We start from the raw sequence: 112,715 nt of genomic DNA on the forward strand, positions 1-112,715 counted from the left end.
ACCCAGGCCCAGACCTCGACCCCGGCCGCCGCGCAATGCTCGGCGAGGAGATCGCGATAAAGCGCATAGTCCGCGTCGCTGAAGAAGGTCTGCGCGCGGCCATTGCCGCGCTGCGTCACATGATGGGGATGACCCGGAAAAACCGCGCGTGCCAGGCGTGCCATCCAGCCATGCTATCGCCGGCGAACTGTAAACGCAATTAATGCACTGTCACCGTTATTCCCATAAATTAATCATGTGATACTCAGGTGATACTCAGGAATTTATCGAAAAGACCATTACGCCCAGCAGACAATCCTGCTCATCAAGCCAAACTCCAATATATCCTCGGTCCGTTTCTATAAGTCCGGCCCGAACGGGAACATCATGTTCAGCTAACGATGCTATAGACTCATCTAGTCCTACCACCGAGCCATCCTTGTAGTATCCGGACCTTTTCCTAAAGGCATGAAGATCGGCAATCGTCTTTGACGATTGGAGAAGCATGCTTGGCGTAGCTTCACGCTCCACGTTTGCGGAACCTAGAATATCGAGCGCTACGCCGATAACCGACGCAAAGCGAGCGTCTCCTGCGTAACGCTTAAGGATTTGAAGCATTTGGCTCTCCATCACGGCACTAGAATTACCCCGGCCCCTGTCACAGGTCCACGGATAAGAAACTCAGATTCGCCCAAACCTACTGCATTGCCCGGAGAAGGTATAAGCGCGCTTCTAGGAAAAGCGTTCGATAAGATAACGCCCGCCCCACTCTCTCGAGTAGCGAATCCCTCTGCAACGGCGTACTCGGATGTCCAAGACGTAAGCCCGCTTGCCGTGTTTCCCAGAAAGACGTGTTCGCTAGCGCTAGCAGTTCCGCTTATCGGATTAGCAATACCATTAAGTGCATTGCTGTAACCAGGATGCAATGCGTCCACCCCACGATATAGAGTGACCACTTCCTCACCATCTTCTGCGGCGGCCGCACCCCCTTCGCTCAGAAGCGCGATTCCTCGCGCAGCCATTGCCGCTTCACCCACGCCAAGTGCAAGCATACCGATTTCTATAGTTCTATAGGTTGTCAATCCGCCACTAAGCTGTAGCGGACTTACGCTGACCCATTTGGCACCCTGCCAGTATCCACCATAGTGCAAAATAGAGGCTCGCACTTGGGCGACCGAAGCGGTCGCAGCGTCTATGCAAGGTGGACAAGGATGCGGGGCCTGGCTACCCCCGGTGCCGGTACCAGTACTGCCACTTGATGCTCCACCGCTTCCTCCCTTGCCGTCACCCTTTCCGCCTGAACTTCCTCCACTTCCAGTACTGCCGTTGCCCCAAAGATAGCTGGGGCAAAGCCTTAGTATGGAGCCCGTGCATCCGCCCCAAGCCTTTAGTCCGCTGGGGTCTCGCAAATTTACGGGGTCCCCTCCAACATAGTTGTACATGCTCATCCCACCACCGTAACCTATGGGATCAGCTTGCATGAATCGGCCAAGTCGCGCGGAATAGATGCGCGCCTTATAATAATATAGGCCAAGTTCAGGAAGATATGCTTGACCTGTATATTGGAAGCGCCCGATATTACCGCTCGCCGGCACACCATATTCGTCATAGCTATTGATTGCTACGGCGGCGCCCGAACTGTTTGTCACCGCGATGACCGACCCATGCTCGTCCGCGTGCAGCCAGCGACGGTCGGTGGTGCCCGAACCTTCGTACCAGACCAGGGGTTCATCCGAGCCAGGGCCGTAAACATAGCGCTTGGTCACGACGCCTGACGGATTTGCGATCTCGGCCGCAATATGCGAGCCATCATAAAGGAAACGCGTGGAGACGCTCGTGTCATACTCTACAAGCCTACCGAAAACATCGTAATATAGTGTCGTGCCGCCAGAGCTACTCACCAGCAGATTTTCTGAACTATACGTGTAGCTATTAGTTCCGGTGCTGGTGAGATTGCCTTGAGCATCATACCCGACGACACCAATACCCGCCGCTGTCGCCACCGTAGAAACTTGGTTCAGGCCATTAATCCCATAGGCATTGCCGCCACTAACGGATGCCGTCCAAGCAAAGCTGTCGTTTGACCGCGTCGTACTAAGGATTTGACCGCCGGGATTATACCCAAACCCCAAGCTTAGATCATAAGTCGTGCTCGCGAGATTTTGATCCAGCGACGAAAGGCGTGAGATGCTATCGAAACCATAGCTCGTCACCGTGCCGTTGCCGCGGCTGATCGCAGTGCGACGACCAAGGTCGTCATAGTTATAGGTCGCAAGAATCCCGACACCTGAGACAGCGCCATTTTCACGGACTGCCGTCACCTCCCCCGTCACGAGATGATCGTAATTCACATAAAAGCCATCGTTCCAAACCTGTGCTGTACGGTTACCAGCCAGATCGTACTGGTAGCTCATCGAACCAAATGGCTGCCCTTCGCTGGTGATTCGGCCAAGCGCATCATATGTAATAGTGTGGGTAATACCGGGTCTGTAAACCATGGTCGGACGTCCGAGCAGATCGTATTGATATGTCACGTCGGCGCCGGACTCTGGAAGATCCTTAAATATAATGCGGTTGAGATTGTCATAGGCAAAGTCGATGTGTTTACCCGCATCGCCCGCGTATCCTCGCAACCGCCTGCTAATGACGTTACTGCTCACATCATAAACAAGCTGCTCGTAATCGATGGTCGAACTTGCACCTGCGCCTGCCACAATGTCGGGGTAGCGAGTCTTCACAAGCCGATCGAGACCGTCATATTCGTACGTAGTCTTGTTGCCTTGGCCATCCGTAACAGTCGCAACTTTACCGTTGTTCGAATAGGTCGTGCTCACCTCGTTGGCTTCATCAGATGTCCCGAACGCCGTCTGAATCACGGTAGTTCGGTTATCGTTATCGTACGTCGTTTTCGTTATCCGATCAGGGCCCGCACCGCCGCTCGCTCCAAGTGTACAGGCTGACGAAGGTAACGATCCCCACATTGCACTATTCATGCGCAGCGCCGTGCATTCTGGCCGACCGCCGGCATCATAACTGTATTGCGTCACTCGATACGTATTTCCGCTTGCGGTGACTACTTCTTTCACCTTACGATCCGCGGAGTCGAACGTTGTCGTGACTTGCTGGGCAGAAACAAACGCAGTCCAGTCACTATCGCTTGTGCCATTTACCGTACCGATCTCAGTGACAAATGGTACGCCTCGCAAGTTATAGGTGACGCGTTGGGCGCGCCGCTTAAGTGGGCCGCCGCCGTCTGGGTCTGGGGAAATCTTACCTAGAGTCTGGCGCGCAGCGTCGTAACGATACGTAACCGTGTCAGCCGTACCCGCCAGCGGGCCGTCGACGACGATACGGTTTCCTGCTTCGTCATAGCCATAGGTGACGGTTGCACTAACTACACCCGTTCCGTCACCTTTGCTCGCCGACGCGAGAAGAAGGTTATTGCCGACCCCACTCGTCTGCGGACCATAATTAAAATTTGTTCTTACCTCATCTAAAGTTCCCGCACAGCTTGAATTTGTTTGGCAGGTAAAGGTGCTGGTAAGGCGGCGGACTGGATAGCTTGAAGCAACTATACTACCTCCAGGAATTCCGGAAACATTGTAATAAGCGAACAGCGACGAATAGCCGTTGGTCATCTTTGCACGTGCTCCGCCCGCAGTCGCGGGTGGCATCGTAATTGCCAGCAAATCACCAAAGGTAGGATCGTATAAATAATCTGTCACGTTTCCTTTAGCATCGGTCGTGTTGTTAGGTTTGTTGCACTTTACCGGATTCGAGCAGGTCGCATCGAAGCTGGCTAGAGTGGTTATGGTTGCCACGCTGGAGCCTGGTTTGGCCACAACGTCGGTTTCTATCACATTATCTCTTTCCAGAGATTGGTAGGTGGTCTGAACATAATTACCCTCGGGCAAAGTGATACGAGTCTGCCGGCCCTTCGAGTCATACTGAAAACTGGTCGTAAGACCAAGCGCATCAGTAACCGAGGTCATGCGCTGCGAGGCAATGTCAAAGGTGTAGATGGTAGAGTGAGAAAGTGGATCGGTGACTGTAACGGTTCGGACTCCACCTGCGTCAGAAGTGGCATAGGTCTGTATTCCGGCCGCCGTCACGATGTTGGTAACGCGCCCGCCAGTGTAGTTTATCGTTACATCCTCACTGCTGCTGCCGGGTCGCTTGATGCCAAGAAGTGCCGAGGCGTAACTTCGATAGATAGTTTGCCGCGAGAGTGGATCGGTAACTGTGTCATAGGTTAAGCCACCGCTATATGTGCGCGAGACGTTCATCATTCGGAAGTTGGGGGAAGCGACCGCCATGTTGCCCATGCCGCCGCCCGCAAGTCTCTTCCACTCGTCTACGTTCGATGGGTACTCACTAGGCGTTATGAGGTCTACACCATGCGACAGCTCAAAACGATAGCCGTAGTTGCTCGTAATCGCAGCTAATCGATAGGCAGTTGCATAGGTTAGGCAGATGGGATCGCCCTCGGTTTCTTTTGCGCTCGTACAATATTGAGTGCTCTCGTACTCATAACCGAGTCTATCACCGGATGGCTTAAGCACAGCGGACACGAGCGCTGAGTAGCCAGTTCCCGCGATGACAGCAGTAGAGAAAGTGACAATTGTCCCATCCGCGGCAGTATAATTGTAAGTATTAGTGCCATTGTAAACCAGGGTTGCCCCGCCGCCCTCAGTTCCGACATAGGAAGAACCTGACAGCATAAACTGATCGGAATAAGGACCAAAACTAACAGTATAGGAGCTTCCGCTGATCGACAGCGATCCAGTGAGTGAATCACGCCATTGATTTCCGATCCAAATTAACCTGTACGACAGGCCCTGCTCGCCACCGATGGACACTCCGGGCGTTTGCACGTTTATTGTTCCGAGGAACAGATCGACACCATTCGCATCGACCGACTGCCGTACGGGTGGTACGACTTGCGCCTGCACCGACACCGAGGCGACACCAAATAGTACAAACAGCAAAATAAGGCCGCGCATGAGCCTGTGGCTAGACATAATCCGCGCTCCTGAAGAACAGTCGACGAGTGGAATCTTGACTTTTCGGGATGATTTAAGGCGCACCAGTGATGTTAAGCATCTTGCGATTGTCCGCGTCGTCGAACGTGTAGTTCGCGACCAGATTGTTGTTCACCGTGCCGGAATGCCTGACCTGGATAAGCCGGCCCTTGGCATCATAGGTGTAATTGATCGTCTCCGAGCCGCCCGACAGGCCGGTCGCGCTGGCAATCCCCGCCACGGCGATCGCGCCCGCGACGACCAGCAACCCTGATCTAATCCGAACCATGGATACTCCCCCGTTGAGCCGGCTTCGCCCGGCAGAACAAAAAAAGAACAAATCAAATCCAACATTGCAAGCAGGCATTTTCGGACAGCCGATCCCGCCTGCGAAACCGTCTGGAATCGCACGATATGTCGCGTGTGCTCTGACGCTGGCTTGGTCGCTTGTGCGACTCGCTGTTCCTTGGCGCCAAGTAGAATTGGGCAACGGTGTCGCTGCAACCCAAATCTTTGAAGAATTGGCTTAAATGCACCAAATCGGATATAGTTGTCGTTTGCCCCGGGGGATTTGCGCCGAGGTGGGACCCACAAGACGGCAGTAAGGGCCTCGGCACGGCGTGTAGATCGATTTCCCTGCCCAGCTAATTCGGTCTCTCCACGCGCATCAATTCAACCAGCTTCCGAGCCGGCATAGACTGCTTGCGCCGATGGCATCCCCACGGCGATCGACGAGGCGCGCCATGACACTAAAGATTTTCCGCCCAATTTATTCGCAAATAGAGCCCCAAGAATATCCGATAGGGGTCGCGAAATTCGGGAAGAACGCGTCAAATTCACATCCCGCACTTTTTCACCGCGCGTTTCTTGCCGCACCTGCATCAATAGTATCGACTACTCAACACCCGCCGCGCACCGCCAGTACCACCCGATTCCGCCCCGCTCGCAAGTGGGTCGCGAAATTCCGCGAATACTGTCCGGTCCGCCCCCGCCTCCAACACCAATACTTGGCGCGACACGGCGCGCTCTCACCCCAGCGCAGCGCCCGCCTCGATGATCGGCACGAACTTCGCCGCGGTCAGGCTCGCCCCGCCGACCAGCGCGCCATCGACATCGCCCGCGCCGAGCAGCTCGGCCGCGTTGTCGCCCGTCACCGATCCGCCGTACAGGATGCGCAGCTTGTCCGCCTCGGCGCCGATCAGGTCGCGCAGCCGCGCGCGGATCGCGCCGTGCATCGCGGCCACGTCGTCGACGGTCGGCGTGCGCCCGGTGCCGATCGCCCAGACCGGCTCATAGGCGATCGACAGCCAGTCGGCCGCCGCGCCCTCGGGCAGCGACGCCGCGAGCTGCCCGGTCACCACTTCTTCCGCCCGGCCCGCATCGCGCTCGGCCAGCGTCTCGCCGACGCACAGGATCGCGCTCAGCCCGCCGCGGCGCAGCGCTTCGGCCTTGGCCTTCACCTGCGCGTCGGTCTCGTGGCAATCCGCCCGGCGCTCGCTATGCCCGACGATCGAGAAGACGGCCCCCGCCTCCTTCACCAGCGCGACCGAGATGCAGCCGGTATGCGCGCCCTTGTCGACCGGGTGCACGTCCTGCGCGCCGATCGCGAGACCAGGCACGCGCGCCGCAGCGCCGGCGATCAGGGTTGCCGGCACCGCGATCGCGACATCGACGCCGGGCGCCGCCACCGCCGCCGCGGCGATGCCGTCCAGCTCGGCCAGGGCAGCCAGGCTGCCGTTCATCTTCCAGTTCCCTGCAATCAGCCTGCGTCGTGCCAAAGCCGCGTCTCCCCGTTTGATGCGTCAGCCGATAGCGCCCCCTTTCCGGATCGCACAAGCTTGAAGGAGCGTGCCGGTCCCCGTAAAGCGTCGCAGTTCGTTACCTTTCAGCCCCAATAGATCGGCTCTTCTCGACCATGCTCAGTCTCATCCGCCGCGCCGTCAATTCGAAGGTGGGGGTCTTCATCACCCTCGGCGTGCTCGCGCTGATCGCGCTCCTGTTCGGCATGGAAGGCACCGGCATGGGCGGCTCCGGCCGTATATCGGGCGATTCGGTCGTGAAGGTCGGCGGCACCCAGCTCAGCGAGGTGGATCTGCGCGAGCGCGTGCAGAACCAGCTCGACGGCGCCCGCCGCGAGCAGCCGACGCTCGACATGGTCCAGTTCGTCAACCAGGGCGGCGTCGAGTCGACGCTGGAAGGCACGATCAACACCTTCGCGCTGACCGAGTTCGCGCAGGACCAGGGTCTGGTCGCGTCGAAGCGGCTGGTCGACGGCCGCATCGCCAGCCTGCCCGCGGTCCAGGGGCTCGACGGCAAGTTCAGCCAGAGCGCCTATGAGCAGTTCCTCGGCCGCGCCCGCCTGACCGACCGGCAGCTCCGCGCCGAGATCCTCAACGACACGCTCACCCAGCATCTGCTGGTGCCGACCTCCGGCGCGTCGCAGGTGCCGGTCAAGATGGCCCTGCCCTTCGCCTCGCTGCTGCTCGAAAAGCGCGACGGCCTGGTCGGCTTCATCCCCACCCCCGCCATGGGCAAGGGCGCGCCGCCCACCGATGCGGAACTCGCCACCTTCTACAAGCGCAACCTCGCCCGCTACACCGTGCCGGAACGCCGCGTGATCCGCTACGCGACCGTCACGCTGGACGGCATCAAGGCGATCGCGATCCCGACCGAGGCCGAGATCGCCAGGGGCTATGCGGCGCTGCAAAAGGCGAAGTTCCAGGCGACCGAGAAGCGCGACATCGTCCAGGTCGTCGTGCCGACCCAGGCGGCGGCGGCCACGCTCGTCGCCGCGGCCAAGGCCGGCTCGCTGGAGGCGGCGGCCCGCGCCGCCGGGCTCGAGCCCAACACGGTGAAGGCCGCGGAGAAGCCCGCTTACACCACTGCCAACTCGCCCGAGATCGCCAATGCCGCCTTCGCCGCCGCCAAGGGCGCGGTGCTCGGGCCGTTCCGCACGCCGCTCGGCTTCACCGTGCTGCGCGTCGACGGAATCGAGAAGGTCGAGGCCAAATCGCTCGAACAGGCCCGGCCAGAGCTGGTCACGCAGCTGAGCGCCGAAAAGGCGACCGCCATGCTGCAGCAGAAGCGCGACGCGATCGACACGGCGATCGGCAACCACGCGACCTTCGACGAGATCGTCGCCGACCAGAAACTGGCGGCCGCCAACACCGCGCCGCTCACCGCCAACGGCCTCAACCCCGACGATCTCGCCGCGAAGGCCGATCCCGCTTTCGACCAGGCGCTGCTTGCCGCCTTCGCCGCCGAGCAGGGCGACGATCCGCAGCTGGTGCCGGTCGGCCAGGACGGCAGCTTCTCGCTCGTGTCGCTGGCACGCATCGTGCCCTCGGCCGCCCGTCCGCTCGCCCAGATCCGCGAGAAGGTCGCCAGCGACTTCGTCATCGATCGCGCCCAGCGCGCCGCGCGCCAGGCGGCGGTCGACGTCACCGCGCGCGTCAACAAGGGCATGACGCTCGCCCAGTCCATGGCCGAGACCAAATTGGCCATTCCCGGCCCGCAAACCGTCCCCGCGATCGCGCGCGGCCAGATCGAGAATACGCGCGAGCCGGTGCCGCCGGCGATCACGCTGATGTTCAGCATGGCGGAGAAAAAGGCGCGCATGATCGAGGCGCCGAACAAGGCCGGCTGGCTCATCGTCTATCTGAACCATATCGAGCACGGCAACGCCGCCGGCCAGAAGCCGGTGATCGACCGCGCCCGCGCGCAGATCGGCCAGGTGATCGGCCGCGAATATCTGCAGCAGTTCACGGAGGCGGTGCGCCGCTCGGTCGGCGTGAAGAAGAATGAAAAGGCGATCGGCGTGGTCCGCGCAGCGCTCACCGGCCAGGGCGGCTCCAATTAATCCTGGGGCGTCCGGAATGACCGAAGCCGCTATCGCCGCCCTCGCGGCGGGGCGGCCGGCCCTGGTGTGGCGCCGCCAGATCGCCGACACCGAGACTCCGGTCGCGGCGGCGCTCAAGCTGATCGAGCCGGGCCGCGGCGACTTCCTGCTCGAATCCGTCGAGGGCGGCGCGACACGCGGGCGGCACAGCCTGATCGGCCTCGCCCCCGATCTGCTGTTCCGTGCCGCCGGCCCCCGCGCCGAGATCAACCGCCACTGGCTGACCGACAGGGCAGCGTTCGAGCCGTGCGACGCGCCGACGCTGGAGGCCTTGCGCGCGCTCGTCGCCACCTGCCGCATGGACGTGCCGGCGGAGCTGCCCCCGGCGCTTGCCTGTCTTGTCGGCTATTTCGGCTATGAGACGGTCGGGCTGGTCGAAAAGCTCGATCGCCCGGCGAACGATCCGCTCGGCCTGCCCGACATGATGTTCGTCCGCCCGACGGTCGTGCTGATCTTCGACCGGCTGGCCGACGCGCTGTTCCTCGTCGCCCCGGTCTGGCCCGATACGGCGCGCGAGCCGGGCGCGATCGTCGTCGAGGCCCAGGACCGCATCGACGCCGTCGCCGCCCGCCTCGCCACCGCTGCGCTGCCGGCGCCGGTGCGCGCGGTCGATACGGCCGAGATCGCGCTCACGCCCGTCCTGGCCGAGGGCCGCTATGGCGAGATGGTCGCGCGCGCCAAGGACTATATCGTCGCCGGCGACATCTTCCAGGTCGTGCTCGCCCAGCGCTTCACCGCGCCCTTCGCGCTGCCCGCGTTCGAGCTCTACCGCGCGCTGCGCCGGATCAATCCGTCGCCCTTCCTCTATCATCTCGACCTGCCCGGCTTCGCGCTGACCGGCTCGAGTCCCGAGATCCTGGTGCGCGTGCGCGACGGCGAAGTCACCATCCGCCCGATCGCCGGCACCCGCCCGCGTGGACGTACGGCAGTCGAGGACGAGGCCAACCGCCAGAGCCTGCTCGCCGACCCCAAGGAGCGCGCGGAACATCTGATGCTGCTCGATCTCGGCCGCAACGATGTCGGCCGCGTGGCGGAAGCGGGTTCGGTCAAGGTGACGGCAAGCTACACCACCGAGCTGTACAGCCATGTCATGCACATCGTGTCGAACGTTGTCGGCCGGCTCGACAAGAGCCACGACGCGCTCGATGCACTGTTCGCCGGCTTCCCCGCGGGCACGGTCAGCGGCGCGCCCAAGGTGCGCGCCTGCGGCGTGATCGCCGAACTCGAGCAGGAAGTGCGCGGCGCCTATGCCGGTGGCGTCGGCTATTTCTCGCCCGACGGATCGATGGACAGCTGCATCGTGCTGCGCACCGCGGTGGTCAAGGACGGCGTCATGCACGTCCAGGCCGGCGCCGGCATCGTCGCCGACAGCGACCCGGCCTATGAACAAAGGGAGTGCGAGGCCAAGGCCGGCGCGCTACTCGCGGCGGCACGCGAAGCGGTCGCGCAGGCATCGTCAGTGGGGTTCGGCCAATAACTCTTTTCATCCCTCCCCTTCAGGGGAGGGGCAAGGGGTGGGGCAGCCTTGATCGGGGCTCGACGCCCGATCAAGGCTTCGGGCTTGGCGGGGCGAGTTTTTCGGAGCGCGCAGACACGCGCACCTACCCCTTAACCCCTCCCTTTCGGCGAGGGGGAGGTTCAGGGAATTACGCTCTCCTGGCGCTTCTTCTCCGCGCGCTCGGCGGCGAATTGCTGATTCATCTTCAGCGCGCAGCCGGTCTGGCCACCCGATCCGACCGGGGAGCAGGTGTCGGGCAGACCGCCCGCCTCGCGCCCGACCTCGTCGAGCGTCGCCGCGCGGTTGACCCAGCTGTTGGTCGCGGCGCTCTTCTTGGTCTCGCGCAGCGCCTTGGGAATCCGGTACGGTTCCTCCAGCGTGCTGCACACCACGACTTCGCCATCGACCGGCTTGGGGCAGGATTCGGCGCCGGTCAGCGTCACGTTGCGGATGCGCTCGGGCGGCTTGCCGGATTCGGCCTGCTGGTCCTGCGCATGCGCAACGCCCGAGAGCGACAGCAGAGCGGCGACGGCAATCATACGAAACATAAACGCGACCTCCTGGGCGGGCATCACTTCCACGCCTCGCTATTGCTCCGCCCTGAATGAAGCGGGAGCCGGCCCAAACCATGTCGGTATCGTGGCGTGGTTGCGCAAGCGCGCGCATCCTATATGGCGACGCGCATGATCCTCGTCATCGACAATTACGACAGCTTCACCTGGAACCTGGTCCATTATCTGATGGAGCTTGGCGCCGAAGTGAAAGTCGTGCGCAACGATTCCCTCACCGCCCGCGAGGCGATCGAGAGCAACGCGCAGGGCTTCCTGATCTCGCCCGGGCCCTGCACGCCGAACGAGGCGGGCATCAGCCTGGAACTCGTCGCGGCCTGCGCACAGGCCGAAAAGCCGTTGCTCGGCGTCTGCCTCGGCCATCAGGCGATCGGCCAGCATTTCGGCGGCCAGGTCGTGCGCGGCGGATTGATGCACGGCAAGACCTCGCCGGTGGTGCATGACGGCACTGGCCTGTTCGAAGGCCTGCCCTCGCCCTTCACCGCGACGCGCTATCACTCGCTGATCGTCGAGGACATTCCCGCCGACCTGATCGTCAACGCGACCGCCGACGACGGATCGGTGATGGGCTTCCGCCACGCGACCCTGCCGATCCACGGTGTGCAGTTCCACCCGGAAAGCATCGCGACCGAGCACGGCCATGCATTGCTGGCGAATTTCGTGCGGCTCGCCGGTATCGATGTGAAGGCGCTGGCGTGAAGGCTGGAGGCGCTATCGCTCGCGGCGAAACTCTCCCCTCCCGCTTGCGGGAGGGGTCGGGGGAGGGCCTGTCCAATTCAGGGCGGCTTTCGGGGACGTGCCCTCCCCTAACACCTCCCGCAAGCGGGAGGGGAATATGACCCCCCTCCCCGATCCCACCACCCCCCTCTCCCACGAAAGCGCGGCACAAGCGTTCGCCGACATTCTCGACGCGAAGGCCTCGGAAGAGGCCATCGCCGAATTCCTCATCGCGCTCAGCGACCGGGGCGAGACCAGCATCGAGATCGCCGAGGCCGCCAGGGCGCTCCGCGCGCGCATGATCCCGATCGACGCGCCGCACGGGGCGATCGACGTGTGCGGCACCGGCGGCGACGGGCATCACACGCTCAACGTCTCCACCGCCGTCTCGATCATCGTCGCGGCCTGCGGCGTGCCCGTCGCCAAGCATGGCAACCGCGCTGCCTCGAGCAAGGCCGGCGCCGCCGATACGCTGGAGGCGCTCGGCCTCGACATGGAGCGCGCCGGCCTGAACGCCGAGGCGAGCTTGCGCGATATCGGTATCGCTTTCCTGTTCGCGGCGAACCATCATCCGGTGATGAAGCGCATCACCCCGATCCGTCGCCATATCGGCCGCCGCACCATCTTCAACCTGATGGGCCCGCTCTCCAATCCGGCACGCGTCACCCGCCAGCTGATCGGCATCGCCCGCCCCGATTACGCCGCGCCCTATGCCCAGGCGCTCGAACAGCTCGGTATCGAAGCTGCTCTGGTCGTCTCGGGCGAGGAAGGGCTGGACGAAGTCTCGGGCGCCGGTCCGACCGTCACGGTCAGCATCGGCAGCCTCTCGATGCCGGCCCGCATCGCCCCCGAGGACGCCGGCCTGCCCCGCCATGCCATCGCGGCGATCCGCGGCGGCGATCCCGAATACAACGCCGCGGCGCTGCGCCGCCTGCTCGCCGGCGAGCAGGGCGGATATCGCGACGCCGTCCTCCTCAACGCGGCCGCCGCGCTGATGGTCGCGGACAAGGCCGCCGACCTGACCGAAGGGGCCAGCCTGGCCGCTGAAGCGATCGATTCCGGCGCGGCCCGGACTCTGCTCGATCGCTGGATCGCTTACCCATGACTGACATCCTCGAACGCATTCTCGAAACCAAGCGCGCCGAAGTCGCCGCGCGCAAGGCGACCATGCCGCTGTCGGAAATCGACGCGTGCATCGAGCGCCAGACCAAGCCGCGCGGCTTCCGCGCCGCGCTCGACGCCAGGGCGAAGACCGGCCACGCCCTGATCGCCGAGATCAAGAAGGCCAGCCCCTCGAAAGGCCTGATCCGCGCCGATTTCGATCCTCCCGCCCATGCCCGTGCCTATGAGGCCGGTGGCGCGGTCTGCCTGTCGGTGCTGACCGACGAACCCTGGTTCCAGGGCGCGGATTCCTATCTTACCACCGCGCGCGATGCGTGCAGCCTGCCGGTGCTGCGCAAGGACTTCATGGTCGATCCCTGGCAGGTCCCCGAATCCCGCGCGATCGGCGCGGATGCGATCCTGCTGATCATGGCCGCGCTTGACGACAGCCTGCTCGCCGAGATCGAGGCGAGCGCGCTCGAATGCGGCATGGACGTGCTGATCGAGGTGCACGACGCGAAAGAGCTCGAACGCGCGCTGAAGCTCAAGTCGCGGCTGATCGGGGTCAACAACCGCAACCTGCGCGATTTCACCGTCGATTTCGACAACACCTATCGCCTGGTCGGCAAGGCGCCGGCCGACTCCACCTTCGTCGCCGAAAGCGGCCTCACCATCCGCGCCGATCTCGACCAGATGGCGGAACACGGCGTGCACTGCTTCCTGATCGGCGAGGCGCTGATGCGCCAGCATGACGTCGAGGCAGCGACACGGGCGCTGGTGGGGTAACCTTACCTCCGTCATGCCGGACTTGTTCCGGCATCCATGTCTCCGCAAGAGCTGCGTTCGGTGCGTGTGCGGCACGATGGACCCCGGAACAAGTCCGGGGTGACGGTCAGTTTATAGGGCGAAGTGGGTGCATCAGGGCGAAAAGACCCGATTTTCCTTCCGTTCGTTTCGAGCGTAGTCGAGAAACATGCCGAGGCGCTAGAAGGATTGGGACAGACAACCCCTTCCCCGTTCGGGCTGAGCTTGTCGAAGCCCTGTTCTTTCTTTCGCGGAAGAGAAGAACAGCCCTTCGACAAGCTCAGGGCGAACGGGGGTAGCCAATATCGGTGGAAATAGTTCGATGACCAACCTCACCCATCTCGATGAAACCGGCGCCGCCCATATGGTCGATGTCTCGGGCAAGCCCATCACCGCCCGCGAAGCCAGAGCCACCGGCCGCATCGACATGTCCCAGGAAGCCGCCAGCGCGATCCGCGACGGCACCGCGCTGAAGGGCGACGTCCTCGCTGTCGCCCGCGTCGCCGGTATCATGGCCGCCAAGCGCACCAGCGAGTTGATCCCGCTCTGCCACCCCCTGCCCCTCACCCGCGTCGCCATCGACCTCGCCGTGGACGAAACCGGCGTGACCGCCACCGCCACCGCCGCGACCGAAGGCAAGACCGGGGTGGAGATGGAAGCGCTCACCGCCGTCTCGGTCACGCTGCTGACGGTCTACGACATGGCCAAGGCGATCGACAAAGGCATGACGATCGGCGGCGTCCGCCTGCTGACCAAGACCGGCGGCAAATCGGGCGAGTGGAAAGCCTGATGCGCCCTACGCTACGCTTGCTCGCAGCGCTGTCGACGCTTCTCTTCGCCGGTGTCGCGCATGCTGTCGAGCCGGCAACCGAGCGTCAGGTATTTCGGACCATCATCGGCCGCTACGCCGATCCTGGCTCCCTTTGCGTCGTTCGCACCGCCGCCCAGTACCCGCCCGTTTCGGCCTTGCGGCCCGAAGTGCGGGCAAATCTCGCCGCTGTCCCGGAGAACTCGTGGGCGTTCGAGCCGTTCGCCTCCAGCAACAAGGCCGTGCGGGCGTCCGTCGCCGGCGATTTTCGCGCTATTTTCAGCGAAACGACGGCACCGGCGCTCGAGACGCATATCGACCAGAGCGACCTTCGGGTGAAAATGGAACTGGTCGATACCGAGGACACATGCGCCACTGCGCTAATCCTCGATTCCCCGTTCAGATCGGGTGACACGATTTTCGTCAATGCTACGCTTAAATGCGGCGGCTGCGGTCGAGCGGGCGTCTACGCCCTGCGCCGTCGCGAAGAAGTATGGGAAATCGTCGCTTTCCTGCTGGACTGGGTTTCCTGAGCTTTCGATCCAACACTAAAGCCATTGCCTAACTATCGCCGCCGCGATAGTTAGGCATATGCTTAACCAACACGATTCGCTCGATCTCGCCTTCAACGCCCTGGCTGACCGCACCCGCCGGTCGATCGTCGAGCGGCTGTCGCGCGGTGAGGCCTCGGTCAGTGAGCTGGCCCGCCCGCTCGCCATGTCGCTGCCCGCGGTCATGCAGCATATCGCCCTGCTCGAAAGCTCTGGGCTGGTCAGGTCGGAGAAGATCGGCCGGGTGCGCACCTGCAGCCTCAACACCGCCGCGCTCGGCCACGCGGAGCAGTGGATCCAGCAGCGTCGCGCCGAATGGGATCACCGTCTCGATCGGCTTGGCGACTATCTCGGCACGCTCATGAACAAAGGAGAAGACCATGGCACAAAAGGCTGAAACGCTTGAGCCCCTGCGCATCTCGCGCGTCTATCCGGTGCCGCGCTCGCTCGCCTTCGAGGCGTGGAGCACGGCCGAGCATGTGAAGCAATGGTTCGCGCCGGCGGTGTTCATGGTCCCCGAGGCGACCGTCGACATGCGGGTCGGCGGCACCTTCGATGTCTGCATGCGCGGCCCCGACGGCACGGAGCATTGGTCGCGCGGCAGCGTTGCCGAACTCGTGCCAAACGAGCGGCTGGTGCTCGACATGCGCGCCGAGGGCGGGGACGGGAAGCTGCTGTTCAACGCCTGGACCGAAGTGAATTTCTCGGACGAGGCCGGCGGCACGCGGATCGACGTCGTGCAGACCTATGTCTTTGCCGACATGACCTTGGCGCCGATGATGGTCCAGGGCGCGCCGATGGGCTGGAGCCAGACGCTCGACAAGCTGGGCGAGGAACTCGCCCGCATGGCCGGCTGAGGAATTCCTGAGCCGCCGCCCGTCAGCCAAAGGCATGACGGGCAGCTATTGGCCACCCTCCGTTCGCCCTGAGTTGGGGCTGAGTAGCCGAAGGCGTAACGAAGACCCGTATCGAAGGACATGGCGTGAGGCCTGTCCTTCGATACGCCATTTCGACAAGCTCAACGGCTACTCAGGACGAACGGAAGATATAAAGGTGCTTAGCGGAACTTGCCGCTCACCGAGATACCGATGACGCGCGGTTCGTTGAACACCGCCGCCATATAGTTCTCGATCACACCCTTCAGGTTCTTCTCGTTGGTGATGTTGCGCCCGAACAGCGCGACCTCATAGGCACCGCCCGGCGCGGAGTAGCCGAGCTTCAGGCCGCCTTCGAACGTGCCGTCCGAATAGAACTCCTTGGTCTTGTAGAGCACGAAGTTCGTATAGCCCTGCAGGTTCCAGTCGGTCGCCACGAACACCTTGCCGCCATTGCCCAGCGGCACGTCGTAGCGGCCGTTGAAGTTGACGGTATATTCCGGCGCGTTCGGCAGCGGCTGGCCGTCGATCTGGGCGAACACCGCCGGCGATCCGAACACCGGCACCGTGATCGTCGGGTTCTGCACGGTGCAGACCACCACGCCGTTCAGCGCGCAGACCTGCGCATAAACGCGCTTGTCCTTGATCTCGCTGTGCAGCAGGCTGAGGCCCAGGCCGAGGCTCAGGTTCGACGTGGGGCGGAACTCCGCCTCGGCTTCCAGGCCGTACGCCTTGGCCTTGTCGGCATTGAACAGCACGCCATTGCCGTTGGAATCATTGCCGTTCAGCTGGATGTCGTCGACCGTATAGGTGAAGGCCGTCGCGTTCAGGCTCAGCATGTTGTTGAACAGCCGGCTCTTGAAGCCAGCTTCCCAGGACAGGATCGTCTCGGAATTCGCCGTGGTGAAGTCCGAATTGAACACCGCCGAACGACCCTGGATGGTCGGGCCGCGGAAACCGCGCGCGACACGGGCATAGAGGCTCACGTCCGGATTGACCTGGTAGAGCGCGCTGAAATCCCAGCTCGGCTGCGTGTCCTTCAACTCGACGAAGCGGCGGCCGGTATAGGTCACCGCGTTCGTCGCGCTGTTGGCGGTCTTCAGCAGCTGGGTGGTCTTCTTGTCCTCGGTCACGCGGCCGCCGGCGGTGAGCGTCAGGCTCGGCAGGATCTCGTAGCTGAGCTGGCCGAACGCCGCCCAGGAGGTGTTCACGTCATGCAACCGCACCCAGTTGTTCGGGTTGCGCGCGGCGGTGGTGAGGAAATAGGCGCGCTGGTAGAAATCGGTGATGTCGCGAGAATCGAAATACATGCCGCCGATCTGCCACTTGAAGCGGCTGTCGCCGTCGCTGGCGAGCCGGACTTCCTGGGTGAACTGATCGAGATTGCGCACATTGCCTTGCGACTCGCCGAAGCCGGTGCCGCCGAAATTGGCCGCCGCGCCGCCGTCCGTGTCGCCGCGGCTGAAGCCCGACGTCGTCTCGTATGCGCTGATCGAGGTCAGCACGACGCCGCCAAAATCATAGGCGGCGCGAACCGACTCGCCATAGGTGGTGTAGGCTTGCGGGTTGTTCATCGCTTCGTCGAACGCGACCTTGTCGCGCGGCTCGGCGTCGACACTGTTCGAACCCTTCTTCAGCGCGGCGCGGTGGAACAGGGTGGAGGTGCCGTCATAATCGCGGGCATGCGCGGAGACGTTGACCGAGAAGCGGTCGCCCGGCGTGAACAGCAGCTGGAAACGGATGTCGCGCTCGTCGAAGCCGCCCATCGCGTCCTTCTTCGGCGAGACGGTGCCGTCGGCGCTGGTGCCGGTGAAGACATTGTCGACCCAGTCGTCGCGGTGCTGGTACAGCGCCGAGACGCGGAACGCGAGCAGGTCCTTGACGATCGGGCCGCCCACGCCGGCATCGGCCGTGATCGTGTTGTAGCTGCCATAGGAGAATTGCCCGCGGCCTTCGAACTCCTGGGTCGGCTTGATCGTGTCGAACTTGATGATGCCCGCCGTGGTGTTGCGGCCGAACAGCGATCCCTGCGGTCCGCGCAGCACTTCGGTCTGCGCCACGTCGAACACCGGGTTCGACTTCAGCACGACATGCTCGAGCACGACATCGTCCTGGATGATCGATACCGGCTGCGACGCGCCGAGATAGAAATCGATATTGCCGAGGCCGCGGATGTAGAAGCGCGGGAAGATGCGGCCGGTCGTCGTCTCGGCATACAGGCCGGGCACGCGGCCGGAGAGCGAGAGAATGTCGTCGCCGCCGGTCTGGAAGGAGCGCAGCGAGTCACCGGTGAGCGCCGTGACCGACAGCGGCGTGTTCAGCAGCGTCTCGGGGCGCCGTTCCGCCGTCACCACGATGTCATTCAGCCCGACGTCCGCCGACTCCTGCGCCACCGGCGCGGCGGCCTCCTGGGCGGAGGCCCCGGTCGAACAGAGCAGCGCGCTGATAGCGGCGCCGAACAGGAGGGAAGATTTGGCAACGGTGGATCTGGACACGGGGAACCCCTTTTAATCTGAACAAGACGCGCGGCTTTTCCGGACCGAGACGAACGTCACGGTCCCCCGAATCGTTATCGATTTCGCTGGACGAGCCCCACGGACCGGGCCCCTAGGCGCGGAATAAGACCGTGGAATGACAGAGTCATTTCCTAGATGGAACGATCTGGTCGATTCAATCCGGAAGTGATCCGTGCGAGCGCGGCGCCCCGGGCAGCCGGCGTTCTTTCTCATCGTAACATGAATGGTGGCGGCTCGGCCTGCGCGCTACAGTGGAAAGCAACCGCTATTTCCCGCGTTTTTTCCGTCAAAATCGACCGATTTTCCGCTGTTATGCCGTAACAGGGAAACGCGACCTAACGCGCTGCGAACAGAGCGAAAAATCGAGCCGAAAATCCAATATAACAGCGGAACAAAAAACAATGTCTGAAACGGCGCTAAAAATCGCGCGCCGTCGTGGGAATCAGTCGAGCTTGCGACCGGCGATCCAGACCTGCTCCAGGCTCTGCGTGTTGCGGATATCGGCCAGCGGATTGGCCCCGAGCACCAGCAGGTCGGCCTGGCGCCCGGGCCGCAAGGTGCCAACCATGTCGTCGATGTGCATCACCTTGGCCGCCCCGCCTGTCGCGGCGACCAGCACCTTCATCGGCGTCAGGCCGGCCTCGACCATCATCTGCATTTCAAGATGCTCGAAATAGCCCTGCCAGCGGCCGGTGGGGGYGCCGGTATCGGTGCCCATCGCGATCTGCACGCCGGCATCGGACAGCAGCTTGAGGTTGCGCTTGGCCTGTTCCAGCGCCGGCTTGATCGCCTGCGCGCTGGCGCTTGCCTTCACCTTGGCCTGGGCCTCGGGATCGAGCAGCGGGGCGAGCGGCGCGCGATAGGCCGCTTCCTTCGTGAAGAACGGATCGCTCGTGAAATCGGGGGTGGATTCATACACGAACACGGAAAGGTCGCGCGTCAGGGTCGGAATATAGCCCACGCCGTTCGCCTTGATCGCGGCGATCAACGCCGGGTCGACGTCCCGGTCGCGGATGCTGTGCGCCAGGATGTCGGCGCCGGCATCGACCACGCCCTTGGTCTCGTCGGCGGTGAACATATGGACGGCGATGCGCAGCTTCTCGAGATGCGCCTGGTCGATCATCGCGCCATAGACGGCCGGGGTGCGGATCGGCGCGTCGGGCGGCCCTTCCAGCCGGATCTTGATGATGTCGACGCCGCGCGCGGCATTGGCCGTGACGGTCGCGCGGCCTTCCTCGGGCGTCTTCGCCGTGAGTACCGGGCCGGAGACGTAGAGCCGGGCCATGCCGGGCCCGTACGGCGCGGTGCGCAGTTCGTCGCGCAGCTTCACCGTTTCCACCCCGTCATCGCCCAGGCTGTAGACGGTGGTGACGCCGTAGCGGGCGTAGAGCGCCAACTGGTCGGTGAGCTGGGTGCGTGGCGGCACCGCCGACTTCGCGTCGAAGAACAGATGGCCATGCGCGTTGACGATGCCGGGCATGATCGTCTTGCCGGTCACGTCGATCACCGTGGCACCGGCGGGGACCCGGGTCCCCGCTTTGGTGCCGACCGCGACGATCTTGCCGTCGGTCACCACCACCACGCCGTTCGCGATCGGTGCCTTGCCGGTGCCGTCGATTACGCGTGCACCAGTAAAGGCGATCGTCTCGGCCTGGGCTGGCGCCAGTGCGACCAGCGACAAAACCCAGAGACCAAGCCCGCTCAACAACCGCATGCTCTCAACCTCCCGACGCCAAAGCCGGAGCATAGCAGCGCGGTCGCGCTTGGGTAGCGCGGTTCAGCTGTCTCCGCCGCCAAGCCGGCGTTTCCGCTCGAGGATCCGCACCACGCCGAAGATCACGAACAGCACGACCGGGATCAGCGCCACGACCTGGAAGGACCGCGTCGCGGCATAGGCCAGCACGTCGTTCAGCACCGGCCCCGGCTGAAGCGCGGCGAACGCCGCCTCGCCCCCTGCCCGCTCAAGCTTGGCCTTGTCGTAGATCGCGCCGAGCTTGGGCAGCACCAGTTGGATCGCCATCGCGCCGGCAAAACCGACCAGCCCGATCGTCCAGGCCCCGCCGCGCGGATAGCGATAGGCCACCGCCGCGATCATCGTCGGCCACATGAAGGCGACACCCACCGCCCACACCGTCGCGGCGACCAGCGCCGTCACCGGCGAGGAGGCGACGCTCAACAGATACAGACCCAGGCCGGCCGGTATGGTGCACAGCCACAACAGCCCCATGTCGGACACGCGGTGCGACAGCACGCCGGCGAAATGCCGCATCACGAACATGATCGCCGACACATAGACGAGCAGGAGGATGCCCTTCATGCCCACCGTATGCGTGAGCGCGACGTCCACCCAGGAACCCGGCGCCAGCTCGGCCGACGCCGTCAGGAACATGATCGCGAAGAAGATCCAGAAGGTCGGCCGCTTGAACGGCACCGCGATCATCTCGCCGAACCCCACGCCCAGCGCGGCGCTTTCGGTCGGCGGGAATTTCTGGGTGAGCGTCCACAGGCCGAAGGCGACGCCCGGCACCATGATCAGCGCGATGTCCCAGCGCCAGTCGAGCCCGATCTGCCCCACGCCGATGCTCGCCAGCCCGCCGACGACGATGCCCGCCGGCCACCAGGCGTGCAGCACGTTCAGCCGGTGAGTCTTGTCCGCCGGATAGAGCGCCGCCGTCATAGGGTTGATCGACGCCTCGGTGCAGCCCCAGCCCACGCCCGTCAGCGCCATGCCGAGCGTCACCAGCGTCCCGATGCCCGCGCCGCTGCCCATGCCGGGCGCGAGCACCATCAGCAGCGACCCGCCGACGAAGCTGCACGCCGCCAGCAGCAGCACCCGCTTCGCCCCGATCACGTCGAGGAATGGGCTCAGCACCAGCAGCGAAAAGGCGAAGCCGCTGAACGCCGCGCCGAGCGCCCCGCCGATCATCCGGCCCGAATTGGCCGGGTCGATCGGATCGAACACGGCCTGGCGGATCGCATCCGACGCGGCGGTGCGCATCGAAAAGGCGACCGCGGCGGTGAACAGCGCCAGCACGCAGATCCAGAACAGGGCAGTACGATTATAGGCGTCAGGCGCCGGTGCTTGCGTCATGCATCTTCCCCCGTGACATGGCCCATGGCCATGCGAAGCACCCCGCCGACTTGATCGCGGCCAGTTTGCTACCGAAGCGATTGCTATAACACTCGTTTCGAAGATGGTAGCGGTAACTGACGCGGCTGCGTCTCGACCCGTGGCGCCTCGCCGGATAGGGAGGCGGGATGATCCCCGTCGCCGAAGCCCAGGCCCGTCTGTTCGCGCTAGCTCCCTCTGTCGATGCGGAGACCGCGCTCCTGCGTGAGGCCGCGGGGCGCTGGGCCGCCCGCGACATACTCGCCCTGCGCACTCAACCTGCCAGCGATCTCTCGGCGATGGACGGCTATGCGATCCGCTTCGCCGACCTGCCCGGCCCCTTCACCCTGGTCGGCGAGAGTGCTGCCGGCCGGCCCTTCGCCGGCGAGATCAGCACGATGGAGACGGCGCGTATCTTCACTGGCGCCGCAATGCCCGCCGGCGCTGACACCGTGCTGGTGCAGGAAGAGGCCAGCCAGGAGGGCGACCTGATCCTGCTCACCGGCGAAGGGCCCGGCGCCAAGGGCAAGAACACCCGCCGCAAGGGCCTCGACTTCTCCGCCGGCGACCTGCTCATCCCTCAGGGCGCGCGCCTCACGCCGGCCCGCATCGCGGTGGCGGCGACCGGCGGGCACGGGGCTCTCCCCGTCACCCGCCGCCTTCGTGTCGCGATCGTCGCGACCGGCGACGAGCTGGTCGCACCCGGCACCGCGCCGACGGAAGACGCGCTGCCCGAGTCGAACGGCGCCATGCTGGCCGCACTGCTGGCCGACCTGCCCGTCGAGGTGATCGACCTCGGTATCCTGCCTGATCGACTCGACGTGACCACGGCCGCCTTTGCCGCGGTCGATGCCGACATCCTCGTCACCACCGGCGGCGCCTCGGTTGGCGATCACGATCTGGTCCGCCCTGCGCTCGCTGCCGCGGGCGGCAGCATCGATTTCTGGCGGATCGCGCTCCGCCCGGGCAAGCCGATGATGGCGGGCCGGCTCGGCGGCGCGGTGGTGCTCGGCCTGCCGGGCAACCCGGTCTCGGCCTTCGTCACCGCCTTCCTGTTCCTCCGCCCGCTGATCGCCACCATGGCGGGCGCGCCCGATCCGTTCCCGCGCACCGCCACCGCGATCCTCGGCGAAGACCTGCCGGCGAACGACCACCGCCAGGACTATCTGCGCGCCGCGATCCGCGACGGCCATGTCTTCGCCGCCAGCATTCAGGACAGTTCGATGCTGCTGACTCTCGCCCGCGCCGACTGCCTGATCGTCCGCGCGCCCCATGCGCCGGCGCTCGGCGCGGGCGAAGTGGTGGAAATCCTTCCATTCGCTTGACACGGCACCGGAACATTGCATAAACGTTCCCAGTCTGTTCCGACGGAGGAATTGGGATGCTTACCCGCAAGCAGCACGAGCTGATCTGCTTCATCAACGACCGGCTCGAGGCGAGCGGCGTTTCGCCCTCGTTCGAGGAAATGAAGGAGGCGCTCGACCTCAAGTCCAAATCGGGCGTGCACCGCCTGATCAGCGCGCTGGAGGAACGCAAGTTCATCCGCCGCCTGCCCAACCGCGCCCGCGCACTCGAGGTGCTGCGCATGCCGGAACGACCCGAGGCAGCACGCAAGGCTGGCGCTGCGGTTGCGGCACCGACCGGCAATGTGAAGAAGCTCCCCGAGCCTGCGAACGACGTGATCGAGATCCCGTTGCACGGCCGGATCGCCGCCGGCGTGCCGATCGAGGCGTTCGAGGGCCAGTCGATGCTCGCGGTGCCCGCGGCCCTGCTCGGCGGCGGCGAACATTATGCGCTTGAGGTCTCGGGTGACTCGATGGTCGATGCCGGCATCCTCGACGGCGATTATGCGCTCATCCGCCGCGCCGACACCGCCCGCGACGGGGAGATCGTCGTGGCACTGATCGACGACAGCGAAGCGACGCTCAAATATTTCCGGAAGGAAGGCGCGATGATCCGCCTCGATCCGGCGAACCGCGCATACGATCCGCAGCGTTATTCTCCACATCAGGTGCGCGTGCAGGGTAAGCTCGCCGGCCTGCTCCGCCGCTACGTCTGACCGGGACGGGCGCCGCCACCCGCCAGGGGTGGCGGTCGCCCGGCTGCAACACGGTGGTGACATGGCCGGTACGCAGCGTCACCGCGACACCACCGGTCTTGGCCAGCATGTCGCGGTCTAGCTTTAGCCAGCGCGGGCGGCAGCCATCGGGCAGCCAGCGCTCGCTGACCACGATATCGGCGGTGGCGCATGCCGCGATCAGCTCGCCCGCCGGCACCAGATAGGCGCTCCGCGTCGCGAGGATCCGCCAGCTCCGGCCGCCCGCTTTCTGCTCGACCAGGCAGAGATCGCGGCTGCACCGCGCCTCTGGCTGATCGGCGAGGAACAGGGGCTCGCCGTCCACCCCGCTATTCTCCGCCAGCATGTCCGACGTGTAGTCGCCGACCCGATCACGCAGCAGCGCCAGCCCGCCCCGCGCCGTGCGGATCGCCACATGCCGGCCGTCGCCGGTGACGAGCAGGTCGGGCGTCGGCGTCGTCAGCGCCCAAGCCGCGCCCATCGCGAACGGCACGCCGCCGAGCCGCCGCCAGCGCGTCCGCCACAAGGCGACCCAGAGTCCGCCGAACGCCATCAGCCCGAAAGCCCCACCCGGCATCGCCGGTAGCGCCGCGACCGATCCGGGGATGCTCGCGGTAGCATGCGCGATCCACAGCAGCAGGTCGAGCGACCGCGCCGTCAGCCACCACAGGGGCGCGCCGATCCCGGCCAGGTCGAACAACAACGCGAGCGCCTCGAGCGGCATGACGATGAAGGTGGTCAGCGGGATCGCGACGATATTGGCGACCGCGCCGTAAATGCCCGCCTTGTGGAAGTGGAACAGCGCGATCGGGATCAGCGACAGCTCGACCACCACGCCGGTCAGCAGCAGCGACAGAAGCGTGCGCCCGAGCTTCTGCCACCACGCCTGCTCGCGCGGCGCGAACCATGCCTTCACTCGCGGATGCTCATGCAGCGCGACGATCGCCGCGACCGCCGCGAAGGAGAGCTGGAAGCTCGGCCCGGCCAGCGCCTCGGGGAAGAGCAGCAGCACGATGAAGGCACCGGCCGCGACCAGCCGCAGGGTAATCGCCTCGCGCCCCATCGCCATCGCGATCAGTACCAGCAGCGCCGCGACGCAGGATCGGACCGTCGGCACCTCGGCGCCGGTCAGCCAGGTATAACCGATCGCCGCCACTGCACCCGCCCCGGCAGCGATCAGCGGCAGGCGGAAACGCAGCGCCAGCCACGGGCTGAGCGCGAGCAACCGCAACACCAATAGCATCACTGCGCCGACCACCGCAGTGATGTGCAGCCCGCTGACCGATAGGAGATGCGCCAGCCCCGACCGGCGCATCGCTTCGGCATCCTCCTCGGAGATGCCGCCCTGGTCCCCGGTCGCCAGCGCCGCCGCAATCGCCCCGCCGCCGCCCGGCGCGCTCGCCTGGATGTGTTTCGACAGCCTTTCGCGCAGGCCCGCACCGCTGGACACACCCGGGCCGACGATGCTGACCGGCCCGAAGCCACGCCCGGTAGCGCCTATCCCATCGAACCAGGCGACACGCGCATAATCATACGCCCCCGGCACCGCAGGCTGGGGTGGCGGCATCAGCCGCGCGCCGAGCCGGATCGTCGCGCCCCGCGACAGCCCGGCCGGCACATCCGCCTCGGCGAGGTTGACGCGGACATGCTGCGGCAAGGTCGGCAGCGGCCGCGTGTCCTTGCGTCCGGGACGCGCCGGAACGGCCACGACACGAACCGGCGTCAGCCGCAGCCGCACCAGATCGCGCGACGGCAGCGGCTCGACTCGTTCCACCCGCGCCTCGAAGGTCGCGATCACCGGACGTGCCAGCACCTGTCCGTCCGAACTCTCCGCCCGCCACCAGATCAGCGCCAGCCCCGCCGCCGCGAGCAGCGACCCCACCGCCACCACGCGCCCGGCCCGCCCACCACGCCCGACGGCAATCGCGAATAGCGCCACGCCGGCCAGCGCGAGCAACAGCGTCCACCACCATGCCGGATCAGGCAACACGAGCCACGCAGCGATCCCCGCCCCGAACGACACCGGCACCCACAGGAAAAGCTGATCGCGCTCGGCTTCGAGCCACAGCTCCAGCCCTGCCTTGGCCTTGCGCAACCGGGCGCCAGCCCCGATTTGAAGGAGCCGGGGTCGCGTGCTAGTGGCCTCGGCGGCTGTACTGGCCATCGATTTTCAAGTCTGGGAGCAAGCGCGTTTGGGCGCAAGGTCTGATACCGCGGCGGCCGATACCGGCACGCCCGACACGTCCGCAGTGGTGACGCGCTTCGCGCCGTCGCCCACCGGCTATCTGCACATTGGCGGCGCGCGCACGGCGCTGTTCAACTGGCTGTTTGCGCGCCATCATGGCGGCAAGTTCCTGTTGCGCATCGAGGATACCGATCGCGCCCGCTCGACCCAGCCGGCGATCGACGCGATCCTCAGCTCGATGACATGGCTCGGTCTCGACTGGGACGGCGAGACCGTGTTCCAGTTCGAGCGCGCCAAGCGTCACGCCGAGGTCGCCTATCAGATGGTCGAGCAGGGCAATGCCTATCGCTGCTACGCGACCGCCGACGAACTGACCGCACTGCGCGAGAGCCAGAAGGCCGCCGGCAAGCCGATGCGCTATGACGGCCGCTGGCGCGACCGTGATCCATCCGAGGCACCCGAGGGCGCGCCCTTCGTGGTTCGGCTGAAGGCACCCAAGGAAGGCGCGACGACGATCATCGACCAGGTCCAGGGCTCGGTCACCGTGCAGAATGAAGAGATCGACGATCTCGTCCTGCTCCGCTCGGACGGCACACCGACCTATATGCTCGCGGTCGTGGTCGACGATCACGACATGGGCGTGACTCACGTCATCCGCGGCGACGACCATCTCAACAATGCCTTCCGGCAGCTGCCGATCATCAAGGCGATGGGCTGGCCAGTGCCGGTCTACGCCCATATCCCGATGATCCATGGCAGCGACGGCGGAAAGATGTCGAAGCGCCACGGCGCGGTCGGCGTGGAATATTACCGCGACGAACTCGGCATCCTCCCCGAGGCGCTGAGCAACTACCTGCTCCGGCTCGGCTGGGGGCACGGCGACGACGAGATCATCAGCCGCGAGCAGGCGACCGCGTGGTTCGACCTGGCGGATGTCGGGAAATCACCAAGTCGGTTCGATTTGAAGAAACTCGAGAACCTGAACGGTCATTACATCCGCAGCGCCGACAATGCGCGACTGGCCGAGCTGGTGATCCCGCGACTCGGTTTCGAAATCACCGAATCGCAGGCCGAATTGCTTCAGCGCAGCATGGAGTCGTTGAAGCCCCGCGCGGCCAATCTCAACGAGCTTACGACCGGCACGGCCTTTCTTTTTCGCACGCGCCCACTGGAAATGGACGCGGATGCAGCATCGCTCGTCTCCGGCGACGCACCGGCGCTGCTGGCGCGTCTGCATGCCGCTCTTGACGCGGTTGCCAACTGGGATGCAGAGGCTCTCGAAGACGCGGTCCGCCGGGTCGCGGACGATGCGGGGGTGAAACTTGGGCAGGTCGCGCAGCCGTTGCGGGCAGCGCTGACCGGGCGCAAGACATCACCCGGGATTTTCGACGTGCTCGAGTTGCTCGGGCGCGACGAAAGCCTGGGCCGCATCGCCGACCGGATGACTGCCTGACGGGTCGAGAAAGGACATATCGATGAGCAACACCGCGAAGCTGGACGTGGCAGGAACTGCGCACGACTATGCGGTGATGTCTGGCAGTACCGGGCCCGACGTCATCGATATCCGCCGGCTCTATGCCGATTCGGGCATGTTCACTTACGATCCCGGCTTCACTTCGACGGCGAGTTGCGATTCGGCGATCACCTATATCGACGGTGACGAGGGCGTGCTCCTCCACCGCGGTTATCCGATCGGCCAGCTCGCCGAGCAGTCGAGCTTCATGGAAGTCTCCTATCTCCTCCTGAACGGCGAACTGCCGAACGCGAAGGAGCTCGAAGGCTTCAGCTACACGATCTCGCGCCACACAATGCTGCACGAACAGCTCGCGACCTTCTATCGCGGCTTCCGTCGCGACGCGCATCCGATGGCGATCATGTGCGGCATCGTCGGCGCGCTGTCCGCCTTCTATCACGATTCGGCCGACATCACCGATCCGCACCAGCGCATGATCGCCAGCCACCGGCTGATCGCGAAGATGCCGACGATCGCGGCGATGGCGTATAAATATTCGGTCGGCCAGCCCTTCCTCTACCCGGACAACAGCCTGTCCTACACCGGCAACTTCCTGCGCATGACGTTCGGCGTCCCGGCCGAGCCCTATGTGGTGAACCCGGTGGTGGAAAAGGCGCTCGACCGCATCTTCATCCTGCACGCCGATCATGAGCAGAACGCGTCGACCTCGACCGTCCGCCTCGCCGGCTCGTCGGGCGCGAACCCGTTCGCCTGCATCGCGGCCGGCATCGCCTGCCTGTGGGGCCCGGCGCATGGCGGCGCCAACGAGGCGGCGCTCAACATGCTGCGCGAGATCGGCACGGTCGATCGCATCCCGCATTATATCGAGCGCGCCAAGGACAAGAACGATCCGTTCCGCCTGATGGGCTTCGGCCACCGCGTCTACAAGAACTACGATCCGCGCGCGACGGTGATGCAGCAGACCGTACGCGAAGTGCTCGGCGCGCTGGGCGTCAACGATCCGGTGTTCGACGTGGCGCTCCACCTCGAGGAAATGGCGCTCAACGATCCATACTTCATCGAGAAGAAGCTGTTCCCGAACGTCGATTTCTATTCGGGCGTGATCCTGTCGGCGATCGGCTTCCCGACGACGATGTTCACCGCGCTCTTCGCCCTTGCCCGCACCGTCGGCTGGGTCGCGCAGTGGAACGAGATGATCTCCGATCCCGCGCAGAAGATCGGTCGCCCGCGTCAGCTCTATACCGGCCCGACGCAGCGCGATTACACGCCGGTCGCGAGCCGGTGATGCGCACCGCAGTCACCATCGGCGGCATCCTCGTGCTGCTGATGGGGCTGCTGTGGATCGGCCAGGGCACGGGCTATATCCAGTGGCCGGCGTCCAGCTTCATGATCGATCAGCGCATCTGGGCGCTGTGGGGCGCGTTGCTGGCGGTTGTCGGCATCGTGCTGATCCGGATCGGGCGGCGGTAGCAGCGACGCCCGATCATTCCCGATAGGGCAGCGTGAAGACGAACCGGGCGCCCTGCCCCGGCGCGCTGTCGACCGTCACGTCACCCCTCATGGCGCGCGCCAGCTTGCGCGCGATATAGAGCCCCAGCCCGCTACCGCCAGCCTCGCGTGAATCGACCCGTTCGAACTTCTCGAAGATGCGGGCCTGGTCCGCGACTTCGATACCCTTGCCCTGGTCCGCCACGCTCACGGCGGCGATGCCGTTCTGGTGCTCGACACGAATCCGCACCATGCCGTCGCGCGGCGAATAGCGCACCGCATTGCCGATCAGGTTGACCAGCACCTGCACCGCCCGGCGAAACTCGCCCGTCGCCGGCAGCATGTCCTGCGAAGCCGGCTTGTCGATGCGCACCTGCGCCGCGGAAGCGCACCCATCGAGCAGGGCCGCCGCCCGACGCGCGACGTCGGCAAGATCGAGGGCTTCCTTCGCGACGGTGAAATCGGGATGTTCGATCGCCCGCAAATCGACCAGGTCGTCGACCAGGCCCATCAGATGTCGGCCCGCGCTCGCGATATCCGCCGCATAAGTCGCATAATCCTGATGCAGCGGCCCATCCGACCGGGCGTTGATGCTGTCGGCATTGGCGATGATGCGGTCAAGCGGACCGCGCAGCGCCCGGTCGAGCCTCGCGGCAAGGGCTTCAGTCAGATCCTCGAATTGCGTGGAGTGCGGGACGGCAGCCGGTGCATCCTTGATCATGTGCGCGGCGCCGACGAAGCCGGCAAAGGCGCCGGCAACGTCCGTGCGCGCCGCCGCCAACAGCCGGACCGGCCGGCCAGTCGCGCGGATCGTCGCACGCTGATCATCGAGACGGCGGTGCATCGCCGGACCGTCCAGAATCGGGAACGCTTCCGCCCGATCATCGTCGAACGCGAACAGGCGGCTCAACGGCTGGCCGAGCATCGACGCCGAATCGAAACCATGCCTTACCCCGGCGCTGACTGGAAGCGAGGTGATGCGCAGCGCCGAATCCGTTTCCCATGTCCACTCGCCCGAACTGCGCAGGAAATCGCCCTCGCGCTCGACCTGCATCGTGTCGGGATGCCAGGCGGCCCGGCTGCGCCAGCCAGTGATCCTCAGGCGCATGCCGGCCGCCTCGGGCTCAGCGCGGACCCATAGCTCGACATCGTCGTCACCGTCCGCGACGATCAGGCCACGCGAGACGAGGATGCCGAGACGCTGCGCGAGCCGCGCCAGCGTCGCGATCTGGGGGATCGCGACTGGTTGGCCGATCCCGCCGCCCGCGCGGCTGTTGAGGTCGATCAGCCGCTGGTCGGCCTGGACCAGCCGGCCGGCGCGATCGACCATCCCAAGCACGGGCGCCAGCACCGGATCGCTCACGTGCAGGGCCGTGCCCTCCCCGCCGCCAGCGCACGCTGCGCGGCACGATAATCGGGAGGCAGCAACAACGGCGCGAGCGCCGCCAGCGCATGTGCCGATGATGTGGCAGCGATCGCGTCGAGCTGTTCGGCGAAGCGCTCGATATCGCGGCGGGGATCGGCTTCGCTCAGCGCGAGCGCGATCCGCGCAATCGATTCCCGATCGAGCTCCAAGGCACGCAACACCAGCCACAGGCGGTCGGCGCCTGGGTCGAGCAGTATCTCTCGCGCATCGGTGTAATTCAGGCCGAGCGCGTGGCCGATCAGCGCCACGACCAATGACAGGCGGCGGTCCAGCAGGGCTTCGATCAGCAGCCGGGCGCGTTCGTCGGCGCGTGTATCGAGGGCCGCGGCAAGGCGCATTGCCGCCACTTCGAGCCGACCGCCTTCATCATGAGAGGAGATGCTGCGTGTGGCAGCATCCACCAGCGCGCGGTCGAGTATCGCGAGATCGTCACCCGCCGCTTCGGCGAAATGCGCGCGGAGCGCGGCCGCCGTCCACCATGTCAGGCGATGGTGCAGCCCGGCGGGAAGGTCAGCACGCGCCGACGTCGTAACGGCGTCGCCATGACGGCGGTTCTCCGCGGCAAACAGTGCCATGGCCGCGGCGGCGACCACGCCGTCGGGATCCTGGGCCAAGCGGGCGAGCACGCTGAGGCCACCGTGGTTCTCCGGCGCGGTGACGGGCAAGCCGGCGGCAAGCACGTCCTGTCGCGCCCGGCCGACCAGCTCACGCATCAGCTCGGCATCGCGCAACAGGCCCGATGCGCTGAGCCTCTCCAGAACGAACGGATCGCCATGGGCCAACGCCTTGGAAAGCACCGGCGCCCCACGCGCGGCGAGCAGGCGGGCGGCATGATGGCCCACCAATTTCTCGACAGTGGTAACGAGCGCGCCGAGCATACCCGCCAGGGCCGAGCGCAATCGTTCGTCGAGCCGCGCTTCAGCGGGGAGGAAGAAATCGTTGATTGCGACCGCCAATCTTTCATCGGCGCAAAGCTCCACTGCCGCCTCGCGCGCGGCCGGCTGGCCAGCCCCCCAACGGGCGCCATCATCCATGTCGCCAACATCGCTCGACATGCGCCCCTGCTACGAAAACATCCTTAATATGACACTAAGGTTTTTCGCGAAGACCCTCAATGGCGGCGCCCAGTGTCGCAACGGCACAGATTCCCGCGACTAGGAGGGCAGCGAGCGGTTGCCCGATCGCGACCAGGGGAAGCATCAGCATCGGATAAGCGGCCGGGCTCGCCCACCAGCGGCGGCGAAGTCGCGCATTGCCGGCCCGTTCGGCCAGCCCCGCCGCCACGATCGCGCTGCTCGCCGCGATCAGACCGGCGGTCGAGCCCCGGCCCAGCAGCAGGGCAGACAGTGCCGGCACCGCCAGCATCGCGCCTTGCTGAACGCGTAGCTGGATCGCCTCGTCCCGCAAGGCCGAAGCGGTCATCCCCACCGCCAACGCGACCAGGGCGACGATCGACAGCCCCAAACCGGCGATCGACCATCCGAAAAAGAGCGCCGCGAATCCGGCGACCGCCAGAGTTAACGCCAGAGCAGTAACGGCGATGCTGGAAATATTCCGCGCTACCATATGCGGCAGGGCGAAGCGCGCCAGCGGTGCCAGCACGAACCGGTCGGCCCAGCGCGTCGGAGCGGGCGTCAGCGCCGACAGGATCACCTTGCCGCGTTCCGCCAACCGGCGCGAATCGCGTTCGATGCCATGCGCTTCACCTGCGGCACCGGCCGGCAGGCGAATCTGTGCCGGACCAGCCTGTGCCGCGACACGGAGCAGGGTCGACTGGAAATCATAGTCCTTCGGCATCGCCGCGACCTCGGCGATCCGTTTCGCATCGAGCAGCGCCATGCCGGCCCAGGCGGTCAGCGCGCCGACCCGTTCGAACGGTGCGCCACTACCCTGGTCGTCGATGACGAGCAACGCGTCCCCATGTTCGGCAGCCAGCGAAGCCACGACCTCTCCGGTCGTCATCACGCCATCGGCGACGACCAGCACCCGTGACAGAGGGTGCAGCTTCTCCGCCGCCTCGGTGGCGGTGCGAACGGCATCGACCGATGCGCCGCGCCGTCCGATCCGGTTGATCGCACCGAGCAGCTCGGGCGTAAGCCGGGCGATGACGAGGACGAGCTGCGACGCGCCCGCCGCGACGAGCAACCGCGCCTGGAATTCGATCAGGGTCAACCCGCCGAACGGCAAGGTCGCGGCAAGCGTACCGGGCCGGTCAACGGCATCCTCGGTCGCGAAAATCAGCCCGGCCAACATGCTGAGCTGTTAGGCTGAACCATCGCCATTGGCAAAGGTGGCGATATTCAGAGGCATTTCGCTGCCTGGCGCAGGCGACGAAGCAGGCCTTCGTCCGGCGCGCGCGCCTCGGTCGCCTCGGACGCGATGTCCATCAGGGCAATGGCGCCGAAGCTCGCGGCGAGGCCCTTGAGACGTGCCGCAGCACGCCGCCATTCGTCATCACCTTCGGCGCTCTGGAGGGTGTCGAGACCGCGCCGGACACCGTCGAGAAAGGCTTCGCGAAGCTCAGCGATCAGCTGGGGCTCGTCGCCCACCGCGGCCGCCAGAGTCGCATCGATTGCACCAGGATCGTACGCCATGCCTGTGTTTCTACGCAGAAGCGCTTAAGACAAGGTTTCGCTATTCTCTTTCCGCAGGCAGAAATCGTGATAAACAGCTGATATGAACGGGGGTTCGCGCATCATCGATCTTCGACCAGGTAACGGTCCCAAAGCGCCCGCTGAAGCTGCGGCGTCACCGGACCCTGCCACGGTCGAAACGGTCGAGCCGCACCAGTATATCGATGACTATGACGACGAGCCGGCGCCGCAGCGCGTACGGTGGATCGTTCCCACGCTCGGCATTCTCGTCTCGCTCGGCTGGATCGCAGGCATGCTGTGGCTGGCGTGGCCGAGCCTGCAGCGCGCATTGCCGATCGAGCTGACCGGTTTCATCGCGGCCTTGTGCGTGCCCCCGGCGCTGATCGGCATCCTGATGTTGCTGGCGCTCCGGACCAGCACCGCCGAGGCGCGGCGCTTCGGCCGTACCGCCGAAGCCATGCGCGCCGAGGCGGCCAGCCTGGAACGCACGGTCGCGGCCTTGTGCAACGCGATCGACGCGAACCGGACCAGGCTCGCCGAGCAATCCTCCAGCCTGATGGCGATCGGCGACGGCGCGGCCGCAAAGCTGACCGGCATCGGGACCGGCATTGCCGAGCAGGTCGATCTGGCTGACGCTCAGGCGCGCAAGCTGGCCGCCGCCGCCGCCGCCGCGGAAAAAAGCCTCGCCATCTTGCTCGCCACCCTGCCCAAGGCGCATGACGAAACCGAGGACCTGACCAGGCTGCTCGAACAGACGGGAATCTCCGCGGGCCGCCATGCCAGTGCGCTCGACGCCCAACTGGTCGCCCTGGCCGAACGGGGGCGGGAAGCAGACGCCGTCGCGGGCGGCGCGGCGCAGAGGCTTGCCGCACACATCACCCGCATGGAAGCGACGAGCGAGACGGCTGGCGCGCGCCTCGAGGCAGTCACCGGTGACATGTCAGCCGCGGTCGACGGACTGCTCGGCCGCACCGCGGGAGCGGTGGACGAAGCGCGCAAGGGTATTGCCGCGCAGGGCGAGGCGATGCTGGCGATGCTCGGCACCAACCAGGCAGCGCTTGACCGTGCCAGCCGGGACAGTGTCGAGGCGCTCGCGGCGCGCATCGGCACGATCGAACAGATCATCGACCGGATCGCGGCCCGTCTGGGCGAGCAGCGCGTCGCCAGCGAGATGGTGATTGGCGAACTCGACACCGGGCTGACGCGGGTCTCCCGCCAGCTCGACGCGCTTCACGCGCAGGGCGTCGACCGGACCGAGCATCTTTCCGCCTCGATCGGCGCGCTCGGCGGATCGGCCGATGCGATGACCGCTGCGCTGAAGACCGGCGATGCGATCGCGACCACGGCGATCGGCACGACCGAGCGGTTGCTGACGGCGCTCGATGCGGCGGCGCGCGAGATCGACGAGACATTGCCCGGCGCCCTGGCGCGGCTCGATGCGCGGATTTCCGACAGCCGGCGCATGGTCGGCGATGCGACGCCGGAATTGCTGGCGCTCGTCACCGCCGCCGAAAACACGCATGAAGCGGTCGCGGCGATTGCTCAGGCCATCGCCACGCAGCGCGACACGATCGACACGCTGTCCAACACGCTGATCGAGACGCTCGCCAGCGGCCGCGCCAGGGCGAATGCGCTCGGCGAAATGGTCGAGGAGACGATCGGCCAGACCCATCGCTTCGCCGACGAAGCCGCACCACGCCTGGTCGAAGCGCTGCTGCGAGTCCGCGACACCGCCAGCGCCGCGGCGGATCGCGCCCGCGAGACGCTCGCTTCGGTCATTCCCGAAGCGGCGACGGCGCTGGAAAATGCCAGCGTCGAGGCAATGCGGCGCGCATCCTCCATGGCCCTGGATCAGCAGATCGCCGCGATCATCGACGCCGGCGACGCGGCAGCGGAGTCGGCGCAACGCACGTCCGAACGACTGACTCGCCAGATGCTGGCGATCGCCGAGTCGACTGCCACGGTGGAGAGCCGGATCGAGGAAGCTCGGATCGAACGCGAGGATGCCGACAAGGACAGCTTCGCCCGCCGGGTGTCGCTGCTGATCGAATCGCTCAACTCCGCGTCGATCGACATCACCAAGGCCTTCTCCGCCGAAGTGTCGGACAGCGCATGGTCGGCCTATCTCAAGGGCGATCGCGGCATCTTCACCCGGCGGGCGGTGCGGCTGCTCGATAGCGGCGAGACGCGGGAGATCAGCCGTCTCTATGAGGCGGACATGGCCTTTCGCGAGCAGGTGAACCGCTACATTCATGATTTCGAAGCGATGCTGCGCGCGATCCTGGTCCAGCGCGACGGGTCTCCGCTGGGTGTTACCTTGCTGTCGTCCGATATGGGCAAGCTCTATGTCGCCCTTGCTCAGGCCATCGAACGACTGAGAACCTAAGCCATTACAGCGCGCGGCGGCCAAATACGGGCCGGCGCGCGACCAATGGGTTCGATTCACGCTCGAGCAGTTCCAGCGTCTTGTCGAACAATGGCCGAAGTTCGACCACCGATTGCAGCGCTTCGTCGGGCGTATCGCGATTCTCGACGCAATCGCGCGCGATCGTCTCGATCTTCTCCGCCAGCGCGCCGAGCGGTTCTGCACCGAACTGCCGGGACTCGCCCTTCAGCGTGTGGGCGGGCAGGACCATCGCGGCGGCGTTGCGAGACCGCATGGCAGTCTCGATCGCTCCGACCGATTTCACGCCGTCTTCCCGAAAATAGCCCAAAATCCGCACGAAGCCGGCACCAAGCTCGTTCCGAGCCCGCGAAAACACCATCCAGTCGACCAGGCGAGGATCGTCGAGCGACACCGCAATCTCCCACTTCGGGCCGCAAGGCCGCGAAGACATGCCCCGCTCTTATGCAAACGGGGTAAAGGATGCGTTGACGGGCGTGCCGGCAGTCGCACCGACACCGTTCAAACGGCCTTTACCGGTCGAACGGATTCTTGGGCGCGCGCAGCGTCAGCCGGACCGGCACCGCACCGAATCCGAGGTCGCGCCGGATGCCGTTGATCAGATACCGCTGATAGCTCGTCGGCAATTGATCGACGCGGGTACCGAACAGGACAAAACCGGGCGGGCGCGTCTTGGCCTGGGTCAGGTAGCGTAGTTTGATGCGCTTGCCGCCCGGCGCGGGCGGCGGATTGGCCTCGATCGCCTTTTCGAACCAGCGGTTGAGCTCGCCCGTGCCGATACGGCGCGACCAGGCTTCCCGCGTCTCGAACGCCACCTTGAGCAAGGTATCGATGCCCTTGCCGGTCGCCGCAGACACCGTCAGCACCGGGATGCCCTTCACCTGCGAGAGCCCTTCCTCCAGGGCGCCGCGGATGCCGTTGAACAGGCTGCTGGCATTTTCCGCCACGTCCCATTTGTTGATCGCGACGACCAGCGCACGCCCCTCCTGCAGCGCCGCGTCGGCGATGCGCAGGTCCTGCGCCTCGAGCCCGCGAGTCGCGTCGAGCAGCAGCACGACCACTTCGGCGAAGTCGATCGCGTGAAGCGCGTCGGCGACCGACAGTTTTTCCAGCTTGTCCTGCACATTGGCGCGCTTGCGCATGCCGGCCGTGTCGATCAACCGAACGGCCCGGGCCTCGCCTTCCGGATCGTGCCAGGTCCAGTCGATCGCGATCGAATCGCGGGTGATCCCGGCCTCGGGACCAGTAATCAGCCGCTCCTCGCCGAGCATGCGGTTGATCAGCGTCGAYTTGCCGGCATTGGGGCGGCCGATAATGGCGAGCTTCAGCGGCGCGTCGAGGCTCTCCTCATCAATCTCCTCGGCTACCGCTTCCGCGTCCTCCTCGGGCTCGACGTGCGGCAGCAGTGCCTCGAACAACTCGACCATACCCTCACCATGCTCGGCGGAGAGCGCGACCGGATCCCCGAAGCCGAGCGACAGCGATTCGAGGATACCATTTTCGCCGGCACGGCCTTCGGCCTTGTTCGCGACCAGGATGACCGGGGTTTTCGATCCGCGCAGCCAGCGGGCGATCTCCTCATCGAGCGGAACGAGGCCGACACGGGCGTCGATCAGGAACAGAGCAACATCGGCCTGGGCGACGGCGGCTTCGGTCTGCGCGCGCATGCGGCCGGGCAGCGAGGCGGCGTCCTGGTCCTCATAGCCAGCGGTGTCGATGACACGGAATTCCATGCCGACGAGGGTTGCATCACCCTCCCGGCGGTCGCGGGTGACGCCCGGACGATCGTCCACGAGCGCAAGCTTCTTGCCGACGAGACGGTTGAACAGAGTCGATTTGCCGACGTTGGGCCGGCCGATGATCGCGACCACGGGAAGATTGGGCATGGCGCGCCTTAGCGTGCCGCGCCGCATTCGTCACCCCGGAGTCGCACCGGGGTCACGAAGCGGTCGCCGTCGATCAGCGATACGCCGAGATCCGGCCCTTCTGATCGAGCACATAGAGCGTGGAATTCGCCACGATCGGCGGCAGGCTGTAGGATTTGCCGCCCTCGATTACCGCGCCGGGTTCGCCCGTGTCAGGCGAGGCCGACAGGATTTCACCGCGCGAGTTGGTCAGGATCAGACGGTTGCCGGCGAGAACCGGGCCATACCAGGTGACCGGATTCTTCTTTTTCTTCTCGCTGCCATAATGGCGGAGCTGCTGGATCCAGCGGACCTTGCCGGTCGCGCGGGCGAGGCAGACCAGCCGGGCATCGTCCGTGACGATGAACAGCCATTCACCCGCGACCCAGGGGGTCGAGATGCCGGCGAAATTCTGTTCCCAGATGCGCTGGCCCGAGACGATTTCCAGCGCGACCATGCGCCCACCCTGGCCGACGGCGAAGACGAGGCCGCGGTCGATGACCGGCGACGCGTCGATATCGGCAAGCGACGACACCGAGGTGGAGATGGTCGAACGCGACAGCGCGTCCTGCCACAGGGTGCGGCCATTCTCGTAGCGATAGGCGTTCAGTTCGCCGGAGGAGAAACCGGCAATGACCGTGCCCTGCCCCATCGCGGGCGCCGCGACGCCGAACACGCCCTGAGTCTCAAGCGAGCCGGACTGAGTCCAGACGACCTTGCCGTCGGTCTTGGTCAGCGCGAACAGCTGATTGTCCTGGCTCAGCACATAGAGATTGTCGTTGTCGATGGTCGGTGAGCCGCGCAGCGGGCCGCCCGGCTTGGCGCGCCACAGCTCGGCGCCGGTCGCGGCGTCGAGTGCCACCACGTCGCCGAGACCATCCGTCGCATAGACCTTGCCGTCATCGAAGCTGACACCGCCGCCGAAACGCGCGCTTTGGGTCTTCTTGTCGGTCTTGGCGATATTGGTGGTCCAGACCTTTGCGCCGGTATCCGCGGTGAAGGCATGGACATTGGCGTCCACGTCCATCGCATAAAGCCGGCCGCCGGCAACGACCGGTGGCGCGGCGAGCCGCTGGCGGTTGGAACCGCCATCGATCGAAGCGCTCCATGCACGCGACAGCGTGGCGCCGAGCGCAAGCTGCCCCATCGACTTGGAGGCATTGCCGCCTGGCTGCGCCCAGCTGTCATTGGCCTCTGGCGCGGGGAGAAGCACCTGCACGTCCGCCAGACTCTTGTCGGAGGTGACTTCGCTCTCGGACATGAGGATCGGCACGCGATCACCCAGCACCGGAGTCTTCTTGCCGCCGCCCTTGAAAATGCCGCAGCCACTGAGCGCGAGGAGCGCGGCGCCGGCCAGCAGCACCCGGTTCTTGTACATCATTGCGCTTTCTTTTCCTCAACCGGGCCGACCGCGTCGACGCCCATGGTGCCCGCGAGCTGAACCGCGCGTTGACGGATCGTATCGGGCACCGTCTCGTCCCGGGCGATCTGCCCGAAGAGCGGTGCCGCGAGATCGGGCTTGTTCATTTGGAGATAGGCGGCACCGACGAGCTCGCCCGCGCTGCCGAACCAGGGATTACCCTTCACCGCAAGCGGCTTCAGCCGGTTGACGACGACATCGGGCTTCAACGTATCGAATTCAGCGGAGGTCTGGCGGATCAGCGCCAGGTCGCGCAGCGGCTGGCCGATCGAACTGTCGCCCGCGACCGCGGCGAACTTGGCGGCAGCGCCCTTCAGGTCTTCCTTCTGCAGCAGCAGGTCGGCCTGGGTGAACAGCGCCATCGCGCGGTAGCCGGCGATCTTCGACCCGGCGAGCTCGACCAGGCCCTTCTCGGCGGTGCCGATCTTCTGCACGGCCAGATCGTCATAGACGGCCTGAAGCTTCTCGCCCTGCTCGCCCGCGACCTCGCCGCTGTGATGCTGCCAATAGAGGAAGCCGCCGAACGCCGCGAGGCCGGCGATGATCGCGACAATCAGCCAGCGGCCAAAGCGCGTCCACATGCTCGCGAGCTGATCGCGGCGAAGTTCCTCATCGACCTCACGCAGGAATGCTTCGTCGGTATTCGGCGTAACGGCCAAGGGATGCTCCATGTGGCGAAGGCTGGAAAGGCGCGGACCTTAGCGATGGCCGCGCACAAACGGAAGGGATCAATCCTTGGGCGCGTAGGTCTGCTCCGGACCCGGAAACGCGCGGGATCGGACGTCCGCCGCATAGGTTTCAACCGCGGCGGAAATACGGCCAGCCATGTCGTCGAACTTCTTCACGAAGCGTGCCGTGCGCTCGAACAGGCCGAGCATGTCCTCCGCCACCAGCACCTGCCCGTCGCACTCGGCCGAGGCGCCGATGCCTATGGTCGGGCAGGCGACCTTCCGGGTGATCTCGATCGCGATCGGCTCGACCACGCCCTCGATGACGATCGAGAAGGCGCCGGCATCAGCCACCGCGACGGCGTCGGCGACGATCTTGGCCGCTTCCTCGGGCGTGCGTCCGCGCGCGCCATAACCGCCGAGCACATTGACCGCCTGCGGTGTGAGGCCGACATGACCCATTACCGGGATGCCGCGCTCGACGAGGAAACGGACGGTCGGCGCCATCGCCTCGCCGCCTTCCATCTTCACACCGGCCGCGCCGGTCTGCTTGAGCAGCCAGGCCGCGCTCTCGAACGCCTTTTCGGGCGAGGCCTCATAGCTGCCGAACGGCATGTCGATGATCACGACCGAATGATAGCTGCCCCGCACCACCGCGGCGCCGTGCGCAGCCATCATCTCCAGCGTGACCGGCACCGTCGAGGGCAGGCCGTAGACGACCTGGCCGAGGCTGTCCCCGACCAGCAGCAGATCGCAATGCGGATCGAGCAGCTGCGCGGTGCGGACGGTATAGGCCGTCAGCATCACCAGCGGCGTGCCGCCCTTGGCCTTGCGCAGGGCCGGAATGGTGAGCCGCTTCATCGGCGCCGGCGTGGGATTCGCGCGGCTGGTCGAGGTGTCGATCGTGAAGGTCGTGGACATGGCCCCGCTGTTAGCGCCGCCGCCGATGGGACGCCAGCCACAGCGGGCATCCAGAATGCGGCAATGTTCCCATCACTTGACTCAATGTTAGATATGTTTTACATTGAGTCGCATAAAGTTGACGTTGGAGGCCGTTATGGCGTTTCGGGAAAAGATGATGTGGGGGTCGGTCGCGGCGACGATCGTGATCTGGGGCTGGTATTTCCTGGGGTTCGTCCGGGCACTGGAGGGACCGAGTTTCGATGTCGGCGAGGAGGTGGGCCATTTCATCTTCGCGGTGGTCGCGCTGACCGTCGTGCAGATCGTGGCCGCGATCATACTCGCCATCCTGTCGCCAAAGGAAGCGAGCGCGCCGGCGGACGACCGCGAGCGGGAATTCGCGCTGCTCGCCTATCGCCCGGCCTTCGTCACGCTAAGCGCGCTGGTCGCGACACTCACCGTGGTCGCGCCGCTGACCATGGCGACCGCACCGGCCTGGCTGAACGGCAAGCCCGTCACGCTGGTGCCGATCGTGATCAGCAACGCGCTGCTCCTGGCGCTGGTCCTCGCCGAACTGGTGCGCGCCGGCACGCTATTGTTCCTGTATCGCCGGGGGAGCTGAGGCATGGCCAGCACCCCGATCGTGAACCAGATCCGCACGTTGCGCTTCATGGCCGGCGAGATGACTCAGGCCGATCTCGGCGCGCGGATCGGGATGACGCGGCAGACGATCGCCGCGATCGAAGCGGGCAAATATTCTCCGTCGCTCGAGGCGGCGTTCCGCATCGCGCGGGTGTTCGGCAAGCCGCTCGACGAGGTGTTCCAGTGGGAGGAGTGACGTCCTCCCACCGATATTGCCCTCAGGGGCGCAGATATTCCCGCTTCTTCGCGACGCCGGCGAACCAGATCGAGAAGATTCCGATGACGATGATCAGGATCGGGAAGGGCAGCACCGTCCCCGCGCCCTTCACCGCGATGATGTCCGTCGCGAGGAAGAGATAGCCGAACTGGATGACCGCCGCGACGAGCGAGACGATGAAGAGAATGCGCACCGCGCGCGAGCGCATCAGCAGGCCGATCGCGCCGAGCAGGCCGGTGAGCACCGCAAGCGCGAACACGACATTGTACCAGGCGGGCAGGCTTGCGTAGAGCTTGAGATCATAGTCAGTCGCGGGGCCCATCGCTTCAGCCCCGTGAATGAACTGCATATAGCAGGCATAGCAGCCGAGCGCGCTCCACAGCGCCAGCGCGCCGCCAACGACATAGTACCAAACAGGTGGCTGGTCGCCGTCCTCTGTCATGACCTTCTCCCCTCCAATGGTGAGAGGGAGAATCTGCGCCTTTCGAGGGAGAAAGGCAATGTTTAGCGCCGAATCGGACCTAGCTTTTCAGCGGATCTGGACGCCCTTCCAAAAGGCGAAGCGGCCCTTGATTTCAGCGGCGGCGGGCAACGGATCGGGATAGAACCAGACCGCGTCCGGATTGCGCTTTCCGTCCACCACGATCGACTTGTAATGCGCCTGTCCCTTCCATGGGCAGGTGGTGTGCGAAGGGCTGGCCTCGAGCAGATCGGCGTTGACGCTATCGGGCGGGAAATAATGATTGCCCTCCACCACCACCGTGTCGTCGGATTCAGCGATGACGGCCCCGTTCCAGCATGCGGTCGGCATTGAGTTTCTCCCGGATTATCCAAGCCCTGCCGCATCATAGAGGTCCGGCTTGAAGCCGACCAGGAGCTTGCCACCGGTATCGAGCACGGGCCGCTTGATCATCGAAGGACTAGCCAGCATCAGCGCGATCGCCTTGTCCTCGCCGATATCGGCCTTGTCGGCATCGGGCAGCGCGCGGAAGGTCGTGCCGGCGCGGTTGAGCAGCACTTCCCACCCGACCTGCCCTGCCCAGCCGCGCAGCGTGGCCTCATCGATGCCGGCCTTTTTGTAATCATGGAAGTCATAGGCGATGCCGTGCGCGTCGAGCCAGGTCCAGGCCTTCTTCATCGTGTCGCACGCGCGGATGCCATAAATGGTGACAGTCATCTTGATCCTTCAGCTCTTGCGCCAATCAAGCGTCAATCTCACTCATCTACGCGCAATGATCGTATAGATGGGCCGAATACGATCTCCGTATTTGAAATTGCTCCACGACACCGAGCAATTCTTAAAACCCAGGATGCCGAGATATTCCTGCACAAGCAGGGGAGGCAACCGGAACCAGCCGTCGCTTATACCCTTTGGCTTCAGGCTGCGCGGCATAAACCGCGGATTTCTTTTGAAGTTGCTGGCGAACCTCCCAAAGGGAGAGAGATCGGCAACTATAATAGTCTCGCGGGTTAGGCTTGCAGCATTCTGCAACGCGAGAAACGGGTCTCTCAAATGGAGAAGAATGCTGCCGAAGACCGACACATCCACAGAGCCGATCGACGCGGGAATATCATAGACAACGCCATTTACCATTCGTGCCTTCGACTCAAAGGCTTCATGGCACAACCAATAGCCATTATTGATTTTACGAAGATGGTTCCGACGCTCGCTACGCGCCGCATCATTGTCATTTTCCGCAAATGGAACAATGTCCCAATCATAATTTTCGGAGAGATCGAACGACACGACCTCAGCACCCTGCTTCTCGATGTGAAAGCTCAGAATGCCCGAAGCGGCACCCACATCCAGGACACGCTTTCCCGAGAAATCAAAATGCCCAAGATAGTCGTCGATCGATCCACGCAGATCCCATTCACCGTTGATGGTGCCATAGCCCGGCACATCCATCGTATGATAAAAATAGCATTCATCCAGGGACTTTATCGATCGAGCATGGGCGTACGGGTCCGCGCCTGCCGGACCCTCGCCGTGAGCGTTATCGTCAATCATCACACCCCCAAGGACATCATCTACATTCCGCCCGGCGGCCAAAGCGAGCACGCACCGCACTCGCCCCGCCCGCCCGTCATCCGAAAGCCGTCCGCCACCTATCCGCCAGAACCGGCCTATACCAGCGGCTCACGACTCTCATGCTCTCGAAAGACCTCAGGGATCGCTCCCGGTCCTCGACCGCGTGGAGCGACGCAACATGTTCAATCCTTCAGGAATTTGCCGAGCGTCACGACCTTTTGCCGTTCGAGCCCGAGCGCTTCGTAGAAACCGAGCGCGTCCTGATTGTCGTCGCGTACCATGAGCTGGATCTTGGGGGCGCCGCGGGCACGAAGCCAGGCCTCTGCGGCACCCATCAGAACGCGGCCGAGACCGTGGCGGCGATGGTCGGGCCCGACCGCGAGATAATAGACCCAGCCGCGATGTCCGTCGAAGCCGATCATCACCGAGCCGGAGAGAGGCCCCTGCCCCGTCACCAGCACGGTAGAGGTGGAACCGCCAAGCGCCTGAGTGAAATCGGCGTGAGGGTCGTTCCAGGGGCGGGTGAGACCACAGGCTTCCCATAAAGCGACGACGGCGGCGGCATCGTCGGGCATGGCCTCGCGCGGCGCGGTTTCGGACAGATCGGGCATGGACGCGCTCTCGCCCAGCCGCGCGCGCCGCGCAAGATCGGTGGGGCAAGAACCCCGGTGCAACAATGAGAAACAAGCGATGCCCGTACACCGCTACACCCGGCCTATGAGGCTTTGCGCACCGTTTGAATCGAGGAAAACGACGCTCGCGGGCTGCAAAGTAATGGTGTTGGAGTCGGCGCCGGACCGGCAAGTCATCGCCGATTTATGCGACCCACCTGCGAAGGGGCCGAAATCGGACGGTACTTCGGCCCTGCGCGGCGCCGCAACTATAGGATAGTATCGGTGTTGGAGGACCAAGAAACACCCGACGAACATGCCGGCGCGATCATCCTGACGAATTCTCGCCGAATTCCGCGAGGGGTATCGGATTTTGTTGGAGCTGTAGTTGCGAGTACTCACGGTGCGAATCCTGTTCTTTCGTCTCGGTTTCCCGCGGATCGAGGGGTGAACCGTTTGAGTCGACCTCGGTGCGGAGAATCGCGCTGCCTTGAGTCGCTGCCCCTTTTGCCGGGTTCGCCGCGCGCGGGTTTCCGGGATGCCTTTGGACTTGGTGTCGTATCTCTAAGCCATTCCGCGTTGGATTGAATCGGGGGCCGGGCGTTGGAAATGTCAGCAGGGTCGCTGACATTTTCGGGTTGCGGTCATAGTATAAATATCATTTTATTATAGATAGTTAGCCTCACGCAGAGTGCCGACCCGCGCGACGCCCGGCACGCTATGCGTGTTCGCCGGTTCCCTGATCCGCTGGCCGCGCCGCTGCTGCGGGAAAAGAAGAACGGATCACGCGAAGGCGCGAAGACGCGAAGCGTATGTCGGGGCGAATCGACATTCTGCCCCCCGCCGGAGGCACGCCTATATTTGTTCGCGCAGAGGCGCGGAGGCGCAGAGATCGTCTGACTGGGGCGCACGGGCGGGTCGTGACCACCAGCCTGTCCACGATATCTCCGCGCCTCTCTGCGCGAATCCTCCTCTTTACTGTGCCCCTGCCGATGTGGGCCACGGCCCGCCCAAGTCTACTTCTCTCTTCGCGCCTTCGCGTCGTCGCGTGAATCCACCTTCGCGGTGTCGGATCGCGACGGCGCCCAGACGCGGAGCCAATCCATCGTTGGATGGTTCAGCAGGTGGCGGGACATCCCGACAGCCTAATTCCCGCCGCCAACCAGCGGCGCGATCTTCGGAGAAACATGGTGGACCTGACCGAGCGACGGGATCTTCGCGGCGGCCGCGCGTGCTGGGCGGCGGACGCCGGCAACACGCTGATTTCCGATGAGCTTCCCTCGGGCGAGATCGATATCGCGATCGTCGGCGCGGGCGTGATGGGGGCGATGCTGGCGGAACGGCTGTCCGGCGAGGGCCGGCGTGTGCTGCTGCTCGATCGCCGGCCGCCAGCGCATGGCAGCACGGCCGCCTCCACCGCGCTGGTGATGTGGGCCGCCGATGTGCCGCTGACCCGGCTGGCCGGGACGATCGGTGCGGCGGAGGCGGCGCGGCGCTGGCGGCGGGTGTTCGCGGCGGTGGAGCGGCTGGCGGCGCATATCGATGATGCGGGGATCGAGTGCGGGCGGATCGACCGGCCGGAGCTGTATCTGGCGGGGACATTGCTCGACGAAGAAGCACTGAAGGCCGAGGGCACGGCGCGGCGCGAAGCGGGCTTGCCGTCCGATTATCTGGACGCAGCGGCGGTGGCGGCCCGGTTCGATATCGCGCCGCGGGCGGCGCTGATTTCGGCGGGGAGCTATGAGGTCGATCCGGTTCGGCTGACGCTCGGGTTGCTCGCGCGAGCCCGGACGCAAGGCGCTATGGCCTGTTTTCCGTTCGACGTGACGCGCATCGAGCAGGCAGGCAACGGATCCGTGCTGCATGAAGCGGACGGGCGGCGGATCGAAGCGCGGCAGGTTATCCTGGCGCCGGGCTATGAACGTGCGAGCTGGTTCCTGCCCGCTGCCTTCACGGTCGGGTCGAGCTACGCCATCGCGACCCCGCCGGGGCATGCACCGCTATGGCGCGAGAATGCGATGATCTGGGAAGCCTCGTCCCCCTATCTCTATACGCGAGCGACCGCCGATGGCCGGGTGATCGCCGGCGGCGAGGACGAGGATTTCGATGACGCCCGGCAGCGCGATGCGCTGATCGAGGCCAAGGGCGGTACGATCCGCGCGAAACTGGCGGCGATGATCGCGGTCGAGGACGTAACGGTGGATTGCGTGTGGTCGGCGGCGTTCGGATCGTCGCCGGATGGGCTGCCGGCGATCGGCGCCGCGCGCAACCATGACGGTCTCTGGCTGGCGAGCGGGTTCGGCGGAAACGGGGTGAGCTTTGCCGCGCTGGGGGCTGAACTGATCGTGGCGGAGCTTGGCGGGGCTGCCGATGCGGATGCCGGGTGTTTTGATCCCTATCGGTTTGGGTAATCGGCAAGATGCACCGCGGTTCGCTGTTTCGCATGTAGCCTTCCCCGGCGGAGGCCGGGGTCCAGTTGGGAATGGAAGAGAACGGGCGAAGCGCCCATTTTAACGGTCCCCCAACTGGACCCCGGCCTCCGCCGGGGAAGAACCATGGTGGGGCCGCCATCTAACCAAGCAATCCCTTCCGAAGGGCTTTCAGCGCTCGCCCGGCTTCGGCGGCATCCCGGCAAACGCCACAAGCGCCGGATCGAGCAGGTCCCAGGCAAGAGCGCGCGCTGCATAGGTCACGGCCTGGGGTTGGAAGCGGCCCGGATCGTCCAGGCCGGTGGCATGGATAGTGAACAGATCGGGCATGGCGCTGAAGGTCAGATACACCGGCGATCCGCAGGTAGCGCAGAAACCGTGCGTCTTCGCATTGCCGCTGTCGGCGACGATGCCCCAATGCGTGGCATCGCCCTTCAAGGCCACGTCAGCGCGCTGCGGGAAGGTGAGATAGGAACCGTGGCCGGTGCCGCTCTTGTGCTGGCAATCCCGGCATTGGCAATGGTTCTGGAAGATCGGTTCGGCGGCGATCTCGTAACGGATGGCGCCGCACGCGCATCCCCCGGTATAGGGCTCGCTCATTCTCTCTCTCTCTCTCTCTCTCTCTCTCGTTCTGCAGAGGGTTGGGGGCGTGATCGCGCCTTTTACGAGTCGAGCTCACCGGCGACCTGAACCATGTTGGGCACGACCTTCTTCCAGCCCTGGCTCATCTTGGAGAAGGYGCTTTCGTTCGTCGGCAGCACGAAGCCCGAATGGACCATGCGGACGCGGGTGCCGCCTTCGGCTGGCGAGAGTGTCCAGGTGACGACCGTGTCGAGCGGCGAACCATAGCCCGTGTTGCCTTCGTGCCCGCCCTTCCACGCGAAGGCGAGGCGCTGGTTCTCGACCACTTCGAGCACCTGGCAGCGGATCACGCCGTCCCATTCGCCGGCCGGGGTGGTCTGGAAGGTGAAGCTGGTGCCCACCACCGGCGCGAAGCCGGTCGGTGCCATCAGCCAGCGGCCCATGACGGGGCCGTCGGTGAGCGTCTTCCAGATCGTCTCGGGCGCGTGCGGGAACACTTCGTCGACGACGATGTCGCAGGTTTCGGCCGGGGACCCCGGGGTCATCTGGGCAAGCTGGTTCATGGATCGATTTCCTTGAGCAGGGAGCGGAGGTCGGCGAAACGGTCGCGCCAGAAGACGCCGTAATGGTCCATCCAGTCGACCAGCGGCGCGAGGCCGTCGGGTGTGGCGCGGTAATGGACGTTGCGCCCCTCGGGCCGCTCGGCGACGAGACCCGCCTGTTTGAGCGACTTGAGGTGCTGGGAAATGGCGCCCTGGGTGACGCCGCTTCCCCTGGTCAGTTCGGCAACGGTGATCTCTTTGGCGTTGACGACGCGCTCGAAGATGCCGCGCCTTGTGGGGTCGGCAAGGGTACGCATGACGGTGGTGATGGCGGCGGCTTCGAGCATGGGAAAATCATTAGCGTGCACTAATTGATTAGTCAATGCTAATGCATTAGCGCTCAGGGCGCTGGTGTCACCGGGGCGGTTCTCAGCGCCTTGAGCACGCCGTTCGTCACGGCGGCGGCAGGGCCGTCTCCGGTCAGCGCGACAGCGACGATCGTCTTGTCCGCGGGCGACCAGGCGAGCATCGCGCTGACGCCCGGAGCGCCGCCGGCATGGCCGAGCCACATGTCGGCACGGCCGCCATCGGTAACGTCGAGCACCATGACGCCGAGGCCGTACCAGGTGCCGGGATCGAACATCGGATAAAGCTCGCCGAACATCTGCTGCACCGTATCGGTGCGAAGCAGCCTGCCTTGCAGCAGCGCGCTCCAGAAGCGGACCATGTCGGCCGGGTCGCCGGCGATCGGACCACCCGCGCCAGCGCTTGAGGGATCGATCGGATCGCCGCTTGACAGCATCGGCGGGGCGACGTTCGGCGCAGGCTGGCCGGGGCGCAGGGCGATGATCGAGGCGAGACCGAGCGGCTTCACGATGCGTGCATCGATCGCATCAGGCAGTGGGCGGTGATCGACCGCTTCGACGATAACCGCGAGCAGATCATAGCCGCTGTTGGAATAGCGCCAGTTGGCGCCCGGGCAGAACATCGCGCCGTGGCGGCGGAGGATCGTCAGCATTTCTTCCGGCGGCAGATAATGCGGTCTGGCGTGGACGCGCAGATCCTCATTGGCGCTGAACAGGCCGCCGGTGTGAGCGAGCAGATCGCGCACGGTGACGACATCACCGTTCGGCACGCCCTTGATCCAGCGCGAGGCGGGATCGTCGAGCGAGAGCTTGCCCTCCTCGACAAGCTGGAGGACGACCACCGCGACAAAGGCCTTGCCGGTACTGGCCCACCAGAGTCGCTTTCCGGCGGGCGCCTCGATGCGGGTCCAGAGCCCCTCCCCTGTGCGCCCGACCGCGATGCCGAGCGCCTGGGCCCTGGCGGCGGTGCGCATGGTATCGAACAGGCGGTCGAGTTGCGCGGTGGTGGCGGGCGCGAGCGGGGTTTCGGGAACGGTGCCTTCGAATGCGGGCGTGACAGCCGCGTGAAGAGGGCGGCCCTGCCAGACCTGGTGCGCGGCGCAGGTGACGGGCTCGTAATCCTTGGCGAGCGCGGGGCTCGCTATGATCGCCGCGGCCAGGACGCCCGCACCCCACCACATCAAACGCGCCATCAATCCGCCCCGTGATTTGACCCGGACGCGGGGTATCGGGCCGCTTCTGAACGGCGCCGAAACGGTTAGCGGACCAGTCTGCCGCCCTTCATGACGTGATCGACCTTTTCGAGCGCGCCGATATCGGCGAGCGGATCGGCTGCCACCGCGATCAGATCGGCATAATGGCCGGGCGAGACCGCGCCGACATCGGCCGACTTGCCCATCAGCGCGGCGGCGCTGGTCGTCGCGGACTGGATCGCCTGCATCGGCGTCATGCCGAAACGGACCATGTAGCGGAATTGCCGCGCGTTCAGGCCGTGCGGATAGACGCCGGCGTCCGTGCCGTACGCGATCTTCACGCCGGCGCGGACCGCCTTGCGGAAGCCCTCGCGCTGGGCGTCGGTCGTCTCGGTGTTCTTGCGCAAGATCTCGGCGGGCCAGGCGTCGCGCTTGCCGACCTGGTCGATAAAGTCGCCATTATAGATGTCCATCACCAGCCAGACACCCTTCGCCTTGGCCAGCGCGATGCCCTCATCGTCGATCAGCGAGGCATGTTCGATCGAGCGGACCCCGGCGCGGATCGCCAGCTTGATGCCCTCGGCGCCATGCGCGTGCGCCGTGGCATAGCTGCCATTGCGGGCGGCCTCGGCGACGGCGGCGCGCATTTCCTCCTCGGTCAGCTCGGGCGCGCCGGGCTCGGTGCCGGCGGCGAGCACGGCGCCGGTCGCGATCAGTTTCAGGAAATCGGCACCACCCTGGAACAGGCGGCGGGCCTTGACCGTCATGTCGGCAGGACCGGTGACCACGCCCATGCGCATGATCGCGGGAACCTCGACATCGGGCGCCATGCCGGTGACTTCGCCGCCGCCGCCGGGCACGGTGAGATAGGCGCCGGCGACACTCATGCGCGGGCCGTCCACCAGCCCGGTATCGATCGCGTTGCGCAGCGACACGTCGCCGAACGCGCGGAAAGTGCCGACGTCGCGGACGCTGGTGAAGCCGGCGGCGAGCGTGTCGCGGGCGTGCTTCGCGCCGAGCAGCGCGATATCGGCGCCCGAATGAAGCAAGGGCTCGGCGACATTGGCCGATTGTTCGGTGTCGACGAGATGCGTGTGCATGTCGATCAGGCCGGGGAGCACGGTGAACGCGCTCCAGTCGGTCAGCGGCGCGCCGGCCGGCGGCGGCGCCCAGGGCGTCACGGCGGTGACGCGGCCATCGTCGATGCGGATCAGCCGGTCAGTGAGGACCACGCCCTTTTCGGTGTCGACCAGCTTTCCGGCGCGAACGTAGAGGGTTTCCGCCAATAGGGGTGACGATGCCGTTGTCAGGGCCGCCATCCCTAGGATGCGCGCGATCAGCCTGGACGCCATCATTCCCTCCCGCTCGTCGCCGGCAATTGTCTCTAGTTGTTGGACGCTCGTCAAACAGGAAATGACGAGATGAGCATGGAACTATCGGAGGCTAAACGCTATATGACCATCTAGTTGGTCAGGAGCGACATATGGACTCGATTAGTCTGGCGGATGCCAAGGCGCGTTTGAGCGAACTGGTCGATCGCGTCGAAGCGGGGGATTCAATCGATATCACCCGGCGCGGCAAGCCGGTCGCGCGACTTACGGCCATTGTCAGATCGCGCAAACCGATCGACGCCGCCTCGCTGAACGCACTCACGGCGACCATGTCGCCACAGGCCGGGAGTGCGGTCGATCTGGTGCGGTCGATGCGCGACGGCGATCGCTATTGATGCTCTATATCGATACATCGCTGATCGTCGCGGCGCTTTCCAATGAGGCGATGACGCCGCCGGCGCAACGCTGGCTGGCGGAGCAGGATCCAGCGCTGCTCTCGATCAGCGACTGGACCATCACGGAAATATCCTCGGCCATGGCGATCAAACTGCGTACCAGGCAGATCGACCTGGAAGAGCGCGCGGCCGCGATGGCCATGTTCAACAAACTAAGCGCCGAGAGCTTCACGATTCTCGCGGTGACGGGCGGTCATTTCCGCGCGGCAGCCAGATTCGTCGACCAGTACCTGCTTGGCCTTCGCGCGGGTGACGCGCTCCACCTTGCGATTGCGGCGGAGCACGGCGCCACCATGCACACGCTCGACCAGCGGCTCGCCGAAGCTGGCCCCATGCTCGGCGTGCCCACGAAGCTGCTCGACGCCTGATGTCCGGCCTAATGTTTCGCCGGTTTGAGCGAGGCGAGCCCGGCGGCGAGATTCAGCATGTCGGTCTGCGTCATCGGCGCGACGACCGCCTTCATTGGCTCGGCCAAGGGGCCTGAGCGCGCACCGGAGTGGAAGTCGTACAGCTGGCGGGCGATATAGCTGGGCGACTTGCCGGCGAGCGACGGGACCGCGTCGGTGCCGCCGAGATCGTCGCCATGACAGGCCGCACAGGCGGGAATGCCCCTGGCCTCGTCGCCCCGCGCCAGCGCCCTGCCGCGGGCGATGCTGCCGGGCGGTACATAAGCGAGGATCGGGACATGGGCATCGCGTTGCTCGAACCGATCGAGATCGGCGGGCGTTTCGACGATGCGGTCGCCCAGCGGCTCGGTGCCGCCACCGGGCACCAGGGTGAACAGCCAGCCCCTGGCGACGGTGCGCGGTACGGTGGCGGTTTCGATGACCGACACATGGGATCGCAAGGGCAGCTTCGCGAAATAGGCGGCGGCGCTGCGCACTTCCTCATCCGTCGCGGCCTTGCCGATATCCGCCATCCAGTCGGTGGGAAGACGATGCGGAACCGAGGACGTGCGCGCGCCACTTTTGAAATCGGCCATCTGCTGGACGATGTAGGATTCGGGCAAGCCGGCAAGCGGGGCGTTTTCGGGCCGGCCGTCGCCGCTCGGCAAGTGACAGAAACCGCAGGCACGCACGCCCGGCGCGCGGCCGTGCACGACCACTTCCGGCATCGCCGGATGATCGCCGGGATGCCAGTCCGGCACGGCGAACAGGTTGCGCAGATCCTTGCGCGCGAACGATATGGCGCTGCCGGGCACGCGCAGTTGCTCGTTCGCATCCTGTGGCGCCCGCGCGGTGGCCGGGACATTGCCGGGATAGGCCCAGTCGGGTGGTCCTTCCGGCGTATCGCTGGCCCCGGAGGTCGCCAGGGCGCAGGCGACCAACGCAAGGAGCAGCAAGACGTCGCGGCTCATATTCTGCATCGAAAGCCCCCTGCCCCAAGGGGACGGAATTAGGGCAAAGCGAGCCCGGCGGCAATCTCAGGTCAGCGCGGCGGCGGGAAGCATGTGCCCCGGTTCGCGGCTGATCCTCGCGAGCCGCGCGGTCCTCCGTGCGATCCTCACTCCTGCAATGAGGCACGCTGGTTTCACGGCCTGCATTTGACGACGAAAAAGATAGCACCGAAGTCCGATGCAATTCAACCGCTCAAAGTAACAATGTTTTATCGATATCCTTAAATTCGGTTGTAATGATTTTTCCAGATTCTCTCCGTCATCAATCGCATGTCATTGCTATTCAAATTGAGAAAATCGCCAATAACTGCTCAAAAGTCCCAAAACCGGAACATTTTGCAATATTGACTCCGAAAGATCGGCAATATTATCTGAAGAAAACTTGAGGAGCGATCCATGATCAGAAACGGCAAGGATATCGCCGACGGCACCGTCGTCTCGACCGAGGTGTGCATCGTCGGATCCGGCCCCGCCGGAATCACGGCGGCGTGGCACCTGCAACAGGCCGGGGTGAAGGTCACCCTGATCGAGGGAAGCCGCGATTATCGCACCGCCGGCATGAAGGCGAGCTGGCCGGACAAGACGCTGCTCTACCAGGGGCTGGCCGACGGCCTGTTCGCGACCAACGAACCCGAATTCCTGATCCAGCCCTATTTCGGGCAGACCAACAGCGCCTGGGAGCGCGAGCGTATCTATGGCGGTACGTCGGCGCATTGGGGCGGCCAGTCCCGCCCGCTCGATCCGATCGACTTCGAGAAGCGTCCCGGTTTCCCCGGCTGGCCGATCAGCCGCGCTGACCTCGATCCTTATTATGCGGAGGCAGCGGCCTTCTGCAAACTGCACAGCGCCGATTTCACGGCCCATTATTGGGCGAAGGTCCTGGGGGCCGATGTTCCCCTGCTCGCCGGTTTCGATACCGACATGTACCAGTTCATCGGCGCGAATTACCTGAATTTCGCGACAAGGACGTTCGACGGAATCACCATCGGGGAGAGCCCGGTCGACGTGATCCTCAACGCGAGCCTGCTCGACATCGATCACACGCAAGGCAGCGTCAGCGCGCTGAGCGTGGCCAGCATGGACGATCAGGTACCGCCGCAAAAGGCGACTCAGTTCACCATCAAGGCCGATGTCTTCGTGCTGGCGTGCGGCGCGGTCGACAATGCCCGCCGGCTGCTGCTCTCCAATGCAGGCAACGAGCATGATCAGGTCGGCCGCTATTTCCTGTGCCACCCGCTATCGGCCAGCAACGTCATCACCATCACCAAGCCCTATCTGACCGAAGCCCAGACCAGGCTGATGAACGGCGATACGCTTTCCGGCGCCCGCCCGGTCCGGTGGCAGGACGAGAATGGCGTGACGGTCAATGGGCGATTTTCGCCAAGCGCGGACGAGCAGCGCGCACGGGGAATCGGCAGTTGCTGGTTCTGGGCCGGCAGCAGTCGTTATTATTTCGAAATGGCGCCGAACCCGGACAGCCGGGTCACGCTGGCCGATACCGTCGACCCGGTCTTCGGCCAGCAGCAGACTCATATCACCTGGCTGCTCAGCGACACGGACGAGGCGACCTACACCCAGTCGACCCAGATGTTCAAAGCCGCGGTCAACAGCCTGAACGGCGACGTCTATTTGCCGTCATGGCAAAGCGTGAAGAACCAGTTGATCGTCAACGGGCACCATATCGGCACGACACGCATGTCGTCCGACCCGACCCAGGGTGTGGTCGATGCCAATCTCAAGGTGCATTCGCTCGACAATCTGTATGTCGCCGGGTCGTCGGTGTTCGCATCGTCCGGGATCTCCAATCCCACCTTCTCGATCATCACGTTCTCGATCCGCCTGGCCGAGCATTTGTCCGGCGTGTTGGGTAAATAGGGACGCGACATCGCGATCGTCAGCCTGTTCCGCCCACCGTCCTGCACGGTATGGCGGTTAAGGCAAAAGCGGTTCAGCCGGGAGACTCCGGAGGCTGTGGCGGAACAGGCGCTCTCCGCCCGGCCTACTCCTCGCACCGCCCGGACCGTCATCAGTCCCTTGCGCGATAGGCCTCCGGGATGACGAAGACCTCGTCGGCACGGGCATAGCCGCCGTCCCTGACCTCCTCGATCAGCACCATGGTGTGCGGCCGCGCTGCCTCGGAGAAATATTCGACGAGCATGGCAGTGGTGCGGTGGACGATCTCCTCCTTCTGCGCGCGGTTGAGCGCGGCTTCGGGTACCTTGAAATTGGCGAAGGGCATGGAATTTCTCCTGGTGATTATTCTCAGATCACGCCGCCATTGGCGCGGAGGATCTGGCCGTTGACCCAGCCGCCATCGGGGCCGGCAAGGAAAGCGACGACATGGGCGATGTCCTCGGGGGTGCCGAGCCGGCCGAATGGATTCGCCCGCGCGATCGTCGCGACCAGCTCGTCCGACTTGCCGGTCAGGAAAAGGTCAGTCGCCACCGGGCCGGGCGCGACGGCGTTCACCGAGATGCCGCGCGGCCCCAATTCCTTGGCGAGGATATGAGTCATCGCCTCGACCGCTGCCTTGGTCGCGGCATAGACGCCGTAGCCGGGCTGATAGAGACCGACCACGCTCGATGAGAAACTGATGATGCGCCCGCCGTCGCGAAGGCGCCGGGCGGCTTCGCGCATGCCGCGAAAGACGCCGGCGAGATTGGTCGCGACATGCCGGTCGAACACATCGTCTCCGGTATCAGCGATCGGCAGCACATCCATCGTGCCGGCATTGTTGACCAAGATATCGACGCCGCCGAATGCCTCGGTGGCGGCGTCGAACAGGGCGCGCGCTGCGGTGGAGTCGGAAATGTCGGCTCTGACGGCGATTGCACGCCCGCCCGCCTGCTCGATGGCGCTGACGACGTCGTCAGCGGCCGCAGCGTTGCTTGCATAATTCACGACGACAGCGGCGCCGTCAGCCGCCAGGCGTCTTGCGATGGCCGCGCCGATGCCTTTGGAGGCGCCGGTCACGATGGCGATCTTGTCCGATGGGGGCATGGAATTCTCCTTCGGGCGAGAGATAGCGCTCGACATATCGTCGGATAATCCAGCAAATTGCGGAAACACTATCCGCTGAGGACGTACAAACATCATGGACCATCTCGACAGCCTCCGCCTGTTCATGCGCGTGGTCGAACGCGGCAGCTTCAGCGCCGCCGCGGCCGATCTCGGCGTCAAGCGCTCGACCGCGACCGATATGATCCGGCGCCTGGAGACCCGGCTGAACGCGCGGCTGCTCGACCGCACCACCCGACACGTCGCGCCGACGCATGACGGGCAGGAATTCTACCAGCGCTGCGTCACCATCATCGCCGATATCGAGGATGCCGAGGCCGTGCTGCGTGACGCGGAGCCGCATGGCCTGTTGAGGATCGAGGCACCCGCCCTGCTGACGCGCACCTTCCTGTTGCCCGGGCTCCCCACCTTCATGGATCGCCATCCGCGGATCGACCTGCAATTCGGCCAGACGGACCGGCTGGTCGACCTGATCCGCGAGGGCGTGGACTGCGCGATCCGCGTGGGAGACCTGGCCGATAGCGGGCTGGTGCGACGCCGGCTCGGCGCGCTCGAGGAGGTGACGCTCGCCAGCCCCGGCTATCTCGCTCGGCATGGCACGCCGCGCACGCTGGAAGACCTGGACGGCCACCAGATGGTCGGCTTCGTCTCGTCGCGAACCGGCGAGGTGATGCCGCTCGAATTCACCAGCGAAGGGCGGGTAAGGACGATCCTGCTGCCCACTCGCGTGGCGGCCAACCATTCCGACACGACGGCCGACCTCGCGCGCCTGGGGTTCGGCCTGATCCAGGCGCCCCGTTACCGCTTCGCCCGCGAACTGGTGTCGGGAGCATTGATCGAAGTCCTGCCCTACCATCCGCCGACGCCGACGGCCGTGTCGGCGCTCTTCGCGCAAAACCGGCAGCTGTCACCGCGTCTCAGGGTATTTCTCGACTGGATAAGCGGAATCTTCCGCAGCGAGGATTTCCCGAATCACGCTCACTCAACGGTATCTTGACGCTCAATGGCTCGATGAACGAACCTAGAGTAGCTTGCATTAAATCAGAGCCACCACCACCCGTTCGTCCTGAGTAGCCATCGAGTAGCCGCGCAGCGGCGTATCGAGAGGGCGTATCGAAGGACAGGTTCCGCGCGACAACCTGTCCTTCGATACGGGCTCTCGATACGCCTTCGGCTACTCGATCCCTACTCAGGACGAACGGATCAGATTTAACAATCGCCGCTCTATTTTGATCGGTACGGCCCAAACCGCGTCGTGATCTCACGACGCCGATCAGTGTCGCTGAGGACATAGACCTCATATTGCTCGCCACTGGGTGCAACCCGGATCACGACATGGCCGCCATAGCTCTTGTAGATGCTGTCCATGACGGGGCCGATCACCAGGCGACTTTCCGCGCTCATCCCGGTGGAGAAGACGTCCCGATCGCCCGGATAGAGGCCCTTCGACGCCATTCTGGTGACCACTTCCTCGCCCGGCTGCGGCGAGAGCCAGTTCTCCTGCACGATAACGCGGGGCGCCAGGTTTCGGAGGATATTCTCGTTCGTCGAATCCCGGTTCCCGTGGTGATCGAGCAACATCACGTCGACCGGTCCGACAACCGCGGATACCGGCGTCTCGATGTCGCGCCACCAGGGTTGGGTGTAGTTCGGTACGCCGGGGATATCGCCGCCCGAATAATAGGTGAACCGGCCATAGGAAAATCTCAGTACGTTGCTGAACGGATTCTCGTCGAAATGGCAATCCGAGACCGCGCCCTTGGGTATATAGTGTTGCGTCTCGTCGCGTGCGCCGGTCCAGATAATGCCGTTGGACGCGATATTGCGGATGTGAAAGCTCGGGAATGCCGATGCCTGCGCAAGCCGGATCTGGTCGAGCGCGCCCGGTTTCAGACCCGTCACCGCCTGGCCGTGGCCCATCCGATACCCGGTGAAGCTGAGGTAGTTCGCCAGCGACCGCTGATCGGAATCCTGAACGCCATCCACGCCCTTGACGCACTGCCGCAGGTCGACCGGATAGTCATAGGCCGGCGCGGCCCGATCGATGAGCGTGCCGATCGGAATCAGGTCGGCGACCTCGGTAATGCCAGCGAGCCGATAGGCGCCGGTCTTCGACATGGGCTTGCCGGGTGTGATCGTACCCAGATGATCCGTATGGAAATGCGTGATGAGTGCATAATCGAGCTTTGCCGCCTGTCCGGCCGGCGCGAACTGACGAATATAATCCGCGATCCAATAGGCAGCGGAATGTTCCCCGTCCGGGCGGGGCGGGAAGGCTTTCAGCGGGCTTACGCGCTCAACGAACGCCGGATCGGCTTCGCCTGCGTCGATCAGCAATGTCGTCCCGTCCGGGAAGACGAAATAGGTGGCATTGCCTCGCCCGGTGCTGATGTGATGAATGTCGAAATAGCCTTTCGACCACGCCGGAAGCATGTCTACCGCCGCACTGACGGCCGCGGATTTGCTCGACTGAGCGACAGCCGGCAAAGGTGTCAGGCACCCGAGGACAGTCGCCGCCAGCGCAGCGGACGTGCCGCATTCCGCGCCCGGTCGCTTCAGCTGTGCGGCAATGCGACCGAGCGACTTGCGAAGGCTTCGCGACTTCCTCATCCGATCATTCTCCCATCATCGCCTTGCTGTTGACGAAGCGTTCGGCAGCCGTCCTAGGCGAGATCAGCGCCCGCGCTCGCCGGCATCCGACCGCTCGAGCAATTCCAGCGTGACGCCATTGGTCCATCCAAACCCGATCTCGGTGCCGTATTCGCCCCCGCCCCCGGCGGTGCCGCGTTCGACATCGTATTTTTCGAGCAACTGACCGGTCTCGCGGTAATAAGCGTCGATCAGGCGCAGCCACCGCTCTGCGATGGTTTCGGCAAGCGCATCCAGGCCATAGGCGCGGAGGCCAGTTATCGCGACCCATTGCAGCGGCGCCCAGCCGTTTGGGGCATCCCATTGCTGACCTGTCCGTGTATCCGTCGTCACTAAACCGCCTGCCCGCAGCAACCGCCCGAGGGCATCGGCAATCGACGCCGCCCTCGCGGAAGGAGCGACACCGGTGAAGAGCGCGAACCCCAAGGCGGCGGTCAACATGTCATTGCAGGCGCCGAGGTCGAGGTCATAGTCGGCGTAGAAGCCGGTCCGGTCGTTCCAAAGGTGCCGGTCGAATGCGGTGGCGCGGTCGACCGCACGCTCTGCGAACGCTCGGGCGGTCGGAGCATCCCCAAGCGCTTCGGCCTCCGCGGCAATGGCGCGCTCGAGCCCGTAGATCAGGGCGTTCAGGTCGACCGGCAGCAGTCGCGTCGTGCGGATCGTTGCGAGCGTCGCGCGGTCGCCGAGCCAGCGCGAGCTGAAGTCCCACCCGCTTTCGGCCGCGGCGCGCAGATCGCGCCAAAGCTCTCCGGCATCGCGATCGGGCGTCGCGCGCGCCAGTTCGACATCCTCGCGCCAGGACTCGTCGCGCGGCGCGGCGCGATCGTCCCAATAGCGATTGAGCAGCGCGCCATCGGCGAGCCGGACGATACGGCGGTGCGCGCCGGGTCCCTCCAGCATATCCTCGCCCGCCATCCAGAAGGCGTGCTCGATCCGCATCCAGCCGAGGCGCCGGCGCCGCCCCTCCTCGCTCCGGTCCTTCGACAAGGCCGCCATGAGGTAGAATACGGGCGGATGCGAGCGGCTGAGATAATAGCTGCGCGTGCCATTGGGGATGTGGCCGTAGCGAGTGAGCAGGTCGCCAAAGATGGCGATCATGTCCTCGACCAGATCCTGGCGGCCCGACCGGGCGAGGCCGAGCATCGTGAAATAGCTGTCCCAATAATAGAGTTCGCGGAATCGCCCCCCCGGCACGACATGACGACGCGGCAGCGGGAGCAGCGATCCGCCTTCGTCCGACCGGTCAGCTTCGCGGGTCAGGCTAGGCCACAGCGCGACGATATGCTCGGCGAGGGGCAGGTCATCGGGAGGCGGCACGCAAGCCTCGATTTCCGGCAGGACGAAATTCGCGCGGACGAATGCGTCGAGCGCCGCATCATCCGGCTGGATCCGCGCCCAGTCCTTCAGGATTGCCTCGGCCGGGCGACGCGGAATCGCATCGGCGAAGGTCTTGGAGTCGGGGAACAGCCCGCGCTCCTGTACGGCGGCGAACAAGGGTCCCCAGATTTCGGAAGGCGACGGCGTCACGCAGCGACTCCGCTATCCTGTCGGCGGCGGATGATGGGCAGGATCAGCGCGATCAGCCCCAGCGGCACGAGCGTGAAGTAGAAGGCGAGCGTGCCCGGCAGATGCTGGAACACCATACCGGTGATGAACGAGCCAATCGTCCCGCCCAGCGCGGAGAAGATCACGATCAGCCCCATCATCGCGGCGTGCCGGTGGCGAGGAAGCGCACTCAGCGCGACCGAACAGAGCGTCGGGTAGATCGGCGCCAGGAACAGGCCCAGCAACGGAAAGAGATAGGCCGCAAGCGGCGCGTGGAACCAGTCGGTCGCGCCATTCGGGTGCCCGCCATGGGCGAGCGGCAGCGACAGCAGCACGAGCGCCGCAACGCAGGCGAGACATCCCAGCAGCGCAGGCAACCATGCGACACGCCGCAACACCACGCCTGAGGCCAGCCGTCCCACCGCCGAGGCGCCGACGAAGATACTCGCCAGCTGCACGCTCATCGCCGGCGGCAGGTGCAGCACTTCGTTGTTGAAGGTCGGCAGCCAGGTGCCGACGCTTTGTTCGACAAGCACGTAGAAGAACAGCCCGGCGAGGACCGCCACACTGGCGGGCAGGACGGCGAGCCGCGCCATTTCGCCCCAATGCGCACTTTCCGCGCCGGCGGGCGCGGCGGCGGCGCGTTCGTCGATCGGCGTCGCGATCCACACCAGCGACATCACCGCAAACGCCGCGCCCAGCGCCCAATAGATGCGCAGCCAGCCATTGCCGGTGTCGTCGAGCGCAATGAACCAGCCGAACAGCCATACGCCGGCCAGGATTCCGACCATGAACACGCCTTCGATGATGCCGGTGATGCTGGCATGGTCGTTGGAATCGCGCGCGAGCAGGCCGATCGTCGCATAGGTCGCGACCTTGGCGATCGCGAAGCTGAAGCCGATCGCCACGAACAGCGCCTGCATCATGAAGAAGCTGCCCGCGAACGAGACCACGAAGCATGTCAGCGCCATCAGCACCATCATGGCGGTCAGCGCGCGGCGGAAGCCGAACAGCGGCACCCGGGTCGCGACGAGGAAGGAGGCCGCCACCACGGTCAGATCCTTGCACGCCTCCAGCGTGGAGCCCATCGGCTTGGTCGCGTCGAAGTGCCGGATCGATTGCAGGATGACGATGCCCACGCTGTTCATCATCACGCCGAGCAGCGCGTAAGTGAGAGCGAGCGCGACGATGACACGGATGCGGTTCATTTCGGGCTTCCCTGGGCGAGGTGGCGATCGAAGAAGCCGGCGATCAGGCGGAACGCCTCGATGGATTCGGGCATGTCGGGCCACATGAAGAAGGCGTGCGGCAGGCCATCGAAGAGATAAAGCTCGGAGGGCACGCCGGCGGCCGCAAGACGACGATGCGCCAGGGTCAGCGTGCTCGCGGCGAAATCGCGGCCGCCGGCCAGCAGCAGAGTGGGCGGCATGGCGCGGGTCTCTGCATCGGACAGCAGCGGATAGGCGCGCGCGTCGCTCGGCGAAACGCCGGCCAGATAGGGGCTGACCGGCGGCACCATCACTGGCGCCTTGCCGGCAAATGGCCCTGAGAGGACGACGCTGTCGCCCGTATAAGGCGCCCCGGTGCTGCAGAAGGTGCCGATCGCGCCCGGGACGGGAAGCTTCGCCAGATGAAGGGAGGCGGTGGTCTGCGCGACCAGCGCACCGCCGGCCGAGCAGCCATAAAGGCCGATAGCCCCAGGTTGGTAGGTCTTCAGAAGCGCGCGATAGACCGACATCATGTCGTCCGACGCGGCCGGATAAGGATGTTCGGGCGCAAGGCGGTAGTCCACCGTCACCACGCGCACCCGCATCGTCGCCGCGATCGGGATTGCTTCCACCAGCGCCCCGCTGCCCGCGCCCCACAGGAACGCGCCACCATGCGCATTGACCAGAACGCGGTCGCGATTGGCCGGGCTGATGCCTTCTGCCGGCTCGACCACGTCGACGGCGACTCCACCGATCGTCTCTTGGCGGACAATCGTCCTGAAGCGCCGCCGCATCTCGGCAAGACGGTCGTCGTTGAAACGCTGGTAGAAAGCGCGCTGCTTCGGGATGTTTCCGGCGATGTCGGCGGGTGCCGTCGCCGCGTCCATGCGCTTGAGGACTGCCAGCGCTTCCGGGCTAAGCTGGTTCGACGGCGGCATGGTAAAGGCGGGCATCGCCACCTGCGCATCGACGATCGATGGTGCCGCGCCGGACGCGGCAACGGCGAACATCAGTCCCAGCCGGACACCTATCATCGACAACCCCTCCCCAGCCTGCGGGAGCGGATGCTCCTCGCGCCTTTCTTCACGCCTAGGTCGCCATGAAATGCATTTCAAGAAAATAGCTGTTCAGGTCTCGCGGATCACCATTTCCGTCGGGAGCAGGGTCGAACGCGCGCGCGCTCCATCGAGCTGCTGCATCAGTTTCTCGACCAGCAGGGCGCCTGCCACATCGGTCTTCTGATTGATCGTCGTTAGCGCCGGCGTGAAATGTGCGGCCGGCGGTATGTCATTGTAACCAACGAGAGAAAAATCGCGCGGCGCGGTCAGGCCGTGCTCGCGAAAGGCACCAATGGCCGCCATGGCCGCGGTGTCCGAAAAGGCGAAGACCGCGTCGGGGCGCGCGCCGCCAACGAGATAGGAGGAGACGGTCTGCGCGGTGGCGGTGAACGCCATCGACACGATCGGCAGGAAATCGACCGTAATATTCTCGGCCGCATCCGCCTCCTGGCAAAGCCCCTCATAGCGCAGGCGTAATTCTTCATGACGGATATCACCAAGAAACAGCCAACGCTTGCGGGCCCGCTCGCGGAAATATTTGCCCGCCAGCCGGCCGCCACGAATGTTGTCGCTCCCCACCGCGCAATAGCCCGAGTCCTTACGCACCGCCCCCCATACGACCATCGGCACGCCACGCTGCGCCATCGTCCGCAGCATGGCGTCGCGCGTTCCCTGACCGAGGATGATGAAACCGTCGGCGCCGCGGGCGCGGAAAAAATCCTCGAAGGCGCGTGCGTCATCGAGGCCGGGCGGCGACAGCAGCAACTCCTGGTCGCGGATCGACAGCGCTTCGGAAACGCCCGCAAGTAGCTCGAAGATAAAGGGATCGCCGATCGCGCCGTGCCGGTGCGAGGCGAAATCGAGCATCACCGCGACGGTGCCGGTACGCGCGTGGCGCAGCTTCTGCGCGTTGCGGTTGACGACATACCCCTGCTCTCGCGCTACCTGGAGCACGCGCGCGCGGGTTTCTTCGGTGACGAGCGGGCTGTCGCTGAGGACGCGCGAGACGGTCGGCATCGACACATTGGCGAGTCGTGCAATGTCCTGCATCGTCGGGCGTGCGGCGCGCGCGGCGCGCCCCGGCATTCTCGGCAGATCATCACTCATGGGGTAAGACCGTAGGCGAGCGCAGGAGGGTGTGGCAAGCCTGCAACATCTCCTTGCACTGCGCTCTTGAAATGCATTTCATAACGATTTAGCAAGCACCCCTGCCAAGGCAATCATGCCGGTTTATCCGCAAGGGGAGGATTCATGATCCGCACCGCTCTCTATATGCTCAGCGCAGCACCGCTCGCGCTTTCCGCCCAAATCGCTCACGCTCAGTCGGCGCCCGCCGTGCCCGCGGACACGGCAGCGCAGCCGGCGGATGAACCGGAACAGCAGGACATCGTCGTCGTCGGTACCGCCGGCGCCGGTACGCGGCGCCAGGACGCTGCCTTTGCCGTCACCACGCTCAGCAACGCTGCGATCACGCGCGCCGCGCCGACGAGCACGGCGGACCTGCTGCGCACCGTTCCGGGCGTGATGACCGAGAGCTCGGGTGGCCAGAATGGCGCGAACATCTTCGTCCGCGGCTATCCGGCGGGCGGCGACGCGCAGTTCGTGACGTTCCAGGTGGCGGGCGTGCCGATCTTCCCACCAGCGACATTGTCGTTCCTCGAAAACTCGCAGCTCATCCGCCTCGACGAAACGGTCGAGCGCGTCGAGGCCGTGCGGGGCGGCACCGGGTCGCTCTTCTCGGCGGGACAGCCGGGTCTGACCGTCAACGTCGTGCCGCGCATCGGCGGCGATACGCTGAAGGGCTTCGCGAAATTCTCCATCACCGATTACGGCGACAAGCGCGGAGACGCCTGGGTCTCGGGACCGCTCGGCGGCGACACCAGCTTCATGGTGGGGGGCTATTATGCGCAGGGCCACGGCATCCGCGATCCGCGCTTCGATGCGGAAAAAGGCGGTCAGATCACCGCCAATATCCATCATGATTTCGATGGCCGCGGCTCGGTCGAGATCTATGGCCGTTATCTCAACGATCACGGCCAGTGGCTGCTGACGATCCCGGTCGTGCAGAACGGGAGCGAGATCAGCCAGTATCCGGGCTTCACCGGCAACAGCAACAGCCTGATCGGCCCGGAGACGAAGGTCGTCACCAACGTGGCAGGCCGCCGCATCGATCTGTCGCAGGGCCGCGGCGCCAAGGTTTTCAACACCGGCATCAATTTCGAATATGAGATCGCGGACGGACTGCGCGTGCGCGAGCGTACCGCCTATCTTGGCGGCAACGCCGACACCAACGGCCTCGTGCCCGTGGCGGCGCCTACGACCGCGGCGGCAATGGCGGCGACGTTGGGCGGCACTGGCTCGACTGTCGGCTCGCTGACCTACGCCAACGGTGGCGGCACAGTCTCGACCGGCGCCAGCACGCAGGTGATGCAGGCCGGCGTGTGGAGCGTTAAGAAGAAGATCTCGTCGTTCGTCACCGATTCCGCGCTCGAATGGAAGAGCGGGGGCAACACGCTGACCGGCGGGTTCTACTACGCCAACTACACGACGCGCGATAATTGGGCGCTTGGCAACAATGTCCTGCTGACGGCCACGCCCAATGCCCGCCTGCTCAGCCTGACGCTCGCCGACGGTCGGGTCGCGTCGAGCGCTACCGGCCTCAGCGGTGGCCAGGGCTTTCTCGTGGACGGCAGCTACACCGGCAACGATTACGCCTTCTACGCGGTGGACGAGTTCCAGATCACGCCGGAACTGCGCGTCGATGGCGGCCTCCGCTGGCAGCGCCACGAGGTGAGCGGCCAGGTCCGTACGCCGGGCGGCACCATCAATGTCGATGGCAATCTGAACACGCTATACGACAATGCCTCGAACGTGCTGGCGGTGGCGCCGCAGATCATCGACTATAGCGACTCGCAATGGTCCTGGACGGCAGGCGCCAATTACGATTTCTCCCGCAGTCTCGGCGTGTTCGCGCGCTACAGCCGCGGGCACAGCTTCCCGCAATTCGACAATCTTCGCGGGCTGACGGCGGCCCAGATCGCCAACCACACCGCCACGGCCGTCACCGCCAAGGTCGATACCTATGAGGGCGGCATCAAATTCTCCAGCCAGATGCTCAACCTGTACCTGACGGTGTTCCACAACAAGTTCGATGGGCTGGCCACGACGGGGATCGTCAACAACGTGCCGACAAGCTCAATCGGTGGCGCCAAGGCCACCGGCGTCGAGCTCGAAGGCATCGTGCGTCCGGTACAATGGTTCAGCGTTTCCGCATCGGGCACCTATCTGGACGGCACCTATCAGGACTTTTTCTCCAACAACGGTCTCAACGACGACACCGGCAACATGGTGCAACGCCAGCCGCGCTGGGCCTGGCGCGTGACGCCGGCGGTCGACGTGAACGTCGCCGGGCTGAAGCCGTCGCTGTATGCGACGGTGCAATATACCGGCGACCGCTTCTCGGATCCCGACAACAAGCAGTTGTTGCCGCATTATTATCAGCTCGATGCCGGTGTGTCGGTCGAAGTGATGAACCGCGTGACCTTGCAGGTGACGGCCAACAACCTCACCAACGAGTTCGGCCTGACCGAGGGCAACCCGCGTGTCATCGGCTCGCAGGGCTCCGGCGTGGTGCTGGCGCGTCCGATCCTCGGCCGCTCGTTCCGCTTCAGCGCGGCGGTGAAATTCTGACCTGACCGGGCCCGCCTCCGGCCGCGCGCCGGAAGCGGGCTCAGCTCTCGCTTCCTCCTCGAGACGGAGACGCTGGTGGATCGTCGCAATGTCCTGAAGGCGATCGCAGGCGCCGCCGTGATTTCCGCGGCACCGCTGCGCGCGACGGTTGCCGCGCCCTCCAGGCGCAACGTGTTGCTGCTGATCTCCGACGACCAAGGGTTGGATGTCGGCTGCTTCGGCGTCGACATCAAGACGCCTCGCATCGACCGGCTCGCGCGCGAAGGGACACGCTTTTCACAGGGCTATGCCACGGTATCGTCCTGCAGCCCCAGCCGGGCGTCGATCTATACCGGCCTCTATACGCATCAGAACGGCATGTACGGTCTGGAGCATGATGTGCATCACCAGTCGCTGTTGCCGGGCATCGAGACGCTGCCGGCGATGCTGAGCCGTGCCGGCTATGCCACCGCCCTGGTCGGCAAGAAGCATGTCGGCCCGGACGCCGCCTTCCCCTATGAGGCGGAACTGGTTCCGGAACGCGGCGGCATCCGCGACGTACACGAATTGTCGGTCGCCGCGGCGAGCTTCATCCGCTCGAGCGACGACCGGCCGTTCTTCGTGACCATCGGCTATAGCGACCCGCATCGTGCCGCGGTGGATTACGGCAACGATCGTCCCTGGCCGGATGTGAAGCCGGTCAGATACGATCCGGGCCGGGTTCCGATCCCGTCACATCTGCCCGATCTTCCCGCGGTCCGGCAGGATCTGGCGGCCTATTACGAGTCGGTCAGCCGTCTCGACAGCGGCATCGGCATGCTGCTCGACGATCTCGCCGCGATGGGCCGCGCCGACGATACGCTGGTGATCTTTCTGAGCGACAATGGCCGCCCCTTCCCTGGCGCCAAGACCAATCTTTACGATCCGGGCCTCCATCTGCCGCTGATCGTCCGCGCGCCCGGCACGGACGCTTCGGTCAACGATGCGATGGTGAGCTGGGTCGATATCGCGCCGACCATCCTCGCCTGGACCGGTGCGCAAGGGCCCGGCTACGAACTCTCCGGCCAGTCGCTGCTGCCGCTGCTCGGCAAGCCGGGCGATGCGGCGCGCGACGCGGTGTTCGCCAGCCATGATTTTCACGAGATCAATCAATATTATCCCATGCGCGCGATCCGCACGCACGATCACAGCTATATCCTCAATCTCGCGCACCCGCTCGATTACCCGATCGCGGGCGATGTCGCCGGATCGCCGAGCTGGCGCGCGATCGTTGCCGACCCGTCGATCAGGCTGGGTAAGCGTACCCAGGCGTCGTATCTGAAAAGGCCGGCCGAAGAACTGTACGATCTGAAGCGTGATCCGGACGAACTGACGAACGTCGCGAACGATCCTGGCTACGCCTCGGTGCGGGCACAGCTCGCCGAGCGCCTGCGGGCGCGCCGGGCGGCGACCAAGGACCCCTGGCTCGCCGGCCAGACCGACCCGTACAGCCATGTCGGCAAGCCCGAATGAGCGAAGCGCCAGATCGTCGCGACCCCCCTGCTTTCGGGTAGCCTCGGGACGTTCGGACTCAATAGCTGGGCCGCGACCGCTCGCGACGCTCAAGCGCCAGGCGGGGTAAAGCCCGGACACCGACTATGGTCGCGGTTGGAATGAGCGCTGAAATCTGGAGGCTGGATCGCAATGCGAGCCGCATGCGCTGCTCGGGAGAGTCCACCATGCTCGTCAGTGCCGTCTCCGTCTTTGCGCTGTTGATTGCCGTGCCGTCCACGGCCCCGGCAGAAACGCCGTCCGCAGTGGCCAGCGGGCCGGCGACGGTTTCGTTATGGCCAGGCGGCGCGCCAGGCTCCGAGCAGCGGTCGAGCGACCCGGAGATCGTCGAGAACACCTATGTGCGAAGCGTCCACAGCCCGTCCCTGACCGTGTTTCCCGCCGACCCGCGTCATGCCAATGGCGCGGCGATCATCGTCGTGCCCGGCGGTGGGCATCGCATGCTGGTCTTCGTCAATGAGGGCGTCGGCCCGGCCAAGGCCCTCAACCGCTACGGCGTCACGACCTTCGTCCTGAAGTACCGCCTCGCGCGTGAGGCGGGATCGACCTATGCGATCGAGCGCGACGCCGCCGCCGACCTGCGCCGGGCGATCCGCTGGGTGCGTGCCAACGCCGCTCAGTACGGCGTGGATCCCCGCCGCATCGGGGTGATGGGCTTTTCGGCCGGCGGCGAACTCGTCTCGCTGGTCGCCGACAATCCGGAGCCACTCCAGCCGCCCTCGGCCGATCCACTCGACGCGGTCAGCGCCCGACCCGATTTCCAGGTGCTGGTCTATCCGGGACCCTTGGGCATCCCCGCCCGCGCAGCGGCGGGCGCCCCGCCGGCCTTCATCACCGCCGGCTCACTGGACCAATGCTGCGCCGAGCCTGCCATGACGCTCTACGGCCAGCTTCGCAAAGCCGGCGTGTCCGCGGAGGTGCATATGTTCGCCGACATGGACCACGGTTTCAACATCGCCGCCCATTCCGAGAGCCTGTCGATCCTGCACTGGCCGGACCGGCTGGCCGATTGGCTGAGCGACGGCGGGTGGCTGCACGAGCGGCCTCTGAAAGACCCGAAACCCTTCAGTCCCTGAATGAAATCATTCCCACTCGATTATTCCGTTCGGCGTAATGCGTTGAAATACCGAAAGAAAATTAATATCGTGCACATCACCGCCGCGAACAAGACCGACAAAATACTTTGGCTTTGATTTTATTGAATAATTTAGCCGAAAAAATTTTTTGGCCTTCAGCCACATTCGCACGCCGCTTGGCGCCTTAGGAAGTGATCTCAACCTTGATCCGCTGACCGCTGGACGGAGCCTGAAACAGCGGTCCCCATCGAATATTGCATTGCGCAGAAAGATATCGTCACATTCCTCAGGGTGATGGGCGAGCGCGGCCGTATGCGCCCTCGCGATGGCGCGGCACTGGGCATCGCTGCGTGATCTCGGCGATCCGCTTTTATGGGTCGAGCGCTATCATGTAGCGACCTGGCTCGACTATGTCCGGCACAACCAGCGGTGCACCCACGCCGATGCGGACAACATCGCCCAACTGGCGACGCCGCACGAGGGACCAGTGCCTCCAGTCGTCTACCCCATTATCAAACGGCAAGCCGGATCACTGCCCTTCAGCCGAACGCTCGGATCGAGAGAGATGTCCTGATATGAATTAAGAACCTACTCTTTTTTGGGGACGGGCAACCTGAGCTTTGACGGAACCCGGTGTGGCGCCCAGGGCTGCCCGGAATAAAGACGTTATGCGCCAATCGCGACGATCGGGACGACCGCGCGGGCGATCTAGTTTTGACCGATGGTGACCAACACGGCAAAACCTTCTCCGTCCGGTGGCGGCGCCTAGAGACTGAAGATTTTGCCTGGATTCATCAGGTTTTTCGGATCAAGGGCGCGTTTCAACACACGCATCAGATCGACGGCGTCGCCAAGCTCCGCCACGAGCCAATCCTGCTTGCCGAGCCCTATCCCGTGCTCGCCGGTGCATGTGCCGTCCATGACCAGGGCGCGCTCGACGAGACGTCGATTGACGGCTTCGACCTCCGCGAACTCTCCCGGCTCATTCGGGTCGATCGAGAAGATGACGTGGAAATTGCCATCTCCCACATGACCCAGGATCGTCGCCGGCACAGGGCAGGCGTCGAGATCGGCCCGTGTCGCCAGGATGCAGTCGGGCAGCCGGCTGATCGGCACGCATACATCCGTCGTCCATCCCACGGCGTTGGACCGGACGTTGATCGCCGCATAATAGGCCTCGTGACGCGCCTTCCAGAGCCGGGCGCGCTCTTCCGGCCGGTCGGAGAATGCGAATGCGCCGCCGCCATTCGCTGCCGCGAGGCCGCGCACGATCTCGACCTGCTCGGCCACGCCGCCCGGCGAGCCGTGGAACTCGAAGAACAACGTCGTGACTTCGGGCAACCCGAGCTTCGACCAGGCGTTCACCGCCGCGATCTGCCGATCGTCCAGCAGTTCGACGCGAGCAAGCGGCACGCCGCTCTGGATCGACTGGACCACGGTATCGACCGCGCCCTGCAACGTGGCGAAACCGCACACCGCCGCCGAGATGGTCTCCGGGACGGGATGAAGCCTCAGCGTCACTTCCGTGATGATGCCGAGCGTACCTTCCGACCCCACGAAGAGACGGGTGAGGTCATATCCCGCCGCGGACTTGCGGGCACGACGCGCGGTCCGGATGACCTTGCCGTCCGCGGTGACGACGGTGAGCGACAGCACTGCCTCGCGCATGGTGCCATAACGGACAGCGTTGGTGCCGCTGGCCCGCGTAGCGGCCATTCCCCCGATCGTCGCATTGGCCCCGGGATCGATCGGGAAGAACAGACCGGTGTCACGCAGGTGGGCGTTAAGCTCCTCGCGGCGCACGCCGGCTTCGACCGTGCAGTCGAAATCCTCCGCGTTAACGGCGACGATGCGGTTCATCCGCGACAGGTCGATCGAAACACCGCCGTGGACGGGAAGCGCGTTGCCCTCGATCGAGGTGCCCGCGCCGAACGCGGTTACCGGCACGGCATGCTCAGCGCAGAGCTTTACGCAGTCGACGACATCCCCGGTGGTCCGCGCCACAATGACGACGTCGGGCAGCGCCTCCGCGAAATGCGCCTCGCTCCGCCCATACTGACGGCGCACGCTCTCGGAGAGAAGCGCGTCCTCCCCGAACCGCACCGCAATCGCGGCCAGAAATGACGAAGAAGGCGGCATGCGCGTTGCAACCGGGCTTATCGCGGGCAGCGTCATGGCCGATAATCCGTCGCTACGCTTTTGGCGTCGTGAGCCAGGGCGAAATCCAGGGCCGCGCATATCGCCGCGACCTGCGCCTCCACACACGTCTCAGCTGTCATGCCCGGGGCATCCGGGTAAACTTCGGTCGTCGACGTGAAGCGGGCTTCGGTGATGGATGTGCAAAGACAGAGTTCAGCCACGGGATAGGCGATTACGCCGTGCGCGATGACGGGCGAGCCGATGATCTTCCCTTCCCCATCCGGCGGCGCTATCCGCGTGATCTCCTCGACGGCGGCAATGATCGCGTGTTGAAAGGCGAGTTGCGGTTCGGCGGTGTCGGCGACCAGATAGAATCCATCGGGTATCGCCTCGGCTTCGAACGTCTTGCCGTCGCGCGCACTCAGCGCGGGTCGGAACTCGCTTTCATCGCTATCCGTCGTTTCGTGCAGATCGATGTGCAGAAGATAGTGGTCCGCCGTCGTGTTCACGAGGTCGATCAACGCCGTCGCTTCTCGCGATGGCCCTCCCCTTCGAAAGTTCCGGTTCGGATCGATAGCGTCATAGTTCCAGCGGTTGATGCGTTCATAGCCCCAGGGACTGACGCAGGGGATCACCAGCAGATTGACGCGGCCGGAATACGCGCTGGCGTGGTGCTCGAGAAATTCGAATACGCCCAGAACGCCGCTGGTTTCATAACCATGGACCCCACCCGTTACCAAAGCAGTGGGTAACGCGGGATCTATCTGGCGACTGTGCAACGCATACAGGGTGTATCTGTCTTCCGCATAGTCGAGCTGCCGATAGGCGATCTTCTCGAAGCGATCCGCAACGGCTTCGATGCGCGCCACGACATCGTCGTCATAGCTGCGCCGACGCGTTTGCCGAGCCCGCCACTGGGCACGTTCCTGCTCGCCCCAGGGCCGCCCGGCCGTGCCGATGGGATAGAAATCATTGGCCGTCATGCAGCCACCGCGACCTTCGCGTGAGCAATCCAGTCGTCGATCAGGATTTCGAGCACCGGTAGCGTCACGGCACCGGCCGCCATCAACGCGTCGTGAAAATCGCGGATCCGGAAATCGTCACCGAGAGCCGTCTCGGCGCGAGCCCGAAGTTCGCGAAACTTGAGATTGCCGAGTTGATAGGCGAGCGCCTGCCCGGGCAAACCAATATAACGGTCGACCTCGGCCGTCAGCGTCTCCAGCGGCATCGCCATATTCTCCCGGAAGAAGGAAATCGCCTGATCGCGGCCCCATCCCCTGGAATGAATACCAGTGTCCAGCACCAACCGCACCGCGCGCCACATCTCCATCTCGAGGCGGCCGTACCGCTTCTCCGGCGTGTCGTAGAAACCCATCTCTTCGCCCAATGCTTCGCAATATAGCGCCCAGCCTTCGAGACAGGCGGCATATTTCATCGCGCCGTAGCGGCGAAAGTCGGGGAGCTGATCCATCTCCTGGATCAGCGCGAGATGCATCAGATGGCCGGGCCAGGCCTCGTGCAGCGCCAAGGGCAGATGCATGTAGCGCGGGCACTTGCCGGGAATCGAGGTGATCCAGTGGACACCCGCCGCGCTGCCATCGGCCGGATTGGGTTGGGCATAGGCCGGCGGCATGCGTTCGGCGACGGCTAGCGGAATGCTGCTCACGCCATAACTGATGCGGGGTATCCGCCCGAAGAATTCGGGAATCCGCGCATCGATGCGTTTCGACAGGATCTCGATCTGCTCGCGCAATGCCTCCGCGCTTTCGGCAAATTGCCGGTTGTCGGTCTGCAGGCGGTGACGAAAACCTTCGAGGTCGTCGGGAAAACCTGCATCGGTCGCGACGGCCAGCATCTCGCCTTTGAGACGCTCGACTTCCGCAAGCCCGGTCGCGTGGATGTCCGCCGGCGGCAGATCGATCGTGGTATATTGGTTGATATTGTACCGATAGAAGCGCTCTCCATCCACGTCGTCAGCGCCTGAAATGCTGTCGCGTGACGCCGGCAGCAGCGTCTCTTCGAGAAAGTCGGCATAGTCGAGGAATGCCGGGCGGACCACGTCCTCCACCAATGCACGCCCCTCGCCTGCCAGATCCGCCATCACGCCACCCCTGCCCGCGATGCGCCCGAGCGGACCATAAAAGGGATTCGCCTCCAGGTCGGCCGCCATCTGGCCGCGGACCTGCGCGATGGCGCGCTCCACCACGAGACGGGGGTAGGACATTCCTTGCGCTACGCCCTGGGTCAGCGCCTCCTGAAAGGTCGCGAACGACGCCGGTGTTGCGGCGAGCCGCGCCAGATACAGCCGCGCATCGGCTGCGGTGGCCAAGGCGGTGGCATTGGCCCAGTAGATCAGCGTGAACTCCGGACCGAGCGGATAGATGGCCGGGCGCAGATGCGCCCCGCTTTCGACCAGCTCGACCAGAAGGCGAAGCTCATGGCCGAGCAGCAGATGCGTCGCCCGATCCTCGACTCCCAGCGATGCCGTCTCGATCGCCGCAAGCTCGGCAAGGGCCTTCCGAGCCCAGTCAGCGCGCCGTTCATGGTCGATCGGCGCCTCGTGCATCAACTGCGTGGCTTCGGTCGCCATGCCCGCCGCGATCGCGTTGATCGGGAACTCCTCGCATTGAAACGTCCAATAGCGCGCGGCCAGTTCGGCCAGGGCGGCGTTGATACCCATCTTCACTCTCCTATAAACGGCCAGCATTGCGGGGTGGCATGCGGCTCACGCCGCCAGGGCAACCCCGGTGCGGCGCGGATCCGCACAGGCGCTGGCGAGCCCGTCCGCGGCAAGATGGACGCCTTCGTAGCTGCCGCTGTGATAGTTCCAGGGGTTGACCAGCTCGGTCTTCAGCCCGCGTTTCCTGACCTCCGCCTGGATTTCCGGGGTGCCGCAATCCAGCTCCAGGAAGAACGCGTCCGGTGCCAGGCTGTCGCTGGTGTAGGTCGGTCCGCCGATGCGGGGTTGATGGACCGAGGTTTCGATGTCCATGCCGAAATCCAGGATATTGAGCGCGTTGGTGACGCAGTTCTGGATCAGGCCGACGCTTGGCGACCCTGCCGCCAGCACCGGCCTGTCGTCCGCGTCGAAGATGATGTGCGGCGCGACATAGCATGTCCCGCGATCGCCTGGCTTGGGCATGTTGCGGAAGAAATGCACGCCCCCGGCCCACAGGTTCATGCCGTCCACGATCAGCCCGTTCGACCAGCCGTGCGACATCACCGAATGCAGTACCGTGGCGATATTACCCTCGCGATCGACCACGGTCAGATGGTTCGAACCCGGATACGCCTTCTTCGCCGAATCCACGCCCTTGGGATCGCGCATCTTCATCAGCTCGAAGCGCATCGCGGCATAGTCCTTGGAGAGGATGGTCTCCATCGGGAGCGGCCAACTGTTGGGATCACCTTGCGCTGCGCCCTCGGAGAACACTTCCAGGCAGAAGCGCGCCAGCCAGTACATGGAGTCCGCGCTCTCGGTGGGCATGCCCCACTCCCTGAGCGGAATCTGCTCCACCAGATTCAGGATCTCGATGATGTGCGTGCCGCCCGTGTCGGGCGGAGGCGAGCCGGCGATCTTGTACCCGTGATAGCTGCCCCAGGCAGGTTCCATCCAGCGCGTCTCGTAGCGATCGAAATCCTCAATCGTCAGGACGCCGCCGGCGCGCCTGACCGTCTCGACCACCTTCTCGGTGAAGGCCGAGCGGTAGAAATAGTCGACGCCGTCCGCGGCCATCCGCTCCAGCGTGTCGGCGAGCGCGTGGTTGACCAGCGGCTCGCCGGGGCCGCGGATCACCTTGTCGCGGAAATAGATATTCCGGCCTTCGTCGCTCAGCCCGATCTTGGGCGCCGCCTCGAACATCATGCCGTACAGGACCGGATAGATCGGGAACCCGTTGCGGGCGAGTTCGATGGCGGGCGCGGCCAACGCCTCCCGCGACTTGCTGGCGAAGCGCGCGCGCGACGCTTCCCAGGCCGACCAGAAGCCGGGGACCGCAACGCTCCTTCCGGTGGCCACGTCGGCAGCCGAGAAGCCGGGCAAGCCCGCAAGCGGCGCGTTCATCGAGCCGTTGACATATTGGGTCGCGCCCGTCGCCGCGTCGTAATGCATCATGCTCAGCACCCCGAACGCCGTCGTCATATGCGGCTCGACGACGGTCTGCGCGAGCGCAGCCGCGAGAGCCGCATCGACGGCGTTGCCGCCGTCCCCGAGAATGTTCAGCGCGACCTGCGAGACGATCGGGTGCGACGAGACCACGATCCCGTTCCGGCCCGATGCCTTTTGCTTCCGGCCGGCCACCGCGGCCTTGCAAAGCCGCGCGATTTCATCCTGGTCGAACATGATCCTTAACTCCTTTGGGACAGGCCCAGATACTCGGCGAAAAACGCGAGGACTTCGGCGGATTGACGCGTCTGATCCTCCCTGCCGATGGCGCCGTGCCCGGCGCCGCTGCGCACCCGCAACAGGACCGGGAGCGCGCCCGCGCTCGCCTGCTGCATCCGCGCCGCGAGCTTGCGTCCATGCCATGGGGGACAGCGCGGATCGTTCGCGCCGCAATCGATCAGCATCGCGGGATAGTGTGTGCCATCCTCCACATTCTGATAGGGCGACCAGCCGTAGAGGATCTGCGCCATTCCAGGGTCCGACGGGTCGCCATAGTCGAGCGTCGCGGCCATCGTGAACGGATCGCGATACCGCGCCAGCGCGTCAGTGATCGGCGCCTCGGGGGAGCTGGCGCGGAACAGATCCGGCCGCTGGACAGCGGCCACCGCAGCCATCACCCCGCCATTGGATCCGCCGGTGACACCGAGCTGCGACGGCGTCGTGATGCCCTGGGCGATCAGATCCTCCGCTATGGCATACAGATCATTGAACGTGTTCTGCTTGTGCTGGAGGCGGCCCTCCTCCCACCAGGCCGATCCGAACTCGCCACCGCCGCGCAAATGGCTGAGGACGAATATGCCGCCAGCCTCGACCCAGGCGGCCCACCGGTTCCCGAACCAGCCTGGGAGTACGGCCACATTATAGCCGCCATAGCCAGTGACGATCGTCGGATGCGGCTTCGACAGGTCGAGGTCGCTGCGCGCGATGACGTGGTAGATGACCTCGGCGCCGTCCTGGCTGACCGCCTTGCGATCGACCACCTGCGCGTCGAGCGTTCGTTCCGGCTTGCTGATCTGGGTGAGCTCGCGGGTCCTGACATTCGCCGAATACAGCGCCGGCGCCACGGACGGCGTCGCGAACAGGAAATCGATCCGCTCGCCTTGGCCGCGCAAGATCGTGTTGGTGACGTTGAAGAAGGAGAAATAGCTGCCCGTGCAATTGACGAGCCCTTTGCCCGGAAGCGCGATCTCGCCTTCCAGTTCGCCATGCCTGTCGAAGACGCGAAGACGCGAATAGGTATCGACATAATCGAGCACGACCGCGCGATCGCCGACTGCGAGCACATTCGCCAGGACATCGGCGGATGGTGGAATGATCTCCTTCCACATCTCACGCTGGGCAGGCGCGGCAAGCGGGATCGACAGCATCCGTCCGCGCGGTGCGCCGTCATCGGTGATCGCGAAAAAGCGATCTCCCACGATATCGCCGCGAAAAATGCCCGGCACATCCTTCAGGAAAGGACGCCATTTACCGTCGCCATGCGTATCGAGGATGAACTCAGGTTTCGGGGCGAGATGGTTGACGAAAAGCAGGACATGACGCTTGTCGGCGGCGACGACGGGCCGGACGTAGAAATGGCTGGGTTCGACAGGTTCCAGCATCGCGTGCTTTGGATTGTCGACCATCACGCGATACAGCGTCTTTCCGGCTGCGATGTCCGCCGGATCCATGCTCATGTAGAAGAAACCGCTGTCGTCCGGCAGCCAGACGAAGGTGCTGAGTCGCTCGCTCGGCAGGCCTTCTGAAACTATCCTCCCGGTTTCGACCTCGACAAGTTGAACGATGGGCTTCTCGCGCCCGCCGGCAGTATGCGCGAAGACCGCCATCCTGCCGTCGTTCGACAGCGCATATCCCGCCATCTGCAGCGGTTCGTCCGCACGCATCGCGTTCAGGTCGACGACGCGCCGACCCGGGCCGACCGGCGAGTCCGAAAGCTCGACGACGGTAAGATCCTGCCCCTCGGGCACGAACCTGCGAACATAGTGACCGCCGGCAAAGGGAAAAATGACGATGTCCTCGCTGTCACCCATTGCATGAAGCGTTTCGAGGAACGCCTGGTAGCTTGGCAGACCCGAGAGATGCGAGCGGGCAAGCGCGTCCTGGGCGCTTTGCCAGTCGAGCACGTCGCGATCCGATTCTTCCAGCCAGCGAAACGGATCGGCATACCGGACCGTCCCCATGCCGAATTCGACCCCTTCCGGACGCGCCTCGGCGGGTGGGTAAACAAGTGTCTCCAAGGTCACTTCGCGGGATTCAGCGTATCCGCCCACACGGCGCGGACGCCTTCGGCGATGATGTCGGCGATCACGGAACTATGGTCCTTGCCGGGAAAGATCCGCGTCGTGACCTTGAGCGACGGATACTGACGCAGCAGCAGCGTCTCGGCCATCAGGACCGGCGCGCTGACGATCCCCCAGGCGGCGAGGCTGAGCTTCCCGATCTCCAGTTCCCCTGCGCCGAAAAAAACGTCTGCCTTCAGGTCCTCGTTGGCGGCGGCATAGTCGGTCTCGAGCCGGAAAGCCGCCCGGTCCGCAGCGTTGCTGGACGGACTGCCAATGATGTAGCGGCGAAACGCGCCGGGCCGCGCGAACAGGGCATAGCTGGCGAACATACCCCCGCCGGAATGGCCCAACAGGCCGTGATCGTCGCTCATGCGGTATGTCTGCGACAAGGAAGGCCTGACCTCGTCGACGAGGAAGGCCAGGAAATCGTCGGCCTGTTGCGCCCCACCTTCGGGCACGCCAAGCTTACGGAAATAGTCGCCACCCGGCCCATCGAACAGGATGGACTTTCCGGGAGGCGCAAAGTCGATCGAGCGCCGGCGGCCGAACTCGCTCGCGCCTGCGTCGCTGGTGCAGCCGACCCCGACAATGATCATCTCGGGGGCCAACCCACCGACCACGAGGGTGTTGAGCAAGCCTACCGCCAGATGGAGCAGGAACGGCCCGTCGGTCAGCCAGAGCACGGGATAGCTTTTTTCAGGCATGACACCATAGCTGGTGGGCAACGCGACCTGGACCTCATAGTCCCAATCGAACGCAGCCGTGCGCATCGCCACCGCGGGTTCGATCCACATGGTGCATCGGGCGCCGGGCCGTTGCCAATCGGGTACGGACACTTCCATGACTATGCCTCCGTTCGAGCGGCCGGTGCTGAAACGTCGAGCGGGTGATTCATTCCCGTGCCCTCACGAGCGGTACTCTCGAAGGGCTTCTCGACAAGCCGCATCAGCACGATGCAGGCAATCCACGCCGGCACGGTTATGCAGAGGCCACCCCAGAACAGGCTCCTTGGTCCAGCGTTGATGACGTCTCCCAGGAACGCGGATCCCGCGATGCCCAGCCCGACCGCTGGCCCGTTCGTCATTGCGCGAAGCGCCATGATCCGCGCCCGAACTTCGGGCGGCGCCAAATCCTGCAACAGGGTAACGCTCGAGGCCCCGGCGATCGTCGAAACGACGACCTGAATGCCGACGCACGCAAAGACCTGCCAAGGCGACGTCGCAAAGGGGACCAGGCAGATCAAGGGAAGCGAAACGAGCAGCGACACCCAGATGGCGCGTGGGGCCGCGCGATAGCCAAGTCGCCGCTGCAGCAGACGCAACACGAAGTTGCCGGCGACGACCCCAATGATGCTCGCCACTGCGATGACCGAGCCCAGGACCATGCCGATATGAGCGGGACTGAGTCCGAAGATTCGCGTGAGCGATACCGGTGTCCATGCCAGAATGCTCGTCACCCCGAGCGCGAAGAAGGTCATTCCGGCGAAGACGAAGCCAACCGACTTCATGTTGGCCTTCAGAAAAGGCAGGATGGGCGCCGCGACCGGCCTTGCGCGCGCGCTGACACCCTGCACCGGCCCAATCGGCAACAGGAACACCATCGCCACGAAGACCGGGAAAGGCGCCGCAGCCACCAGGAAGGCCAGGCGCCAGTCTTCTAGCCCACCCAATGGCGCGGGGAGTGGCTTCAGTGCCTCAAGCAGCGCAAGCATTGCGCCGATCAGGATGAGGCCGCCCGCCATGCTCAGCGACACGGCGATATAGTAGATCATTGTCGCGGTTATTCGCGCCTTGCCGCGAAACAGTTCCGGCAACATCGACATGAAGATCGGCGCAATGCCAGCCTCGGACACCGCCACCGCCGCGGAGGCGACGAACAAGCCCAAAAATCCTCCGGCGAGGCCGCAGGCGGCCGTTCCAAGGGCCCAACTGAGGATACAGGCCGCGAGTATCCAGCGCCGGTCGTACCGGTCGGCCAACCAGGCGATGGGATAGGCGGCGATGACGGTAAACGCCGCGAAGCCAAGGCCCTGGATGAGACCGAGCTGCGTGTTGCTGAGGCGCAGCGTGCTGCTCATCTCGGCGGCGACCAGTCCGAATACCTGGCGGTCCACGATCGCATACAGCATCGATGCAACCATGACCGCGAGGGCCAGCCATGCGCGGATATCCGATACTTGCCGAAGGGATGATCGTTGCATTGGCCAGTCCTTACTTCATCAGCAATCGGTGGTGCGCAATCGCGCGAGCGTGCGCCACCGCTCGATCCCTATCAGAACCCGGCCTTGAACCGCGCGCCGATGATCCTTGGCGCCGGCTCGATATCCTGGCGGATCGCGCCGACCGGACCCGGGATGATCGGCGTTTTCACGTCCAGCAGATTGCTGGCGAACACCGAGACCTCATACTTCCCGAAATCCACCCCGAGTTGCGCATTGAGCAGGTCGCGTGAGCCGATCGCCACGTTTAATGCCGAACTGCGATTGATCAACGCGGAGCGTCCCGCATGCTGATAGTCCAGGCGGGCGAAACCCTGCGCGTCTCCGATCACCGGACGGCGATAGTCGATCGATCCCGACCAGCTCTCCCGCACCGCATAATCGACGGGGTCGCCGGGCCGATGCTCAGCGGTCGTGCCCTTATATTCAAGGTTGTTCCAGCCATAGGTTGCGCTGAGCGTCAGCCCGTTCACGGGACGCGCGCTCATCGAGATATCCGTACCCCAACCGTTCACGTCGCCGCCGTTCGTGATGTAACCGAAGGCAGCGCCGGTGGGGACGAACGAGCTCTGAACGTCCGTCCAGTCGGTATAGTAGACCGCCCCTTCCAGTGTCAGCCTACCGTCCAGCAATTGATGCTTGGTGCCGAACTCATAGGTCCACAGTCTGTCGGGATCATAGCTGGGCGGCCCGCCCGTGACCGACAGGTTGAAGCCGCCGCTGCGGAAGCCCTTGGCGCCGCTGAGATAGACCATCGATGTGGGCGAGAGATGGTAGCTGATGTTCAGGCGCGGGTTTAAGCTGGAAAAGTCGCCGCTATTGAAGAGCTTCGTATTGGCACCGAAGCTGCGGTTTACGGTATCGAGCGTCCGCGTCTCATGGAAATAGCGAAGGCCGCCCGTGATCGTCAGCACATCGGTTGCATTGAAGGTCAATTCGCCGAACGTCGCCCAGGCCTTGGATTTGAAGATCGCGGTGATCGAGGTAATGTCGAGGGGTAGCGTGCCAGGCGTCGTGACGGTTCGCGACGTTCCCGTTCGGTCGAGTTGCCGGCCGTAGACCCCGACCGTCCAGTCGAACCTGCCGCCCGGCGCGGACGTCAGCCGAAGCTCGTCGCTCACCACGTCGATATTCGAGACCGATCCCAGACCGATGCCGGTAACATTGCAGGTGGCACACAGAATCGGCACGAACGGCACATAGGTGAAAGACTGATCCGTCACCGTATTGTTCTGGGCGTTCTGATATCCGAAGCTGTTGGTAAGAGAAGCCACTCCGAGATCCCAGTGGACCACGGCGTTCACGAGATCGTAGTTCGGATTGTTCCGTTCCGCGACACGGGAGGAGGTTTTCCTGGCCTTGCCGAAATTCTGGTAGTCCTGCGTCTGGTCCTGATGGAGCGCCAGGATCGACAGCTCCAGATTGTCGGCGAATTTGGCCAGGAGCTTGCCACGCAGGGTGAAGATCGTGGCGTCGTTCACGTCCTTCCTGCTGGTGAGCGTGCTGTCGATCCAGCCGCCGGTATGTTCATAGCCCGCGACGAGGCGCACACCGAGCTGGTCCTTGGCCAGCGGCAGGTTGAGGACGCCGTTGACCCGCCAGGCGGTGTTGCCACCCTTCACCGACCCAATCTGGCTTTCAACACTTCCGCCGATCTGGTTCAGGTCCGGATCCGCGGTCAGGTAGCGGATCGTTCCGCCCATCGAGCCTTCGCCATAGAGCGTGCCCTGCGGACCGCGCAGCACCTCGACCTGCTTCATGTCGATGAGGCGCAGGTCGAGCGCCTGCGTCTGATCATCGATGCTGATCGGCATCTCGTCGATATATTGGCCGAACGTCGGCAACCCGTTGGAGTTGGCCACGCCGCGTATCTGGATGCGCTGCTGTCCGGGACCCTGCTCGACGATCGACAGACCGGGGATGGAATATTGAAGGTCCTGCAAGCTGGCGGCCCCGCGCCGCGCGATTTCTTCGCCGGTAACGGCCGAGATCGCCAGCGGGACGTCGAGCAGGCGTTCTTCCCGCTTCTGCGCCGTCACGATGATATCATCCGCCTGGTCGACGCCTGGCGCTTCCTGCGCCTGCGCGCCCGCGGGAAGGAGCATTGCTGCCGCCGCTCCGAGGAGGAGCCGACTGCGCATCCGCGATAGATATTCGCAACCCCTTGTCATTTGCGTCCCTCCCAATATGAGCGCCGATGTCTGAGCGTATGATCCCCGATTACCGTGTCCGTGTTCGGTTCTTCCCGAGTGGCCGGTGGATCATGGATACATTCGCAAAGAGCGCCGGAGTGACTGCGGGCGACAGAAGTGCGCCCATTAGCGACATCGACGATTAGCCGATACGAGCTGCTAGCGCTGAGTGCGTATTTTGCCGGGCGATATCGCGAAGCGCTTCCGGAAACTGCGCGAGAAATGGCTGGTGCTGGTAAATCCGCAGGCAATGGCGATCATCACTCTCGATAAATCCGTCTCCCGCAGAAGCCGCATCGCCTTGTCGAGCCTGATCCGCAGATAATGCTCCCGAATGGAGGTGCGCATGTGGGTTTTGAACAACCTCTCGAGTTGACGCAGCGAAAGGCCCGCGACCGACGCCAGCGCATCGCGTTCAAGCGGCTCTTCGATATGGGCTTCCATCGCTTCGAGGGCGGTGACCAGTCCTGGATGCGACACCCGATAGCGCTGGCTGATGGCTGCCCTTTGCGCGCCCTCGGCAGGTCGTTTCTGGGTTCGAATGAACCAGTCGCTGACAAGCTGGGCCAGTTCCGGGCCGTGCGCGTCGGCGATCAATTCCGTGACAAGATCGAGGCCGGCGGTTCCGCCGGCACAGGTAATGCGGGTCCTATCGATGACGAACAAACCACGCTCGAACGCGAGGTTCGGGAATTCTTCGATGAATGCGGGCTCATGTTCCCAATGGATCGTGCAGCGATGCCCGCCCAATATCCCCGCTCGAGCAAGCAGATAGGCCCCTCCAGAGACACCGCCGACGACGACCCCGCGCGCGGCGAGCCGGCGAAGAACGGCAAAGGTGGGGCGATGGTCGAACAGCGCCGGATTGCCGCCGGCACAGACGAGCAGCATGTCGACATTCAGAGTGCCGTCGACGATCCCGTCGACCTGCATGGCGACGTCCGTCGAAGGCCGGACGGCCTGGCCGTCGATCGAATAATGCGACCACTCATATAGCGCGCGTCCCGACAGGCGATTTGCTGCGCGAAACGGCTCGATGAGCGACGCATAGGACATCAGCGCGAATTCCTCGATCAAGAGAAACCCCACGCGCATCGGACGATCTCGCTGACCCAAAGTGTCGCCGCTGGACCCGGCTTTGTCGCTGCTGTGCATCACCGGTTCGTCGATAGGATCAAAGATGGGTCAGAAGCAACCAACGGGGATGAGGAGGGAAATGCGCTATTCTTGGTCGAGCCTGATAACGCAGTCCCTCGGCAGGCATCGTGGCTGGACCCGAGTCTGGGCCGACCGCCCCGTCCAATCCGAGTATGACATCGTCGTGGTGGGTGGCGGCGGGCACGGTCTCGCCACTGCTTATTATCTGGCGAAGAACCACGGCATCAAGCGTATCGCGGTGCTCGAAAAAGGCTGGATCGGCGGCGGCAATGTTGGCCGAAACACGACGATTATCCGGTCCAACTATCTGCTGGATGGCAATATCCCGTTTTACGAATGGTCGCTCCGGCTTTGGGAAAAGCTCGAACAGGACCTGAACTACAACGTCATGGTAAGCCAGCGCGGCGTCCTGAACCTCTTCCACAATGATTCCCAGCGGGACGAGGCCGTCCGGCGCGGCAATGCGATGCGGTTGCACGGCGTGGATGCGGAATTGCTCGATCGCGATCGGGTCCGCCGAATGGCGCCGTTCCTGGATTTCGAAAATGCGCGTTTTCCCATCATGGGCGGCCTGTTGCAGCCTCGCGGCGGAACGGTCCGCCACGACGCGGTCGCCTGGGGCTATGCCAGGGCTGCTTCGGCGCTCGGAGTCGATATCATCCAGGAGTGCGAAGTGCTCGGGGTCGAACGCGACGCGTCGGGCGCGGCAGTCGCGCTGGAAACAAGCCGCGGCCGGATCGGGGCCGGACGCATCGGCCTTGCCGTTGCCGGCAACAGCTCGAGGGTAGCCGCACTGGCCGGCCTGAAGCTCCCGATCGAAAGCCATGTGCTGCAGGCTTTCGTCTCCGAAGGCCTCAAACCCGTCATTCCGGGTGTCATCACCTATGGAGCCGGGCACTTCTATATCAGCCAGTCGGACAAGGGCGGGCTGGTATTCGGCGGCAATCTCGACGGCTATAACAGCTATGCCCAGCGCGGGCAGATGACCACCGTGGAAGATGTCTGCGAGAGCGGCATGGCGCTCATGCCGATGATCGGACGCGCACGCATTCTGCGCAGCTGGGGCGGAATCATGGACATGTCGATGGACGGTTCGCCGATCATCGATACGACGCCGGTGTCCAATCTCTTCCTGAATGCCGGCTGGTGCTATGGCGGGTTCAAGGCGACGCCCGCGAGCGGGTGGTGCTTCGCCCATCTTCTCGCGACCGGTTCGTCCCACGCGCTGGCGTCGGCCTATCGCCTCGACCGCTTCGCGACCGGCGCGCTCATCAACGAAAAGGGCGAAGGCGCCCAACCCAACCTTCACTGAGACGGGCGAAGATATGCGTATCGATTGTCCTTATTGCGGCCCGCGCGATTCCGGCGAGTTCGTCTATCGAGGGGATGCCAGGCCAAGCCGACCCCTCTCGTCGGATACCGAAGCGTTCGTGGATTATGTCTATCTGCGCGACAACGTCGCAGGGTCGATGGACGAGCATTGGTATCATCTCCACGGCTGCCGCCAGTGGCTGAGGGTGCGGCGCAATACGCTCTCGCACGAGATCGAATCGTCCGTTCTTGCACGGGAATGCGGCTGGTGAGCCGTCTTCCCAATGGCGGGCAGCTGGATCGGTCGCGTGCCCTGAACTTCACCTTTGACGGACGCGACCTTTCCGGTTTCGCGGGCGACACGCTGGCTTCGGCATTGGTGGCCAATGGCGTGAAACTGGTAGGCCGGTCTTTCAAATATCACCGGCCGAGAGGATTGCTGTCCGCCGGCTCGGAAGAGCCCAACGCGCTGGTGACCCTGCGTGAAGGGGCGTTCGCCGAGCCCAACACCCGGGCGACGCTGGTCGAATTGTTCGATGGCCTGCAGGCGAAAAGCCAGAACCGCTGGCCCAGCCTCCGCTTCGATATGCTGGCGCTCAACCAGGCGATCGCGCCGCTGCTGGTCGCCGGATTCTACTACAAGACCTTCATGTGGCCGGCCGCCTTCTGGGAGCGTGTCTACGAACCGTTGATCCGACGCGCGGCTGGCCTTGGGCAACTTTCCGCGCTTCCGGATCCCGATCATTATGATCGCGAGCATGGCTTTTGCGATCTGCTGGTTATTGGCGGCGGACCGGCAGGACTGGCCGCCGCGCTGGCCGCGGCGCGATCCGGCATACGCGTGATCCTCGCAAACGAGGACTTTCAGCTTGGCGGCCGCCTGCTGTCGGAGCAGCATCTGATCGCCGACATGCCAGGCAGCTTATGGGCTGGTGAGACTGCCCGTGAACTCGAAGCGATGCCGAACGTCCGGATCCTCAATCGCACCACGATAGTGGGCGCCTATGACGGCCGGGAATATATCGCGGTCGAACGGCTGGCCGATCACCGCGCGCGGCCGGAAGCCGGTCAGCCCCGGCAGCGACTGTGGAAGATCGTCACGCGCGAAGCGGTTCTCGCGTCGGGTGCCATCGAACGGCCGCTCGTCTTCGGGGGAAATGATCGGCCAGGCGTTATGCTGGCCTCCGCGGTATCGACCTATATCAACCGCTTCGCGGCGCTTCCGGGCAAGCGCGCGGTGGTTTTCACGACCGGGGACAGCGGCTGGCGCACGGCTGCCGACCTGATCGCCGCCGGCGCCGAGATCGCGGCGATCGCGGATGCCCGCGACGCGGTTCCGGCGGCAGCGCGCGCGCTGGTGTCCCGACAGGTTCCCACCTATCTCGGGGCACGCATCGGCGATGCCCATGGCGCACCGCTTCGTTCGGTCGATCTGTACGCCGGTAACACGCGGCATCGAATCCGCACCGATCTCCTGGCGATGGCGGGCGGCTGGAATCCGGCCATCGGGCTTGGTTCGAACCTGGGCTCGCGGCCGGTCTGGTCGGAAGCGCTGGACACGTTCGTGCTGGAAAAGGGGCCGCCGGGGCTCCGGGTAGCCGGCGCCGCGAACGGGCGATATTCGCTCGGCGAGGCCGTGCGCGACGGCTGGTCGAGCGGCATCGAAGCAGCCCGTGCGCTGGGCCGCACAATTCCCGCAATGCCCAATCTGGCGGCGAGCGACGATCCATGCTCCGCCCGGCCGCTATGGTACATCCCCGAGCGCCGCGGAAAGGCGTTCGTCGATTTTCAGAACGACGTGACCGACAAGGATCTCGACCTTGCCGTCCAGGAAGGCTTCACCTCCGTCGAGCATCTGAAGCGGTACACCACGCTTGGCATGGCCACCGATCAGGGAAAGACCAGCGGCGTCAACGGCCATGCGCTTCTCGCCCGGGCGACCGGCAGATCGCTGGCCGAGACCGGCACGATCTTGTCCCGCCCTCCGTGGCAGCCGGTCGCCATCGGTGTGCTCGCGGGCCATCACCGCGGTCGCGATTTCAGGCCGGAGCGCCTTACCCCCAGCCATCACTGGGCGACCGAACAAGGCGCCGTCTTCACGGATGCGGCTTTGTGGAAGCGCGCGCAGTGGTTTCCGAAGCCTGGTGACAAGAACTGGCGCGAGACGGTCGATCGCGAGGTACGGCTGACCAGGACCGGCGTTGGGGTTTGCGACGTCTCGACCCTTGGCAAGATCGACATCCACGGACCCGATGCAGGAACGCTTCTCGACCGGCTGTACACCGGCACCTTCTCGACCCTGGCCATCGGGCGCGCGCGTTACGGCCTGATGCTGCGCGAGGACGGGTTCGTCTTCGACGATGGTACGACGACCCGCTTTGCGACGGACCGCTATTATCTGACGACGACGACCGTGAATGCCGGCCGGGTCATGCAGCATATCGACTATGCGCGGCAGGTGCTGTGGCCGGAGCTCGACGTCCAGGTGATCTCGGTGACCGAGCAATGGGCGAGCTTCTCCATCGCCGGGCCCGCGTCACGCGCGCTGGTAGCGGATATGTTGCCCGGGTTCGACGTCTCCAACCAGTCATTCCCGCCGATGGCAGCCGCGGAACTCCTATGGGAAGGAATGGCGGCGCGACTGTTCCGGCTCTCTTTTTCCGGCGAGCTTGCCTACGAACTCTGCGTGCCGGCAAACGCGGGCGATGCCTTGATACGCCGGCTTTTCGAGTTGGGGGAGCGACATGGCATCACGCCCTACGGCACCGAGGCGCTCGGTGTGATGCGGATCGAGAAAGGACATGTGGCGGGCCCCGAGCTGAACGGGCAAACCACGGCCAAGGATCTGGGCGTGGCTCGGATGATGTCCACCAGGAAGGACTATATCGGCCGCCCCCTTTCGGGCCGCCCTGCCCTTGTGGACCCCGAACGCCCCGCGCTGGTCGGACTGATGCCTGTCGATCGAAGCCAGGCTTTCGTCAGTGGCGCGCGCCTGATCCCAGCCGGGCACCTCGCGACGGCTGCGAGTGTCGAGGGGCATGTCACCTCAGTCGCCCATTCGCCGACGCTCGGCCACGGCATCGCCCTTGCGCTTCTCGCACGCGGACGGGACCGACATGGCGAACGGATCGTCGCGCACGATCCCTTGCGCAGCATGACCGTGGAAGCGGAGGTCTGCGATCCCGTGTTCTTCGATGCCGGGGGAGCGCGTGCCCGTGGGTGATGCCGTACGAATTACGGAGAAGCGGGACTTCTCCATGGCGGCGATCCTTGCGCGTCGTGGCGCAAGCGCGGCGATGATAAGCGACGTGCTGGCAGCCGATCTGCCGCTCGGCTCGAAGTGGATCGACTGCGGATCGCTGGTGATGATCGGCAGCGGGCCGGGAACCTGGCTGGCGCACCGGGAGCGCGATGGGGAAACTACTGGTTGGGTCGGTGACTTGCAGACGCGTCTCGCCGGCGTCGCCAGCGTATCCGATCAAAGCAGCGCCTATCGCATCTTCCGGATCGAGGGGCCCGGTGCGCGCACATTGTTGCAGCGCGGGGCGTCCGTCGATCTGGATGACTCGGCATTCCCGGCCGGCTCCGTCGCGTTCACCGCCATCGCGTATCTGGACGTCGTCATCCGGCGCCTCGACGAGGCGGATTGCTATGAACTGGCGGTCTTTCGCAGCTCCGCGGAGGGGTTTGTCCGTTGGCTCGAAGCTGCCGTCGACAGGCTCTGAAGGAAGCACTCGTGACGCAGATCGTCCTTGAGAACGCGCGGATTTTCGATGGCGCCTCGGCGGATTGTGCCGAGGGGATGTCCGTCGTGATCGAAAACGACATGATCCGCGAAATAACCGATCGTCCCGTCAAGTCTGAGGACGCGCATCGCATCGACATCGACGGCAAGACCCTGATGCCCGGGCTGATCGACCTGCATATCCATGCCTATTTTTCCGATCTCAACACGCAGGTGGTCGATCGGCGGGACGCGCCCTACCGCACCGCGCATGCTGCCAGGATGCTCGGCCATGCGCTCGACTGCGGCTTCACGACCGTGCGGGATATCGGCGGCGGAGATTACAGCCTCGCGTCCGCGATTGCCGACGGCCTGATCCGGAGCCCGAGATTCTTCTACGCTGGCAAGGTCCTGTCGATGACCGGCGGCCATGCCGACATGCGTTTGCCCGGCGAATCCCGGCACACGCATGGCTATTGCTCATGCGGATCGATGAACTTTGCCGGCGTGATCGTTGACGGCGTCGACGAGTGCCTGAAGGCGACGCGCGAGGAACTGCGCCGCGGCGCCCATTGCATCAAGATCATGGGATCGGGCGGCGTGATGTCCCCCACCGATCCGATCTGGATGAACCAGTTCTGCGAGGACGAAATCCGCACGATCGTCAGGGAATGCACGGAACGGCGCACCTATGTCGCCTCGCACTGCCACCCCGTCAGCGCGATCCGTCGTTCAATCGACTATGGCGTCCGCTGTATCGAGCATGCCACGCTGATCGACGCCGGAACCGCCGACTATGTCGCAACAAAGGGCGCCTATGTCGTGCCGACGATGGCGGTGATCTTCGCGACGATGGAGGTCGGCGCTCGCCTCGGCACGCCGCCGGAGAATCTGGAGAAGTTCAAGGTCGCGCATGAAATGGCCATCGCCGGGCTCGACCACATGCGCAACGCCGGCGTGAAAATGGGATACGGCACCGATCTGATGGGCCCCACCTACGACCAGCAGTGCCGCGAGTTCGAGTTGCGCGCCGAGGTGTTCACGCCGCTCGAAATGCTGCGCCAGGCTACGTCGGTGGGGGCGGAGATTCTCATGGAGGAAGGCAAACTCGGCTGTGTTCGACCCGGCGCGTACGCTGACCTGATCGTGGTCGACGGCGATCCATTGACCGACATAGGCCTCCTCACCGCCAATGGTCGCAACCTGGACCTGATCATGCGCAGCGGCGAGATCATCAAAAACAGGCTAGGCTAACGCACCAGCGGTACACCGGCGCCCAAGGAGCGGGATGCTCGGCCTCGGTCACAGGACGATGGTCTTGTTCCCGTCCTGGAAAGTCCGATGCTCGGTGTGCCGGCGGACCGCGCGCGAGAGGGGCTGTCGTACCCCTGACGGTATCGGCGGTTTTGGGGAGTTCTAGAGCAGGTGGCACCGTCAGCGCGCCCGTCAATGCCGAGCGCTACTCTCGGATTGTCGTCGAATGTCTCTGTTTAGAACTGATTTTTAATCAGGTGCTTAGGTCGCATTCTGGCGTAGTCCCAGGCCCCTCTGGAGGGGCCTAAATCATTCCCACTCGATCGTGCCCGGCGGCTTCGACGTGTAGTCATAGGTCACGCGGTTGATGCCCTTCACTTCGTTCACGATGCGCGTCGCGACACGGGGGAGGAAGTCACCGGGGAACTGGAAGGCGACCGCGGTCATGCCGTCGGTCGAGGTGACCGCCCTGAGCGCCAGCACATTGTCATAGGTGCGGCCGTCGCCCATCACGCCGACGCTGCGCACCGGCAGCAGCACCGCAAAGGCCTGCCAGATCGCGTCATAGAGGCCCGCGTTGCGGATTTCCTCGAGATAGATGGCGTCGGCCTTGCGCAAGATGTCGCAGCGTTCCTTGGTGACCTCGCCGGGGATGCGGATGGCGAGGCCGGGGCCGGGGAACGGGTGCCGCCCGACGAAGATCTCCGGCAGGCCGAGCTCGCGGCCGAGCGCGCGGACTTCGTCCTTGAACAGTTCGCGCAGCGGCTCGACCAGCTTCATGTTCATGCGTTCGGGCAGGCCGCCGACATTGTGGTGGCTCTTGATCGTCACGGAAGGGCCGCCGGTAAAGCTGACGCTTTCGATCACATCGGGATAGAGCGTGCCCTGGGCGAGGAAATCCGCGCCGCCGATCTTGCGCGCTTCCTCCTCGAACAGGTCGATGAACGCGCCGCCGATGAACTTGCGCTTCTTTTCCGGATCAGTGAGGCCGGCAAGACCGCCGAGGAACTGCGCCTCCGCGTTCACATGGACCAGCGGGATGTTGYAATGGTTGCGGAACAGGGTGACGACCTGGTCTGCCTCGCCCGAGCGCATCAGGCCGTGATCGACGAACACGCAGGTCAGCTGCTCGCCGATCGCTTCATGGATCAGCACCGCCGCCACCGCCGAATCGACGCCGCCGGACAGGCCGCAGATCACCTTGCCCTTGCCGACCTGCGCGCGGATATCAGCGATCTTGGCGGCGCGGAATTCCGCCATGGTCCATTCGCCGGACAGGCCGCAGACATGGCGAGCGAAATTCGCGATCAGCTTCGCGCCGTCAGGCGTGTGGACCACCTCGGGGTGGAACTGCATCGCGTAATAGTGCCGCTCGTCATCGGCGATGATCGCATAGGGCGCACCCTTGCTCGCGGCGACGGGACGGAAGCCCGGGGCGAGCGCGGTGACCTTGTCGCCATGGCTCATCCAGACCTGGTGGTTCTCGCCCTCGCTCCACAGGCCGTCGAACAGCGCGCAAGCGTCGGTCACCTCGATCACGGCGCTGCCGAACTCGCCGCTGTCGCCCAGGGTGACGGTGCCGCCGAGCTGCGCCATCAGGACCTGCTGGCCGTAGCAGATGCCCATGATCGGCAAGCCGCTGTCGAGGATCTCCTGCGGGATACGCGGGCTGCCCTCTTCCAGCACCGAGGCCGGGCTGCCCGACAGGATCACGCCCTTGGGCTGCATCCGGGCAAAGGCCTCGGCGGCGGAATTGAAGGGGGCAATCTCGCTATAGACCCCCGCTTCACGCACGCGGCGGGCGATGAGCTGAGTCACCTGGCTGCCGAAATCGACGATGAGGATCGAGTCGCTGGGCTGTGTCATGCGGCCAGATAGCAGATGCGGCCCGGGGGGGAAGCCCCGCCAAGGCAGCAGCGCGGCGTTTAGTTCGCCGCGACCGCCGGGCCGTCGATCGTGACCTGCTCCACGCCGCGCTCGCCGACGCGGCAGGTGAAGTCGCGGTGCTCGGACGCCGTGTCGCGATAATCCTCGCGCAGGCCGAGCGTGCCGCGGATGATCCAGTCGGACGCGACCGCATCGACGATCGTCACCTTGTCGATCTTGGCGACGCGGGCGTAGCGGCGCCCTTCCGATTCGGCCGAGGAGACGCAGGCGTCGACCGCGGCTTCCTCGTCGGAGCGCGCGACCGAGACGGTGCGGTTGCCTTCCTCCGGCCCGATGACGGGCGTCGGCTCGACTTCCTCGGCCGCCTTCTTCTTGCCGACGCCCGACAGGATCGCGAACAGGCCGCCGGCGAGAACCGCGCCGAGCAGCACGTCGCCACCGTCGATCTTGTCGTGATCGCCACGATGCCGCGAACCATGGTGCTCCGCCTGGGCGGGAACTGAAGTGAGGCTCATCGCCACCAGCGCGGTGGCCGCGACTGCCTTGCCGAAAATCGTCATGTCCCGTCCCTTTCGATTCGATGACGTATCGATAGGTGAGTCGTGCTGTCCCGTCGATGAACCGCTTGTTTGGACAGCGGCCCCGCAACGTGCGAGGGGCCGCGGATGACGGATGACGGCAAGCTGGACGATATGGCGCGAGCCGGGTTCGAAGATCGAGTGGCGGCGGCGCAGGGCGACGGGCGGCAACTCGCCGATCTGGCGATGACCGCGAGCCGGATCGGCCTGGGTCCGCGCGTCTATGCACTGGCGCGCGAGGCGCAGGCGCTCGCGCCCGACGATGCCGATGTCGCGAGCAGCACCGGCGAGCTGATCGCGGGCGGCGTGCCCGGATGGCATTTCTACATGGTGCTCGACGAGGCCCGCAACAGAGCGTTCGAGGCAGCGATCAAGCGTGCGGTGACGCCGGAGAGCCGCGTGCTGGATATCGGCGCCGGGACCGGACTGCTCGCGATGATGGCCGCGCGGGCCGGGGCAGCCTCCGTGACGAGCTGCGAGATGAACCCGGCGATTGCGGATGCCGCAACCGAGATCGTGGCGCTGAACGGCTATGCCGACCGGGTGCGCATCCTGTCGGCGCCATCGACCGCGATCGGACCCGAGGATCTCGGCGGCAAGGCGACGCTGATCGTCTCCGAAATCGTGTCCAACAATCTGCTGTCCGAGGACGTGCTGCCGACCATGGCGGACGCTGTCGAGCGGCTGCTGGCGCCGGGCGGCAAGATGATCCCCGAGGCCGGGCAGATCGTCGTCTCGCTGGCCGACTGGGACGGCTATGGGCGCGACGGGATGGAGGATGTCGCCGGGTTCGACATGCGGCCGTTCAACCGGCTGGAGCAGCGCCCCCTGCGGCTGAAGGTCGGCGATCGCGGAATCGAACTGCGCGGCGAGCCCGCCGATCTGTTCGATTTCGATTTCACCACCGGCGGCCCCTGGCCGCACGAGCAGCGCAGCATCGAACTGGTCGCCGACGGCAATTACATCAACGGCGTGATCCAGTGGATCCGCCTGAAGGTCGACGCGAAGAGCAGCTATGAGAACCGGCCGAAGCCGGAGACCATGTCGAACTGGGCCGCGCTGTTCGTGCCGTTCGGCCGCGAGATCGTGCCGCCGGCGGGCACCATCATCCGCGTTTACGGCGCGCACGACCGGCACAGCGTGCGCATCTGGGTCGACGAGCAGATGATCGGAGCGGATCGCTAGAGCGGCGAGCGGTAAATCTGATCCTTTGGGATGGAGCAGCCGAAGGCGTATCGAGAGCCCGTATTGAAGGACAGGTGGTCGCGCGGAGCCTGTCCTTCGATACGCCCTCTCGATACGCCGCTACGCGGCTACTCGATGGCTACTCAGGACGAACGGGTGTTGGTGGCCGCGATTTAATGCAAGCTACTCTAGCCGCTCTCGTCATCTCCAAGCTGCAGCCTGGCAATGGTTCGACAATCGGAAAGAGCGCGCCGATCCAGGTCCGGCGAGGCGTGACATGCCAGATGCTGGATCATGGTTGAATCACTGCCGACGAGAAATGCGGGAGATATGGGACACCAAGGATGTCCCATATCTCCTGCCTGATGGCGTTAGATTTGATAATAATCGTTGTATATCAAATTCTTATTCAAAACCTTCGATGCCGGCCAGCAACGAATATGGGACACGCGAAAGCCGTCGAGCGACCGGAAGGTGGCGCAAACGCAACTCCGCGTCCTCCTTTTTGCTTCCCCGGCGAAGGCCGGGGTCCAGTTGGAATGGCGTTCGTGACGACGCGCAGCATCCGCTACCACCCCCCCAACTGGGCCCCGGCCTTCGCCGGGGAAGCGCGATGGGATAGGCGGCGTACGCGACCGCGGACAGGCAATGCTTCCCGCTTTAGCGCGTCGCCTTCACCGTCATGCCGGTCCAGGCCGCGGCGAAAGCCCAGCTGTCGGCGGCCTCGGCGATCACCTTGTCGGTCGGTTTGCCGGAACCATGGCCGGCGCGCGTCTCGATGCGGATGAGATGGGGCTTGGGCCCGATCCGCGCGGCCTGGAGCGCGGCGGTGTATTTGAAGCTGTGCCCGGGCACGACGCGGTCGTCGGTGTCGGCGGTCGTCACCATGATCGCAGGGTAATCCTGACCGTCCCTGATGTTGTGATAGGGCGAATAAGCGCGGAGCACGCGGAAATCGGCTTCCTTCGAGGGATAGCCATAATCGTCGACCCAGTAACGGCCTGCCGTGAAGCGATCGAAGCGCAGCATGTCCATCACGCCGACCTGCGGCAGCGCCGCGGCGAAGAGATCGGGGCGCTGATTGACCACCGCGCCGACCAGCAGGCCACCGTTCGAGCCGCCCTGGATGGCGAGCTTGCCCTTAGAGGTCACGCCCTGCGCGATCAGGTCCTCGCCGGCCGCAATGAAGTCGTCGAACACATTCTGCTTGTGCGCGAGGCGTCCGCCATCGTGCCATGCCTTGCCGTACTCGCCGCCGCCGCGGATATTGGCGACCGCGAGCACCCCGCCCTGCTCGAGCCAGGCGATCCGGGTCGCGGAAAAGGCCGGGTTCATCGACACGTTGAAGCCGCCATAGGCGTAGAGCAACGTCGGCGCCGGGCCGGCCGGCGAATCCTTGCGGCGGACGATGAACATCGGGACCTTCGTGCCGTCCTTCGATGCGTAGAAGCGCTGTGACACGTCATACAGGCCGGGATCGAACGCCACCTTGGGTTTGGCCCAGGGCGTCGCGGCACCTGTCTTCAGGTCGTAGCGATAGATGGTGGTGGGCGTCGCGAAACTGGTGAAGGCGTAGAACAGCTCGTCATCGTCCGCAGCACCACTGGTGCCGGCAACGCTGCCGATGCCGGGGAGCGCGACGACGCCGTCAGGCGTGCCGTCCAGGGCGTAGCGCCGCAGCTCCGACTTCACATCGACCAGATAGGAGGCGACCAGCTTGCCGCCGACGATCCCGGCACCCTCCAGCACTGCCTTGTCCTCCGGCACCACTTCATGGATCGCGGGCGCGGCCTGGCGCACGTCCATCGAGACGATGCGCAGGCGCGGCGCATTCTTGTCTGTCGTCCAGTAGAAGGTCGCGCCCACATTGCCGGCGAGCGACCATTCATTCTCCAGTCCCTTCACGATCGTGCGCGGCGTCGCTGCCGGATCGGTCAGGTCGAGGATGGTGATCTCGTAACGATTGTCGGTGCCCTCGGTGGTGGTGATGACCAGCCATTTGCCGTCCTCGGTCACCTGGGCGCTGTGTCCACGCTTCGGCGCGGCGGGCGTGGCGTAGATCAGCCGGTCGGCCGACTGGGCCGCGCCGAGCTTGTGGAAATAGACCTGCTGGTTCTCGTTGAGCGCCTGGAACCTGGTGCCCTCCGCCGGGGCGGCGAAGCGCGAATAATAGAAGCCGGAGCCGTCCTTCGCCCAGGACAGGTTGGAGAATTTGACCCATTCGACCGTGTCGGCGGCAATGTCGCCGGTCGCGACGTCGAGGATCTTCACCGTACGCCAGTCAGTGCCGCCGTCCTGCACCGAATAGAGGATATGCGTGCCATCCTCGGACGGGACCCATTCGCCCAGCGCGGTCGCGCCGTCCTTTGCCCAGGCATTCGGGTCGATCAGGACCCGGCCGGCACCATCGAGGGAGTCGCGGACGTACAGCACCGCCTGGTTCTGCAGGCCGCTGTTGCGCATGTAGAAATAGCGCCCACCCTTCTTCACCGGCACGCCGAACCGCTCATAATCGAGCAGCTGCTTCATGCGTGCAGCGAAGATGTCGCGCCCCGGCAGGCTTGCGAGATAGGCGTTGGTCACCGCATTCTCGTCGGCGACCCATTTGGCCACCGCCGTATCGGTGCGCACGTCATTCTCGAGCCAGCGATAGGGATCGGCGACCTTCACGCCGAACTGCTCGTCCACCGTGTCGCCACGGGTCGTCTGGGGATAGATCATGCTGGGGGCCTTGGTCTGAGCGGCGGCGGGAGTGGCGAGAAGGGACAAGATCAGCGGCAAGGCGCGACGCATCAAGGGCTTCCGGACAAGAAAAAAGGAGCCGCACCGTATCAGGTGCGACTCCTTTCTCAACTGATCCTCCCCGAGCAAGCTCGGGGAGGAATTAAATTTACGCGGCCTGATCGTAATCCTCGTCGGTCTGCACCGGGCCCGAATCCTGGCCCTTGGCGCTGACGTCGCGATCGACGAACTCGATGATCGCCATCGGCGATGCGTCCGAGGCGCGGATGCCGGCCTTGATGATGCGGGTATAGCCACCGTTGCGATCGGCGTAGCGCGACGCCAGGACGTCGAACAGCTTCACCAGCTGCGCATCGTCGAGCAGACGGGCATGCGCCAGGCGGCGGTTCGAAAGGCCGCCCTTCTTGGCGAGCGTGATCAGCTTCTCGACATAGGGGCGAAGTTCCTTCGCCTTGGCGGTCGTGGTCAGGATCTGCTCATGCTTGATGAGCGACGCCGACATGTTGCGGAACAGGGCGGTGCGGTGGGCCGAGGTCCGCTGAAGCTTACGGCCGCCTACGCGATGGCGCATGGTATCTTTCCTTCGTTCGTTAAGGGGCCGTTTGACGGAACCCCAGACCAGGCGGTGTTGAGGGCCACCGCCAATCGCCCATCTCTTTCAGCCAGCGCCGCGGCAAAGCCGCGTCGTCGGACGGTGCTGTAGCACCGCCGGCCGGGCCTCGCGATCAATCCGGGATTAGCGCCGCTAATCCCGGACGCGAGACTCAGCCCATAATCTCTTGTTCGAGCTTCTTGGCCATCTCTTCGATGTTCTCAGGCGGCCAGCCCGGGATTTCCATGCCGAGACGGAGACCCATGGACGACAGCACTTCCTTGATTTCGTTCAGCGACTTGCGGCCGAAATTCGGGGTGCGCAGCATCTCTGCTTCGGTCTTCTGGACCAGATCGCCGATATAGATGATGTTGTCGTTCTTGAGGCAGTTGGCCGAACGCACCGACAGTTCGAGCTCGTCGACCTTCTTGAGAAGGTAACGATTGATCTGCTGGGTATCGCCCGAAACCTCGCCGGCCGAAGACGGCGCGGCATGGCCGATCGGGGCCGACGGACGGACCGACGAATCGTCGAAATGGACGAACAGCGCGAGCTGGTCCTGCAGGATGCGGCCGGCATAGCCGACGGCGTCCTCAGGCGTGATCGTGCCGTCGGTCTCGATGGTGAGCGTCAGCTTGTCGTAATCGAGCTCCTGCCCGACGCGGGTGTTCTCGACCTTGTACGACACCTGGCGGACCGGCGAGTAGAGCGCATCCACCGGGATCAGGCCGATCGGGGCATCGGCCGGACGGTTCGCAACCGCCGCGACATAGCCCTTACCCACGTCAGCGGTCAGCTCCATGTTGAGCGTCGCGCCTTCGTCGAGATGGCAGATCACGAGATCGGGGTTCATCACTTCGATATCGCCCGACACCGCGATGTCGCCGGCCTTCACGTCGGCCGGGCCGGTCGCGGAGAGCTGGAGACGCTTCGGGCCTTCGCCCTGCATGCGCAGCGCGATCTGCTTCACGTTCAGGACGATGTCGGTCACGTCTTCACGCACGCCGGCGAGCGACGAGAATTCGTGGAGAACGTTCTCGATCTTGATCGAGGTAACGGCAGCACCCTGAAGCGACGACAGCAGCACGCGGCGCAGCGCGTTGCCGAGCGTCAGGCCGAAGCCACGCTCGAGCGGTTCGGCCACGAAGGTCGCCTTGCGCTTGGGATCGCCACCCGGCTTCTTCTCGAGGCCATTGGGCTTCTTCAGTTCCTGCCAGTTCTTAGCATTGACGGACACGGGCTTCCCCTTGGTTTTGGGCCTGAGCGGGGTAACTCAGACCATGTGGGAATCGTCCGCGCGGCGCGATCAACCGCGCGCGGACGAGACGAAATCAGACGCGGCGGCGCTTGGAGGGCCGGACGCCATTATGCGGGATCGAGGTCACGTCGCGGATCGAAGTGATCTGGAAGCCGACCGCCTGCAGCGCGCGAAGCGCCGACTCGCGGCCCGAACCCGGACCCTTTACTTCCACTTCGAGCGTGCGGACGCCGTGCTCGGCGGCCTTCTTGCCGGCATCCTCGGCTGCGACCTGGGCCGCATACGGAGTCGACTTGCGGCTTCCCTTGAAGCCCATCATGCCGGCCGACGACCACGAGATCGCGTTGCCCTGGGCATCGGTGATCGTGATCATGGTGTTGTTGAAGCTGGCGTTCACGTGCGCGACGCCAGAGGTGATGTTCTTGCGCTCACGCCGCTTAATGCGCTGAGGTTCGCGTGCCATGTTGAAATCCTAACCCTGTAGCTGGAAGGCGAGCCGCCCCGAAAGGAACGGCTCAGCGCATCACTTCTTCTTGCCGGCGATCGGCTTGGCCTTGCCCTTGCGGGTGCGCGCATTGGTATGCGTGCGCTGGCCGCGGACCGGAAGGCCCTTGCGATGGCGAAGGCCGCGATAGCAGGCCAGATCCATCAGGCGCTTGATGTTCATCGCCGTCTGGCGACGAAGATCACCCTCGACCGTATAGTCGGCGTCGATCGCTTCGCGGATGTGCAGCACTTCCTGATCGGTCAGGTCCTGCACGCGGCGCTCAGGGGCGATGCCCAGCTTGGTGGTGATTTCCTTGGCCTTGGTATCGCCAATGCCGTGGATGTAGGTCAGCGCGATAACAACGCGCTTGTTGGTCGGGATGTTGACACCCGCAATACGAGCCATGAAATTTATTCTCCTGCTCCACAGGGCGTGCATGGCTGCAGCCGCCCCATCTCAACGCGTTAACATCCGAACGCAAGATAACGGCGTGCGCAAACATGCGCCGCCGGGACCCGGTGTTTCGGAATAATCGCCAAATAGGAGAGCGAGTCGCCCATGTCAAGCGCGACACCCCGATTCCCGACTATCGACCGGTTCGTCGCGCGTCCGCCGCAGGTCCTTTACGCCGGCAGAACGATCGCCGCAATCAGCCCTGGCGCATTATCGCCCAGCTCGAGCCGCCCGCCATGCAAGCGGGCGACCGCCTCGATCAGCGACAGACCAAGTCCGGCGCCGGGCGTGCTGCGCGCATTGTCCAGCCGGCCGAAGCGGCGCAGCGCCTGCTCGCGGTCCTCCGCGGCGATGCCGGGCCCACGATCCTCGACCTGGATTCGGACCTCACCCCCCTGCCCCGTCAGCCGCAAGGTCACCTCGCCACCCTGGGCGCCGTGGCGCAGCGCATTGTCGACCAGGTTGGCGATCGCCTGGGTCATCAACTCGCGGTGGAGGATCAGGCGCGGCGGATGAGTGTCGAGCACCGTCGCGAAGCGCAGGCCGGCATCCTCGGCCACGGGTGCGTAGAGTTCGGCGATCTCCTCGATCAACGCCGCGGGATCGATGCTGGCGAACCGATCGCGCGACACCGATTCCGACCGGCTGATCTCGATGAGCATGCTCAGCATGCGCATCACCAGATCGGTCTCGGTCAGGAGTCCGCCGAGCGCTGCCTCGCGCTGTGCCGGGTCGGCGAGCAGGACCGCGTTCTCGGTCTTGGTCCTGAGCCTGGCCAGCGGCGAGCGCAGATCATGCGCGAGGCTGTCGGTGACCAGCCGCAATTCGACCATCAGCCGCTCGACCTTGTCGAGCATCGCGTTGAGGCGGGTGGCAAGCCGGTCGAACGCATCCCCGCCGCCCGAGGCGCTGGCGACGCGGCGTGACAGGTCACCGCCGGCCACGCCCTCGATCACGTCGGCGACCCGGTTCAGGCGGCGTCCGACATAACGGGTCACGACCAGGCCACCGACGATGCCGAGCCCAAGCGACAACAGCATCGCAAGCAGCAATGCTCGTTCGATCCCGCGCTGCACCTGTTCCCAGTCGTCGAGCATCCGCCCGCTGATGAGGCGCAGGGCGCCGATCCGCCGCACCGAATAGCCGGCATCGCGCAACGACCAGGGCGGCGACGCGCCGATCCGGCCAATGCGGAAATCGACCGATTCCGACGGGGCGATCGTCGCGATCTCCGGGCCAATGCCCGCCACGCGCTTCCCCCGTCCGTCGATCACCGCGATGATCAGCGAGAGGTCGCCAGGGGCCCGCGCTTCCTCGATCGTCTGGTCGAGCGCGCGCAGCCCGCCCGCCCGCCAGACCGAGACGAGCGCATCGGCCTGTTCGGCGGTATCACGACGCAGCGAATCGATCGCGTCGTCATGTACCTGCCGCCAGATGAAGGTCACCAGGACGAGATTTGAAACAAGGGCCAGCGCGATCGCGAGCAACGCAATGCGCGCCGTGACCGACAGACGCCACATCAGGTGTCGGCCGAGAGCCGGTATCCCGCGCCGCGCACCGTGTGGAGAATCGGGGCGGCGAACCCTTCCTCGATCTTGCGGCGCAGCCGCCCGATATGGACGTCGACCACGTTCGATCCGGGATCGAAATGATAGTTCCAGATCTTTTCGAGCATCATCGTGCGCGTCACCACTTGCCCGGCATGGCGGGCGAGGAATTCGAGCAGGTTGAATTCGCGCGCGCCGAGCGCGATCGGCCGGCCGTCGCGCGCGACCGTGCGGGCGAGCAGGTCGATCTCCAGATCGCCGACGACAAGGCGAGTCGTCTGGTTTTCGCTGGCGACGCGATCGGCGCGGCGGAGCAGCGCCTCGATCCGCGCGGAAAGCTCCGCGAAGGAAAAGGGTTTGACGAGATAATCGTCAGCGCCGGCATGAAGCCCATCGACCCGGTCGTCGACCGTCGCCAGCGCGGACAGGATCAGGACGGGAGTACGGATGCCGGCCGCGCGGATCGCGCCGATCATCGCCAGGCCGTTCAGCCCGGGCAACATGCGGTCGGCAACGATCAGATCGAAAATGCCCTCGCTGGCGAGAAACAGGCCGTCGCGGCCGTCCCCACAGGTTTCGACGGCAAAACCGGCCTCTCCCAGCCCCTTGGCGAGATAGCCGGCCGTCGCGGCGTCGTCTTCGACGATCAGGATCTTGCGGGTCATCGGCGGCATTCCGGTCGGTGCCTTTCTGCCTTTACAGCAAAATTGGCCGGCGGAAAGCGAACCTTCCGCCGSCCACGACGCCCCCGGGAGTGCGGACGCCGATTCAAGGAGTTTGGTGCCCGGCGCGCTGGGCACGGACCCTGAGTAGCGGCCCGCCCCGCACCTGCCGATGACGGCGATGTGAAGAATTCGTCATGAAGCACCGGCGAAGCGGCAAAGGCGCAAATCGCCCCTCCGTTCGTCCTGAGTAGACATTGAGCTTGTCGAAATGGCGTATCGAAGGACAAGCCTCGCGCCATGTCCCTCGATACGGGTCTTCGATACGCCTTCGGCTACTCCGCCCCTACTCAGGACGAACGGAAGGGTTCAGCTTTGTCCGGCCCTAGCGCTGCGGCGCCGGGGCGGGCGGCGGCGGGGCCTCGGCGGCGGATTTCAGGTTCAGCACCTGCAGCGCCAGGACCTCGTCGACCTTGGGCGCAAGCGTATCGGCGCCGGCGCGGACATAGCCGCTGACGATATAGCTGAGCGTCAAGCGCGTGGCGTTCGCGCCTTCAGGGGCAAGCTTGAAGGTCAACGTACCGACCACCGCTTCGGCCTGGAGCGGCCCCAGCGCGCCCGACAGGCGGATCATCTGGGGCGGCTGGATATAGAGGATCCGGGCATGCTCGACGCTGCCCCGACGATCGGGGAAACGTTCGCAGAAGCAGCCGGTCGCCTGGCCGTCCATGTAGAGATTGGCCGAATCGTCGCTGTAGGTGTGTTCCTTGCTCCACCAGCGTTGCGGCGAGCGCAGCGTATCCCAGACCCGGGCGATCGACGCGTCGACGGTGACGACCTGACTGATTTCTATGGTGGTCGGCGTCGCGGACACGACTTCGGCCGCGGCCGGGCCGGCAAACGACAGCGCGATGACGACGCCCAAAGGACCGAAAGGCTTCATCGACGCTCTCCCCCTGACCCGGCGCATCATATGCCCTGCGCCGGGAACGGCAAGCGACGCGGGCCTATTTCCCGTCGAGGATTGCCTCGATCGCCTGAGTCACCTGGTCGATATCCCCCATGCCGTCGACGCGCGACACCAGGCCGCGGGCCTCGTAGATCGGCAGGATCGGCGCGGTCTTGGCGCGATATTCGGCCATGCGGGTGCGCACGGTTTCCGCATTGTCGTCGGGACGGCGCTTGAACTCGGTCGAGCCGCACACATCGCAGACGCCCGGTACCCTGGGCTGCTTGTAATGATCGTGATAGCCCTCGCCGCACTTGGCGCAGGTGTAGCGACCGACGATGCGGTCGACGAGCGCCTCTTCATCGACGCTCAGCTCGATCACATGGTCGAGGGTCCGGCCGCGCTCGCTCAGCAACGCGTCGAGCTGCTCGGCCTGGGCGGCGGTGCGGGGATAGCCGTCGAAGATCACGCCATTGGCCGTGTCGGGCATGTCGAGCCGTTCACCGATGATGCCCGAGACGATCTCGTCCGAGACGAGTTCCCCCGCCTCCATCACCGATTTGGCCTTGAGGCCAACCGGGCTGCCGGACTTCACCGCGGCGCGCAGCATGTCGCCGGTGGAAAGCTGGACCATGCCCCGATCGGCCATCAACCGGCTCGCCTGGGTGCCCTTGCCCGCGCCCGGCGGACCCAGGAGAATGATATTCAAGGCCGTTCCCCTCATTTCGATGTCACCCCTCTCAACGGAGGCGGCCACCCTTCAACTTGGCCTTCTTGATCAGATCGCCATATTGATGCGCGAGCAAGTGGCTCTGGATCTGAGTCACCGTATCCATCGTCACGTTGACGACGATCAGCAGGCTGGTGCCGCCGAGATAGAACGGGATGCTCAGCGCCGACACCAGATATTCGGGCAACAGGCAGATGATCGTCAGATAGGCCGCACCGATCACGGTAATGCGCGTCAGCACATAATCGAAATAGGTTTCGGTGTTCTTGCCCGGACGGATGCCCGGAATGAAGCCGCCATAGCGCTTCAGATTGTCGGCCGTCTCCTCGGGATTGAACACCACGGCGGTGTAGAAGAACGAGAAGAAGATGATGCCCGCGCCGTACAGCCCCATATATACGGGCGATCCGTGCTGGAGATACTGGTTCAGGCCGATGATGACATCGCCCCACCAGCTCTCGCCCGCGACGCGGTTGCCGGCGAACTGAGTGATCGTCAGCGGCATCAGCAGCAGCGACGAGGCGAAGATCGGCGGGATCACGCCCGCGGTGTTGAGCTTGAGCGGCAGATGGCTGCGATCGGCCTGCATGCCGCGCTGCGTCTGTCGCTTCGGATACTGGATCAGGATGCGGCGCTGCGCGCGCTCCATGAAGCAGATGAAGAGGATCAAGGCCACGACCGCGATGATGATGCCGATCAGGCGCACCGCATCGAGCGAGCCGGAGCGGCCGCCCTCGAACAGGTTGTACAGGGTGCGCGGCAGGCTGGCGACGATGCCGGCCATGATGATCAGCGACATGCCGTTGCCGATGCCGCGGCTGGTGATCTGCTCACCGATCCACATCAGGAACATGGTGCCGCCGACCAGGCTGACCACCGCGCCGATACGGAACAGCATGCCGGGTTCGATCACGGCCTGCAGGCCATTGCTGGCACCCAGCGCCTCGAGCCCGACGGCAATGAAATAGCCCTGCACCGCGGTGAGGCCGACGGTGCCGTAGCGGGTATATTGGTTGAGCCGCTTGCGGCCGCTTTCGCCTTCCTTCTTGATCGCGGCGAGCGTCGGCGACAGCGAGGTCGCGAGCTGAACGACGATCGAGGCAGTGATATAGGGCATCACGCCGAGCGCGATCAGGCTCATCCGGCTGAGCGAGCCGCCCGAAAAGGCGTTGAAGAAATCGAGCACGCCGCCCGACGTATGCTGCGAAAGCTGGGCGAGCACGGACGGATCGATGCCCGGCAGCGGCACATAGCTGAGCATGCGGAAGATGATCAGCGCGCCGATCGTGAACCACAGGCGCTTCTTGAGATCAGTCGCCTGAGAGAATTTCGACAGGCTGATGCCGGAGGCCATCGAGTCGGCTGCGGATGCCATAAGTGTGATCGTCCCAAAAAAGCCTGGGGGGAAACAAAAGCGGCGGGAAACGTTTTATCGCCCCGCCGCTCATATAGGGGCCCGATCGGGCTTGTCTAAGGGCTTTGATGCCGGATCCGCGACAACGGCGCGAGGCCGATCACAAAAACCCCTCGCGGTACCCGGCTCGCGCCGGGCCCGCAGGAAGTTACGCCTTGAACGAAGCCTTGTGCGCGATGCGCTCGAGACGGGCCACGCCCTTCTTGGCCTTGGCCTTTTCGGCGGCGGGCACGACGACGAGAACGTCGACCTTGCCGCCTGCCTTCTCGACCGCCTCGATCGCGCCCTTCGACGCGCCGGCGACGGTGAAGCTGAGCTTCGCCGAGAACTCGCCCTTGCCGAGCAGACGGACGCCGTCCTTGCCGCCACGGGCCAGGCCGGCGGCCTTCAGCGCGTCATGGTCAAGCGCGGCACCGGCCTCGATCTTGCCGGCATCGACGGCCTTCTGGATCGCGCCCAGGTTCACCTCGGCATAATCCTTGGCGAAGATGTTGTTGAAGCCRCGCTTCGGCAGACGCMTGTGGAGCGGCATCTGGCCGCCTTCGAAGCCGGCGATGGACACGCCCTCACGGCTCTTCTGGCCCTTGATGCCGCGGCCGCCGGTCTTGCCCTTGCCGGAACCGATACCACGGCCGACCCGCATACGGGACTTGCGGGCACCTGCATTGTCGCGGAGTTCGTTCAGTTTCATGTCGTGCACTCGCTTTCGCTTTTGTCGCGCTGATTAAAAAGGCTGAGGGCGGAACAGGTCGAACCTGCGTTCGAGCCGTTCCGCCCCTCACCCTCCCCTGACGGGGAGGATCATTGAGGTCAACCCTCGACCGATACCATGTGCGCGACCTTGCGGATCATGCCCCGAACCTCGGGGCTGTCCTGCAATTCGCGCGTCTTGTGCATCTTGTTGAGGCCGAGACCGATCAGCGTCGCGCGCTGATCCTTCTCGCGGCGGATCGGCGAACCCGTCTGAGTCACCTTGATCGTGCCGCCGGCGGCTTCTTTCTTCTTCGCCATTCTGTCTTACTCCGCGATCGCTGCGGCGTCAGCCTCGGCGGCCTGCGAGCCACCACGGCCGAGCAGGTCGGCGATCTTCTTGCCGCGACGCTGCGCGACCGACTTCGGGCTGACCTGAGTGGTCAGCGCCTCGAAGGTCGCACGGATCATGTTGTACGGGTTCGACGTGCCGACYGACTTGGTCACCACATCGGCCACGCCCAGGCTCTCGAAGACGGCGCGCATCGGGCCGCCCGCGATGATGCCGGTGCCCTGCGGCGCCGAACGCACCGTCACGAGGCCGGCGCCGAAATGGCCCTTGCCGTCATGATGCAGCGTGCGACCCTCGCGGAGGGGAACGCGGACCATTGCCTTCTTGGCAGCAGCCGTCGCCTTGGAAATGGCTTCCGGCACTTCGCGCGCCTTGCCATGACCGAAGCCGACCCGGCCCTTGCCGTCGCCCACGACGACGAGTGCTGCGAAGCCGAAGCGCTTGCCGCCCTTCACCGTCTTCGAGACGCGGTTGATGTGGACCAGCTTCTCGATCAGCTCTTCGCCGCCATCGTCGGTCGCGCCGCGACGATCGTCGCGACGGCCACGATTGCCGTCACGGCCGCCACGGCCGCGATTGTCGCCGCCGCCCGGGCCGCCACGGCCACGGCCGCCACGCGGACCACGGCCCTGCGGCGCGTCCTGCGGAGCAGCTTCGCCGCCGGCAACGACGTCCGTCGTGTTGATTTCGTCGGCCATTCTTAGAACTCCAATCCGGCTTCACGCGCGGCTTCCGCCAGCGCCTTCACGCGACCGTGGAACAGGAAGCCCCCACGGTCGAACACGACCTTGGTGACGCCTGCCTGCTTCGCCGCTTCGGCGACGCGCTTGCCGACCAGGACGGCAGCATCGATGTTCGCGCCGGACGTGCCGCGCACGTCCTTCTCCAGGGTGGAGGCGGAAGCGACCGTCTTGCCCTGGGCGTCGTCGATCACCTGAGCATAGATGTGCTTGCCCGAACGGTGCACCGACAGCCGCGGACGGCCGGCAGCACGACCGCGGAGCGCGGTGCGATTGCGAAGACGGCGCTTCGCAAAGAGGGAGAGACCTTTGGTGCTCATTACTTCTTTTTCCCTTCCTTGCGGAAGATGAACTCACCGTCGTACTTGATGCCCTTGCCCTTATAGGGCTCCGGCTTACGCCACTGACGGATCTCCGCGGCCAGCTGACCGACCTTCTGCTTGTCGGTTCCCGAAATCTCGACGGTCGTGTTGTCCGGCGTCTTCACCTCGAGGCCTTCCGGCACGTCGATGTTGACGTCGTGGCTGTAGCCGAGCTTCAGGTTCAGCACCCGGCCCTTGGCGTCCGCACGATAACCCACGCCGTTGATCAGCAGCTTCTTGGTGAAGCCGTCCGACACGCCGGTGATCAGGTTCTGCACCAGGGTACGCTGCATGCCCCAAAAGGCGCGGGCGCGCTTGGTGTCGTTCGCCGGGTTCACCGAGATGCCGTCGTCCTCGAGGACGTAGCTGATCTCTTCGCGCAGCGGCATGGACAGGGTGCCCTTGGGGCCCTTGACGCTCAGCTGCTGGCCTTCGATCGTCGCGGTCGTACCGCTCGGGATCGCGACCGGCTTTTTACCGATGCGGCTCATCAGAATACCTCCGCCAGCACTTCGCCGCCGACATTCTGCTCGCGCGCTTCCGCGTCGGACAGAACGCCGCGAGGCGTCGAGACGATCGTGATGCCCAGGCCGTTCATGACGCGGGGCAGCTCGGTTGCGCCCGAATAGACGCGGCGACCGGGCTTCGAGACGCGCGCGACATGCTTGATCGCAGGCTGGCCCTCGAAATATTTCAGCTCGATGCGGATGCCCTTTGCGGGACCCATCTCTTCTTCGCTGTAGCCACGGATATAGCCCTCGCGCTGAAGCACGTCGAGCACACGGGCCCGCAGCTTGGACGCGGGCGACAGGACGGAGTCCTTGCGCGCGCGCTGGCCGTTGCGGATGCGGGTGAGCATATCACCCAGGGGATCGGTCAATGCCATCTCGTGATCCTTACCAGCTCGACTTCGTAACGCCCGGGATCAGGCCCTTGTTGGCCAGATCGCGCAGCTGAATACGGCAGAGGCGGAACTTGCGGTAATAAGCGCGGGGACGACCCGTCACCTCGCACCGGTTGCGGATGCGCGTCGGGTTACCGTTGCGCGGGATTTCCGCCATCTTCAGGCGAGCGATCAGGCGATCGCCGTCATCGAGCGAATTGTCCGCCGCGATCGCCTTCAGCTTCGCATAGGCGCCGGCGTATTTCTTCACCAGCAGCTTGCGACGCTCGTTCTTGTTCACAGAACTCTTCTTAGCCATCTTACGCTGCCTTCTTTTCTTCGTCGGCTTCGATCGGGAACGGGAAGCCGAACAGGCGGAGCAGCTCGCGCGCTTCGTCGTCGGTCTTCGCCGTGGTCGTCACGATCACGTCCATGCCGCGGATCTTGTCGACCTTGTCGTAGCTGATTTCCGGGAAGATCAGCTGCTCCTTCAGACCGCAGGCATAGTTGCCGCGACCATCGAAGCTCTTCGGGTTCAGCCCGCGGAAATCGCGAACGCGCGGCAGCGCGATCGTGATGARGCGGTCGAGGAACTCGTACATGCGCTCGCGGCGAAGAGTGACCTTCACGCCGATCGGCATGCCTTCACGCAGCTTGAACTGCGCGATCGACTTCTTCGCCTTGGTGACGACGGGCTTCTGACCTGCGATCAGCTCCATCTCGCCAGCGGCCTGATCGACCTTCTTCTTGTCCTGCGTCGCTTCGCCAACGCCCATGTTCAGGACGATCTTGTCGAGGCGCGGAACCTCCATCACGTTCTTGTAACCGAACTTCTCGGTCATCGCCTTGACAATGCGATCCTCGTAGATCGCCTTCATCCGCGGCTTGTGCGCCGCCTTCTGATTTGCATCAGCCACTGATCGTCTCCCCGGACTTCACGGCCACGCGGACCTTCTTGCCGTCCTTGGTTTCAAAACGAACGCGCGTCGGCTTGCCGTCGGCGGTCACATGAGCGACCTTCGAAACGTGCAGCGGCGCTTCGGCGCGCTTCAGGCCGCCCTGGGGGTCGCCCTGGCTCGGCTTAGTGTGACGGATCGCTATGTTCACGCCCGACACGATGACCTTGCCGTCCTTGGGCAGGGCCTGGGTGACTTCACCGGTCTTGCCCTTGTCCTTGCCGGACAGGACGATGACGCGGTCACCCTTCTTGATCTTCGCAGCGGCCATTACAGAACCTCCGGCGCCAGGCTGATGATCTTCATGTGCTTGCGCGCACGCAGCTCGCGCACCACCGGGCCAAAGATACGGGTGCCGATCGGCTCCTCGTTCTTGTTGACCAGCACGGCCGCGTTCGAATCGAAGCGGATCACGGTGCCATCGGCGCGGCGAATGTCCTTCGCCGTACGCACGATGACGGCACGGTGCACGTCGCCCTTCTTCACGCGGGCACGGGGTGCCGCTTCCTTGATGCTGACGACGATGATGTCGCCAACGCCTGCCGTCCGGCGCTTGGACCCGCCAAGCACCTTGATGCACTGCACCCGCTTCGCGCCGCTGTTGTCAGCGACCTCGAGATTGGACTGCATCTGGATCATCGATCCGGTTCCTTCTCACATGGGGTCCGATTCCGACCGGGCCCCGCCTAAAACTCGGCCTTAGCCGTCGATGGTTGCCCGCTCGGGGGTCGCGTGGGTGTTGACCCGCTCGATCACCTTCCAGGTCTTCAGCTTGGAGATCGGCGCGGTCTCTTCGATCCGCACGGTTTCGCCCTGCTTGAACTCGTTGCCCTCGTCATGGGCATGATACTTCTTCGTACGGCGGATGATCTTGCCGTAGAGCGGGTGCTTCACCTTACGCTCGACGTTCACCACCACCGTCTTGTCGGTCTTGTCCGAGACGATCACCCCGGTCAGCACGCGCTTCGGCATGTCGGTCTTCCTTACTTGGCTTCGGCCGAGCGCACGCGCTGGCTCTGCAGGGTCTTGATGCGAGCGATGTCGCGGCGGACCTCACGCACCCGGCTCGGCTTTTCGAGCTGGTTCGTGGCTGCCTGGAAACGGAGGTTGAACGCCTCGCGCTTCAGGTTGCCCAGCTCCTCGTCGAGCTGGTCCTCGGTCTTCGCCTTGAGGTCGGAGCGACGGGTGTCGATCTTGCTCATGTTATGCAACTCCCAGATGCGAGGTGTCGCCGAGACGGGCAACGACCTTCACCTTGATCGGCAGCTTCATCGCGGCGCGGCTGAACGCCACGGCAGCGATATCGCCAGGGACACCGTCCAGCTCGAACAGGATCCGGCCGGGCTTGACCCGGGCGGCCCAATATTCGGGCGAACCCTTGCCCTTGCCCATGCGGACTTCGGCGGGCTTCGACGTGACCGGAACGTCCGGGAACACGCGGATCCACAAACGCCCCTGGCGCTTGATGTGACGCGTGATCGCGCGGCGAGCCGCCTCGATCTGGCGTGCGGTGATCCGCTCCGGCTCCATCGCCTTCAGCCCGTAAGAGCCGAAGTTGAGGGTCGTGCCGCCCTTGGCATCGCCATGGATCCGGCCCTTGAAGGCCTTGCGGAACTTGGTTTTTTTCGGTTGCAGCATTGCTCTTGTTCCTTAGCGCGCCGGACGGACGCCGGAGGTTTGAGCCTCCATCATGATCCGGTCCTGCGCCATCGGGTCATGGCCCAGGATTTCGCCCTTGAAGATCCAGACCTTCACGCCGCACACGCCATAGGCGGTGTGTGCCTGCGCTTCGGCATAGTCCACGTTCGCGCGCAGCGTGTGCAGCGGAACGCGGCCTTCGCGGTACCATTCGGACCGSGCGATCTCGGCGCCGCCGAGACGGCCGCCGCAATTGATCCGGATACCCTCTGCGCCAAGSCGCATCGCCGACTGMACSGCRCGCTTCATGGCGCGGCGGAACGCGATACGRCGCTCGAGCTGATCGGCGATGCCCTGGGCGACGAGCTTGGCGTCGACTTCAGGCTTGCGAATCTCGACGATGTTCAGCGACACGTCGGACGAGGTCATCTTGCCGAGGAGACGGCGCAGCTTCTCGATGTCCGCACCCTTCTTGCCGATGATCACGCCGGGGCGCGCGGCATAGATGGACACGCGGCACAGCTTGGCCGGACGCTCGATCACCACCTTGGAGATCGCGGCCTGGGGCAGCGTCTTCATGATGAAGGTGCGGATCTTCAGATCCTCGAGCAGGAGGCGGCCGTAATCGGCGCCTTCCGCATACCAGCGGCTGTCCCAGGTACGGTTGATCTGGAGACGCAGACCGATCGGATTGCTCTTTTGACCCATTATGCTTCTTCCTGCTCGCGCACGACGATCCGCAGCCGCGAGAACGGCTTGAGGATGCGCGTCGACTTGCCACGACCGCGGGTCGCGAAACGCTTCATGACGATCGACTTGCCAACCGAGGCCTCCGAGACGACGAGCGCGTCGACGTCGAGATTGTGGTTGTTCTCCGCATTGGCGATCGCCGAGGCGAGAACCTTGCGGGCATCGACGGCCATCGCCTTGGTCGAGAATGCGAGGATGTTCATCGCATCGCCGGCCTTCTTGTTGCGGATCAGCGCCGCGACGAGACCGAGCTTCTGAGCCGAGCCGCGAATCTGCGTACCGACCGAGAGAGCTTCCTTCTCACCGACCTTGCGGGGGGATTTTGCCTTCGACATCAGCGCTTGCCCTTCTTGTCGGCGGCATGGCCGGGGAAGTAGCGGGTCGGCGCGAATTCGCCGAGCTTCATCCCAACCATGTCCTCGTTGACGGACACGGGCACGAACTTGCGACCGTTATAAACGGTGAAGGTCAGGCCAACGAACTGCGGCAGGATCGTGGAGCGGCGCGACCAGGTCTTGATCGGCGCACGCGCGTTGGTTTCCTGCGCGGTCTCTGCCTTCTTGAGCAGATGGAGGTCCACAAAGGGACCCTTCCAGACGGAACGAGCCATTGCGGTTAGCCCTTCTTCTTCGCGTGACGCGACCGGATGATCATCTTGTCGGTCGCCTTGTTGTGACGGGTGCGTGCACCCTTGGTCGGCTTGCCCCACGGGGTGACCGGATGACGGCCGCCCGAGGTCCGGCCTTCACCACCGCCGTGCGGATGGTCGACCGGGTTCTTGGCGACGCCGCGGGTCAGCGGGCGCTTGCCCAGCCAACGGTTGCGGCCGGCCTTGGCGAGGTTGGTGTTGCCGTTGTCCGGGTTGGACACCGCACCGACGGTCGCCATGCAGTTCGAGTGGATATAGCGCTGCTCGCCCGAGTTGAGGCGCACCATCACCATGCCCTTGTCGCGACCCACGACCTGCACATAGGTGCCCGCCGAACGTGCGAGCTGACCACCCTTGCCGGGCTTCATCTCGACGTTGTGGACGATCGTGCCGACCGGCATCTGACCGAGTTCCATGGCATTGCCAGGCTTCACGTCGGTCTTCTTGCCGGCAACCACCTTGTCGCCGACGGCAAGCCGCTGCGGCGCGATGATATAGGCAAGCTCTTCGTCCGGATACTTGATCAGGGCGATGAAGGCGGTGCGGTTGGGATCATATTCGATCCGCTCGACCGTGCCGTCCACGTCCCACTTGCGACGCTTGAAGTCGATCAGACGATAGCGCTGCTTGTGGCCGCCGGCGATGCCGCGCGAGGTCACATGGCCCTTGTTGTTGCGGCCGCCAGTCTTGCGCTTGCCTTCGGTCAGCGCCTTGATCGGGCCGCCCTTGTGCAGACCGCTGCGGTCGACGAGGATAAGTCCGCGTCGTGCCGGGCTGGTCGGGTTGTAATGCTTGAGTGCCATTACTGGATTCCCGTCGTCACATCGATCGACTGACCATCAGCCAGCGTCACGATCGCCTTCTTCATGTCGGAGCGCGTGTAGGGCGTGCCCTTCCACTTCTTCGTCTTGCCCTTCTGGACGATCGTGTTGACCCCCAGGACCTTGACGTTGAACAGCGCCTCGACGGCCGCCTTGATCTCAGGCTTGGTCGCGTCGTTCGAAACCTTGAACACGACCGCGTTCTGCTCGCTGAGCAGGGTCGCCTTCTCGGTGATGTGCGGAGCGACGATCACGTCATAATGACGAATGTCGATCTCGGCTTTCTGCTTCTTAGCCATTGAAGCGCGCCTCCAGCTTTTCGACAGCGGAGCGCGTCAGCACCAGCGTGTCATGCTTCAGGATGTCGTAGACGTTCGCACCAGCGGCGGGCAGAACGTTGATCTGACGGAGGTTGCCGGCGGCGAGCGCGAAGCTCGTCTCGACTGCATCACCGTCGATCACCAGCGCGGTCTTGCCGAAGCCGAGCTTCGCCAGGTCCGCGGTCAGCGCCTTGGTCTTGTTGTCCTTGACGGTCAGGCTGTCCATGACGATCAGCGAGCCGGCCTTGGCGTGGCTGCTGAGAGCCATGCGCAGACCAAGAGCGCGGATCTTCTTGTTCAGCGACGGATTGAAATCGCGAACCCGGGCGCCGTGCGCCTTACCGCCGCCGACGAAGGTCGGAGCGCGGCGATCGCCGTGACGCGCGGTACCGCCGCCCTTCTGGCGACCGAACTTCTTGCCGGTGCGGGCAACATCAGCGCGCTCACGCGTGCCGCGTGCGGTCGCACGACGCTTTTCGAGCTGCCAGGTGACGACGCGGTGCAGGATGTCGGCGCGCGGATCGAGGCCGAAGACCTCGTCGTTGAGCTCGATATCGCTGGCCTTCGCGGCAGCGTCGAAGGACTGAATAGTGACCTTCATGTTCAGCCCTCCTGGCCTTCGGTCGCTTCCACGGCCTGGACGTCTTCTGCAGGCGTCTCGGCGGGAGCGGTGTTGCTGTTCGCGGCGGCCTTCAGGCCGGCCGGGTACGGCGCATCGGCGTGACGGGCGACCTTGACGGCGTCCTTGACGAGCAGCCAGCCGCCCTTCGAGCCGGGCACGGAGCCCTTCACGAAGATCAGGCCACGCTCGACGTCGGTCGATACGATTTCGAGATTCTGCTGGGTGCGGTTCTTGTCACCCATCTGGCCGGCCATCTTCTTGTTCTTGAAGACCTTGCCCGGATCCTGGCGCTGACCGGTCGAACCGAGCGAACGGTGCGAGACGGACACGCCGTGGGTGGCGCGCAGACCGCCGAAGCCCCAACGCTTCATGCCGCCCGCGAAACCCTTACCCTGGGTGACGCCCTGGATGTCGACGATCTGGCCGGCGACATAGTGGTCGGCCGAAATCTCGGCGCCCACTTCGAGCACGGCGTCGTCGGAGACGCGGAATTCGGCAACCTTCGCCTTAGGCTCGACTTCGGCCTTGCCGAAGTGGCCGCGCTGCGGCTTGGCGACATTCTTCGCCTTGGCGGTGCCAGCACCAAGCTGGACAGCGGTATAACCATCACGGTCGGCCTCGCGAACGGCCACTACCTGCAGATTTTCCAGTGCCAGGACGGTGACGGGCACATGGCGCCCATCGTCCTGGAACAAGCGGGTCATCCCCATTTTCTTCGCGATCACGCCAGTGCGCATGATCAATGCTCCTATTACAGAGGCCCGCCGGAACGATTTCCGACGGGCGTGTCAGCCCAAAATATAATGCGTGCCCCGTCCCGGGCTGGTGTTCCCGCGAGAGCGGGAACGTGACGGGGGACGCAGACCCCGGCAAGCCGGGCGGTATCCCTGTATTTGATCTCGCCAGTGGCGAAACCGAATCTCTTTTGGAGCGCGGCCTTTAGGCCAGCTTGATCTCCACGTCTACACCCGCGGCGAGATCGAGCTTCATCAGCGCGTCCACCGTCTGCGGGGTCGGCTGAACGATGTCCAGCATCCGCTTGTAGGTACGGACCTCGAACTGCTCACGCGACTTCTTGTCGATGTGCGGTCCGCGGTTCACCGTGAACTTCTCGATGCGCGTCGGGAGGGGGATGGGGCCGCGGATGAGTGCGCCAGTGCGGCGCGCCGTGTCGGCGATGTCGCCGGTGGCCTGATCGAGCACACGATGATCGAATGCCTTCAGACGAATCCGAATATTCTGCGTTTCCATAACCCTACCGATGCGAAAGAGCGGGTTGCCCGAGAGCAACCGAACCATTGTTCACTGAAATAGCAACCGCCCGACTCGCCACCGAAGAGGCGGCGAATCGGGCGGAGGCGCGTCTATATTACTTCGAGATGCCGCTGACAATCCCCGAACCAACGGTACGGCCACCCTCACGGATGGTGAAACGCTGGCCGACGTCCAT

General features: G+C 64.7%; 110 protein-coding genes and 1 pseudogene (1 of these 111 running past the window's edge). 32 read left to right on the forward strand and 79 right to left on the reverse strand.

Annotated features, from left to right (window positions below; all coding sequences use genetic code 11):
• Positions 1-255 precede the first annotated feature (255 nt).
• The 4 genes from AC1DX5_RS17990 to tpiA form a co-directional block, all read right to left on the reverse strand.
• Positions 256-597: a hypothetical protein gene (locus AC1DX5_RS17990; RefSeq protein ID WP_478016587.1), complete on the reverse strand. Its 342-nt coding sequence runs from the start codon at positions 595-597 to the stop codon at positions 256-258.
• 11 nt (positions 598-608) lie between these two features.
• A complete protein-coding gene (locus tag AC1DX5_RS17995; protein WP_478016588.1) occupies positions 609-4,838 on the reverse strand; it encodes an RHS repeat domain-containing protein in 4,230 nt (1,409 codons plus the stop codon).
• A 217-nt stretch (positions 4,839-5,055) separates the two neighbouring features.
• The gene (locus tag AC1DX5_RS18000) at positions 5,056-5,289 is read right to left on the reverse strand and encodes a hypothetical protein (protein WP_478016589.1); all 234 of its coding nucleotides are present in this window, start codon (positions 5,287-5,289) and stop codon (positions 5,056-5,058) included.
• 739 nt (positions 5,290-6,028) lie between these two features.
• Entirely contained in the window at positions 6,029-6,778 is a 750-nt protein-coding gene (gene tpiA, locus AC1DX5_RS18005) for a triose-phosphate isomerase (RefSeq protein WP_478016590.1), read from the reverse strand.
• 137 nt (positions 6,779-6,915) lie between these two features.
• Here tpiA and AC1DX5_RS18010 point away from each other — a divergent pair, with 137 nt between their 5' ends.
• Both AC1DX5_RS18010 and trpE read left to right on the forward strand, forming a co-directional pair.
• A complete protein-coding gene (locus AC1DX5_RS18010) occupies positions 6,916-8,859 on the forward strand; it encodes a peptidylprolyl isomerase (protein WP_465172861.1) in 1,944 nt (647 codons plus the stop codon).
• 16 nt (positions 8,860-8,875) lie between these two features.
• Positions 8,876-10,375, forward strand: a complete 1,500-nt coding sequence (gene trpE / locus AC1DX5_RS18015) for an anthranilate synthase component I (RefSeq protein ID WP_478016591.1) — start codon at positions 8,876-8,878, stop codon at positions 10,373-10,375.
• Positions 10,376-10,536: 161 nt separating this feature from the next.
• Here trpE and AC1DX5_RS18020 read toward each other — a convergent pair whose 3' ends face one another.
• The gene (locus tag AC1DX5_RS18020) at positions 10,537-10,944 is read right to left on the reverse strand and encodes a hypothetical protein (RefSeq protein ID WP_465172859.1); all 408 of its coding nucleotides are present in this window, start codon (positions 10,942-10,944) and stop codon (positions 10,537-10,539) included.
• Positions 10,945-11,079: 135 nt separating this feature from the next.
• Here AC1DX5_RS18020 and AC1DX5_RS18025 point away from each other — a divergent pair, with 135 nt between their 5' ends.
• From AC1DX5_RS18025 to AC1DX5_RS18055, 7 genes are all read left to right on the forward strand, one after another.
• The gene (locus tag AC1DX5_RS18025) at positions 11,080-11,664 is read left to right on the forward strand and encodes an anthranilate synthase component II (protein ID WP_465172858.1); all 585 of its coding nucleotides are present in this window, start codon (positions 11,080-11,082) and stop codon (positions 11,662-11,664) included.
• A 136-nt stretch (positions 11,665-11,800) separates the two neighbouring features.
• On the forward strand, positions 11,801-12,787 hold the full coding sequence (gene trpD, locus AC1DX5_RS18030; protein ID WP_478016592.1) for an anthranilate phosphoribosyltransferase: 987 nt from the start codon (positions 11,801-11,803) through the stop codon (positions 12,785-12,787).
• Entirely contained in the window at positions 12,784-13,569 is a 786-nt protein-coding gene (gene trpC / locus AC1DX5_RS18035; RefSeq protein WP_478016593.1) for an indole-3-glycerol phosphate synthase TrpC, read from the forward strand. Before trpD ends, trpC begins: the two co-directional genes overlap by 4 nt.
• A gap of 340 nt (positions 13,570-13,909) precedes the next feature.
• On the forward strand, positions 13,910-14,377 hold the full coding sequence (moaC, locus tag AC1DX5_RS18040; RefSeq protein WP_478016594.1) for a cyclic pyranopterin monophosphate synthase MoaC: 468 nt from the start codon (positions 13,910-13,912) through the stop codon (positions 14,375-14,377).
• Complete coding sequence (locus tag AC1DX5_RS18045) at positions 14,377-14,928, forward strand: hypothetical protein (protein ID WP_478016595.1); 552 nt, start codon at positions 14,377-14,379, stop codon at positions 14,926-14,928. Before moaC ends, AC1DX5_RS18045 begins: the two co-directional genes overlap by 1 nt.
• Before the next feature lie 58 nt (positions 14,929-14,986).
• Positions 14,987-15,343, forward strand: a complete 357-nt coding sequence (locus AC1DX5_RS18050; protein WP_478016596.1) for an ArsR/SmtB family transcription factor — start codon at positions 14,987-14,989, stop codon at positions 15,341-15,343.
• Positions 15,327-15,803, forward strand: coding sequence for an SRPBCC family protein (locus AC1DX5_RS18055; RefSeq protein WP_478016597.1), 477 nt, complete (start codon positions 15,327-15,329; stop codon positions 15,801-15,803). The genes AC1DX5_RS18050 and AC1DX5_RS18055 overlap by 17 nt, the downstream gene beginning before the upstream one ends.
• Positions 15,804-16,003: 200 nt before the next feature.
• On the opposite strand, the gene AC1DX5_RS18060 is transcribed toward AC1DX5_RS18055, so the two are convergent.
• The 3 genes from AC1DX5_RS18060 to AC1DX5_RS18070 form a co-directional block, all read right to left on the reverse strand.
• On the reverse strand, positions 16,004-18,316 hold the full coding sequence (locus AC1DX5_RS18060; protein WP_478016598.1) for a TonB-dependent receptor: 2,313 nt from the start codon (positions 18,314-18,316) through the stop codon (positions 16,004-16,006).
• 463 nt (positions 18,317-18,779) lie between these two features.
• Positions 18,780-20,051, reverse strand: a complete 1,272-nt coding sequence (locus tag AC1DX5_RS18065) for an amidohydrolase family protein (RefSeq protein ID WP_478016599.1) — start codon at positions 20,049-20,051, stop codon at positions 18,780-18,782.
• Between the two features lie 63 nt (positions 20,052-20,114).
• On the reverse strand, positions 20,115-21,428 hold the full coding sequence (locus AC1DX5_RS18070; protein WP_478016600.1) for an MFS transporter: 1,314 nt from the start codon (positions 21,426-21,428) through the stop codon (positions 20,115-20,117).
• Positions 21,429-21,595: 167 nt separating this feature from the next.
• Between AC1DX5_RS18070 and AC1DX5_RS18075 the strand changes: the two genes are divergently transcribed.
• Both AC1DX5_RS18075 and lexA read left to right on the forward strand, forming a co-directional pair.
• Positions 21,596-22,771, forward strand: coding sequence for a molybdopterin molybdotransferase MoeA (locus tag AC1DX5_RS18075; protein WP_478016601.1), 1,176 nt, complete (start codon positions 21,596-21,598; stop codon positions 22,769-22,771).
• A gap of 56 nt (positions 22,772-22,827) precedes the next feature.
• Positions 22,828-23,505, forward strand: coding sequence for a transcriptional repressor LexA (lexA, locus tag AC1DX5_RS18080; RefSeq protein WP_478016602.1), 678 nt, complete (start codon positions 22,828-22,830; stop codon positions 23,503-23,505).
• A gap of 4 nt (positions 23,506-23,509) precedes the next feature.
• Here lexA and AC1DX5_RS18085 read toward each other — a convergent pair.
• Positions 23,510-25,687, reverse strand: a pseudogene (locus AC1DX5_RS18085) (ComEC/Rec2 family competence protein); the annotation flags it as partial.
• Positions 25,688-25,715: 28 nt separating this feature from the next.
• On the opposite strand from AC1DX5_RS18085, the gene gltX reads away from it, so the two are divergent.
• Genes gltX through AC1DX5_RS18100 form a run of 3 tightly spaced genes read left to right on the forward strand, consistent with a single transcriptional unit; the run spans position 25,716 to position 28,652 of the window.
• Positions 25,716-27,161 carry a glutamate--tRNA ligase gene (gltX, locus tag AC1DX5_RS18090; protein ID WP_478016603.1) on the forward strand — a complete coding sequence of 482 codons (1,446 nt, stop codon included), beginning with the start codon at positions 25,716-25,718 and terminating at the stop codon, positions 27,159-27,161.
• 22 nt (positions 27,162-27,183) lie between these two features.
• Positions 27,184-28,467: a citrate synthase gene (locus AC1DX5_RS18095; RefSeq protein ID WP_478016604.1), complete on the forward strand. Its 1,284-nt coding sequence runs from the start codon at positions 27,184-27,186 to the stop codon at positions 28,465-28,467.
• The gene (locus AC1DX5_RS18100; protein WP_465172845.1) at positions 28,467-28,652 is read left to right on the forward strand and encodes a hypothetical protein; all 186 of its coding nucleotides are present in this window, start codon (positions 28,467-28,469) and stop codon (positions 28,650-28,652) included. The genes AC1DX5_RS18095 and AC1DX5_RS18100 overlap by 1 nt, the downstream gene beginning before the upstream one ends.
• Before the next feature lie 13 nt (positions 28,653-28,665).
• On the opposite strand, the gene AC1DX5_RS18105 is transcribed toward AC1DX5_RS18100, so the two are convergent.
• The 4 genes from AC1DX5_RS18105 to AC1DX5_RS18120 are packed head-to-tail and all read right to left on the reverse strand — an operon-like array spanning position 28,666 to position 32,690.
• The gene (locus AC1DX5_RS18105; protein ID WP_478016655.1) at positions 28,666-30,039 is read right to left on the reverse strand and encodes a sensor histidine kinase; all 1,374 of its coding nucleotides are present in this window, start codon (positions 30,037-30,039) and stop codon (positions 28,666-28,668) included.
• A complete protein-coding gene (locus AC1DX5_RS18110; protein ID WP_478016605.1) occupies positions 30,030-31,151 on the reverse strand; it encodes a DUF2336 domain-containing protein in 1,122 nt (373 codons plus the stop codon). Before AC1DX5_RS18110 ends, AC1DX5_RS18105 begins: the two co-directional genes overlap by 10 nt.
• Positions 31,152-31,185: 34 nt before the next feature.
• Positions 31,186-32,349: a hypothetical protein gene (locus tag AC1DX5_RS18115; protein ID WP_465172843.1), complete on the reverse strand. Its 1,164-nt coding sequence runs from the start codon at positions 32,347-32,349 to the stop codon at positions 31,186-31,188.
• A gap of 47 nt (positions 32,350-32,396) precedes the next feature.
• Entirely contained in the window at positions 32,397-32,690 is a 294-nt protein-coding gene (locus AC1DX5_RS18120) for an Hpt domain-containing protein (protein ID WP_465172842.1), read from the reverse strand.
• Positions 32,691-32,772: 82 nt separating this feature from the next.
• Between AC1DX5_RS18120 and AC1DX5_RS18125 the strand changes: the two genes are divergently transcribed.
• Complete coding sequence (locus AC1DX5_RS18125) at positions 32,773-35,076, forward strand: coiled-coil domain-containing protein (RefSeq protein WP_478016606.1); 2,304 nt, start codon at positions 32,773-32,775, stop codon at positions 35,074-35,076.
• Positions 35,077-35,080: 4 nt separating this feature from the next.
• Here AC1DX5_RS18125 and AC1DX5_RS18130 read toward each other — a convergent pair whose 3' ends face one another.
• The 5 genes from AC1DX5_RS18130 to panB form a co-directional block, all read right to left on the reverse strand.
• Positions 35,081-35,527 carry an Hpt domain-containing protein gene (locus tag AC1DX5_RS18130; RefSeq protein WP_465176349.1) on the reverse strand — a complete coding sequence of 149 codons (447 nt, stop codon included), beginning with the start codon at positions 35,525-35,527 and terminating at the stop codon, positions 35,081-35,083.
• Positions 35,528-35,606: 79 nt separating this feature from the next.
• A complete protein-coding gene (der, locus tag AC1DX5_RS18135; protein ID WP_465172839.1) occupies positions 35,607-36,980 on the reverse strand; it encodes a ribosome biogenesis GTPase Der in 1,374 nt (457 codons plus the stop codon).
• A gap of 73 nt (positions 36,981-37,053) precedes the next feature.
• On the reverse strand, positions 37,054-38,379 hold the full coding sequence (locus AC1DX5_RS18140) for an outer membrane protein assembly factor BamB family protein (RefSeq protein WP_465172838.1): 1,326 nt from the start codon (positions 38,377-38,379) through the stop codon (positions 37,054-37,056).
• Positions 38,376-39,077 carry a tetratricopeptide repeat protein gene (locus AC1DX5_RS18145; RefSeq protein ID WP_465172837.1) on the reverse strand — a complete coding sequence of 234 codons (702 nt, stop codon included), beginning with the start codon at positions 39,075-39,077 and terminating at the stop codon, positions 38,376-38,378. Before AC1DX5_RS18145 ends, AC1DX5_RS18140 begins: the two co-directional genes overlap by 4 nt.
• Positions 39,078-39,146: 69 nt before the next feature.
• Positions 39,147-40,007, reverse strand: a complete 861-nt coding sequence (gene panB, locus AC1DX5_RS18150) for a 3-methyl-2-oxobutanoate hydroxymethyltransferase (RefSeq protein ID WP_478016607.1) — start codon at positions 40,005-40,007, stop codon at positions 39,147-39,149.
• Between the two features lie 136 nt (positions 40,008-40,143).
• On the opposite strand from panB, the gene AC1DX5_RS18155 reads away from it, so the two are divergent.
• Both AC1DX5_RS18155 and AC1DX5_RS18160 read left to right on the forward strand, forming a co-directional pair.
• Positions 40,144-40,608, forward strand: coding sequence for a hypothetical protein (locus AC1DX5_RS18155; protein ID WP_465172835.1), 465 nt, complete (start codon positions 40,144-40,146; stop codon positions 40,606-40,608).
• A 3-nt stretch (positions 40,609-40,611) separates the two neighbouring features.
• The gene (locus tag AC1DX5_RS18160) at positions 40,612-40,824 is read left to right on the forward strand and encodes a helix-turn-helix transcriptional regulator (protein WP_465172834.1); all 213 of its coding nucleotides are present in this window, start codon (positions 40,612-40,614) and stop codon (positions 40,822-40,824) included.
• A gap of 22 nt (positions 40,825-40,846) precedes the next feature.
• On the opposite strand, the gene AC1DX5_RS18165 is transcribed toward AC1DX5_RS18160, so the two are convergent.
• The 5 genes from AC1DX5_RS18165 to AC1DX5_RS18185 form a co-directional block, all read right to left on the reverse strand.
• Positions 40,847-41,287: a hypothetical protein gene (locus AC1DX5_RS18165; RefSeq protein ID WP_465172833.1), complete on the reverse strand. Its 441-nt coding sequence runs from the start codon at positions 41,285-41,287 to the stop codon at positions 40,847-40,849.
• 87 nt (positions 41,288-41,374) lie between these two features.
• Positions 41,375-41,656, reverse strand: coding sequence for a DUF427 domain-containing protein (locus AC1DX5_RS18170; RefSeq protein ID WP_465172832.1), 282 nt, complete (start codon positions 41,654-41,656; stop codon positions 41,375-41,377).
• A 15-nt stretch (positions 41,657-41,671) separates the two neighbouring features.
• On the reverse strand, positions 41,672-42,022 hold the full coding sequence (locus AC1DX5_RS18175; protein WP_478016608.1) for an arsenate reductase: 351 nt from the start codon (positions 42,020-42,022) through the stop codon (positions 41,672-41,674).
• A gap of 42 nt (positions 42,023-42,064) precedes the next feature.
• Positions 42,065-42,856, reverse strand: a complete 792-nt coding sequence (locus AC1DX5_RS18180; RefSeq protein ID WP_478016609.1) for a class I SAM-dependent methyltransferase — start codon at positions 42,854-42,856, stop codon at positions 42,065-42,067.
• Between the two features lie 203 nt (positions 42,857-43,059).
• On the reverse strand, positions 43,060-43,488 hold the full coding sequence (locus tag AC1DX5_RS18185) for a GNAT family acetyltransferase (RefSeq protein WP_478016610.1): 429 nt from the start codon (positions 43,486-43,488) through the stop codon (positions 43,060-43,062).
• A 1,187-nt stretch (positions 43,489-44,675) separates the two neighbouring features.
• On the opposite strand from AC1DX5_RS18185, the gene AC1DX5_RS18190 reads away from it, so the two are divergent.
• A complete protein-coding gene (locus AC1DX5_RS18190; protein ID WP_478016611.1) occupies positions 44,676-45,899 on the forward strand; it encodes an NAD(P)/FAD-dependent oxidoreductase in 1,224 nt (407 codons plus the stop codon).
• Positions 45,900-46,088: 189 nt separating this feature from the next.
• On the opposite strand, the gene AC1DX5_RS18195 is transcribed toward AC1DX5_RS18190, so the two are convergent.
• From AC1DX5_RS18195 to AC1DX5_RS18215, 5 genes are all read right to left on the reverse strand, one after another.
• Positions 46,089-46,517 carry a GFA family protein gene (locus tag AC1DX5_RS18195; RefSeq protein WP_465172827.1) on the reverse strand — a complete coding sequence of 143 codons (429 nt, stop codon included), beginning with the start codon at positions 46,515-46,517 and terminating at the stop codon, positions 46,089-46,091.
• A gap of 62 nt (positions 46,518-46,579) precedes the next feature.
• Entirely contained in the window at positions 46,580-47,062 is a 483-nt protein-coding gene (locus tag AC1DX5_RS18200) for an SRPBCC family protein (protein WP_478016612.1), read from the reverse strand.
• Complete coding sequence (locus AC1DX5_RS18205) at positions 47,059-47,388, reverse strand: ArsR/SmtB family transcription factor (protein WP_465172825.1); 330 nt, start codon at positions 47,386-47,388, stop codon at positions 47,059-47,061. Before AC1DX5_RS18205 ends, AC1DX5_RS18200 begins: the two co-directional genes overlap by 4 nt.
• Positions 47,389-47,441: 53 nt before the next feature.
• Complete coding sequence (locus tag AC1DX5_RS18210; protein WP_478016613.1) at positions 47,442-48,599, reverse strand: serine hydrolase domain-containing protein; 1,158 nt, start codon at positions 48,597-48,599, stop codon at positions 47,442-47,444.
• Positions 48,600-48,664: 65 nt separating this feature from the next.
• Complete coding sequence (locus AC1DX5_RS18215; RefSeq protein WP_478016614.1) at positions 48,665-49,918, reverse strand: Xaa-Pro dipeptidase; 1,254 nt, start codon at positions 49,916-49,918, stop codon at positions 48,665-48,667.
• A 164-nt stretch (positions 49,919-50,082) separates the two neighbouring features.
• On the opposite strand from AC1DX5_RS18215, the gene AC1DX5_RS18220 reads away from it, so the two are divergent.
• A complete protein-coding gene (locus AC1DX5_RS18220) occupies positions 50,083-50,325 on the forward strand; it encodes a type II toxin-antitoxin system Phd/YefM family antitoxin (RefSeq protein WP_478016615.1) in 243 nt (80 codons plus the stop codon).
• Positions 50,325-50,753, forward strand: coding sequence for a type II toxin-antitoxin system VapC family toxin (locus AC1DX5_RS18225; RefSeq protein WP_478016616.1), 429 nt, complete (start codon positions 50,325-50,327; stop codon positions 50,751-50,753). The genes AC1DX5_RS18220 and AC1DX5_RS18225 overlap by 1 nt, the downstream gene beginning before the upstream one ends.
• 8 nt (positions 50,754-50,761) lie before the next feature.
• Here AC1DX5_RS18225 and AC1DX5_RS18230 read toward each other — a convergent pair whose 3' ends face one another.
• Positions 50,762-51,751, reverse strand: coding sequence for a c-type cytochrome (locus tag AC1DX5_RS18230; protein WP_478016617.1), 990 nt, complete (start codon positions 51,749-51,751; stop codon positions 50,762-50,764).
• A 426-nt stretch (positions 51,752-52,177) separates the two neighbouring features.
• Between AC1DX5_RS18230 and AC1DX5_RS18235 the strand changes: the two genes are divergently transcribed.
• The gene (locus AC1DX5_RS18235) at positions 52,178-53,656 is read left to right on the forward strand and encodes an FAD-dependent oxidoreductase (protein WP_478016618.1); all 1,479 of its coding nucleotides are present in this window, start codon (positions 52,178-52,180) and stop codon (positions 53,654-53,656) included.
• A gap of 151 nt (positions 53,657-53,807) precedes the next feature.
• Here the strand turns inward: AC1DX5_RS18235 and AC1DX5_RS18240 are convergent, their stop codons facing one another.
• Together AC1DX5_RS18240 and AC1DX5_RS18245 are read right to left on the reverse strand one after the other, a co-directional pair.
• Entirely contained in the window at positions 53,808-54,020 is a 213-nt protein-coding gene (locus tag AC1DX5_RS18240) for a tautomerase family protein (RefSeq protein ID WP_465172818.1), read from the reverse strand.
• Between the two features lie 23 nt (positions 54,021-54,043).
• Entirely contained in the window at positions 54,044-54,781 is a 738-nt protein-coding gene (locus tag AC1DX5_RS18245; RefSeq protein WP_478016619.1) for an SDR family oxidoreductase, read from the reverse strand.
• Positions 54,782-54,875: 94 nt separating this feature from the next.
• Between AC1DX5_RS18245 and AC1DX5_RS18250 the strand changes: the two genes are divergently transcribed.
• A complete protein-coding gene (locus AC1DX5_RS18250) occupies positions 54,876-55,796 on the forward strand; it encodes a LysR family transcriptional regulator (protein WP_478016620.1) in 921 nt (306 codons plus the stop codon).
• 227 nt (positions 55,797-56,023) lie between these two features.
• Here AC1DX5_RS18250 and AC1DX5_RS18255 read toward each other — a convergent pair whose 3' ends face one another.
• The 5 genes from AC1DX5_RS18255 to AC1DX5_RS18275 form a co-directional block, all read right to left on the reverse strand.
• On the reverse strand, positions 56,024-57,232 hold the full coding sequence (locus AC1DX5_RS18255) for a ComEC/Rec2 family competence protein (protein WP_478016621.1): 1,209 nt from the start codon (positions 57,230-57,232) through the stop codon (positions 56,024-56,026).
• 240 nt (positions 57,233-57,472) lie between these two features.
• Positions 57,473-58,975, reverse strand: coding sequence for an alpha,alpha-trehalase TreA (gene treA / locus AC1DX5_RS18260; RefSeq protein ID WP_478016622.1), 1,503 nt, complete (start codon positions 58,973-58,975; stop codon positions 57,473-57,475).
• Positions 58,972-60,201 carry an MFS transporter gene (locus tag AC1DX5_RS18265; protein ID WP_465172813.1) on the reverse strand — a complete coding sequence of 410 codons (1,230 nt, stop codon included), beginning with the start codon at positions 60,199-60,201 and terminating at the stop codon, positions 58,972-58,974. Before AC1DX5_RS18265 ends, treA begins: the two co-directional genes overlap by 4 nt.
• Positions 60,198-61,235 carry an alpha/beta hydrolase gene (locus AC1DX5_RS18270; protein WP_465172812.1) on the reverse strand — a complete coding sequence of 346 codons (1,038 nt, stop codon included), beginning with the start codon at positions 61,233-61,235 and terminating at the stop codon, positions 60,198-60,200. Before AC1DX5_RS18270 ends, AC1DX5_RS18265 begins: the two co-directional genes overlap by 4 nt.
• Before the next feature lie 93 nt (positions 61,236-61,328).
• On the reverse strand, positions 61,329-62,366 hold the full coding sequence (locus tag AC1DX5_RS18275; RefSeq protein WP_478016623.1) for a LacI family DNA-binding transcriptional regulator: 1,038 nt from the start codon (positions 62,364-62,366) through the stop codon (positions 61,329-61,331).
• Between the two features lie 144 nt (positions 62,367-62,510).
• On the opposite strand from AC1DX5_RS18275, the gene AC1DX5_RS18280 reads away from it, so the two are divergent.
• The 4 genes from AC1DX5_RS18280 to AC1DX5_RS18295 all read left to right on the forward strand — a co-directional run bounded on the left by AC1DX5_RS18280 (position 62,511) and on the right by AC1DX5_RS18295 (position 68,129).
• Positions 62,511-64,949 (forward strand): TonB-dependent receptor, encoded by a 2,439-nt coding sequence (locus AC1DX5_RS18280; RefSeq protein ID WP_478016624.1) that lies wholly within the window; start codon positions 62,511-62,513, stop codon positions 64,947-64,949.
• Between the two features lie 75 nt (positions 64,950-65,024).
• Positions 65,025-66,440, forward strand: a complete 1,416-nt coding sequence (locus tag AC1DX5_RS18285; protein ID WP_478016625.1) for a sulfatase family protein — start codon at positions 65,025-65,027, stop codon at positions 66,438-66,440.
• 140 nt (positions 66,441-66,580) lie between these two features.
• Complete coding sequence (locus AC1DX5_RS18290) at positions 66,581-67,555, forward strand: alpha/beta hydrolase (protein WP_478016626.1); 975 nt, start codon at positions 66,581-66,583, stop codon at positions 67,553-67,555.
• A gap of 325 nt (positions 67,556-67,880) precedes the next feature.
• On the forward strand, positions 67,881-68,129 hold the full coding sequence (locus tag AC1DX5_RS18295) for an MFS transporter (protein WP_477044468.1): 249 nt from the start codon (positions 67,881-67,883) through the stop codon (positions 68,127-68,129).
• A 191-nt stretch (positions 68,130-68,320) separates the two neighbouring features.
• Here the strand turns inward: AC1DX5_RS18295 and AC1DX5_RS18300 are convergent, their stop codons facing one another.
• From AC1DX5_RS18300 to AC1DX5_RS18340, 9 genes are all read right to left on the reverse strand, one after another.
• Entirely contained in the window at positions 68,321-69,730 is a 1,410-nt protein-coding gene (locus AC1DX5_RS18300) for an FAD-binding oxidoreductase (protein ID WP_478016627.1), read from the reverse strand.
• Entirely contained in the window at positions 69,727-70,677 is a 951-nt protein-coding gene (locus AC1DX5_RS18305; protein WP_478016628.1) for a M14 family metallopeptidase, read from the reverse strand. Before AC1DX5_RS18305 ends, AC1DX5_RS18300 begins: the two co-directional genes overlap by 4 nt.
• On the reverse strand, positions 70,674-72,374 hold the full coding sequence (locus AC1DX5_RS18310) for a DUF885 domain-containing protein (protein WP_478016629.1): 1,701 nt from the start codon (positions 72,372-72,374) through the stop codon (positions 70,674-70,676). The genes AC1DX5_RS18305 and AC1DX5_RS18310 overlap by 4 nt, the downstream gene beginning before the upstream one ends.
• Before the next feature lie 45 nt (positions 72,375-72,419).
• On the reverse strand, positions 72,420-74,036 hold the full coding sequence (locus tag AC1DX5_RS18315; RefSeq protein WP_478016630.1) for a gamma-glutamyltransferase: 1,617 nt from the start codon (positions 74,034-74,036) through the stop codon (positions 72,420-72,422).
• A gap of 5 nt (positions 74,037-74,041) precedes the next feature.
• Positions 74,042-76,039: a prolyl oligopeptidase family serine peptidase gene (locus tag AC1DX5_RS18320; RefSeq protein ID WP_478016631.1), complete on the reverse strand. Its 1,998-nt coding sequence runs from the start codon at positions 76,037-76,039 to the stop codon at positions 74,042-74,044.
• A 59-nt stretch (positions 76,040-76,098) separates the two neighbouring features.
• Positions 76,099-76,935: an alpha/beta hydrolase gene (locus tag AC1DX5_RS18325; RefSeq protein ID WP_478016632.1), complete on the reverse strand. Its 837-nt coding sequence runs from the start codon at positions 76,933-76,935 to the stop codon at positions 76,099-76,101.
• 50 nt (positions 76,936-76,985) lie between these two features.
• Positions 76,986-78,341: an MFS transporter gene (locus tag AC1DX5_RS18330; RefSeq protein ID WP_478016633.1), complete on the reverse strand. Its 1,356-nt coding sequence runs from the start codon at positions 78,339-78,341 to the stop codon at positions 76,986-76,988.
• A gap of 71 nt (positions 78,342-78,412) precedes the next feature.
• On the reverse strand, positions 78,413-80,464 hold the full coding sequence (locus AC1DX5_RS18335) for a TonB-dependent receptor (protein ID WP_478016634.1): 2,052 nt from the start codon (positions 80,462-80,464) through the stop codon (positions 78,413-78,415).
• 246 nt (positions 80,465-80,710) lie between these two features.
• Entirely contained in the window at positions 80,711-81,706 is a 996-nt protein-coding gene (locus tag AC1DX5_RS18340) for a GlxA family transcriptional regulator (RefSeq protein WP_478016635.1), read from the reverse strand.
• 61 nt (positions 81,707-81,767) lie between these two features.
• Here AC1DX5_RS18340 and AC1DX5_RS18345 point away from each other — a divergent pair, with 61 nt between their 5' ends.
• The 5 genes from AC1DX5_RS18345 to AC1DX5_RS18365 are packed head-to-tail and all read left to right on the forward strand — an operon-like array spanning position 81,768 to position 87,998.
• Complete coding sequence (locus tag AC1DX5_RS18345; RefSeq protein ID WP_465173902.1) at positions 81,768-83,021, forward strand: sarcosine oxidase subunit beta family protein; 1,254 nt, start codon at positions 81,768-81,770, stop codon at positions 83,019-83,021.
• Positions 83,022-83,034: 13 nt separating this feature from the next.
• The gene (locus AC1DX5_RS18350; protein WP_465172799.1) at positions 83,035-83,292 is read left to right on the forward strand and encodes a sarcosine oxidase subunit delta; all 258 of its coding nucleotides are present in this window, start codon (positions 83,035-83,037) and stop codon (positions 83,290-83,292) included.
• Positions 83,280-86,243: a sarcosine oxidase subunit alpha family protein gene (locus tag AC1DX5_RS18355; RefSeq protein ID WP_478016636.1), complete on the forward strand. Its 2,964-nt coding sequence runs from the start codon at positions 83,280-83,282 to the stop codon at positions 86,241-86,243. The genes AC1DX5_RS18350 and AC1DX5_RS18355 overlap by 13 nt, the downstream gene beginning before the upstream one ends.
• Positions 86,244-86,277: 34 nt before the next feature.
• The gene (locus tag AC1DX5_RS18360; RefSeq protein WP_465172797.1) at positions 86,278-86,745 is read left to right on the forward strand and encodes a sarcosine oxidase subunit gamma; all 468 of its coding nucleotides are present in this window, start codon (positions 86,278-86,280) and stop codon (positions 86,743-86,745) included.
• 11 nt (positions 86,746-86,756) lie between these two features.
• On the forward strand, positions 86,757-87,998 hold the full coding sequence (locus tag AC1DX5_RS18365) for a metal-dependent hydrolase family protein (RefSeq protein ID WP_465172796.1): 1,242 nt from the start codon (positions 86,757-86,759) through the stop codon (positions 87,996-87,998).
• Positions 87,999-88,307: 309 nt separating this feature from the next.
• Here the strand turns inward: AC1DX5_RS18365 and guaA are convergent, their stop codons facing one another.
• Entirely contained in the window at positions 88,308-89,864 is a 1,557-nt protein-coding gene (guaA, locus tag AC1DX5_RS18370) for a glutamine-hydrolyzing GMP synthase (RefSeq protein ID WP_478016637.1), read from the reverse strand.
• Between the two features lie 59 nt (positions 89,865-89,923).
• Positions 89,924-90,445: a hypothetical protein gene (locus AC1DX5_RS18375; RefSeq protein WP_465172794.1), complete on the reverse strand. Its 522-nt coding sequence runs from the start codon at positions 90,443-90,445 to the stop codon at positions 89,924-89,926.
• Between the two features lie 105 nt (positions 90,446-90,550).
• On the opposite strand from AC1DX5_RS18375, the gene AC1DX5_RS18380 reads away from it, so the two are divergent.
• Positions 90,551-91,648 (forward strand): 50S ribosomal protein L11 methyltransferase, encoded by a 1,098-nt coding sequence (locus AC1DX5_RS18380; RefSeq protein ID WP_478016638.1) that lies wholly within the window; start codon positions 90,551-90,553, stop codon positions 91,646-91,648.
• A 660-nt stretch (positions 91,649-92,308) separates the two neighbouring features.
• Here the strand turns inward: AC1DX5_RS18380 and AC1DX5_RS18385 are convergent.
• From AC1DX5_RS18385 to tuf, 32 genes are all read right to left on the reverse strand, one after another.
• Complete coding sequence (locus AC1DX5_RS18385) at positions 92,309-94,441, reverse strand: prolyl oligopeptidase family serine peptidase (RefSeq protein WP_478016639.1); 2,133 nt, start codon at positions 94,439-94,441, stop codon at positions 92,309-92,311.
• A gap of 97 nt (positions 94,442-94,538) precedes the next feature.
• Positions 94,539-94,961, reverse strand: coding sequence for a 50S ribosomal protein L17 (rplQ, locus tag AC1DX5_RS18390; protein WP_465172791.1), 423 nt, complete (start codon positions 94,959-94,961; stop codon positions 94,539-94,541).
• A 193-nt stretch (positions 94,962-95,154) separates the two neighbouring features.
• Entirely contained in the window at positions 95,155-96,219 is a 1,065-nt protein-coding gene (locus tag AC1DX5_RS18395) for a DNA-directed RNA polymerase subunit alpha (protein WP_465172790.1), read from the reverse strand.
• A gap of 94 nt (positions 96,220-96,313) precedes the next feature.
• Positions 96,314-96,703: a 30S ribosomal protein S11 gene (rpsK, locus tag AC1DX5_RS18400; protein ID WP_034161671.1), complete on the reverse strand. Its 390-nt coding sequence runs from the start codon at positions 96,701-96,703 to the stop codon at positions 96,314-96,316.
• A gap of 60 nt (positions 96,704-96,763) precedes the next feature.
• Positions 96,764-97,132: a 30S ribosomal protein S13 gene (gene rpsM / locus AC1DX5_RS18405; RefSeq protein WP_465172789.1), complete on the reverse strand. Its 369-nt coding sequence runs from the start codon at positions 97,130-97,132 to the stop codon at positions 96,764-96,766.
• A 218-nt stretch (positions 97,133-97,350) separates the two neighbouring features.
• The gene (locus AC1DX5_RS18410; protein ID WP_465176314.1) at positions 97,351-98,700 is read right to left on the reverse strand and encodes a sensor histidine kinase; all 1,350 of its coding nucleotides are present in this window, start codon (positions 98,698-98,700) and stop codon (positions 97,351-97,353) included.
• On the reverse strand, positions 98,700-99,392 hold the full coding sequence (locus AC1DX5_RS18415; RefSeq protein ID WP_465172787.1) for a winged helix-turn-helix domain-containing protein: 693 nt from the start codon (positions 99,390-99,392) through the stop codon (positions 98,700-98,702). The genes AC1DX5_RS18410 and AC1DX5_RS18415 overlap by 1 nt, the downstream gene beginning before the upstream one ends.
• 382 nt (positions 99,393-99,774) lie before the next feature.
• Entirely contained in the window at positions 99,775-100,332 is a 558-nt protein-coding gene (locus AC1DX5_RS18420) for an SRPBCC family protein (RefSeq protein WP_478016640.1), read from the reverse strand.
• Between the two features lie 64 nt (positions 100,333-100,396).
• A complete protein-coding gene (locus AC1DX5_RS18425) occupies positions 100,397-101,047 on the reverse strand; it encodes an adenylate kinase (RefSeq protein WP_465172785.1) in 651 nt (216 codons plus the stop codon).
• 31 nt (positions 101,048-101,078) lie between these two features.
• Entirely contained in the window at positions 101,079-102,443 is a 1,365-nt protein-coding gene (gene secY, locus AC1DX5_RS18430) for a preprotein translocase subunit SecY (protein ID WP_465176312.1), read from the reverse strand.
• Between the two features lie 187 nt (positions 102,444-102,630).
• Positions 102,631-103,173 carry a 50S ribosomal protein L15 gene (gene rplO / locus AC1DX5_RS18435; RefSeq protein WP_478016641.1) on the reverse strand — a complete coding sequence of 181 codons (543 nt, stop codon included), beginning with the start codon at positions 103,171-103,173 and terminating at the stop codon, positions 102,631-102,633.
• A 119-nt stretch (positions 103,174-103,292) separates the two neighbouring features.
• Entirely contained in the window at positions 103,293-103,493 is a 201-nt protein-coding gene (rpmD, locus tag AC1DX5_RS18440; protein WP_272626183.1) for a 50S ribosomal protein L30, read from the reverse strand.
• Positions 103,494-103,499: 6 nt separating this feature from the next.
• Positions 103,500-104,222, reverse strand: a complete 723-nt coding sequence (gene rpsE / locus AC1DX5_RS18445) for a 30S ribosomal protein S5 (protein ID WP_465172782.1) — start codon at positions 104,220-104,222, stop codon at positions 103,500-103,502.
• 2 nt (positions 104,223-104,224) lie between these two features.
• Positions 104,225-104,584, reverse strand: a complete 360-nt coding sequence (gene rplR, locus AC1DX5_RS18450) for a 50S ribosomal protein L18 (RefSeq protein ID WP_465172781.1) — start codon at positions 104,582-104,584, stop codon at positions 104,225-104,227.
• Entirely contained in the window at positions 104,584-105,117 is a 534-nt protein-coding gene (gene rplF / locus AC1DX5_RS18455; protein ID WP_465172780.1) for a 50S ribosomal protein L6, read from the reverse strand. The genes rplR and rplF overlap by 1 nt, the downstream gene beginning before the upstream one ends.
• On the reverse strand, positions 105,117-105,512 hold the full coding sequence (rpsH, locus tag AC1DX5_RS18460) for a 30S ribosomal protein S8 (RefSeq protein WP_272626176.1): 396 nt from the start codon (positions 105,510-105,512) through the stop codon (positions 105,117-105,119). The genes rplF and rpsH overlap by 1 nt, the downstream gene beginning before the upstream one ends.
• Before the next feature lie 10 nt (positions 105,513-105,522).
• The gene (gene rpsN, locus AC1DX5_RS18465) at positions 105,523-105,828 is read right to left on the reverse strand and encodes a 30S ribosomal protein S14 (protein WP_372852027.1); all 306 of its coding nucleotides are present in this window, start codon (positions 105,826-105,828) and stop codon (positions 105,523-105,525) included.
• A 1-nt stretch (position 105,829) separates the two neighbouring features.
• Positions 105,830-106,387: a 50S ribosomal protein L5 gene (gene rplE / locus AC1DX5_RS18470; RefSeq protein WP_478016656.1), complete on the reverse strand. Its 558-nt coding sequence runs from the start codon at positions 106,385-106,387 to the stop codon at positions 105,830-105,832.
• A 31-nt stretch (positions 106,388-106,418) separates the two neighbouring features.
• The gene (rplX, locus tag AC1DX5_RS18475; protein ID WP_301085640.1) at positions 106,419-106,736 is read right to left on the reverse strand and encodes a 50S ribosomal protein L24; all 318 of its coding nucleotides are present in this window, start codon (positions 106,734-106,736) and stop codon (positions 106,419-106,421) included.
• Positions 106,736-107,104 carry a 50S ribosomal protein L14 gene (gene rplN, locus AC1DX5_RS18480; RefSeq protein WP_332716285.1) on the reverse strand — a complete coding sequence of 123 codons (369 nt, stop codon included), beginning with the start codon at positions 107,102-107,104 and terminating at the stop codon, positions 106,736-106,738. Before rplN ends, rplX begins: the two co-directional genes overlap by 1 nt.
• 60 nt (positions 107,105-107,164) lie before the next feature.
• The gene (gene rpsQ / locus AC1DX5_RS18485) at positions 107,165-107,437 is read right to left on the reverse strand and encodes a 30S ribosomal protein S17 (RefSeq protein ID WP_372852031.1); all 273 of its coding nucleotides are present in this window, start codon (positions 107,435-107,437) and stop codon (positions 107,165-107,167) included.
• 11 nt (positions 107,438-107,448) lie between these two features.
• Positions 107,449-107,667 (reverse strand): 50S ribosomal protein L29, encoded by a 219-nt coding sequence (rpmC, locus tag AC1DX5_RS18490; RefSeq protein WP_465172779.1) that lies wholly within the window; start codon positions 107,665-107,667, stop codon positions 107,449-107,451.
• Position 107,668: 1 nt separating this feature from the next.
• On the reverse strand, positions 107,669-108,103 hold the full coding sequence (rplP, locus tag AC1DX5_RS18495; protein ID WP_272626165.1) for a 50S ribosomal protein L16: 435 nt from the start codon (positions 108,101-108,103) through the stop codon (positions 107,669-107,671).
• A gap of 12 nt (positions 108,104-108,115) precedes the next feature.
• Positions 108,116-108,811 carry a 30S ribosomal protein S3 gene (gene rpsC, locus AC1DX5_RS18500; RefSeq protein ID WP_372852037.1) on the reverse strand — a complete coding sequence of 232 codons (696 nt, stop codon included), beginning with the start codon at positions 108,809-108,811 and terminating at the stop codon, positions 108,116-108,118.
• Entirely contained in the window at positions 108,811-109,188 is a 378-nt protein-coding gene (gene rplV, locus AC1DX5_RS18505; RefSeq protein ID WP_272626161.1) for a 50S ribosomal protein L22, read from the reverse strand. Before rplV ends, rpsC begins: the two co-directional genes overlap by 1 nt.
• Positions 109,188-109,463, reverse strand: coding sequence for a 30S ribosomal protein S19 (rpsS, locus tag AC1DX5_RS18510; protein WP_034161646.1), 276 nt, complete (start codon positions 109,461-109,463; stop codon positions 109,188-109,190). Before rpsS ends, rplV begins: the two co-directional genes overlap by 1 nt.
• Before the next feature lie 5 nt (positions 109,464-109,468).
• A complete protein-coding gene (gene rplB / locus AC1DX5_RS18515) occupies positions 109,469-110,305 on the reverse strand; it encodes a 50S ribosomal protein L2 (protein WP_272626159.1) in 837 nt (278 codons plus the stop codon).
• Positions 110,305-110,622, reverse strand: coding sequence for a 50S ribosomal protein L23 (locus tag AC1DX5_RS18520; protein ID WP_465172778.1), 318 nt, complete (start codon positions 110,620-110,622; stop codon positions 110,305-110,307). The genes rplB and AC1DX5_RS18520 overlap by 1 nt, the downstream gene beginning before the upstream one ends.
• The gene (gene rplD, locus AC1DX5_RS18525) at positions 110,615-111,244 is read right to left on the reverse strand and encodes a 50S ribosomal protein L4 (RefSeq protein ID WP_465176308.1); all 630 of its coding nucleotides are present in this window, start codon (positions 111,242-111,244) and stop codon (positions 110,615-110,617) included. The genes AC1DX5_RS18520 and rplD overlap by 8 nt, the downstream gene beginning before the upstream one ends.
• A gap of 2 nt (positions 111,245-111,246) precedes the next feature.
• Entirely contained in the window at positions 111,247-112,002 is a 756-nt protein-coding gene (gene rplC, locus AC1DX5_RS18530) for a 50S ribosomal protein L3 (protein ID WP_465172776.1), read from the reverse strand.
• A gap of 202 nt (positions 112,003-112,204) precedes the next feature.
• Positions 112,205-112,516 carry a 30S ribosomal protein S10 gene (gene rpsJ / locus AC1DX5_RS18535; protein ID WP_034161642.1) on the reverse strand — a complete coding sequence of 104 codons (312 nt, stop codon included), beginning with the start codon at positions 112,514-112,516 and terminating at the stop codon, positions 112,205-112,207.
• Positions 112,517-112,634: 118 nt separating this feature from the next.
• Positions 112,635-112,715, reverse strand: partial view of an elongation factor Tu gene (tuf, locus tag AC1DX5_RS18540; protein WP_343890830.1) — the 3' portion only. Its footprint extends 1,113 nt past the window's final position; 81 of the gene's 1,194 nt are visible here — the last part of the coding sequence; the start codon falls outside the window, past its right edge — the gene reads right to left on this strand; its stop codon occupies positions 112,635-112,637.

This window comes from Sphingomonas sp. P2_B6 (assembly GCF_056404755.1).

What these genes read in the sequence shown, in the direction of transcription:
- AC1DX5_RS17990 (WP_478016587.1), bottom strand. Translation starts at nt 597, where the DNA reads ATGCTTCAAATCCTTAAGCGTTACGCAGGAGACGCTCGCTTTGCGTCG.
- AC1DX5_RS18000 (WP_478016589.1), bottom strand. Translation starts at nt 5,289, where the DNA reads ATGGTTCGGATTAGATCAGGGTTGCTGGTCGTCGCGGGCGCGATCGCC.
- AC1DX5_RS18010 (WP_465172861.1), top strand. Translation starts at nt 6,916, where the DNA reads ATGCTCAGTCTCATCCGCCGCGCCGTCAATTCGAAGGTGGGGGTCTTC.
- trpE (WP_478016591.1), top strand. Translation starts at nt 8,876, where the DNA reads ATGACCGAAGCCGCTATCGCCGCCCTCGCGGCGGGGCGGCCGGCCCTG.
- AC1DX5_RS18020 (WP_465172859.1), bottom strand. Translation starts at nt 10,944, where the DNA reads ATGTTTCGTATGATTGCCGTCGCCGCTCTGCTGTCGCTCTCGGGCGTT.
- AC1DX5_RS18025 (WP_465172858.1), top strand. Translation starts at nt 11,080, where the DNA reads ATGATCCTCGTCATCGACAATTACGACAGCTTCACCTGGAACCTGGTC.
- trpD (WP_478016592.1), top strand. Translation starts at nt 11,801, where the DNA reads ATGACCCCCCTCCCCGATCCCACCACCCCCCTCTCCCACGAAAGCGCG.
- trpC (WP_478016593.1), top strand. Translation starts at nt 12,784, where the DNA reads ATGACTGACATCCTCGAACGCATTCTCGAAACCAAGCGCGCCGAAGTC.
- moaC (WP_478016594.1), top strand. Translation starts at nt 13,910, where the DNA reads ATGACCAACCTCACCCATCTCGATGAAACCGGCGCCGCCCATATGGTC.
- AC1DX5_RS18045 (WP_478016595.1), top strand. Translation starts at nt 14,377, where the DNA reads ATGCGCCCTACGCTACGCTTGCTCGCAGCGCTGTCGACGCTTCTCTTC.
- AC1DX5_RS18050 (WP_478016596.1), top strand. Translation starts at nt 14,987, where the DNA reads ATGCTTAACCAACACGATTCGCTCGATCTCGCCTTCAACGCCCTGGCT.
- AC1DX5_RS18055 (WP_478016597.1), top strand. Translation starts at nt 15,327, where the DNA reads ATGGCACAAAAGGCTGAAACGCTTGAGCCCCTGCGCATCTCGCGCGTC.
- AC1DX5_RS18070 (WP_478016600.1), bottom strand. Translation starts at nt 21,428, where the DNA reads ATGACGCAAGCACCGGCGCCTGACGCCTATAATCGTACTGCCCTGTTC.
- AC1DX5_RS18075 (WP_478016601.1), top strand. Translation starts at nt 21,596, where the DNA reads ATGATCCCCGTCGCCGAAGCCCAGGCCCGTCTGTTCGCGCTAGCTCCC.
- lexA (WP_478016602.1), top strand. Translation starts at nt 22,828, where the DNA reads ATGCTTACCCGCAAGCAGCACGAGCTGATCTGCTTCATCAACGACCGG.
- AC1DX5_RS18095 (WP_478016604.1), top strand. Translation starts at nt 27,184, where the DNA reads ATGAGCAACACCGCGAAGCTGGACGTGGCAGGAACTGCGCACGACTAT.
- AC1DX5_RS18100 (WP_465172845.1), top strand. Translation starts at nt 28,467, where the DNA reads ATGCGCACCGCAGTCACCATCGGCGGCATCCTCGTGCTGCTGATGGGG.
- AC1DX5_RS18110 (WP_478016605.1), bottom strand. Translation starts at nt 31,151, where the DNA reads ATGTCGAGCGATGTTGGCGACATGGATGATGGCGCCCGTTGGGGGGCT.
- AC1DX5_RS18115 (WP_465172843.1), bottom strand. Translation starts at nt 32,349, where the DNA reads ATGTTGGCCGGGCTGATTTTCGCGACCGAGGATGCCGTTGACCGGCCC.
- AC1DX5_RS18120 (WP_465172842.1), bottom strand. Translation starts at nt 32,690, where the DNA reads ATGGCGTACGATCCTGGTGCAATCGATGCGACTCTGGCGGCCGCGGTG.
- AC1DX5_RS18125 (WP_478016606.1), top strand. Translation starts at nt 32,773, where the DNA reads ATGAACGGGGGTTCGCGCATCATCGATCTTCGACCAGGTAACGGTCCC.
- AC1DX5_RS18130 (WP_465176349.1), bottom strand. Translation starts at nt 35,527, where the DNA reads ATGTCTTCGCGGCCTTGCGGCCCGAAGTGGGAGATTGCGGTGTCGCTC.
- AC1DX5_RS18140 (WP_465172838.1), bottom strand. Translation starts at nt 38,379, where the DNA reads ATGATGTACAAGAACCGGGTGCTGCTGGCCGGCGCCGCGCTCCTCGCG.
- panB (WP_478016607.1), bottom strand. Translation starts at nt 40,007, where the DNA reads ATGTCCACGACCTTCACGATCGACACCTCGACCAGCCGCGCGAATCCC.
- AC1DX5_RS18155 (WP_465172835.1), top strand. Translation starts at nt 40,144, where the DNA reads ATGGCGTTTCGGGAAAAGATGATGTGGGGGTCGGTCGCGGCGACGATC.
- AC1DX5_RS18160 (WP_465172834.1), top strand. Translation starts at nt 40,612, where the DNA reads ATGGCCAGCACCCCGATCGTGAACCAGATCCGCACGTTGCGCTTCATG.
- AC1DX5_RS18165 (WP_465172833.1), bottom strand. Translation starts at nt 41,287, where the DNA reads ATGACAGAGGACGGCGACCAGCCACCTGTTTGGTACTATGTCGTTGGC.
- AC1DX5_RS18170 (WP_465172832.1), bottom strand. Translation starts at nt 41,656, where the DNA reads ATGCCGACCGCATGCTGGAACGGGGCCGTCATCGCTGAATCCGACGAC.
- AC1DX5_RS18175 (WP_478016608.1), bottom strand. Translation starts at nt 42,022, where the DNA reads ATGACTGTCACCATTTATGGCATCCGCGCGTGCGACACGATGAAGAAG.
- AC1DX5_RS18180 (WP_478016609.1), bottom strand. Translation starts at nt 42,856, where the DNA reads ATGATTGACGATAACGCTCACGGCGAGGGTCCGGCAGGCGCGGACCCG.
- AC1DX5_RS18185 (WP_478016610.1), bottom strand. Translation starts at nt 43,488, where the DNA reads ATGCCCGATCTGTCCGAAACCGCGCCGCGCGAGGCCATGCCCGACGAT.
- AC1DX5_RS18190 (WP_478016611.1), top strand. Translation starts at nt 44,676, where the DNA reads ATGGTGGACCTGACCGAGCGACGGGATCTTCGCGGCGGCCGCGCGTGC.
- AC1DX5_RS18195 (WP_465172827.1), bottom strand. Translation starts at nt 46,517, where the DNA reads ATGAGCGAGCCCTATACCGGGGGATGCGCGTGCGGCGCCATCCGTTAC.
- AC1DX5_RS18205 (WP_465172825.1), bottom strand. Translation starts at nt 47,388, where the DNA reads ATGCTCGAAGCCGCCGCCATCACCACCGTCATGCGTACCCTTGCCGAC.
- AC1DX5_RS18210 (WP_478016613.1), bottom strand. Translation starts at nt 48,599, where the DNA reads ATGGCGCGTTTGATGTGGTGGGGTGCGGGCGTCCTGGCCGCGGCGATC.
- AC1DX5_RS18215 (WP_478016614.1), bottom strand. Translation starts at nt 49,918, where the DNA reads ATGGCGGCCCTGACAACGGCATCGTCACCCCTATTGGCGGAAACCCTC.
- AC1DX5_RS18220 (WP_478016615.1), top strand. Translation starts at nt 50,083, where the DNA reads ATGGACTCGATTAGTCTGGCGGATGCCAAGGCGCGTTTGAGCGAACTG.
- AC1DX5_RS18225 (WP_478016616.1), top strand. Translation starts at nt 50,325, where the DNA reads ATGCTCTATATCGATACATCGCTGATCGTCGCGGCGCTTTCCAATGAG.
- AC1DX5_RS18230 (WP_478016617.1), bottom strand. Translation starts at nt 51,751, where the DNA reads ATGCAGAATATGAGCCGCGACGTCTTGCTGCTCCTTGCGTTGGTCGCC.
- AC1DX5_RS18235 (WP_478016618.1), top strand. Translation starts at nt 52,178, where the DNA reads ATGATCAGAAACGGCAAGGATATCGCCGACGGCACCGTCGTCTCGACC.
- AC1DX5_RS18240 (WP_465172818.1), bottom strand. Translation starts at nt 54,020, where the DNA reads ATGCCCTTCGCCAATTTCAAGGTACCCGAAGCCGCGCTCAACCGCGCG.
- AC1DX5_RS18245 (WP_478016619.1), bottom strand. Translation starts at nt 54,781, where the DNA reads ATGCCCCCATCGGACAAGATCGCCATCGTGACCGGCGCCTCCAAAGGC.
- AC1DX5_RS18250 (WP_478016620.1), top strand. Translation starts at nt 54,876, where the DNA reads ATGGACCATCTCGACAGCCTCCGCCTGTTCATGCGCGTGGTCGAACGC.
- AC1DX5_RS18255 (WP_478016621.1), bottom strand. Translation starts at nt 57,232, where the DNA reads ATGCTTCCGGCGTGGTCGAAAGGCTATTTCGACATTCATCACATCAGC.
- AC1DX5_RS18265 (WP_465172813.1), bottom strand. Translation starts at nt 60,201, where the DNA reads ATGAACCGCATCCGTGTCATCGTCGCGCTCGCTCTCACTTACGCGCTG.
- AC1DX5_RS18270 (WP_465172812.1), bottom strand. Translation starts at nt 61,235, where the DNA reads ATGATAGGTGTCCGGCTGGGACTGATGTTCGCCGTTGCCGCGTCCGGC.
- AC1DX5_RS18275 (WP_478016623.1), bottom strand. Translation starts at nt 62,366, where the DNA reads ATGAGTGATGATCTGCCGAGAATGCCGGGGCGCGCCGCGCGCGCCGCA.
- AC1DX5_RS18280 (WP_478016624.1), top strand. Translation starts at nt 62,511, where the DNA reads ATGATCCGCACCGCTCTCTATATGCTCAGCGCAGCACCGCTCGCGCTT.
- AC1DX5_RS18290 (WP_478016626.1), top strand. Translation starts at nt 66,581, where the DNA reads ATGAGCGCTGAAATCTGGAGGCTGGATCGCAATGCGAGCCGCATGCGC.
- AC1DX5_RS18295 (WP_477044468.1), top strand. Translation starts at nt 67,881, where the DNA reads ATGGCGCGGCACTGGGCATCGCTGCGTGATCTCGGCGATCCGCTTTTA.
- AC1DX5_RS18300 (WP_478016627.1), bottom strand. Translation starts at nt 69,730, where the DNA reads ATGACGCTGCCCGCGATAAGCCCGGTTGCAACGCGCATGCCGCCTTCT.
- AC1DX5_RS18305 (WP_478016628.1), bottom strand. Translation starts at nt 70,677, where the DNA reads ATGACGGCCAATGATTTCTATCCCATCGGCACGGCCGGGCGGCCCTGG.
- AC1DX5_RS18310 (WP_478016629.1), bottom strand. Translation starts at nt 72,374, where the DNA reads ATGGGTATCAACGCCGCCCTGGCCGAACTGGCCGCGCGCTATTGGACG.
- AC1DX5_RS18315 (WP_478016630.1), bottom strand. Translation starts at nt 74,036, where the DNA reads ATGTTCGACCAGGATGAAATCGCGCGGCTTTGCAAGGCCGCGGTGGCC.
- AC1DX5_RS18320 (WP_478016631.1), bottom strand. Translation starts at nt 76,039, where the DNA reads ATGGGGACGGTCCGGTATGCCGATCCGTTTCGCTGGCTGGAAGAATCG.
- AC1DX5_RS18325 (WP_478016632.1), bottom strand. Translation starts at nt 76,935, where the DNA reads ATGTGGATCGAACCCGCGGTGGCGATGCGCACGGCTGCGTTCGATTGG.
- AC1DX5_RS18330 (WP_478016633.1), bottom strand. Translation starts at nt 78,341, where the DNA reads ATGCAACGATCATCCCTTCGGCAAGTATCGGATATCCGCGCATGGCTG.
- AC1DX5_RS18335 (WP_478016634.1), bottom strand. Translation starts at nt 80,464, where the DNA reads ATGCTCCTTCCCGCGGGCGCGCAGGCGCAGGAAGCGCCAGGCGTCGAC.
- AC1DX5_RS18340 (WP_478016635.1), bottom strand. Translation starts at nt 81,706, where the DNA reads ATGCACAGCAGCGACAAAGCCGGGTCCAGCGGCGACACTTTGGGTCAG.
- AC1DX5_RS18345 (WP_465173902.1), top strand. Translation starts at nt 81,768, where the DNA reads ATGCGCTATTCTTGGTCGAGCCTGATAACGCAGTCCCTCGGCAGGCAT.
- AC1DX5_RS18350 (WP_465172799.1), top strand. Translation starts at nt 83,035, where the DNA reads ATGCGTATCGATTGTCCTTATTGCGGCCCGCGCGATTCCGGCGAGTTC.
- AC1DX5_RS18355 (WP_478016636.1), top strand. Translation starts at nt 83,280, where the DNA reads ATGCGGCTGGTGAGCCGTCTTCCCAATGGCGGGCAGCTGGATCGGTCG.
- AC1DX5_RS18360 (WP_465172797.1), top strand. Translation starts at nt 86,278, where the DNA reads ATGGCGGCGATCCTTGCGCGTCGTGGCGCAAGCGCGGCGATGATAAGC.
- AC1DX5_RS18375 (WP_465172794.1), bottom strand. Translation starts at nt 90,445, where the DNA reads ATGACGATTTTCGGCAAGGCAGTCGCGGCCACCGCGCTGGTGGCGATG.
- AC1DX5_RS18380 (WP_478016638.1), top strand. Translation starts at nt 90,551, where the DNA reads ATGACGGATGACGGCAAGCTGGACGATATGGCGCGAGCCGGGTTCGAA.
- AC1DX5_RS18385 (WP_478016639.1), bottom strand. Translation starts at nt 94,441, where the DNA reads ATGCGTCGCGCCTTGCCGCTGATCTTGTCCCTTCTCGCCACTCCCGCC.
- rplQ (WP_465172791.1), bottom strand. Translation starts at nt 94,961, where the DNA reads ATGCGCCATCGCGTAGGCGGCCGTAAGCTTCAGCGGACCTCGGCCCAC.
- rpsK (WP_034161671.1), bottom strand. Translation starts at nt 96,703, where the DNA reads ATGGCACGCGAACCTCAGCGCATTAAGCGGCGTGAGCGCAAGAACATC.
- rpsM (WP_465172789.1), bottom strand. Translation starts at nt 97,132, where the DNA reads ATGGCTCGTATTGCGGGTGTCAACATCCCGACCAACAAGCGCGTTGTT.
- AC1DX5_RS18410 (WP_465176314.1), bottom strand. Translation starts at nt 98,700, where the DNA reads ATGTGGCGTCTGTCGGTCACGGCGCGCATTGCGTTGCTCGCGATCGCG.
- AC1DX5_RS18415 (WP_465172787.1), bottom strand. Translation starts at nt 99,392, where the DNA reads ATGACCCGCAAGATCCTGATCGTCGAAGACGACGCCGCGACGGCCGGC.
- AC1DX5_RS18420 (WP_478016640.1), bottom strand. Translation starts at nt 100,332, where the DNA reads ATGAAGCCTTTCGGTCCTTTGGGCGTCGTCATCGCGCTGTCGTTTGCC.
- secY (WP_465176312.1), bottom strand. Translation starts at nt 102,443, where the DNA reads ATGGCATCCGCAGCCGACTCGATGGCCTCCGGCATCAGCCTGTCGAAA.
- rpmD (WP_272626183.1), bottom strand. Translation starts at nt 103,493, where the DNA reads ATGGCGAAGAAGAAAGAAGCCGCCGGCGGCACGATCAAGGTGACTCAG.
- rplR (WP_465172781.1), bottom strand. Translation starts at nt 104,584, where the DNA reads ATGAGCACCAAAGGTCTCTCCCTCTTTGCGAAGCGCCGTCTTCGCAAT.
- rplF (WP_465172780.1), bottom strand. Translation starts at nt 105,117, where the DNA reads ATGAGCCGCATCGGTAAAAAGCCGGTCGCGATCCCGAGCGGTACGACC.
- rpsH (WP_272626176.1), bottom strand. Translation starts at nt 105,512, where the DNA reads ATGGCATTGACCGATCCCCTGGGTGATATGCTCACCCGCATCCGCAAC.
- rpsN (WP_372852027.1), bottom strand. Translation starts at nt 105,828, where the DNA reads ATGGCTAAGAAGAGTTCTGTGAACAAGAACGAGCGTCGCAAGCTGCTG.
- rplX (WP_301085640.1), bottom strand. Translation starts at nt 106,736, where the DNA reads ATGGCCGCTGCGAAGATCAAGAAGGGTGACCGCGTCATCGTCCTGTCC.
- rplN (WP_332716285.1), bottom strand. Translation starts at nt 107,104, where the DNA reads ATGATCCAGATGCAGTCCAATCTCGAGGTCGCTGACAACAGCGGCGCG.
- rpsQ (WP_372852031.1), bottom strand. Translation starts at nt 107,437, where the DNA reads ATGCCGAAGCGCGTGCTGACCGGGGTGATCGTCTCGGACAAGACCGAC.
- rpmC (WP_465172779.1), bottom strand. Translation starts at nt 107,667, where the DNA reads ATGAGCAAGATCGACACCCGTCGCTCCGACCTCAAGGCGAAGACCGAG.
- rplP (WP_272626165.1), bottom strand. Translation starts at nt 108,103, where the DNA reads ATGCTGCAACCGAAAAAAACCAAGTTCCGCAAGGCCTTCAAGGGCCGG.
- rplV (WP_272626161.1), bottom strand. Translation starts at nt 109,188, where the DNA reads ATGTCGAAGGCAAAATCCCCCCGCAAGGTCGGTGAGAAGGAAGCTCTC.
- rpsS (WP_034161646.1), bottom strand. Translation starts at nt 109,463, where the DNA reads ATGGCTCGTTCCGTCTGGAAGGGTCCCTTTGTGGACCTCCATCTGCTC.
- rplB (WP_272626159.1), bottom strand. Translation starts at nt 110,305, where the DNA reads ATGGCACTCAAGCATTACAACCCGACCAGCCCGGCACGACGCGGACTT.
- AC1DX5_RS18520 (WP_465172778.1), bottom strand. Translation starts at nt 110,622, where the DNA reads ATGGCTAAGAAGCAGAAAGCCGAGATCGACATTCGTCATTATGACGTG.
- rplD (WP_465176308.1), bottom strand. Translation starts at nt 111,244, where the DNA reads ATGAAGGTCACTATTCAGTCCTTCGACGCTGCCGCGAAGGCCAGCGAT.
- rplC (WP_465172776.1), bottom strand. Translation starts at nt 112,002, where the DNA reads ATGCGCACTGGCGTGATCGCGAAGAAAATGGGGATGACCCGCTTGTTC.
- rpsJ (WP_034161642.1), bottom strand. Translation starts at nt 112,516, where the DNA reads ATGGAAACGCAGAATATTCGGATTCGTCTGAAGGCATTCGATCATCGT.